We start from the raw sequence: 115,343 nt of genomic DNA, 5'->3' as shown, positions 1-115,343 counted from the left end.
ATTTGGCTGTTATGCCAAGGACGCTCTTAGAGTATATATAGATAATGGAAGAAAGCTTCTTTTAAAAAAGGCTCCTTCTGATACTCATTCGCTCTTTTTAAATTATAAGGGGACACCGTTGACAGACCGAGGCATACGCTTAGTCATTGATCAGTTAGTAAAGAAAACCGCTGAGAATATACATATTAGTCCACACGTTTTGCGGCATACTTTTGCGACTCATATGTTAAATGAAGGGGCAGATTTACGTACAGTTCAAGAAATGCTAGGTCATGAACATTTATCAACCACTCAAATATACACACATGTGACGAAGGATCGTTTAAAGGCAGTTTATATGAATCACCATCCTCGCGCATAAAAGGAGGAGTTAATTTGTCTACTTTCCATGCTACTACGATTTTTGCGGTTCAGCATAACGGTCAATGTGCCATGTCTGGGGACGGACAAGTAACGTTTGGAAATGCTGTTGTGATGAAACATACTGCTCGAAAAGTAAGACGTCTATTTCAAGGGCAAGTTCTTGCCGGCTTTGCAGGTTCAGTAGCTGATGCATTCACTCTTTTTGAATTATTTGAAACGAAGCTTGAAGAGTATAACGGAAATCTTCAGCGTGCAGCCGTTGAGCTTGCTAAACAATGGAGAAGTGACAAAGTATTGCGAAAGTTAGAAGCAATGCTTATTGTTATGAACAAAGATAACTTACTGTTAGTATCAGGAACGGGTGAAGTTATTGAACCGGACGACGGCATTTTAGCAATTGGATCAGGCGGAAATTATGCTTTATCAGCGGGACGTGCATTAAAACAACATGCAGGCGAACATTTAACAGCTAAAGAAATTGCAAAAGCAGCTTTAGATGTAGCAAGTGAGATATGTGTTTATACAAATGATCATATTATTGTAGAAGAACTGTAGGAAAGGGGATTTTTTTATGAATTCTCATTTAACACCTCGACAAATTGTAGAAAAGCTCGATCAGTATATTATTGGTCAAACGAAGGCAAAGAAAGCGGTCGCTGTTGCGCTGCGAAACCGCTATCGACGCGGTCTGCTAGACGAATCTTTACGTGATGAAGTTGTGCCGAAAAACATTTTAATGATTGGTCCTACAGGTGTGGGTAAAACCGAGATTGCACGCCGCTTAGCTAAGCTTGTCGGTGCACCTTTTATTAAGGTTGAGGCAACAAAATTTACGGAAGTTGGCTATGTAGGACGCGATGTAGAATCAATGGTTCGTGATTTAGTGGAAACGTCAGTTCGACTTGTAAAAGAAGAAAAAATGAACGGCGTGCGTGATCGCGCAGAAGAAAATGCAAACAAGCGGATAGTGGAGCTTCTTGTTCCAAGCAAAAAGAAGCAGCAATCGTTTAAAAATCCGTTTGAAATGATTTTTTCAAACGGTACACAGTCAAGCGATGCGGATCCTGATCAAGATGAGGAAACGAATATTGCCACGAAGCGCAAGCAGATTGCTCATCAGCTTGCTTTAGGAGAGCTTGAAAATCATTATGTCACAATTGAAGTAGAAGAGCAACAGCCTTCTATGTTTGATATGTTACAAGGTTCGGGTATGGAACAAATGGGCATGAACATGCAGGATGCTTTAAGCAATTTTATGCCTAAGAAACAAAAAAAGCGCAAACTTACTGTTAAAGATGCACGAAAAGTATTAACAAATGAAGAAGCGCAAAAATTGATTGATATGGATGAAGTGACTCAAGAAGCTGTGAATCGGGCAGAACAATACGGAATTATCTTCATTGACGAAATTGATAAAATTGCTCAGAAAAGTGGTAATTCATCTTCAGCTGATGTTTCACGTGAAGGCGTGCAGCGAGACATTTTACCAATTGTAGAAGGATCAACGATTGTGACCAAATATGGCGCAGTCAAAACTGATCATGTTTTATTTGTAGCAGCCGGTGCTTTCCATGTATCAAAACCGTCGGATTTAATTCCAGAATTGCAAGGCCGATTCCCAATTCGCGTTGAATTAACGAAGCTAACCGTTGAAGATTTTATAAACATTTTAGTAGAGCCCGATAATGCGTTATTAAAGCAATATGCGGCATTATTGGAAACTGAAGGTATACAAATTGAATTTTCTGACGATGCTATACGTAAGATTGCAGAAATTGCATATCAGGTAAATCAAGATACAGACAATATTGGTGCAAGAAGGCTTCATACGATTTTAGAACGTTTGCTAGAGGATTTATCGTTTGAAGCACCAGAAGTAACATTAGAGAAAATTGTGATTACTCCGCAGTACGTGGAAGAAAAATTAGAAAAAATCGCTAAAAACAAAGATTTGAGTCAATTTATCTTATAGAACTGAAATCGCAGGAGGAAGAGTACTAATGGATTTATTAGGGAAAACTAGAAAGATTAATGCAATGCTACAAAAAGCAGCTGGTAAACCAGTAAACTTTAAAGAAATGGCTGAAACACTTTGCGAAGTGATCGAATCAAACGTATTCGTAGTAAGCCGTCGCGGTAAATTATTAGGAATCGCTGTTAAACAGCAAATTGAGAATGCGCGTATGAAAGATATGTTAGAAGCACGCCAGTTCCCAGAAGAGTATACTCAAAGCCTATTTAACATTCAAGAAACATCTTCTAACTTAAACATTGAAAGTCAATATACAGCTTTCCCAGTTGAAAATAAAGACTTATTTGATGCAGGACTAACAACGATCGTTCCAATTATCGGGGGCGGAGAGCGTCTAGGTACGCTTGTACTATCTCGTTTAGACCGTCAGTTTGAAGACGATGATTTGATCCTTGCTGAATACGGTGCAACGGTAGTAGGTATGGAAATTCTTCGTGAAAAAGCAGAAGAAATTGAAGAAGAAGCGCGTAGCAAAGCTGTTGTACAAATGGCCATTAGCTCATTATCATACAGTGAGTTAGAAGCTATTGAGCACATCTTTGAAGAGTTAAATGGAAATGAAGGACTATTAGTAGCAAGTAAAATTGCTGACCGCGTTGGAATTACACGTTCAGTAATCGTAAATGCGCTACGTAAATTAGAAAGTGCTGGCGTTATCGAATCACGTTCTTTAGGAATGAAAGGAACTTACATTAAAGTTCTTAACAACAAATTCTTAGTAGAGCTTGAAAAATTAAAATCTAACTAAGTTTATGAACCAAAAAGCACACGGGCTTTGCCCGTGTGCTTTTTTTGCATGCTCTCAGTACGAAAAGATTCGCTGTGGGTTAAGACGATTCGTTCACTATTTTATAAATCTTTAACAAACTCCATATAAAAATCTAAAAATTATATTATAGAATCTTTAAATAGTAAAAAGATACTAGTTGATTACAAATCGTTACTTTTATTACATATTATTCAGGACTTATGGTGTATATTTTGATTTTTAATTTAAAAAATAGAGCTAAAGTATAGCATTGATGTTAAAAAATGCTTGGAAAACGGAAGAAAAATTTGGTTTATAGTCCAAAAGTTCTTAAAAAAGGATAGACATTGCATGAAGTTTTTCTTACAATAAGTTCTATGGTACTAAAGTCGAAATTTGTCTCATTTTTGAGGAAAATAGAATAGATAAGCAGGTGTAAGAATTGAGTTTGTTTTCAACTACTTTTCAAACAATTGAAAATGGAATTAGCTATGCGTCACAAAAGCAGCAGACGATTGCACAAAATATCGCAAACGTTGATACTCCAAATTATAAATCGAAAACAGTATCGCGTACGAGTGAATTTCGAGATTTATTACATAATGAGTTAGAAGCATATCAGACTGATTCAAAACATATCCCATTTTCCGGGTCATCTCAGGGAGTAATTACCCAGCAAGGAAACACTTCCTATCAAGCAAATGGAAACAATGTGGATATGGATAAAGAGATGGCGGATATGGCTGAAAATCAAATTTACTATGAGGCGCTAGTAGATCGTTTAAATGGAAAATTTAATTCTCTTCAAACAGTCATTAGAGGAGGTAAATAAGTTTGACTATTTTTCAAAATATGAATATTACATCTTCAGCTTTAACTGCCAATCGTTTAAGGATGGACGTTGTTTCATCTAACATGGCGAATGCTGAAACGACAAGAGGGACGTACGTTAATGGTGAGTGGCAGCCTTACAAAAGAAAAATGGTTGTCATACAGTCTGATCGTTCGCCTTCTTTTTCGTCTCTCTTACACTCCGAAATCAATAAAAATCAAAACAATGGTGTAAAAGTCACAGATATCGTAGAAGATGATACTCCTTTTAATTTAGTATATAATCCGACGCATCCAGATGCGAATGACCAAGGGTACGTGCAGATGCCGAACGTAGATCCCTTAAAGGAAATGACGGATTTAATTAGTGCTACTCGATCCTATGAAGCAAACGTGACGGTCTTTAATACAAACAAAAGTATATTAACAAAGACGTTAGAAATTGGAAAATAAAGGAGAGGTAAAATGATTAACGGTATCAGCAATCAAATAGCAATAGCAAAAACAGCAGCTTCTACTAGCACTGGACAAACAACTCAACAGTTTTCAACGTTTTTAAAAGACTCAATCAATGAGTTGAACAATACTCAACGTGCTTCGGATATAGCGACTGAAAAGCTTGCTAAAGGAGAAAATGTCGAACTCCAAGATGTGATGATTACTGCTCAAAAAGCAAGTATTACGATGCAAACGGCTCTTGAAATACGCAATAAAGCTGTTGAAGCCTATCAGGAAATGATGAGAATGCAAATGTAATTGAGCGGTTATTAAAGAAAATGAAAATAGTAATAACCGGAGGAATACCATGAATGAAAGAATAGCTCTTTATCGAGATAAGATGAAAGTCTTTTGGAATAACCGCAAAAAAGGACAGAAAATAGCCCTTATCGCTGCTCCTCTTACGGCTGTTCTAGTCATTAGTTTAGCATCTGTTTTCTTAAACAAGGATAAATTTGTCCCTCTTTATAGCAATCTATCGGCTCAAGAAACAGGACAAATCAAAGCAGAGCTTGATGCTAGAAGCGTTCCTTCAGAAATCTCTGATAACGGAACGACCATTTCGGTGCCTGAACAAAGCGTTGACTCGCTAAAAGTTGATTTAGCTGCACAAGGAATTCCTGATAGCGGAAGTATCGACTATTCGTTTTTTGGAAAAAATGCCAGCTTTGGTATGACAGATAACGAATTTGATGTGTTAAAACTCGATGCGATGCAAACTGAATTGGCTAACTTAATGAAAAACATTCAAGGAGTCAACGATGCAAAGGTGATGATTACCCTTCCCAATGAAAGCGTATGGGCGAATGAAAAGCAGGGAGAAGCCTCTGCATCGATTGTGCTTAATACAAAGGCTGGTTATAAATTTGATGATCAGCAAATTAAATCTCTTTATCATTTAGTATCCAAAAGTGTGCCAAACCTTCCTACAGATAATATCGTCATCATGAACCAATATTTTGAGTACTTTGATTTAAAAGGTAACGAAACGAATTCAGCTTCTAGCTCATTTGCTTCGCAGAACGAAGCGAAAAAAGAAGTTGAGCGAGATATTCAGCGTCAAGTACAGCAAATGCTAGGAAGACTGGTCGGTCAAGACAAAGTGATGGTCTCTGTTACAGCAGATCTTGATTTTACACAGGAAAATCGCGAAGAAAAGCTAGTAGAGCCTGTTGATAAAGATAATATGCAAGGAATTGCCGTTAGCGCTGAAAAAATTAATGAAACATTTTCTGGTAAAAGTGCTCAAGATGGAGGCGTTGCTGGAACAGGAGAAGAAGATACAACAAATTATTCATCTAGCACAGCAAGTGGAGACGGAGACTACGAAAAAAACGAGGAACGAATTAATTATGAAGTGAATCGAATTCATAAAGAAATCGTCGAAAGTCCATACAAAATTCAAGACCTTGGCATTCAAGTAATGATAGATCCGTCCAATGCAAAAGGGAAATCACAAGTCTCCGATACGCTTGAGTCAGACGTTCAAAAAATGTTAGGTACAATTGTCCGTACTTCTATTTCAAAAGATGCAAATACGAAAGCTCTCTCGGATAACGCGGTCAGCGATAAGATTACCGTTTCCGTTCAGCCGTTTAATGGACAAGAAACAGCTGACAACACAGCAAGTTCGATTCCATTATGGATGTATATAATCGGAGGAGCACTGCTGCTTGTTATTGTGGTTCTTATTGTCCTGTTGGTTAGGAAAAGGGGTCAAGACTTAGATGAAGAGGAATATGATGAAGGGTATGATGAAACGTTTGAAGCATATGAAGCGGCACAAAAAGCTCCTGTTTTAAGTGCTGAACAGAAAACAAAAAGCAATCTTGAAACGTTAGCGAAGCAAGACCCGGAAGAGTTTGCAAAACTGCTGCGAACATGGATTAGTGAGGATTAGGAGGAAAGCTAATGGTAAAGGCTATGCAAAAAAATGAGTTAACTGGAAAGCAAAAAGCAGCAATTTTGTTGATTTCTCTCGGTCCAGATGTATCAGCTTCTATCTATAAACATCTCAGTGAAGATGAAATTGAGCAACTAACGCTTGAAATTTCTTCAGTGAGAAAGGTAGAGCCGTCTCTAAAAGAAGCTGTGCTTCATGAGTTTGAACAAATAATGCTTGCTCAAAACTACCTTGAAAAAGGAGGAGTAAGCTATGCGAAACAGGTGTTAGAAAAAGCACTTGGATCAGAGCAGGCTATGATGATTATCAATCGATTAACTTCTTCTTTGCAAGTTCGTCCGTTTGACTTTGCCAGAAAAGCTGATCCTATGCAGCTGTTAAATTTTATTCAGCATGAGCATCCTCAGACGATTGCCCTTATTTTATCTTATTTAGAGCCGCCGCAGGCAGGACAAATTTTATCATCACTGCCTCAGGAAAGGCAAGCGGATATTGCAAGGCGGATTGCAACGATGGGAAGTACGTCTCCGGAAGTCATTAATGAAGTGGAGCAAATTTTAGAGAGAAAACTTTCTGCTACTGTTACCCAAGACTATACCCAAACAGGTGGTTTAGAAGCAGTAGTTGAAGTATTAAATGGAGTAGACCGAGCGACTGAAAAAATTATTATTGATACGCTTGAAATTCAAGATCCGGCATTAGCAGAAGAAATCAAACAGCGAATGTTTGTATTTGAGGATATTGTAACGCTCGATAACCGTTCTATTCAGCGTGTGATACGAGACGTAGAAAATGATGATTTATTGTTGAGCTTAAAAGTAGCAAGTGAAGAAGTGAAATCTATTATTTTTAAAAATATGTCTAGCCGTATGGTGGAAACGTTTAAAGAAGAAATGGAATTTATGGGCCCTGTGCGTTTGAAAGATGTAGAGGAAGCTCAGTCACGTATCGTTGCTGCAATTAGACGTTTAGAAGATGCTGGTGAAATTGTACTAGCTCGAGGTGGAGGAGACGATATTATTGTCTAATATCATTAAATCAACTTATACGAATAAACTTTCAGATGAAAACGCTAAGCACATTCAAGTCATTCCATTTGGTTTTCCGATACAAGATGAGCCGGCAGAAGAACATCTTCAGCAAGAAAATGCACAGCACGTTATTGAACAAGCGCATAGTGAAGCTGAAATGATAAAGGCCGAGGCAGACGCTTACCGCAAACAAGCTCAAAACGAAGTGGAACGTTTGAAAAAGCAGTGGGAAGAAGAGAAGGTGCTGCTATTTCAACAAGAAAAAAAACGCGGATATGAAGAAGGCTACGAAGAAGGGCTGCTTCAAGGAAAACAAGAGTACGAACATGTATTAGCCATATCGCGAAACATTGTTGACGAAACCAAGAACCAGTACTACGAATATATAAATCAATCTGAAGAAGTCATTTTTGAATTAGGTTTCACCCTGGCAGAAACGATTTTAAATGAGCAGCTTCAAAGAGATGAATCATTTTTATCGGTTGTTGCAAGGTCTTTAAAAGAAGTTAGAGAACATAAAGAAATCCAGCTTTTTGTTTCTCCGAAAAAATATGCATATGTATGTGAACATAAACGAGAACTGTTCGATTTACTAAACGGAGAAACCGGGCTGTTTATTTATGCAGATGAAAATCTTCAGGAAATGGATTGTGTCATCGATTCCTCTTATGGGCGTCTTGTTGCTTCTTTTGATAGTCAGTTAACGGAAATGAAGAAAAAATTAAAAGAACGTTTGTTAGAGGAGAATAAACATGAAAGTCGCACAACTCATTCATGAAATCCCGCGCACATCTTCTTTTAAACGGTACGGGAAAGTCAGCCGAGTAGTAGGAATGATGATTGAATCTAAAGGACCTAGAACGTCAATAGGAGATGTTTGCTTTATTCATCTTAGTGAACGAGGAGATAAAATTCGTGCAGAAGTTGTTGGTTTTAACGGTGAGCACGTCGTTTTAATGCCTTATACGTCTGTTCGATATATCGGACCTGGCTGCCTAGTGGAAACAACCGAAAAGCCTCTGCAGGTAAGCGTGGGGAAAGAGTTAATAGGTCAAGTGCTTGATTCCTTAGGGAACCCTTTAGATGGGTCTGAACTTTCTCATTATTTGCCTTTTGTTTTAACCGACCAAGACCCCCCTAATCCCTTAGAACGTCCGCCTATTGAACATCCTATTGAAGTAGGTGTAAGGACGATTGATAGTTTGTTAACCGTAGGTCGAGGACAGCGCATAGGTATTTTTGCAGGAAGCGGTGTTGGAAAAAGTACGCTGCTCGGGATGATTGCTCGTAATACAAAAGCAGATATTAACGTCATTGCCCTTGTAGGCGAGCGAGGAAGAGAAGTTAGAGAGTTTATTGAACGAGATCTTGGAGAGGAAGGGTTGAAGCGCTCAGTTGTAGTAGTTGCTACCTCGGATCAGCCTGCTCTACTTCGAATGAAAGCAGCATATACAGCTACTTCTATTGCTGAATACTTTCGAGATGAAGGGCTGAGCGTCATGATGATGATGGATTCTGTTACCCGTGTAGCAATGGCTCAGAGAGAAATTGGATTAGCCGTAGGTGAACCTCCCACTACCAAAGGTTATACACCATCTGTTTTTGCTAGCTTGCCAAGGCTGCTTGAACGTACAGGAACTAATCAACATGGATCTATTACTGCTTTTTACACTGTATTAGTAGACGGTGATGATATGAATGAACCTATTTCGGATACGGTGCGAGGCATTATAGACGGACATATTGTACTAGACCGGGAGCTGGCCAATAAAGGTCAATATCCGGCCATCAATGTCTTAAAAAGCGTTAGTCGCGTGATGAACCATATCGTAAGTGAACGGCATGAAGAAGCAGCTGAAAAACTGCGTTCATTAATGACTACCTATGCTAATTCTGAAGACTTAATTAACATCGGTGCCTACAAAAGAGGATCTTCTGCTTACATTGATGAGGCAATCCACTATCATCCTGTCATTGATGCATTTTTAAAGCAAAAAACGAACGAACATCCATCATTTGAAACAAGTGTAACAAAGCTCTGTGAACTGTTTGTGAAAGGTGAGTAAATATGGCATATGAATTTAGGTTATCTAAAATAATGGCAATCAAGTCAAATGAAAAAGATGAACTGCTATCTCAATATAATCAATCCTTACAGCAGTTTGAAACAGCGGGTGAAAAGCTTTATAAAAAGTTAAAAGAAAAAGAAACGCTGATTGAACAGCATACGGGCCAAATGAAGCAGGGGCTTTCTATTTTAGAAATTACATCATTTCAGCAGTTTTTAACAAGTGCCGAACGAGTGATTGAAAGGCTGCAACAAGAGGTCATGTTTGCCAGACAGCAAATGAACTTAAAGAAACTAAAGCTAGAAGAAAAGAATGTAGAAGTAAAGAAGTATGAAAAGTTAAAAAAGAGAGACTACGATTCTTATATAACAGCGGAAAAACAATTAGAAGCGAAGCAAATGGATGAGCTGTCTTTACAGCAGTACATGCTGCATAGAAATTAGGTGAAAAACATGGCTAAACGAAAAGAATTAAGAGAAGAGTACGAAGAAGAAAATTATGAAGATGGGAAATCTTACAGTAAAAGCCAGGTGTTTTTATTTTTAATCTTTATTCCAGCGGTGTTCCTCATCTTGGCAGCTTACATTGTCCTGACACTTTTAGGCGTCAATGTAAATGATAAAGTTTCTGCTGTTACACACGCCATTCCGTTTGTATCAAGTGAGCAGTCACAAAAAAATGAAAATATTCAAGAAAGCAATGAAGAAATACAAAAGCAGGTTGAGAGCCTTCAAAAGAAGCTGAGCACGAAAGAAAAGCAAATTGCAGCTTATGAGAAAACGATCAGTACCAAAGATCGTCAAATGGATGAACTAAAAATTGAAATGCGCGATATGGAAGAAAAAGCCGATGACGAAGCGAAAAAACAAAAGAATAATCAGCTGGCTAAAAAAGATGTCATTGCTACTTATGAAAATATGTCTCCTAAAAATGCAGCGCTCATTTTTGCCGAATTAAAAGAAGACAAAGCGGTAACGATGCTTAAGCAGTTCAAAGCAAGTACAAGAACGGCAATCTTAGAAAAAATGGATCCGAAAGTAGCTGCACGCTATACGACATTGTTAACAGATCAGATTGATGAATAAAAGCAGAGGTGAAAACAGTGGAAATTTCACTACGTCCAGCAGCTGCATCAAAGGTAAACTGCGATGAAAAAGCAGCTGTTATTCAGACTCAGAGTTTTTTTGAAGAAATCGTTCAGCAGCTTCAGCAGCTAGATACGCAGCCTTTAGCAAGCCGGGAGAAATCATCGAATGAAACAGCGGTAGATCAAGACCTTTTGCAGGCAGTTGGGTTAATAGCAATTCAGTTAAGTGAAGCGGAAGATAAAGAAGTTGAACCGTCTGTCTTATACGAACATCTAGCCGAAATGATCAGTAGTATTCCAAGTAGTCTAGATTTGGAACAGCCGCTTCTAAAGCTGCAGCACGTGTTAACAGAAATGCAGCAGGAACCTGTTTCATCTAAAACAGAAAGTCAAGAACAATATTTGTCTTCTATTTCTAGCTTGTTGACTATATGTAAAAACACGTCGTCTGCGTTTCAAACAGAATTAGCTGAGCTGATGGAAGAACTACAAAAACCGAAGCTGCAGTCAGTGAAGCTTTCAGATTCGCAGCTTCAAGGCTTGCAGAAAGCTGCTGTTGAAAAAATAGAGAAAATTCATAAACAACCACGTGTATTAACCGATACCTTACATGAAAAGCGCTCAGCTGGTTTCTTCGCCGTTGTTCATGCGGCTCCAAAAAGTTCTGTAAGAGATAGGGCCGCTTTTCAGAACGAGGAAAAAGTACCGCTTTTGAATCAGCTTCCCTGGAAAAAAGATGTGGTTTTAGGTAACCCAAGTATAGATAGTGAAAGTTCTTTCACTGCTAAAACGGCCGGGGTGATGTTAGCAAATAACCCATCAGCTTTTGGAGCTGGAGAAATGCTTAAGATTCAAGAGTTTTCTATTGATCTAGGACAAGCAAACTCTGATCATCAACAGTCTGACAATCTGGTAAACGAGCTGCAAAAGGTATGGAGTAAAGCTTCGATCAGTACTGAAGAAGGAGCATCCAAGCTTTCCATTAAGTTGTTTCCAAATCAGCTAGGTACGATTTCGATTGAAGTGCTTCAACAAGACAATGAAAAAATTGCGCAGGTTGTGGTAACGTCAGCGAAAACAAAAGAGCTTTTAGACGCCAGCCTTTTCAGTTTACGACAAGCTCTTGCGTCTCAGCATGTATCGGTTGAACAAGTGGATGCGGCGGACATTCAAGCAGCTCCAGAAAGCTCTGTAACAGATATGACTGCTTTTGGTAAAGAAGAAAAAAGGCCGCAGTTTTCTATTGATTTAGGGAAAGCGAAATCAGATTATGAACAGTCTAGCGATCTGGTAAACAAGCTGGAGAAAATATGGAGTAAAGCTTCGATTGGTTCTGAAGAGGGAGTATCCAAGCTTTCCATTCAGCTATTTCCAAAGCAGCTAGAGACAATATCAATTGAAGTGCTTCAACAAGACGATGAAACGATTGCGCAGGTTGTGGTAACGTCAGCGAAAACAAAAGAGCTGTTAGATGCCAATCTTTTCAGATTACGGAAAGCTCTCGGGTCTCAGCATGTATCGGTTGAACAAGTGGATGTGGACGCTGTTCATACAGCTTCAGAAAGTTCTGTGAAAAATATGACTGCTTTTCCTAAAGAAGAAAAAGTACCGTTTTTTAATCAGCTTCCATGGAAAAAAGATGTGGTTGTACCCAGCGGAAGTATAGATACCAATAGCTTTTTGAAAAATAGCGAAAGTTCGGCAGGTACACACACAACCGGGGCGCCAGTAGAGAATCAGCCATCATCCTTTGGAAGTGGAGAAATGCCTAAGCTTCAGCAGTTCTCTATTTATCTAGGGCAAGCAAAATCTGACTATCAGCAGTCTAGCAATTTGGTAAACGAGCTTGAGAAAGTATGGAGTAAAACTTCGTTTAGTGCCGAAGAGGGAACATCCAAGCTTCTCATTAAGTTATTTCCTAAACAGCTAGGTGCGATTTCAATTGAAATGCTTCAGAAAGACAGCGAAACGGTTGCGCGAATTGTCGTATCGTCAGCAAAAACAAAAGAGTTATTGGACTCCAATCTTTCAACTTTGCGGCATGGTCTCGCGTCTCAGCATGTATCAATTGATAAAATCGATGTGCTACTGTCAGAACAAGCGATGTCGTATAACAATGAAAACGACCAGCAAAAAGAAAGACAGGAAAAAGAAGCGTTTAAAAAAGAAGAAGAAGATCAAGATTCACAACAATTGGAAGAATCGGCTTCCTTTCTATCTTCTTTTGAATCAGCGCTCATTAACTACAACGTATAGGTGATAACAATGACAAATGAAATTACGTCTGATTTGTATTTAAGCAATAGGGACACACAAGTGAAGCAAACGGGAAACAGCTCGCTTGGCAAAGATGACTTTTTGAAGCTTTTGATTGCTCAGCTTCAAAATCAAGATCCAATGAATCCAATGGAAGACAAAGACTTTATTGCTCAAATGGCTCAGTTTTCATCTCTTGAACAAATGACAAATATGAGCACATCGCTCAATACGTTTGTAACGCAGTCTCAGGCTTCTCCTATTTTAAAAGGAAGCGAATTAATTGGTAAAACCGCTGCATGGTTAGATGAAGAAGGAAATAAAAAGCAAGGAGTCATTTCAACAGCATCCGTCAAAAACAATGAGATATCGTTTACGATCAACGATGAAAATCATACGATACTTTCGCTAAACGATATCTTAGAAGTAAGCAGTTAACCAACCAAATTTAAGGAGTGATTTTATGTTACGTTCGATGTATTCAGGAATCAGCGGCATGAAAAATTTTCAAACTAAATTAGATGTCCTAGGAAATAACATTGCCAATGTTAATACATACGGCTATAAAAAAGGACGTACAACGTTTCAAGATTTAGTAAGTCAGCAGGTAGCAGGAGCGACGGCACCGGCGGGGAACCGTGGAGGTGTTAATGCTAAACAAGTTGGATTAGGTTCACAGATTGGCACGATTGATACAGTTCAAACGGCAGGAAGCATTCAGTCAACGGGGCGTCCGCTTGATTTAGCTATTGCTGGGGATGGATATTTTGTTGTAAATGATGGAAGCACAAATTATTACACAAGGGCAGGGAATTTTTATTTGGATAGCAGCGGTAATTTGGTAACGGGTGATGGACTGTACGTACAAAAAACTGGAGGAGGGAATATTAATATTCCTTCAACAAGTAAGAGCTACAGTATAGGAGCAAATGGGAAGGTTAATATCACAGATGCTAACGGAAACATAACTCCAAATACACCAACAATTGAACTTGCTAAATTTGCAAATAATGAAGGACTCCAAAAGGCAGGAGGAAATTTATTTGCTCAAAGCGTAAACTCAGGAAATCCTTTGCTAGGAGCTCCAGGAGCCAACGGTACAGGAACCTTCGTCTCAAGCGCCCTTGAAATGTCTAACGTTGATTTATCGGAAGAATTCACGGACATGATTGTTGCACAGCGCGGATTTCAAGCGAATACAAGAATTATCACAACATCCGATGAAATACTGCAAGAATTAGTGAATCTAAAACGATAGGCGGGAGGAAGGAGTAGGTATTACTCCGGTTGATTATGATAACTTTAACGAGGCTAAACGGCAAAACATTTACGTTAAATGCTCTTTACATCGAGCAGGTTGAGGCATTTCCCGATACAACTATTACGCTAACAAATAACAAAAAGCTAGTGGTAAAGGATTCAGTTGAAGAAGTGAATGAGAAAGTGACGAGTTATTATCAGCGAATTAACGTATTAGGACTGCAGCAAACGACGGAGGAATAAAGTGTGTTCAAAAATAAGCTAATTAGTAAGATGATTATTATCCTGCTTTCTCTTACTTTAATAGGAAGCATTGCAGTTATTGTGACGTTAAAGTATACGGAGCAGGCAGGTACTGAAAAAGGTCCATCTATCGACGATGTGATTAAAGCTTCTGTAGATGTAACGGATATTAAAACCAATTTAAAAAGCAATAACTACATCAGCATCTCCTTTAAAATTCAAATGGATAGTAAAAAAGCGGCAGCAGAGCTTCAAAAAAGAGACTTTCAAGTAAGAGACATTATTATCAAAAGGCTCTCAGATATGAGTGCTCAAGATTTTGAAGGAACGCAAGGACTCAGCACGTTAGAAACAGATATTGCAAAGCAAATTGATCAATTAATGGAAAACGGACATGTTGTTAAAATTTATACAACGTCTAAAGTGTTGCAGTAAAGAAAAAAGGGAGGGAAGCTAGTGGCTGGGGATGTATTATCACAAAATGAAATTGATGCCCTATTATCCGCGTTATCAACCGGAGAGATGGATGCGGATGAGCTAAAAAAGGAAAATAAAAAACAGCGCATTCGTACATATGATTTTAAACGCGCGCTGCGTTTTTCAAAAGATCAGATTCGCAGTTTGACGCGAATTCATGAAAATTATGCGCGCATGCTAATCAACGTCTTTTCGGCGCAGCTTCGTAACGTTGTACAAGTGTCCGTTGTATCAGTGGATCAAATTCCGTATGAGGAGTTCATTCGCTCTGTTCCGAAAGTAACCATCTTAAATGTGATAGCTGTCCCTCCTTTAGAAGGGCATATCATTATGGAAGTCAACCCGAACATTGCCTATGCGATGCTTGACCGCTTGCTCGGGGGACAAGGTGAGAGCGGTGGGAAAATTAGTAACTTAACGGAAATTGAAACGAGCTTGGTTCGAAACTTGTTAGAGAAAACGTTAGATAGTATGAGAGAAGCTTGGAGTTCTATTGCGGAAATTGAACCTGAAACATCAGAGTTTGAAGTCAACCCTCAGTTTTTGCAGGTGATTTCACCAAATGAAATTGTCATCGTCATTTCATTAAACGTACAAATTGGAGATGAAACGGGCATGATCAATCTATGTATTCCGCACGTGACGCTTGAGCCTATCGTGTCCAAACTGTCCGTTCATTACTGGATGCAATCTTCGAAAAAAGAACCTAATGTAGAAGAGGTTGAGCAGCTAAAGGAACAAATTAATGATGCGGAATTGCAGGTTGTAGCCGAGCTAGGAAAAGCGGATATTTCAATTGAAGATTTCCTAGCATTAGATGCAGGAGATGTTATTCGACTGCAAACAAGCGTTCATAATCCGTTAACTATTTACGTCGGAGAACAACCTAAATTTATTGCACAGCCTGGAAAAGTCAGTCGAAAAGTAGCTGTGCAAATTCTAGATGATGTTAAGAGGAGGAACGAAAGGAATGAACGATGACATGCTTTCGCAAGATGAAATTGATGCGTTGTTAAAAGGAACTTCTTCACTTGACGAGTTTTCAGAGCCGAATAAGTCAAGTCAAGTAGACGATTACTTTACGGAAATGGAAAAAGACGCGCTTGGCGAAATTGGAAATATTTCGTTTGGCAGTTCAGCAACAGCGCTATCGGCTTTATTGAATCAAAAAGTCGATATTACCACACCGTTTGTATCGCTCGTATATAAAGAAGAGCTGACGGATGAATTTCCAAATCCTCATGTCGCTGTGCAAGTTCAGTATACAGAAGGCTTTTCTGGTACGAATTTGTTAGTTATTAAACATGAAGATGCAGCTGTTATTTCAGATTTGATGCTTGGTGGAACGGGTGAGAATCCGACGGAAATCATGGATGAAATTAAGCTGAGTGCAGTGCAGGAAGCGATGAATCAAATGATGGGTTCTGCAGCGACGTCTATGTCTACGGTATTTCAAAAGAAAATTGATATCTCTCCGCCGAGCTTAGATATTTTAAATATTCAAAAAGGAGAAGGTACAGAGCTGATTCCACAAGATGACGTCTTTGTAAAAGTCTCTTTTAATTTGAAGGTAGGCACATTAATCGATTCGAATATTATGCAGCTTTTATCGATATCTTTTGCCAAAAGTTTGGTTGAAGAGCTCTTAGTTCCAAGCGCAGAAGGTACGGCAGCTTCTATTGAAAAAGAATCAGATCTTAACGAAAAGCAAACAGAACAGCCAGCAGCTGAATACATACAGCATGAAGAAACACAGCAGGCAGAACCTGTTCATGTACCAGTTGATGTTCAGCCCGCATCGTTTTCAGAGTTCGAGCACGTGTCTTCTCCTCAAGGGGATTCACGAAATTTAGACATGCTGCTTGATATCCCGCTTCAAGTTACCGTGGAGCTTGGAAGGACTAAGCGAACGGTTCAAGAGATTTTAGCATTATCTTCTGGTTCAATCATTGAACTTGATAAACTAGCAGGCGAACCGGTAGATATCTTGATTAATAGCAAATTAATTGCAAAAGGTGAAGTGGTCGTCATTGACGAGAATTTTGGCGTTCGCGTAACTGATATTATTAGTCAAAGAGACCGTATTAACAAACTAAAGTAATGATTTTTAGGAGGAGTAGAGATGGGAAACCGAATTTTAATTGTAGATGATGCTGCATTCATGCGCATGATGATCAAAGATATTTTAACGAAAAACGGATATGAAGTAGTAGCGGAAGCGGCAGACGGCCAGCAGGCTGTGGAGTTATTTAAAGAGCATACACCAGATCTTGTCACAATGGATATTACGATGCCTGAAATGGACGGAATTACGGCCTTAAAAGAAATTAAAAACATAAAAAGTGATGCTAAGGTGATCATGTGTTCAGCCATGGGGCAGCAAGCAATGGTGATTGATGCCATTCAAGCAGGGGCAAAAGACTTTATCGTTAAGCCGTTTCAAGCAGATCGTGTAGTAGAGGCAATTTCAAAAGCAATTGGATAAACAACAGATTGGCGGGACTTTCCCGCTAATCTTACACTATGTTGAAGTAAGAGGTGGCAGACATTGCTGCGAAAGTTCGTAATTGCTGCGCTGTTGATAAGCGTATTAGCAGGATCAAATCAAATCGTCTATGCAGAAAGTGGATCTGCATCGGTAAAAGAATGTTTGGAAAAAACGGAGAAGTGTGCAGAGAGTGAGAGTGCTGATTCAAAAGAAAAAACTGAACTCCAGGGGACGCCCGCGCTTTCAGCTGGAGATATCGTGAAGATGATATTCGCGTTTTTACTTGTAATTGGGCTGCTTTTTGCGCTCTTAAAATTTGTTAATAAAAAAGGAAGGCTGCTTCAAAAAAATAAAATAGTACAAAACTTGGGCGGTACAAATGTTGGAAGCAGCAAATCTGTACAAGTAGTCAAAGTTGGAGATCAGCTTTTAATCATTGGAGTCGGTGAAAATGTGCAGCTTCTTTCAGAAATTACAGGGCAAGAGAAACAGCAGCTGCTTACGCAGTATGAGGAACAACAGAAAAACGAGGGCGAATATAAAGTCGTACTACCGTCTTTTTTAGAAAAATTGACTTCTAAAAAAGAAGAGAAATCTAGTCATTCTTTTCAGCAGCTTTTTCAGCGAGAAATGAATGAAATGAAAATAAAAAGGCAAAACGCACTGAAAGAGTTAGAAAGGAACAAAAAGAACGATGAATGAAGTGATGAATCTCTTTAACTCAAGCAGTCCTACAAATATTTCAACTTCTGTCCAGCTTTTGCTGCTGCTGACGGTGTTTTCGGTAGCTCCTGGAATTTTAATCATGATGACCTGCTTTACACGAATTGTCATTGTGCTTTCATTTGTACGTACGTCGCTTGGGACACAGCAAATGCCTCCTAATCAAATATTAGTTGGTTTATCGCTGTTTTTAACATTTTTTATTATGGCGCCAACTTTTTCTCAGGTAAATGAACAGGCGCTTCAGCCGCTTTTAAAAGAAAAAATCACGTTGAATCAAGCCTATAAAAAAGCAGCTGAACCGATGAAAGAATTTATGAGTGCTCATACAAGACAAAAAGATTTAGCTCTTTTTTTAGAATATGCGGATATAGATAAACCATCCTCTGTTCAAGATATTCCCTTAACTGCGCTCGTTCCAGCTTATGCGATCAGTGAGCTAAAGACGGCATTTCAAATTGGATTTATGATTTTTATTCCTTTTCTCATTATCGATATGATTATAGCAAGCGTGCTGATGTCTATGGGAATGATGATGCTTCCTCCTGTTATGATTTCGCTCCCGTTTAAAATTTTACTATTTGTACTGGTTGACGGCTGGAATTTAGTTGTTAAATCATTATTAATAAGTTTTCAATAGGTGATAGACAATGAATGGAGAATTTGTCATTTCGTTAGCAGAAAAAGGCGTGTATACGATTTTAATTGTATCTGGTCCTTTATTACTGCTGGCCCTTGTAGTTGGGCTCATTATTAGTATTTTTCAAGCAACTACCCAAATTCAAGAGCAAACTCTTGCTTTTGTTCCTAAGATTGTAGCGGTCTTAGTAGGGATTGTATTTTTTGGTCCGTGGATGTTATCGAAAATGATTTCATTTACATATGAAATTTTTTCAAATCTGTATCGGTACGTAGGATAGCTATGAGTCAGTTGATCTTATCCTATCCCGCGTTTTTACTAGTATTAGTGCGGGTAACGTCTTTTTTTATCACGGTTCCGCTATTTTCATACAAAACGATTCCCGCAGTTCATAAGGTAGGTTTGTCTGCCTCGCTATCCGTCATTATTGCGACAACGATTGATTTACCCGTCGTTTCGTTAGATGCACAGTTTGTACTTTTAGTAGTAAAAGAATGTGCTGTTGGGTTGTTTATTGGTTTGACTGCGTATGTATTTATTATGGCTATTCAAATTGCCGGAGGTCTCATCGATTTTCAAATTGGGTTTGCCATTGCCAATGTAATAGACCCGCAGACAGGGGCGCAAAGTCCGATACTAGGTCAATATTTATATGTATTTGCTCTTTTATTTTTATTATCGACCAATGGACATCATTTATTAATAGATGGCATTTATAATAGTTATTTAATTATTCCGTTAGACAAAGTAGCTTTCCCTGTGGGAAGCCAAGCATTTGCTACACACATCATAACTGTTTTTTCATCGATGTTTTTAGTAGCTGTTCAAATGTCTTTGCCTTTGGTTGGTTCATTATTTTTAGTCGATATCGCGCTTGGCATCGTTGCGAGAACGGTTCCGCAGTTAAATATTTTCGTAGTGGGATTTCCCGTGAAAATCATCGTTGCCTTTATTTTACTAATTGCAGTGATGGGGAGCATGTTTTATATGATGCAAATCATATTTGAACAAATGATAGAAGCGATGCGCGCGATGATCCGTATATTAGGAGGGGGGTAGCTTTGTTTTTAGTAAAAGTTGATTTGCAATTTTTTGCAGGAGAAAAAACGGAAAAAGCTACACCTAAAAAAAAGCAGGACTCTCGAAAAAAAGGACAGATAGCTAAAAGTCAAGACGTTACCACTGCGCTCATTCTTTTAATGGTTTTTCTTTATTTTTTGTTTGGAGCCAAACAATTTTTACAGCAAATGATGAAGCTGTTAAGAGAAGCTTTTCAAACGTATATGCTTGAGGAAGTGACGGCAGAGCGCGTATTTGCGATGTTTAAGCATCTTCTTCCTTCAATTGCTCTTGCAGCGGGTCCTGTCATGCTCGCAGCTTTTGTTGCTGCGCTCGGAGCGAATTATATGCAGGTTGGCATTCTTTTTTCCACGGAGTCCCTTCAGCCTAAGTTAGAAAAGATTAACCCTATTAGCGGAGCCAAACGGATTTTTGCCGTGAGAGCGCTGGTAGAACTAATCAAGTCAACGCTGAAAATTATGTGTATCGGAGCCGTCACGTTTTTTATCTTATGGATTCACATAGAAGATGTATTAAATTTATCTCAAAAAAGTATAGGGGACTCGCTGGTTGTTCTGTCTAAGCTTGTTTTTCAAATGGGGCTTGCGGCCTCGCTTATGCTTTTATTTTTATCGCTGCTTGATTATTTGTACCAAAAGTTTGATTTCGAGAAAAATATTCGAATGTCAAAGCAAGATATCAAAGATGAACATAAAAACATTGAAGGAGATCCTCTAATCAAATCAAAAATAAAGCAAAAGCAGCGGGAAATGGCAATGTCTCGCATGATGCAAGAAGTTCCAAAAGCAGATGTCGTCATTACAAACCCTACTCATTATGCCATTGCTTTAAAATATGATGAAGAAAAAATGGATGCTCCCTATGTTGTAGCCAGCGGCGTAGATTTTATTGCTCAAAAGATTAAAGGAATTGCCAAAAGTCACGAAATTATCATGATAGAGAACCGCCCGCTGGCAAGAGCGCTTTTTGATCAAACCAAAGTAGGGGATGCGGTTCCAGAAGAGTTTTTTAAAGCGGTGGCTGAAATATTAGCTTACGTATACCGCATTCAAAATAAAATGTAACGTTACGCTATTGTAAGGAGAGAAAAATTAATGTCTGCAAGAGAACTGCCAGTTGTTATAGGTGTTGTACTCATTATCGTTATGCTTGTTATTCCGTTGCCTTCATGGTTATTAAGTATTTTAATCATGATTAACATTTCTCTTGCGCTGCTTGTACTGCTCGTTTCCATGAATATGAAAGAACCCTTAGAGCTATCGGTGTTTCCGTCTTTGCTGCTGGTTCTTACGCTGTTTCGATTAGGTTTGAACGTATCGACGACACGTTCAATCTTAGGAACAGGCGAAGCAGGCGGAGTGGTGGAAACATTTGGCCACTTCGTTATTGGAGGCAATCCGCTAGTGGGGTTTGTTGTCTTCATTATTTTAATTATCATTCAGTTTCTCGTTATTACAAAAGGAGCGGAGCGTGTTTCTGAAGTAGCCGCACGCTTTACCTTGGATGCGATGCCGGGTAAACAAATGAGCATTGATGCGGATTTAAATGCAGGTATGATTTCAGAAAAACAAGCAATTGACCGCCGTGAAAAAATTCAGCGCGAAGCAGATTTTTACGGAGCAATGGATGGAGCTAGTAAATTCGTCAAAGGTGATGCCATTGCAGGGATTGTCATTACCCTTATTAACATCTTGTTTGGAATTATTATCGGCATGCTGCAAATGGGAATGTCCATCACTGAAGCATCCCAAACCTTTACTTTGTTAACAGTAGGCGATGGATTAGTGAGTCAAATTCCAGCCCTCATGATTTCAACAGCGACGGGAATTATCGTCACGAGAGCTGCTTCAACAGGCAATTTGAGCGAAGATATTACACGGCAGCTGTTTGCTTTTCCCGTTATGCTTTATGTAACTGGAGGAACAATTGCGGCTCTTGGTTTAATTACGCCAATTAATGATGTCATTACAATGCCTATTGCTATTTTATTAGGGGTGGGAGGCTATTATTTGTCTCAGGCTAAACATCAGGCGGTTCGTGAAGAAATGGCGCCTACTGAAGAAGAGCTAGAAGACAATGAAATGAAAAGTCCAGAGAGTGTTGTCAATCTATTAAGCGTTGATCCGATTGAATTTGAATTTGGGTATGCATTAATTCCGCTTGCTGATATGAATCAAGGAGGCGATTTGCTCGATCGAATTGTCATGATTAGGCGCCAGCTGGCGCTTGAGCTAGGATTAGTCATTCCGGTTGTTCGCATCAGAGATAACATTCAGCTTCAGCCCAACGAATACTGTCTTAAAATAAAGGGCAATGAAGTGGCAAAAGGGGAGCTGCTGCTCGATCACTACTTAGCAATCAGTCCGGGAATGGATGATGAGTTGATTGAGGGAATTGATACGTTAGAACCGGCTTTTAAAATGCCTGCGAAATGGATTAGCGAGTCGGTGAAGGAGCAGGCTGAGATGTTCGGGTATACCGTTGTGGACCCCCCGTCGGTTGTGTCTACGCACATAACAGAAGTTATAAAATCGTATGCGCATGAGCTGATTGGAAGGCAGGAGACAAAGCAGCTAATTGATCACACAAAAGAAACGTATCCTATTTTAATTGAGGAAGTAACGCCTAATCCGCTTTCTGTTGGAGATATTCAAAGGGTACTGGCAAAACTTTTAAAAGAAAGCGTCTCAATTCGAAATTTACCCATTATTTTTGAGGTGCTGGCCGACTATGGAAAAATGACGTCAGACACCGATTTGTTAACCGAATATGTCCGGCAAGGACTCGCAAGACAAATTACCAGTCAATACACGGTCCAAGAAGGTCTGCTTCGAGTTCTTACCCTTTCAGGAAAAGTTGAAAAAACGATGGCTGAAGCTGTTCAACAAACGGAGCATGGGAATTATTTATCACTAGACCCTAACGTTTCACAAGCTATTGTGGAAAGTATAGCCAAGCAAATAGAAACACTTTCTTTTCAAGAACAGTCTCCCATTGTGTTATGTTCTCCTGCGGTGAGGATGTACGTGCGCCAAATCACTGAGCGGTATTTTCCCCATATGGCGGTTTTATCATATAACGAGCTAGAAGCAAATGTTGAAGTTCAAAGTGTTGGAGTGGTGGATATCTGATGAAAGTAAAAAAATACGTAGTAGCATCTATGCCGCAAGCTATGAAAGCAATTCGTTCAGATTTAGGTGAGGAAGCGGTTATTTTACATTCAAAACAAATTCGAACAGGAGGGTTTCTTGGCTTATTTACTAAGGCAAAAATAGAAGTATTGGCAGCTGTCGATTCCGTAGAAAAGCTGAGCGTAAAGAAGAACTTAGCACCGCCAGAACCCAGTATGAAAGATAATCAATCTTTTATGAAGCAGCAGCTCAGTGAGTTAAATACTCTTGTCTCACAAATGAGTCAAATGCCAAAGGTTTCTTCAGGTTCATATCCAAAAGCAGTGGAAGATGTGCTTGCCTATTTGCGTTTGCAAGAAATAGACGAAGCTATTTTAGAAAACTTGGAGGCTCCTATGCTAGAGTACTACTACTTACATCGCCTTGACTCAAACCAACTCATGGAGTGGACGAAGAGATGGTTTATCAATCAGTTTAAAGCAAGTGAATGGAGCGGTCCTTTCAAAAAATATGTAAGTGTAGTAGGGCCAACAGGTGTCGGTAAAACAACCACTCTTGCTAAATTGGCCGCAAAGTGTGTCTTGGAACAAAATCAAAAAATAGCATTTATCACAACGGACACCTATAGAATTTCAGCGATTGAGCAGCTCAAGACGTACGCTTCGATCTTGAATGCGCCTTTAACGATTTGTTATAACGGAGCAGATTTTAAAAAAGCGTTGCTGGAAACAGAAGCATACGATGTGATTTTTATTGACACAGCAGGCCGTAACTTTTTAGAACCGCAATATGTAAATGATTTAAAGAAAATTATTACGTTTCAAGAAGATTTGCAAACGTTTCTTGTTTTAGCCCTAACGTCAAAAGTATCAGATATGAAAGCTGTATATGAACGTTTTGCTAGTCTGCCTGTTGATCACTTGATTTTTACGAAGCAAGATGAAACCACCCGCAAAGGCTCACTTTTAAATATGTTATATCATTACGGCCAGCGAGCTGCTTTTACAACAAACGGGCAGGATGTACCAGAAGATGTTTCGGCATTTAAAATAAAAGAGTTTATTGACGATGTGTTTGGAGATTGGAAAGATGAATGATCAAGCAGCAGTTTTAAGAGAAAAAGTGTTAAAAAAGCATCAAAACTCTTTAAGGAATTGTAAAACAATAGCCGTGTTAAGCGGAAAAGGAGGAGTTGGAAAGTCGAATCTATCCTTAAACTTATCTCTTGCGCTAACGAAGCAAAAGCAAAGAGTTCTTCTTTTTGACATGGATATAGGGATGGGAAATATTGATATTTTGATTGGACAAACTGCTTCCTATACGATGGTTGATTTGCTAGAAAAAAAGCTTTCCATCCAGCAAATTATTAAAAAAGGTCCTAAAGATTTAGCTTATGTGGCTGGTGGAACGGGGATTTCCTCTGTATTTGAGTGGTCTCCATCAGACCTTGCTCATTTAATACAAGAATTGGGTTCTTTAACAAATCAATACGATTATATGATTTTTGATATGGGAGCGGGCATGTCAGAAAGTGTGCTTAAGTTTTTAAAAGCTGTAGATGAAATGATCGTGGTCACAACACCCGAACCTACATCTATCACAGATGCTTACGCTGCTATTAAGCTAGCAGCTTCCTATTCGGTATCAGCACCGGTTCGTCTTATTATTAACAAGACGCTTTCTGACAAAGAAGGAAATGAGACGTATGAACGATTTAACCGAGCTGTTCAGCAGTTTTTGAACATATCTATTTCTCTATTAGGTATTGTACCAAACGATCAAGCCGTCCAAAAAGCGGTCAATCGCCAAATGCCTTTTTTGCTTCAAAACCCAGCATCTAAAGCGAGTATATCACTAATAGAAATGGTGAATATGCTTATTCCTCAAGACAATAGGACAACGGCTAAAACCGAGGGAATGTTTATTCGGCGCCTCAAACGATTTTTTCTTGAAAGGTAGGAAATTAGAGTGAATGAAATAAAGGTGCTTATTGTGGATGATTCTGCATTTATGCGAAAGTTAATCGGCGATTTTTTAGCATGTGACAGTCGTTTTCACGTTGTGGGTACCGCACGTAACGGTGAAGAAGGGTTAAAAAAAGCGCTCGAGCTGTCGCCAGACGTTGTGACACTTGATATCGAAATGCCCAAAATGAATGGCTTAGATATGTTAAAACAGCTCATGCGTGTGAAGCCCCTTCCTGTTGTCATGTTATCGAGTACAACAATAGAAGGTGCTGAAAATACGCTGACCGCTATGCAGTACGGCGCAGTTGATTTTGTTGCTAAACCTTCGGGAGCTATTTCGCTTGACTTACATAAAGTGAAAGATGAGCTTATCTCTAAACTATTGCTTGCTAGTAAAGCCAACATATCTTCAAGCAGTCATCAGTACGTGCAAAAAAGCAGTATATATAACCTCCAGGCAGGAGCGAAAGTGAACAAAATGATTTGTATTGGCACTTCTACTGGAGGGCCGCGTGCGCTGCAAGAAGTATTATCAACTGTTTCAAAAGACATAAGTGCACCCATTTTTATTGTGCAGCATATGCCTCCAAATTTTACAAAATCATTAGCGGTTAGACTAAATCAGCTAGCTGATATTAAAGTGAAAGAAGCAAAAGACAATGAAAACGTTCGCTCAGGATGTGCTTATATTGCGCCTGGAGGTTTTCATATGACGGTTGTAGAGAAAAAAGGACAGCTCAGCATTTGTTTAGACACTTCTTCACCTGTAAAAGGACATCGCCCCTCAGTGGATCGATTGTTTCAGTCGATTAGTAAAATTTCAGGTTATCAAAAACTTGCTATTGTGTTGACGGGAATGGGGGCAGATGGAACGGAAGGCATTATTGATTTAAAGAAAAATAAAGACGCGCTTATATTGGCTGAATCTGAAGAAACAGCTGTCATTTATGGGATGCCCAAATCAGCTGTTTCTACAAAGCTTGTTGATTATATTGAACCGCTGCGAAACGTTGGAAGTTTTATTTCTCGCTACGCACAGAAATAGGAGGGAAAGTTACGATGGATATGAATCAATATCTAGAAGTGTTTATTGAAGAAAGCAAGGAACATCTTCAAAACGTTAATGACCAGCTAATGCGTTTTGAAAAAAATACTGATGATCTTGGCTATGTAAACGAAATTTTTCGGTCTGCTCATACGTTAAAAGGTATGTCTGCAACAATGGGTTTTGATGATTTAGCACAATTAACTCACAAAATGGAAAACGTGTTAGATGCCGTTCGAAATCATCAAATCGACGCGCACACGGAAGTTCTTGATACTTTGTTTCAATCAGTCGATGCGCTAGAAATAATGGTTCAATCTATTTCTGAAGGCGGCGATGGTCAGCTTGATGTCAAATTGCTTGTTCAAAAGCTGCAGCGTATTGTAGCAGAGGAACCCGCAGCAGAGCATGCGGCTTCTTCTATTGAGTATGATGAATTCGTACAAACGCTGCTCAGTCAAACAGCAGATCAAGGGTTTAATACGTTTGAAATAACCGTACAGCTCGAACGCACCTGTCTGTTAAAAGCTGCGCGTGCGTATATGGTATTTGATGTGTTAGAGCAAGCAGGAGACGTCATTAAGTCAGCGCCAACCGTTCAAGATATCGAACAAGAAAAATTTGAATCATCTTTTATCGTTATATTAGTAACAACCGAATCGCAAGAAAAGCTGAAGGCGAGCATTATGGAAGTCTCTGAAGTAGAAAGCGTGAACATTGCTGCGGTCCCCATAAAAAAGGAGATAGAAACGGAGGAGCCGGTTTCACAAGAAGCAGCAGCCATACAGGAAGTTACTGTTTCCGCACCTTCTAAACCGCCTGTTGAAGAGAAAAGACAGGCCTCAAATAACAAGACGATTCGAGTCAATATTGACCGTTTGGACAGTCTCATGAACTTGTTTGAAGAACTAGTTATTGATAGAGGCAGGTTAGAACAAATATCAAAAGAATTGAATAACAGCGAGTTAGACGAAACGGTAGAGCGGATGTCCCGTATTTCTGGAGATTTGCAAACGATTATTTTAAATATGCGTATGGTGCCTGTAGAAACCGTTTTTAATCGGTTTCCTCGTATGGTGAGACAGCTTTCAAAAGATTTAGGGAAACAAATTGAACTTCAAATTGTCGGGGCCGACACAGAGCTGGACCGCACCGTAATTGATGAAATTGGAGATCCGCTTGTTCACTTATTAAGAAATGCCGTTGACCATGGAATTGAAATGCCTCAAGTGCGCTTAAAGAACGGAAAGAATGAAAAGGGAACGATTCGCCTTAAAGCTTATCATAGCGGAAATCATGTCTTTATTGATTTAGAAGATGACGGGGCGGGCATCAATCGTGAAAAGGTACTGCATAAAGCGTTAGATCGAGGAATTATCGATGGAAAAACAGCTGAAACGCTGACGGATAAACAAGTGTACGAGCTCATTTTCGCTTCGGGCTTTTCAACGGCTGAGCAAATTTCAGATGTTTCCGGACGAGGAGTAGGTTTAGATGTCGTGAAAAACACGATTGAATCACTAGGGGGTTCTGTAACGATTGATTCTAATGAAGGATACGGTTCGCGTTTTTCTATTCAGCTGCCGCTCACTTTGTCTATCATTTCTGCTTTACTCGTGCAAATGAGTGAAGAGCGCTATGCCTTGCCGCTTTCTTCGATTATTGAAACAGCTATTGTTCAGCCGAAAGAGGTCATGCATGTACACGGTCAAAAGGTTATTGACTTTCGAGGAGCCATTATTCCTCTTATTGATTTAAAAGAACTATTTACTGTGCCTAACTCGGTACAAGGCGATCATTATTCAGTCGTTATTGTGAAAAAAGGAGAAAAGACCGCCGGGCTAATTGTTGATTCTTTTATCGGTCAGCAGGAAATCGTTTTAAAATCTTTAGGTCATTATCTGCCGGGTGTATTTGCTATTTCAGGAGCCACGATTTTAGGCGATGGACAAGTAGCACTTATCATTGATTGCAACGCTTTGATTAAATAACAAATGCTGTAAAAAGAAAGGGAGAAAGGCATGAAAATTATTGTGTTTCAATTAGGGGACGAGGAGTACGGAATTTCAGTAGAAGAAGTGCAATCGATTGAAAAGATTCAGCACATAACACGCGTTCCTGGAGTAAAAGAATATGTAAAAGGTGTTATTAATCTTCGCGGTGTTATTACACCGATTATTGATTTGCGCACTCGTTTTAACTTACAAGAACAGCTTAACCATGAGCTGACACGTATTATTATGGTTCGTCTTAATGATGTAGAAGCAGGTTTGATTGTCGATGCGGCAAATGATGTGGTGGATATTGATGAAAAAACGATTGCTTCAGTGCCTGAAACAGTTGAAGGAACAGCTGTAGAATACTTGAACGGAGTCGTTAAAGTAGATAGCCGTTTAATTGTTCTTCTAAATTTACCTAAAGTGCTCTCTTTAGAAGACCACCTCCAGTGAGCCAAATGAATAATGGATATCACGCTGAAGGTTCTAGGAGTTGAAGAATCGTGAGAGATGATAAACAAGTGATTAAGGTAGGAATTGCCGAGATGAATGTTACACATGCACCCGCAGTGCTTCGAACAGCCGGGTTAGGGTCATGTGTAGGAGTTGTCGTTTATGACTCTGTTCACTCAGTAGCTGGGCTCGCTCATGTGATGCTTCCGGATTCAAGCGGGGCTAAATGTCCTTTTAATCGAGCTAAATATGCAGATACAGCCATTTTTGATTTGATAAATATGTTGATTAGACAAGGCACACATAGAAGATTATTAAAAGCAAAAATAGCAGGGGGCGCGCAGATGTTTCAATTTGAACCAAGAAATGATGTGATGCGAATTGGCCTTCGAAATGTTCAAGCAGTGGAGAGAGAGCTGCATAGAAACAGTGTAGAAATTGCAGCAAAAGCTATAGGAGGACACAACGGACGCACAATTGAATTTGATCCTCAAACGGCTATTTTAAAGGTTCGTACGATTAATGAAGGGATAAAAACGATATAAAGCGCGCTCTGACCGTTGACCGTTTAATAGCGCTATAAAAAGGAGTTGAAAGACCCTTGAAAAGTATACAAGAAGTTGAAGAACATAAAATTTGGCAGGAATGGGTAGAGACGAGAGACTCACATGCGGGAAACATGCTTGTTAAAAAGTATATGCCGCTTGTTAACTATCACGTTCAGCGGATTAGTGTAGGGCTGCCGAAGAATATTCATAAAGAAGAGCTTCGTAGTTTAGGGTTAATCGGCCTTTACGATGCTTTGGAAAAGTTTGATTACGGTAGAGACTTAAAGTTTGATACATATGCGTCTTTTCGAATTCGAGGCGCGATAATAGACGGACTTCGTAAAGAAGACTGGTTATCAAGAAGCGCAAGGGAAAAGACGAAAAAGATTGAGCAAGCAACAGAAGCACTTGAACAAAGGTATTTGCGCAGAGTTGCACCAAGTGAGGTTGCAAAAGAAGTAGGCATGACAGAAGCAGATGTTGTTCATACAATGAATGAAGGCTTCTTAGCTAACGTTTTGTCCATGGAAGAACAGCCAAAAGAGTATGAAGACGGAGAGCAAAAATACACGATTAAAGATGAAAAAACGCTCTCTCCTGAAGAGGAGCTAATTAACGACGAACGATATCAAGAGCTCGCTGAAGTTATTGAGCAGTTAAATGAAAAAGAGCAGCTTGTTGTTTCGTTATTCTATAAAGAAGAGTTGACTTTCACAGAGATCGCGCAGCTGTTAGGGCTATCCACTTCACGCATTTCTCAAATTCATTCGAAAGCGCTGTTTAAAATGCGTACGAGTTTAAGCAAAATAATTTAACAAAGAGGTAAAAGAATGGGGTTTTTACTCACAGTTAGTTTTTTAATTCATGGTCTCTCACTGTTTTGCATTATTCTTTTATATATGCAAGTGACCAAAGGGAAAAGGGTTGAACGCTTGCACCAGCAAAATATAAATAAAATGGAAGCTGCAATGAGTTCATATCTCGCTGAATTTCAGGAACAAAACGAGCAGTTTTTACGGCAGCTTCGTGAGCGTTCAACTTCGCTTTCTTCCGATATGGAAGAAAGCAGCGTAAAATCACCTTTGGTAGATGAAGAAGACGTGCCTCTTCAAAGGGTGGATCTAAAAAGTGAGCCTTCTCAGTCGCTGCATGAACTTCTCTCTATAGAAGAAAATCAGAAACATATAAGCGCATCTTTTGATGAATTAACTACAGACCAAATTCAAGATTTGTCAGGTGAAGAGATAAAAGAATTTTCCGTTTATTTAAAAGGAAAAGGTTTAACAATTGAAGAAATTGCAAAACATTTACACAGAGGGAAAACTGAAATTGAATTATTATTGAAATTTCATCAATAAACTTAATGAAACGCTTGCTTGTGAAAAAGGAGTGTGCTATATTAGTTTTTGGTGTTATTACACACGCTTGTTGATTCGGTTGATGGTGCTACTTTTTGTAGTTTCGGCTGAAGATGATATAAGCGGAGGAGACTTAAAACCATTAGGAGGAAAAACACATGTCAGTAATTTCAATGAAACAATTACTAGAAGCTGGTGTACATTTCGGTCACCAAACTCGCCGTTGGAACCCAAAGATGAAGAAATACATCTTCACTGAGCGTAACGGCATCTACATTATCGATCTTCAAAAAACAGTTAAGAAAGTAGAAGAAGCGTACAAATTCGTTAAAGAATTAGCTGCAGACGGCGGTACTGTTTTATTCGTAGGTACGAAAAAACAAGCTCAAGATTCTGTTAAAGAAGAAGCAGCTCGCGCTGGTATGTACTTTGTTAACCAACGTTGGTTAGGTGGTACATTAACTAACTTCTCAACTATCCAAAAACGTATCAAACGTTTAAAAGATATCGAAAAAATGCAAGAAGACGGTACTTTCGAAGTACTACCTAAGAAAGAAGTAGTTCAACTTAAAAAAGAGTTAGAGCGTCTTGAAAAATTCTTAGGCGGCATTAAAGATATGAAACAACTTCCAGATGCATTATTCATCATTGACCCTCGTAAAGAGCGTATTGCAGTAGCGGAAGCTAAAAAATTACACATTCCAATCGTTGGTATCGTAGACACTAACTGTGATCCAGACGAAATTGATTATGTAATCCCTGCAAACGATGATGCAATCCGTGCTGTTAAACTTTTAACTTCTAAAGTTGCTGATGCTATTCTAGAAGCTAAACAAGGTGAAGAAACAGCAGTTGAAACTGAAACAACTACTGCTTAATTCCGTGAAAGGTGATAAGAGGGAATAGCCTTTTATCACCTTTTTTTGAAAAGATTTAACCCATTTATATACATTAATTACATACCCAAACAAGGAGGCTACACATTATGGCAATTACTGCTCAAATGGTAAAAGAACTACGTGAAAAAACAGGCGCTGGTATGATGGATTGTAAAAAAGCGTTAACTGAAACTAACGGTGATATGGAGCAAGCAATCGATTTCTTACGTGAAAAAGGTATTGCAAAAGCTGCTAAAAAATCAGACCGTATTGCTGCTGAAGGTCTAACTTACATCGAAACTCAAGGTAACGAAGCTGTTATCTTAGAAGTTAACTCTGAAACTGATTTCGTTGCGAAAAACGAAGGTTTCCAAAAATTAACAAAAGAATTAGCTGCTCACATCTTAGCTAACAAACCAGCTGACGCTGCTGAAGCTGCTACTCAAAAAATGGAAAACGGTGCAACTGTTGAAGAACACATCAACTCTGCAATCGCTACAATCGGAGAAAAATTATCTCTACGTCGTTTCGCTGTAGCAACAAAAACTGATGCTGATGCATTCGGTGCTTACCTACATGCTGGCGGACGTATCGGTGTGTTAACAGTATTATCTGGTACAACTGAAGAAGCTGTTGCAAAAGACGTTGCTATGCACATCGCTGCAATCAACCCTAAATACATCTCTCGTGACCAAGTTTCTGCTGAAGAAACTGAGCGTGAGCGCGAAGTATTAACTCAACAAGCATTAAACGAAGGCAAACCAGAAAAAATCGTTGCAAAAATGGTTGAAGGTCGCCTTGGCAAATTCTTCGAAGATATTTGCTTACTAGATCAAACATTTGTTAAAAATCCTGATCAAAAAGTACGTCAGTTCGTTGAGAGCAAAGGCGCTACTGTTGAAAGCTTCGTTCGTTTTGAAGTAGGAGAGGGTATTGAGAAACGTCAAGACAACTTCGCTGAAGAAGTAATGAACCAAGTTAAAAAGTAAGGGTTTGACCGTATAGGGAACACTGTGTGTTCCCTTTTTTACAAAAGAGATCTCACCGTTAACGATGGAGGTAAGCATGAGTCAAGCAAAATATAATCGTATCGTATTAAAGTTAAGTGGAGAAGCATTAGCTGGTGAAGATGGTTTTGGTATTAACCCATCCATCATCAAATCTGTTGCTGAACAAGTAAAAGCCGTTTATGAATTAGGTGTGGAAATTGCTGTAGTCGTTGGTGGCGGAAACATTTGGCGCGGTAAAATTGGTAGTGAAATGGGTATGGATCGTGCAGCTGCTGATTATATGGGAATGCTAGCAACGGTAATGAACTCGCTGGCTCTTCAAGATAGCTTAGAGAACATTGGTGTGCAAACACGAGTTCAGACTTCTATCGAGATGAGACAAGTGGCAGAGCCTTATATTAGAAGAAAAGCTGTTCGACATCTTGAGAAAAAACGCGTTGTTATTTTCGCTGCGGGTACAGGAAACCCTTATTTCTCTACAGATACAACAGCAGCTTTGCGTGCAGCTGAAATCGAAGCTGACGTTATCTTAATGGCTAAAAACAACGTAGATGGCGTTTATAATGCAGATCCTAAGCTTGTACCTGATGCTGTAAAATACGAAACATTAACGTATATTGATGTTTTAAAAGATGGACTAGCTGTTATGGATTCTACAGCTTCTTCATTATGTATGGACAACGATATTCCGCTAATTGTTTTTTCAATTACGGAAGAAGGCAATATTAAACGTGCCGTTACAGGCGAAAACATTGGAACAATTGTAAAGGGGAAATAAACATGCCAAAACAAGTGTTGCAAAACGCAAAGGAAAGAATGGAAAAAGCAATTCAATCATTTAGCCGCGAACTAGCATCAATTCGTGCTGGACGTGCAAGCGCGTCACTTCTTGACCGCGTAACGGTAGAATACTACGGTGCACCAACACCGATTAACCAATTGGCGCAAGTAAGCGTACCGGAAGCTCGTATGCTTGTTATTCAGCCTTATGACAAATCACAAATTGGTGAAGTTGAAAAAGCTATTTTAAAATCTGATTTAGGATTAACGCCTACAAGCGACGGAACGATTATCCGTTTATCGATTCCTGCTTTAACGGAAGAGCGTCGTCGTGAGTTAGTGAAAATGGTGAAAAAATATGCTGAAGAAGCAAAAGTTGCGGTTCGTAACGTACGCCGTGATGCAAACGATGATTTCAAAAAGTTAGAGAAAAAAGGTGAAATTACTGAAGACGATTTACGCGGCTACAGTGATGACATTCAAAAACTAACAGATGACCATATCGTAAAAGTGGATAAAGTGGCGAAAGATAAAGAAGAAGAAATTATGGCAGTTTAAGTCATTTCAAGGTAAAATATATTGTAAAAGACCCTCTATTGTTTACAGGGGGTTTTTTTGTTAATAATGTGTAGTAAGAAAAAACTCACATAAGCCACACGTTTATGTGAGAGCGTACAACGGGGGACCTTTGCATGTTAAGAAAATTTCAAGCATGGAAGAAAAGTCAAGATTTAAGTACACTGTCTTTGTCAGAACGAAAAGATCAAGTGAAACAGCACCCTGTTCCTGAACATATTGCAATTATTATGGATGGGAACGGTCGTTGGGCGCAAAAACGTGCTCTTCCTCGCATGATGGGCCATCATGAAGGAATGAAGGTAGTGCGTCATGTGACCAGACTGGCCAATGAATTAGGTGTTAAAGTATTAACTTTATATGCATTTTCCACTGAAAATTGGAAGCGCCCCAAAACTGAAGTCGAGTTTTTAATGAAACTGCCAGAGGAATTTTTAACAACCTTTCTGCCTGAGCTAATTGAAAAAAATGTGCAAGTTCGTATTATGGGGGATAAAAGTGAGCTCCCTGCCCATACGATTCGAGCCGTGGATAACGCAATTGAAAAAACAAAGCATAACACAGGGTTGATTTTAAACTTCGCGCTTAATTACGGTAGCCGTCACGAAATCATGGGCGCTATTCAGTCATTGGCAGAAGATGTGGAACAGGGAAAAATAGCTTCCTCTTCTATTTCAGAAAATTTATTTTCTTCCTATTTAATGAGCAAAAGCCTTCCAGATCCGGATTTGCTCATTCGCACAAGCGGCGAGCTTCGCTTAAGTAATTTTATGCTTTGGCAGTTAGCTTACACAGAGTTTTGGTTTACAGAAGTATTATGGCCAGATTTTAAAGAAAATCATTTAATCGAAGCAGTCGAGGCGTTTCAAAAGCGCGGTCGCCGCTTTGGTGGTGTATAAGAAGGTGTGGAAAACAAGATGAAACAGCGCATTATCACCGCGATTGTAGCACTTGCGGTATTTGTGCCGATTGTTTTAATTGGAGGGTTACCTTTTACCCTTATCATGTATGTAATCGGAACAGTTGGTGTAATTGAGCTTTTAAAAATGAAACATTTGAAAGCAATGTCTTTTCCAAGTATCATTAGTTTATTGCTAACGTGGGTGTTTTTGCTGCCAAACGGAAGAGATGTTGCATTTCAATTCGTAAGTGAACATAAGATAGAAGTAGCGCTTGCTGCTGTCCTTCTTTTATTAATGTACACGGTTGTAGTTAAAAATAAATTTACCTTCGATGACGTTGGGTTTATTTTATTAACGACAGTGTATGTGGGCTTTGGCTTTCATTACTTTATCGAGGTTCGTCAAGAGTTCGGGTTAGCTTATTTGTTCTTTGCTTTCCTTATTATTTGGGCGACGGATTCCGGAGCTTATTTTATTGGACGAGCAATGGGGAAAAGAAAGCTATGGCCGGAAATCAGTCCGAATAAAACAATTGAAGGTTTTGTTGGCGGCGTCGTATGCGCTATTGTAGTAGCCATTGTATTTAAGCTGTTAGCAGATATTGATCAAACGATGATTGAACTACTTGTAATTGGTATTATCGTATCGTTATTTGGACAGATGGGTGATCTTGTACAATCAGCGTTCAAACGTCACTATGGCGTAAAAGATTCAGGAAAGATTTTACCGGGTCATGGTGGGGTTCTAGACCGTTTTGACAGTTTAATGTTCATCATGCCGATTTTAGCTTTTTTATTATCTCTATAAAAAAGATGTCTTTGTTTTAATAGGAGTGAATATACTTGAAGAAAATTTCCTTGTTAGGAGCTACAGGTTCAATCGGTACTCAAACCGTTGATATTGTTCGAGCGCATCCTGAACATTTTGAGCTCTCAGCAATCTCTGTAGGTCGAAATATTAATGAAGCAAGAAAGATTATTCAGCAGTGTAAGCCAGCCCTTGTTTCCGTAATGAAGCAAGAAGATTGTCTGTCGCTGCAAGCGGAATTCCCTTCTATTCGATTTGTTTATGGAGAAGAAGGGCTTGTGGAAGTGGCAACTCATCCATCTACAGAAGTGTTGGTAAACGCTGTTCTTGGAAGTGTAGGGTTGACTCCTACGCTAGAAGCAATCAAAATGAGAAAAACAATTGCTATTGCAAATAAGGAGACACTTGTTACCGCTGGTCACCTTGTCATGGAAGCAGCCAAGGAATATGGCGCTGATATTTTACCGGTAGACAGTGAGCACTCAGCTATTTTTCAAAGTTTGCAAGGGCAAGATCAAAAAGCAATAGACCGTTTAATTTTAACGGCTTCTGGAGGGAGCTTTCGAGATAAGACGAGAGCAGAACTACAGGGAGTAACGGTTGAAGATGCATTAAATCATCCAAACTGGTCAATGGGAGCTAAAATTACAATTGATTCGGCAACGATGATGAATAAGGGACTAGAAGTGATTGAAGCACATTGGCTTTTTGATCTTCCCTATGAGAAAATTGATGTATTGTTACATAAGGAAAGCATCATTCATTCCATGGTAGAGTATTCTGATACAAGCGTTATTGCTCAGCTTGGAACGCCTGATATGCGCGTGCCAATTCAATATGCGTTAACGTATCCAAAGCGGATGTCTTTGCCTAACACCAAGCGTTTAAGTTTGGCGGATATTGGCCAGCTTCATTTCGCTAAAATGGATGAAGAACGTTTTCGCTGTTTAGCTTTTGCATTTGAGGCTGGCAAAGCGGGTGGAACACTTCCGACTGTTTTAAATGCAGCTAATGAAGAAGCTGTTCAAGCCTTTCTAGATGGTCACATTACATTTTTACAAATTGAAGATGTGATTGAAAAAGCAATGAATGAACATACTGTAATACAGAAACCTTGTTTATCTACTATTAAAGAAGTAGATTTAGAAGCAAGAGAGTTTGTTAGATCCGCCATCTCTCGATAATGTGCGTGCGAGAGAAGCCGCTCACTTATTTCTAGTGGGTGGAGGTTTGACTCTATTACATGAAGGGGGTAATACCCATTGAACACAGTCATTGCGTTTGTCGTCATTTTTGGAGCTCTTGTATTCTTTCATGAGCTTGGTCATTTAGTTTTTGCAAAGCGTGCAGGCATCTTATGCCGTGAGTTTGCCATTGGGTTTGGTCCCAAAATCTTTTCATTTAAACGAGATGAAACAGTTTATACCATTCGCTTACTGCCTCTAGGTGGATTTGTTCGAATGGCTGGAGAAGACCCGGAAATGATTGAAGTTAAGCCTGGTCAAATGGTGGGCCTCATGTTTGATAAGGAAGGCAAAGTAAATAAAGTCATTATTAATAACAAGGAACAGCATCCAAATGCAAAAGTTATTGAGGTAGAGCAAGCAGACTTAGAGCATAATCTATTTATTTCAGGTTATGAAGAAGGTGAAGATGAACATCTGCAAAAATTCGAGGTAGCAGAAGAATCTTACTTTGTTATGGACGGAGAAGAAATTCAAATTGCACCTTACAGCCGTCAGTTTGCTTCCAAAACTCTTGGTCAGCGTGCGCTAGCCATTTTCGCTGGTCCGCTAATGAACTTTATATTAGCCTTTGTTATTTTTATCGTTCTTGGGATTTCTCAAGGATATGTTGTTGACAAACCTGTGATGGGCAAATTAACATCAGATGGAGTAGCCGTTGATGCGGGACTTAAACAAGGAGATAAAGTTCAAGCAATTGATGGACAAAGTGTTTCAACGTGGGATGATGTCGTAAAAGTGATTCAAAAACATCCTGAACAGCAAATTACATTCACGGTTCAGCGCGGCGGCAAAACCCTAGATATTCCGATTACACCTGAAAGCCGCAAGGTTGGGGAACAGACAATTGGATTAATTGGCGTATATGCACCGGTTGAAAAGTCATTCATTGGTTCGATCACGCACGGAGCTACTGAAACATATACGTGGATGAAAGAAATCTTAACGGGTCTAGGGAAGCTTGTGACAGGACAGTTCAAACTGGATATGCTTTCTGGTCCTGTAGGTATTTACGCAGCAACCGATCAAGTAGCACAGTCAGGCATTTACTACCTAATGAAATGGGCAGCCGTTTTAAGTATTAACTTAGGGATTGTCAATTTGCTTCCACTTCCTGCTTTAGATGGAGGACGACTATTATTCTTCGCTGTAGAAGGAATTCGAGGTAAGCCAATTGATCGTCAAAAAGAAGGAATTGTTCATTTTATCGGTTTTGCTTTACTAATGCTGCTGATGCTCGTTGTAACGTGGAACGATATTCAAAAGTTCTTTTTATAAGACATACGCTCAGCGAGGGATATTCCCTCGCTGATTATATGAAAATTGCGGCATGGTCCGCTTTAAAAAATAAGATAGAGAAGTAAGCAAAGAGGTGCGAGGTTATGAGACAAAGTTCTACATTGATTCCTACATTAAGAGAAGTGCCAGCTGATGCGGATATAAAAAGCCATCAGCTTCTATTGCGCGCAGGTTATATGCGTCAAAATGCAAGCGGCGTGTACAGCTTTTTACCGCTTGGTAAGCGCGTATTGCAAAAAGTTGAACAAATTGTTCGTGAAGAGATGGACCGTGCAGGTTCTGTCGAATTATTGATGCCTGCTTTACAACAAGCTGAATTGTGGCAAGAGTCTGGCCGCTGGTATTCATATGGGCCTGAGTTAATGCGTATGAAAGATCGTCACGGCCGTGAATTTGCTTTGGGAGCAACACACGAAGAAGTTATCACAAGCCTGCTTCGCGACGAAGTGAAGTCATACAAACGCTTACCGCTAAATTTATATCAAATTCAAACGAAGTTCCGCGATGAAAAACGTCCACGCTTTGGTTTATTACGCGGTCGTGAATTTATTATGAAAGATGCATATTCGTTTCATGCTTCTCAAGAAAGTTTAGATGAAGTGTATGACAAAATGTTTGCTGCCTACAGCCGCATCTTTGAGCGCTGCGGATTAAATTTCCGTGCGGTTATCGCTGATTCAGGTGCAATGGGCGGAAAAGATACGCATGAATTTATGGTTCTTTCTGAAATCGGGGAAGATACAATTGCTTATTCAGATACATCTTCTTATGCAGCAAATGTTGAAATGGCACCGGTTGTAAATACGTATGAAAAATCAACTGAAGCTGAAAAAGAATTAACAAAAGTGGAAACACCAAATCAGCATAGCATTGAAGACGTAGCTGCTTTCTTAAATGTTGAAGCAACTTCTTGTATCAAGTCCCTTTTATTTAAAGTAGATGATCGTTTTGTGCTTGTACTTGTTCGCGGGGATCATGAAGTAAACGATATTAAAGTGAAAAACTATTTTGAAGCTTCCGTTGTTGAACTGGCAACTCCAGAAGAAACAAAAGACGTTTTAAAATGCGCAGTTGGTTCAGTAGGTCCGATTGGCGTAAGTGATTCAGTAGAAGTGGTAGCTGACCATGCTGTAAAAGCAGTTGTTAACGGTGTATGCGGAGCAAATGAAGAAGGTTATCACTATATAAATGTGAATGAAGGTAACTTTAATGCAACTTATGAAGATTTCCGCTTCATCCAAGAAGGAGATCAGTCACCGGATGGACAAGGCGTTATTAAGTTCGCTAAAGGTATTGAAGTCGGACACGTCTTTAAGCTGGGAACTCGCTACAGTGAAGCGATGGGAGCAACGTATCTAGACGAGAACGGACGCAGCCAGCCAATGATTATGGGCTGCTATGGTATCGGTGTTTCTCGTACAGTAGCTGCGATTGCAGAACAATTTAATGATGAAAACGGTCTTCTATGGCCAGAAGCTGTTACGCCTTATCAAGTGCACGTTATTCCAGTTAACGTGAAAAATGATGAACAGCGTGAACTAGGTGAGAAATTATATAATGAGTTATTAGATAATCGCTTTGAAGTGCTGTTAGATGACCGCCAAGAGCGTGCAGGAGTAAAATTTGCAGATTCAGATTTAATTGGTCTTCCTGTTCGAGTAACAGTTGGTAAACGTGCATCTGAAGGAATTGTAGAAGTAAAAGTACGCAAAACTGGGGAGTCATTAGAAGTGTCAGTTGACAATCTTGTTTCAACAGTGAAAGAACTGCTAGCGAAGTAATGAAGCAGCGGGGATTTGTATCCCTGCTGTTTTTATGTTTATAAACAGAACATATGACAGAATAGAAGTCATCTATGTTAAAATAGATTGCACTCATTTATAAAAGGAGGCAGAAAACTTGGAAGCACAAACGCTAGGAAAAAAAGAGCGTTTTAAGTTGCTGCTGCAGCAGTTAGAGCTGACGAGTGATCAAATTGTTCCTTACTTTGAAAACGCAGCGATTGAAAAGCTCGTCATTCAGAAAGAACAAAAAAAATGGCATTTTCATTTTTCTTTAGAAGGGTTATTACCTTTTGAGATCTATGAGTTATTCCATGCTCGCATGTCTTCAGCTTTTTCTCATATTGCGAGTGTTTCTTTTTCTATTCAAACCGTTAATAAAGAATGTACGGAAGAGCATGTACAGTCGTATTGGAAGCATTGTATTGGAGAAATGCAGGGCATATCTCCGCTTTTACAGTCGCTTTTACAAGATCAAATGCCGAGATTGAACGGTGCCAAATTGATTGTGAACGCACGACATGATGCAGAAGGAACGGCTTTACGTAAAAAGTACAGTCAGTTAATTGCTGATCAGTATGCGTCCTATGGGTTTCCGAACCTTCAGCTAATAACGGAAGTTGTACATTCAGAAGAAGCATTTCAGCAGTTTGTAGAGCAACGAAAACAAGAAGATACAGAAAAAGTATTACAAGCCATCACAGAAATGCAAAATAAAGAAAATGAAAAAAGTGATGGGCCAGACCTACCAAAAGGTCCGCTTACAATTGGATATACGATTAAAGACGAGACGGTTCGCCTAGACTCCATTGTGGATGAAGAAAAGCGAATTGCCGTTGAAGGATACGTATTTGATGCAGAAACTAGAGAATTACGAAGCGGACGTACGCTTCTTATTTTTAAAGTGACAGATTATACAAACTCTATTATGGTTAAAATGTTTTCACGTGACAAAGAAGATATTCCTTTACTTCAAGCGATTAAAAAAGGAATGTGGGTAAAGGTTCGCGGAAGTGTACAAAACGATACATTTGTCCGTGATCTAGTTATGATTGGAAATGATGTCAACGAGATTACCGGTCCTGCTAGACAGGATACAGCGCCTGAAGATGAAAAGCGTGTGGAGCTTCACTTGCATACGCCAATGAGTCAAATGGATGCCGTTTCATCTGTTGGAGCTTTAGTCGGACAAGCCAAAAAATGGGGACATCCGGCTGTAGCGATAACTGATCACGCGGTTGCACAGTCGTTTCCTGAAGCATATGGAGCGGGGAAAAAGAACGGCATTAAAATACTGTACGGAGTGGAAGTTAATTTAGTAGACGACGGCGTGCCGATTGCCTATAATCCGAAGCATGTGGATTTGACAGAAGCAACTTACGTAGTATTTGACGTCGAAACAACCGGTTTGTCAGCCGTATACGATACCATTATTGAACTTGCTGCCGTGAAGATGAAAGAAGGGGAAATCATCGATCGATTTGAACGGTTTGCAAATCCTCATCATCCTCTGTCTGCAACAACAATTGAGCTGACAGGTATTACAGATGATATGGTCCAAAATGCGCCTGAAATCTCAGAAGTACTTCGTGATTTTCACGAGTGGATGGGCGACAGTATTTTAGTCGCTCATAATGCAAGCTTTGATATGGGATTTTTAAATATGGGACTGCAAAAAATCGGATTAGAAAAAGCAGCTAACGGCGTCATTGATACGCTTGAACTCGGAAGGTTTTTGTATCCGCATATGAAAAATCATCGTTTGAATACTCTTGCTAAAAAGTTTGATATTGAACTTGTGCAGCATCACCGCGCGATTTATGATGCGGAAACAACCGGCTATTTGTTAAATAAAATGCTGAAAGATGCATTTGAACGTGAAATTACAATGCACGATCGCTTAAATGATTATATGGGAGAAGGGAATGCATATCAGCGGGCCCGTCCTTATCATGCGACGCTTTTAGCACAAAACGACGTAGGATTAAAAAATCTATTTAAACTCGTTTCGATTTCTCATTTAAATTACTTTTATCGAGTTCCGCGAATTCCAAGATCTCAGCTCGACAAATATCGAGAAGGCATCTTGATTGGAACCGCATGTGACCGAGGCGAAGTATTCGAAGGCATGATGCAAAAAGGAATTGATGAAGTAGAAGGAGCAGCTGAATTTTATGATTACATCGAAGTACAGCCTCCTGACAATTACAAGCACTTAATTGAACTAGATTTAGTGCGAGATGAGAAAGCCTTAAAAGATATTATTAGCAATATTGTGAAGCTTGGTGAAAAGCTTGGAAAGCCGGTTGTAGCAACAGGAAATGTTCACTATCTCAATCCGGAAGACAAAATTTACCGAAAAATTTTAATTGGTTCACAAGGCGGGGCTAACCCGTTAAACCGTCATCAGCTGCCGGATGTTCACTTTAGATCAACGGATGAGATGCTGAATTGTTTTTCATTTTTAGATGGGAGTAAAGCGAAAGAAATTGTCGTTCATAATACGCAAAAAATAGCCGATATGATTGATGATATTAAACCAATTAAAGATGATTTATATACCCCGAAAATTGAAGGTGCCGACGAAGAAATGCGTGAAATGAGCTATGCGATGGCACGCAGCATCTACGGTGAAGAGCTGCCTGAAGTAGTAGAAGCTCGTCTAGAGAAAGAGTTGAAAAGTATTATCGGCCACGGGTTTGCCGTTATTTACTTGATCTCGCATAAACTCGTTAAAAAATCATTAAATGATGGTTACTTAGTTGGTTCACGTGGTTCCGTAGGGTCTTCATTTGTGGCGACGATGACGGAAATTACAGAAGTAAACCCACTGCCGCCGCATTATGTATGTCCAAAATGTAAGAAATCCGAGTTTTTTAATGACGGTTCCGTCGGTTCTGGATTCGATTTGCCGGACAAAAGCTGCGATGACTGTGGCGTACCGTTTATTAAAGATGGACACGATATTCCATTTGAAACGTTCTTAGGGTTCAAGGGAGACAAGGTTCCCGATATCGATTTGAACTTCTCCGGAGAGTATCAGCCGCGAGCTCATAACTATACAAAAGTACTGTTTGGAGAAGATAATGTATACCGGGCGGGAACAATTGGTACAGTTGCCGAAAAAACAGCTTATGGCTATGTAAAAGGCTACGCTGGTGACCGTGATTTACATTTGCGAAACGCAGAAGTGGATCGTTTAGTAGCAGGATGTACGGGCGTAAAACGTACAACCGGTCAGCATCCAGGAGGAATTATTGTTGTACCGGACTATATGGATATTTTCGATTTTTCACCGATCCAGTTTCCAGCTGACGACCGTAATTCCGAATGGAGAACAACTCATTTTGACTTCCATTCGATTCATGATAATTTATTAAAACTTGATATACTCGGACACGATGATCCGACCGTGATTCGTATGCTTCAAGATTTAAGTGGAATTGATCCAAAAACAATTCCGACGGATGATCCTGAAGTGATGAAAATTTTTAGCGGAACGGAATCACTTGGCGTAACAGAAGAGCAAATTATGTGTAAAACAGGAACGCTTGGCATACCTGAATTTGGAACGCGCTTTGTGCGTCAAATGTTAGAAGATACGAAGCCAACGACGTTTTCAGAGCTTGTTCAAATCTCGGGACTGTCGCACGGGACGGACGTATGGCTTGGTAATGCGCAGGAGCTAATTCGCAATGATATTTGCAACTTAAGTGAAGTAATCGGCTGTCGTGATGACATCATGGTTTATCTGATTTATCAAGGTCTTGAACCTTCACTTGCCTTTAAAATTATGGAGTCTGTGCGTAAAGGGAAAGGGCTAACACCTGAATTTGAAGAAGAAATGATCAAAAATGGTGTTCCGGACTGGTATATTGATTCTTGTAAAAAGATTAAGTATATGTTCCCTAAAGCCCATGCGGCTGCTTATGTATTGATGGCCGTGCGTATTGCTTATTTCAAAGTGCACCACGCGCTTCTTTATTACGCAGCATACTTTACGGTTCGTGCAGATGACTTTGATATTGATACGATGATCAAAGGCTCAACTGCCATTCGAGCGAAGATGGAAGAAATCAATGCCAAAGGGTTAGATGCATCTCCTAAAGAGAAAAACTTATTAACGGTGCTTGAGCTTTCTTTAGAAATGTGCGAACGAGGCTATTCATTTAAAAAAGTAGATTTATATGAATCGAGCGCAGACGAATTTTTAATTGACGGCACGTCTTTAATTCCACCGTTTAATGCCATTCCCGGTCTTGGCACAAATGCAGCGCTGAACATCGTAAAAGCTCGTGAAACGGGAGAGTTTTTATCGAAAGAAGACTTGCAGCAGCGAGGCAAAGTATCAAAGACGATTTTAGAGTATCTAGACAACCACGGATGCCTTGAATCATTACCTGATCAGAACCAGCTTTCTCTTTTCTAACATTTGCATAAAATAAGCGGTTATGATATAGTAATTGTGGAAATGCTAAGGATACGGACGAGAAAGAGTGGGGAAACCCGCTCTTTCTTATTGATATGAACTTACTGACATAGTAAGTAGTATGGAGAACGAATCGGCTTCTAGCATGATTCGTTTTTTCTGTAGATTTTTCAATCACCATGATTGATTTATTATGTGACGTTTAAAATCCTGCAATACAAATGACAACATTTCCACTCTAGTAGGTTAGACCTCTTATAGAGTGCAAAATAAAAATAGCAAATAAACCACTCTTTTTTGATATAAGAGACATAAAAAACGCGTAACCTAAACATACCATGCAATGTCTCGAAGGGAGGATTAGAATGAGTAAAAATGTGAAACAAACAGTGGAAGAAATGGTTTCCCCTATCTTAGAGGAAATGAATTTAGAGCTTGTTGAGATTGAATACGTAAAAGAAGGAAAAGAATGGTTTTTACGTGTGTTTATCGACTCTGATACCGGCGTGGATATCGAAGACTGCGGAGCCGTAAGTGAAAAATTGAGTGAGAAAATGGATGCAGTAGATCCAATCCCTCATAATTATTTTTTAGAAGTATCATCGCCTGGTGCGGAACGCCCATTAAAAAAAGATAAAGATTTTGAACGTGCAATTGGTAAGCATGTATACATAAAAACATATGAACCAATTGAAGGTGCAAAAGAATTTGAAGGCGAATTACAATCATTTGACGGAGAAACTGTCACATTATCTATTCGTATCAAAACACGCACAAAAACGGTGATTTTACCATATGACAAAGTCGCTTTTGCTCGATTAGCGATTGTATTTTAATGTGTAGGGGCCAATATTAAAGGGGGATTATCCAACGATGAGCAGTGAGTTATTTGATGCCTTAGTCATTCTTGAAAAAGAGAAAGGCATTAGCAAAGATGTAATTATTGAAGCAATTGAAGCAGCGCTAATTTCTGCTTACAAACGCAACTTTAACCAAGCGCAAAACGTACGCGTTGATTTAAATTTAGAAAGAGGTTCAATGCGCGTGTTTGCTCGCAAAGATGTGGTTGATGAAGTATATGATCCACGTCTGGAAATTTCGGTTGAAGAAGCACAAACAATCAACCCTAACTTCCAGCTAGACGATGTGGTTGAAATCGAAGTAACGCCAAAAGACTTTGGACGCATCGCGGCTCAAACAGCAAAACAAGTTGTTACACAGCGTGTTCGTGAGGCGGAGCGCGGCGTTATCTACTCAGAGTTCAGCGATCGTGAAGAAGATATTATGACAGGTATTGTTCAGCGTCAAGATTCTCGCTTCATTTACGTGAGCCTTGGCAAAATTGAAGCATTGCTTCCTCAAAGCGAGCAAATGCCAAATGAGCAATATAAACCTCATGATCGTATTAAAGTGTATATTACGAAAGTAGAAAAAACAACAAAAGGACCACAAATCTACGTTTCACGTACGCACCCAGGTCTTTTAAAACGTCTTTTCGAAAAAGAAGTACCGGAAATCTATGACGGTACAGTTGAATTAAAATCAGTAGCTCGCGAAGCTGGAGACCGTTCAAAAATCTCCGTTCATTCTGAGTATGCTGAAGTAGATCCGGTCGGTTCTTGTGTTGGGCCAAAAGGTCAGCGCGTACAGGCTGTTGTGAATGAACTAAAAGGCGAAAAAATTGACATCGTTCGCTGGTCAAATGACCCGGTTGAATTTGTTGCCAATGCTTTAAGTCCATCTAAGGTAGTAGATGTGATTGTAGATGAAAATGAAAAAGCAACAACTGTTATCGTTCCTGACTATCAGCTTTCACTTGCAATTGGTAAACGTGGACAAAATGCACGTCTAGCTGCTAAGCTGACAGGCTGGAAAATTGATATCAAAAGTCAATCAGAAGCTGAGCAAGAAGGTATGGTTGTAAAAAACAGCGATGATATGCTAGTAAGTCAACATGCATTTGATTCAGATGAAGATATGGAATAAGAGGTGAGCCAAGGTGAACAATCGTAAAAAAGTCCCGATGCGAAAATGTGTGGCCACTGGAGAAATGAAGCCTAAAAAAGAGCTAGTACGCGTTGTACGCTCAAAAGAAGGCGACGTTTCAGTTGATGTAACGGGTAAAAAGTCCGGGCGCGGAGCTTATGTAAGCAAGGATAAAGAAGCAATTTTATTGGCAAAAAAGAAAAATGTGCTTTCGACACATTTAGGCGCGTCAATAGATGAAGCGGTTTATGAAGAGTTGCTAGCGCTTGTAGAAAAGGAGAAACAGTCACGCTAATGAATGAACAGTGGATCTCTTTTTTAGGGCTTGCAAACCGTGCACGCAAATTGATTTCTGGAGAAGAACTTGTGGTTAGAGAAGTTCGGAAACAAAAAGCAAAGTTAGTACTTTTAGCAAGCGATGCGTCTGAAAACACAAAGAAAAAAGTAACGGATAAATGTTCTTACTACAACGTTCCGGTTAGAATCGTTCCCGATCGCTACACGCTAGGTCAAGCGATTGGTAAAGATGCTCGAGTTGTGGTAGCCGTTACGGACGAGGGGTTTGCTAAAAAGCTAACAACGATGCTCGGTTAATTTTATGGGGGTGAAAGTATTGAATAAAAATACAAAATCAACAGCTAACAAAGGAAACAATAAAGGTAACAAAAAGCCACAGGCACAAAAGTCACAGGCACCAAAAGGTAGACCAGCTCCAGCAGCTGCAAAAGAGTTACCGGAAAAAGTAACGTTTGTCGGAAGCTTAACGGTTTCTGAGTTAGCAAAAGAATTAGGCAAAGAGCCTTCTGAAATTATTAAAAAATTATTTATGCTTGGTGTAATGGCAACAATTAACCAAGAGTTAGATAAAGATTCTATCGAATTAATTGCCGGAGAATACGGTGTAGAAGTTGAAGAAGAAGTAGTAGTAGATGACACTGCTTTCGAATCATTAGAAATCATTGATGACGAAAAAGACCTTCAAGTGCGTCCTCCAGTTGTTACAATCATGGGTCACGTTGACCACGGTAAAACGACGCTTCTTGACTCTATTCGTAACACAAAAGTAACGGCTGCAGAAGCAGGCGGTATCACGCAGCATATCGGTGCTTATCAAGTTGTAGTTGACGAAAAGAAAATTACATTCCTTGATACACCAGGGCATGCTGCATTTACAACGATGCGTGCTCGTGGTGCGCAAGTAACGGATATTACAATCCTTGTTGTGGCAGCAGACGATGGTGTAATGCCTCAAACAATTGAAGCGATTAACCATGCAAAAGCGGCAGAAGTGCCAATTATTGTTGCGGTTAACAAAATGGATAAAGAAGCAGCAAATCCAGATCGCGTTATGCAAGAACTAATGGAGCACGGCCTTGTAGCTGAAGAGTGGGGCGGAGAAACAATCTTCTGTAAGCTTTCAGCCATTTCAGGTGAAGGTATCGATCAATTGCTTGAAATGATTTTACTTGTAAGTGAAGTAGAAGAGTTAAAAGCAAATCCTAACCGTCGTGCAGCAGGTACAGTTGTAGAAGCACAGCTAGATAAAGGCCGTGGGTCTGTAGCAACGCTTCTTGTTCAAACTGGTACACTACGCGTAGGTGATCCAATCGTAGTCGGAAATACGTTTGGCCGCGTTCGCGCAATGGTAAATGATATCGGCCGCCGTGTGAAGGAAGTAGGACCATCTACTCCGGTTGAGATTACTGGCTTAAACGAAGTTCCATTAGCTGGAGATCGTTTCTTAGTGTTTGAAGATGAGAAAACAGCTCGTCAAATCGGAGAAGCTCGTGCTCAAAAGCAGCTTGAACAACAGCGCGGTGAAAAATCTCGCGTAAGCTTAGATGATTTATTTGAAAAAATTAAACAAGGTGAAATGAAAGACTTAAACCTTATCGTAAAAGCAGACGTACAAGGTTCTGTAGAAGCATTGGCTGCTGCTCTTCAAAAGATTGATGTAGAGGGTGTAAATGTTCGTATTATCCATACGGGTGTAGGTGCAATTACAGAATCTGATATCATTCTTGCAACTGCTTCTAACGCAATCGTTATCGGATTTAACGTTCGTCCAGATGCTGGAGCAAAACGTACAGCTGACGTAGAAAACGTAGATATTCGTCTTCACCGCATTATTTATAAAGTAATTGAAGAAATTGAATCTGCGATGAAAGGAATGCTTGATCCTGAGTTTGCTGAAAAAATCATCGGTCAAGTGGAAGTACGTCAAACATTCAAAGTATCAAAAGTTGGTACAATCGCAGGAAGTTACGTAACAGACGGTAAAATTACGCGTAACAGTGGAATTCGTTTAATCCGTGACGGAATTGTTATCTTTGAAGGCGAAGTAGATGTGCTAAAACGCTTTAAAGACGATGCAAAAGAAGTCGCTCAAGGATATGAGTGTGGTATTACAATTAAAAACTTCAATGATATTAAAGAAGGAGATATTATTGAAGCATATGTAATGGAGCAAATTGATCCTAAATGATTGGACTAGTGGAGTGTGAATGCTTAATTTATGATGCTGCTTCTCTTAAAGAAAAACGTGCCGTGCTTCAGCGCATCTTGATGCGCTTGAAGCAGCGGTTTAACGTATCGGTTTCGGAAACTGATTTTCAAGATGTGTGGCAACGAACAAAAATTAGCATTGTCGCAGTCTCATCTAGCCGTGTCACAACGGAACAAGAACTGCAAAAAGCGCTAAGCTTGATCGATTCTTTTCCAGAGATTGAACGTACCATTACAACTTTTGATTGGTTATAAAAGGGGTGACACAGATGAACATAAGAGCAACTAGAGTCGGAGAACAAATGAAAAAAGAGATGGGCGAGATTTTAAATCGTAAAATCAAGGATCCGCGCATCGGTTTTGTGACTGTAACAGATGTTCAAGTATCAGGCGATTTACAGCAAGCGAAAGTTTATATCTCTGTTTTAGGAGATGCTGAACAGCGTGAGAATACGTTAAAAGGCCTTGCGAAAGCAAAGGGATTTATCCGCTCAGAAATCGGTCAGCGCATTCGCTTACGTAAAACACCTGAAATTACGTTTGAGTTTGATGAATCAATTGATTATGGTAATCGAATTGAATCATTGCTTCATGAAATTAAAAAAGAAAGCGATGACCATCAAGAGAACGAATAAGATCAGTGAATGTAGAAACAAAAAAGGGTGTCTCAAAAGTGGTTTTTGCTTCTGAGACACCCTTTTTTAAATGAAAAGGAGATGAAGAATGAGTGGACGGTGTTTTAGTTTTACATAAACCAGCTGGCCTGACTTCGCACGACTGTGTGTTTAAAGTCCGAAAGCTGCTTCGCACTAAAAAAGTAGGACATACAGGCACATTAGATCCAGACGTTACAGGGGTATTGCCTATTTGTATCGGTAGAGCTACCAAAATTGTAGAATATCTAACAGGAGCTACTAAAACCTATGAAGGGGAAGTTACACTCGGATTTTCTACAACAACAGAAGATTCTTCCGGAGAGGTTGTAGAAGAAAAGAAAGTAGCGGATTCTTTTTCACGTGCTCAAATCGAACAAGTGCTGTCTTCGATGACAGGGGAACTTCAGCAAGTCCCTCCAATGTATTCAGCGGTAAAGGTCAAAGGTAAAAAACTATATGAATATGCAAGGCAAGGAATCGAGGTAGAGCGCCCCGTTAGAACTATTCATATCTATAGCTTTGAACTGCTGGATGATCGCGCTACATTTGAGGGAGAACAAATTTCCTTCAAATTCCGCGTAACGTGCAGCAAAGGTACATATGTGCGAACGCTTGCTGTGATGATTGGAGAAGCTCTTGGCTACCCCTCTCATATGTCGTATTTGCAGCGAACGGGTTCCGGACAGTTTTCACTCGAAGATTGTGTGACATTTGAAGAGATTGAACGGGCGGTAGAAGAAGAAACGATCAATGAGAAACTACATTCGATCGAAGAAGCTCTTAATCATTTGCCGAAACTTCAAATTAGTGATACATTAGCAGAGAAAGTGAAAAATGGCGCGGTATTGCCGTGTACGGAAGATGAAGAGTTAAAAAAAGAACCATTCTTTTTAATGATAAATTCTGCAGGTAAGTGCTTAGCAATTTATGCTCAGCACCCAACAAAAAAACATTTAATGAAGCCGGTTAAAGTGTTGGCAATCGACTAGACCGGTTAGGGAAAAGGTGAACTGTGTTTTGGAAACGATTGAAATTCGACATCCACACCACTTTCAACGAGAAGCTGTTCAACAATCAGTGTTAGCGCTTGGTTATTTTGATGGTGTGCATTTAGGGCATCAGCAAGTGATAAATTCAGCAAAACAGTTAGCCGATGAAAAAGGCATAGCTAGTGCTGTGATGACGTTTACTCCTCACCCTTCTGTGGTGCTCGGGCGCAATGTGCAGCACATTGATATGATCACACCGCTTCAAGAAAAAAAGAAACTCATTGAGGAAATGGGAATTGACTTTTTATATATCGTTCATTTTGATAAACAGTTTGCAGCACTATTGCCTCAAGAGTTTGTTGATCAGTATATTATTGGACTGAATGTACAGCATGTGGTAGCTGGATTTGACTATACGTATGGAAAGTTAGGTAAAGGAACAATGGAAATACTACCATTTCATTCTCGATCAAAATTCACGCAAACAACAATTGATAAGTTAACAAATGGTGAAGAAAAAATTAGTTCAACGCTTATTCGCGAAAGTTTAGCAAATGGAGATATGCATCGAGTAAAAGAGCTGCTTGGCCGCTATTATGAAGTGTCAGGTACAGTAACTCATGGAGAAAAGCGAGGCAGGCAAATAGGTTTTCCTACTGCTAACATCGCTTTAGACGATGAATATTTACTTCCACGCATCGGCGTATACGCTGTTGAGCTTCAGCTCCACGGCAAGTGGTATGCAGGAGTGTGCAACGTGGGCTATAAGCCGACTTTTCACGATAATTTAGAAAAGCCAACAATCGAAGTCCACTTATTATCATTTGACGAGCAAATCTACGATCAGCACGTAACGGTGAAATGGCACCAAATGATTCGTTCAGAAAAAAAGTTCAGCGGCATCGAAGAGCTTGTCGGTCAGATCTCAAAGGACAAGGAAGAAGCCCTTGCTTATTTTGAAGGAATTCAAAAGCATAAGAAATAAAAAATATATATAAATAGCTGCTACGACTTGCTTTTTGTTCTAATAAGTAGTAACATAACACTTGTATGTAAAACAACCATTGCTTGGCATTACGATTCACCAACGTTTTGCTCGGTAACTGGGGTTTAATAATAAGGAGGTGAATAGGATGGCTATCACACAAGAGCGTAAAAATGAAATCATTAGTGAGTACAAAACTCATGCGAACGACACTGGTTCTCCAGAAGTTCAAATCGCTGTCCTAACAGAGCAAATTAACAATCTAAACGGTCACTTACGTACTCATAAAAAGGATCACCATTCACGTCGTGGTCTTTTAAAAATGGTAGGTCGACGTCGTAACTTACTTAACTACCTACGTAACAAAGACGTTACTCGTTATCGTGAGTTAATCAACAAACTTGGTTTACGTCGATAATAAGAAGAAAGCGGGAGCATTCCCGCTTTTTTAGTATGTACATTTAAGAAACATTAAAGATGCTACATAATGTGAAAAAAGCTATTGTTTTTGGATATTTCGTTTATAATAAAACTATCACATTTGATTACATACATATTTTATATGTAGAGAGGGGTACTCGTCGATATGGAACAAGAAAAACGAGTGTTCTCCGTAGATCTAGCTGGACGAAAGCTAGAAGTTGAAGTTGGCCAGTTGGCAAAACAAGCAAATGGCGCAGCATTAATCCGCTATGGAGACACAGTTGTATTAAGTACAGCAACGGCTTCAAAAGAGCCTAAAAATGTAGATTTCTTCCCGTTAACAGTAAACTATGAAGAGCGTTTATATGCAGTCGGTAAAATCCCAGGTGGATTCATTAAGCGTGAAGGCAGACCAAGTGAAAAAGCAATCTTGGCTAGCCGTTTAATTGACCGTCCGATTCGTCCTTTATTCGCAGATGGTTTCCGAAACGAAGTTCAAGTTGTCAGCGTTGTAATGAGCGTAGATCAAAACTGTTCTTCAGAAATCGCAGCAATGTTCGGTTCTTCATTAGCATTATCAGTATCTGATATTCCATTTGAAGGTCCTATTGCAGGCGTAATCGTAGGCCGTGTAGACAATGAATTTGTTGTAAACCCAACGGTAGATGAGCTTGAAAAAAGCGATATTCATCTGACGGTTGCTGGTACAAAAGACGCGATCAACATGGTTGAAGCAGGCGCTGATGAAGTACCGGAAGAAGTAATGTTAGAAGCAATTATGTTTGGACACGAGCAAATTAAAAAATTAATTGCGTTCCAAGAAGAAATTGTAGCAGCAGTAGGCAAAGAAAAAGTAGAAGTTGAGCTTTATACTGTTGATGCTGACCTTGAGCGTCAAGTTCGCGAAATTGCAGAAGGTGACATGAACCGTGCCGTTCAAGTTCAAGAAAAGCATGCGCGCGAAAATGCGATTAAAGAAGTGAAAAGCGCAGTAGCTGCAAAATTTGAAGAGCAAGATGTAGAAGAAGAAGTACTAAATCAAGTGAATGAAATTTTGTCGAAGCTTGTTAAAAGTGAAGTGCGTCGCTTGATCACAGAAGAAAAAGTGCGTCCTGATGGCCGTAGTATTGACGAAATTCGTCCACTTTCTTCTGAAACAAACTTGCTTCCACGTACACACGGATCTGGACTATTTACGCGTGGACAAACTCAAGCGCTTAGCATCTGTACATTAGGTGCACTTGGCGATGTGCAAATTTTAGATGGTTTAAGTGTAGAAGAATCTAAACGCTTCATGCATCACTATAACTTCCCTTCATTTAGTGTTGGTGAAACTAGACCGATGCGCGGACCGGGTCGTCGTGAAATTGGACATGGTGCGCTAGGTGAACGTGCACTTGAGCCAGTTATTCCAAATGAAAAAGATTTCCCATATACAATTCGTCTTGTATCTGAAGTATTAGAGTCAAACGGTTCTACTTCACAAGCAAGTATTTGTGCAAGTACGCTTGCGATGATGGATGCTGGGGTTCCAATTAAAGCACCTGTAGCAGGGATTGCCATGGGTCTGATCAAATCAGGTGAACACTACTCGATTCTAACGGACATTCAAGGAATGGAAGATCACCTAGGAGACATGGACTTTAAAGTAGCAGGTACGGAAAATGGCGTAACTGCGCTTCAAATGGATATTAAAATTGACGGGTTATCTCGTGAAATTTTAGACGAAGCCCTTCAACAAGCAAAAAAAGGCCGTATGCAAATCTTAAATCATATGATGTCAACGATTGCTACGCCTCGTCAAGAGCTTTCTCAATATGCGCCTAAGATCCTTACAATGGCGATTAACCCTGATAAAATTCGTGATGTTATTGGACCAAGCGGCAAGCAAATCAATAAAATCATCGAAGAAACAGGCGTTAAAATTGATATCGAACAAGATGGCACAATCTTCATTTCTTCTATTGATCAGCCGATGAATGAAAAAGCGAAGAAAATCATTGAAGATCTTGTACGCGAAGTTGAAGTCGGCCAAATGTACTTAGGAAAAGTAAAACGAATTGAAAAATTCGGTGCATTTGTAGAAATCTTCAGCGGAAAAGATGGACTTGTTCACATTTCAGAGCTTGCAGAAGAGCGTATTGGAAAAGTAGAAGACGTTGTAGCGATTGGTGACGAGCTTTTAGTTAAAGTCATGGAAATTGATAAACAAGGTCGCGTTAACTTATCTCGTAAAGCAATTTTAAAAGAACAAAAAGAAAAAGAAGAAAAAGCAAAAGAAACAAAATAATCTTCTTTTACTACTATATAGATATTGTGAAATCGTCCATACATGAAGAAAATCCATGTGTAGGGCGATTTTATCGTTTGTAGATGTTTGTTCTACCTTGTCCTCTTTATACATATTTTAAATGGTAAAGGGGGAAGGATAAGTGAAGAGAACCATTGTGCAATTTACAGCATTTCTATTTTTACTGGCAATTACATATAAATGTATTTATAATCCTTTTGCTGAAGCATATATAGAAGCACTTAAATCCGATGTACAACTTGTATCAGCTCAGCATGATGCGTTATATCAAAAGATTGAAGAAAAAGCAAAAGATTATGAAAAGCCAGCAGCGAATGCACGAATCGATCCCGTTTGGAAACGGGTTCCTGGCTATAACGGTATAAAAGTTGATCTTGCTGCTTCTTATAAAAATATGAAACCTGCGGGTAAATTTGATGAAAAAAAACTAGTGTACAAACAGGTTAGACCAAAGGTTCACTTGAGAGATTTACCACAGGAACCTATCTACCGTGGACACGATGAAAAGCCTATGGTATCGTTTACAGTGAACGTAGCATGGGGGAACGAGTATTTGCCTAAAATGTTAGAAGTGCTAAAAAAGCACCATGCTAAAGCAACCTTTTTTTTAGAAGGGAAATGGGTTAAAAATAATCCAGATATGGCAAAAATGATTGTAGACGCAGGGCATGAAGTAGGAAACCACTCTTATTCTCATCCTGATATGGCCACTTTATCGGCTAGTCAAATCAATCAGCAGCTTAAAAAAACGAATGATATTATTACATCTACTACGGGACAAAAAGTAAAATGGTTTGCTCCGCCGAGCGGCAGTTTTCGCCCCGAAGTAGTAACGCTTGCTTCTCAGTTAAAAATGAGTACAATCATGTGGACAGTTGATACAATCGATTGGCAAAAACCAAGTTCAGAAGTGTTAATTAATCGAGTAATGAAAAAGATTCATCCAGGGGCTATTGTACTGATGCACCCGACTGAATCAACGGCTGAATCGCTTGACCAATTGTTAACCGACATTGAACGCAAAGGCCTGAAAGTTAGCGATGTGTCAACAATGCTAGATGAAGAAAGAATGATGAAAATACCTTCTTCTACTAAGAAGTAAGTGAGATAAGCAAAAGGGAGGCACTAGCTTGATAAAACGATATACGTGCAAAAATGGTGTAAGAATTGTATTGGAAAATATCCCAACTGTTCGATCTGTGGCCATTGGGGTATGGATCGGAACGGGTTCTCGAAGTGAACACCCTGAAATTAATGGTGTATCACATTTTCTTGAACATATGTTTTTTAAAGGAACAAAAACAAGATCTGCTCGTGAGATTGCAGAAAGCTTCGACCGCATTGGCGGACAAGTCAATGCATTCACTTCTAAAGAATACACGTGCTACTATGCAAAAGTATTAGACGAACACGCAGATCAAGCGCTAGATGTGCTGGCGGATATGTTCTTTAATTCTTCATTTGATGAAGAGGAATTAGCTCGTGAAAAAAATGTTGTATATGAAGAAATTAAAATGTATGAAGATACACCTGATGATATTGTACACGATCTATTAGGAAAAGCCGTATATGGCAATCATCCATTAGGCTATCCAATTTTAGGAACGGAAGATACCTTAAAAACATTTAACGGTGATTCGCTTCGTCAGTATATGGAGCAAATGTATATTCCTGAAAACATCGTTATTTCAGTAGCTGGAAACATTGATGAGAGTTTTATTAAACAGGTGGAAAACTATTTCGGTACATATACGTCAAGTCATTCCGCTCATCAATATGTTCAGCCAGAGTTCCATACAAATCATATTGCGCGCAAAAAGGAGACAGAACAAGCTCATCTTTGCCTTGGATTTAAAGGCTTGCCAATCGGCGGAGAAGATGTATATAGCTTAATTGTATTAAACAACGTGCTTGGTGGAAGTATGAGCAGTCGTTTGTTCCAAGAAGTCCGCGAACAGCGCGGCTTGGCTTACTCTGTTTTCTCTTATCATTCTTCTTACCGAGACAGCGGTCTTGTAACGATTTATGGGGGAACGGGAAGCCATCAGCTCGACGTATTATATGATACGGTTCAAGAAACGCTTTATGATCTGAAAGACAAAGGTATTACGGATAAAGAACTTGCTAACAGCAAAGAGCAGCTGAAAGGAAACTTAATGCTGAGTCTTGAAAGTACAAACAGCCGTATGAGCAGAAACGGAAAAAATGAGTTAATGCTAGGCTATCACCGTTCATTAGATGAGATTTTAGACCTTGTTAATGCCGTGACTAAAGATAGTGTAAATGGTCTTGCGCGAGATATTTTCAAAGATGAATTTGCTCTTTCGTTAATAAGCCCGAGTGGAGATTTACCTAAAGGCTTTAAAGGAAATTAAACAGTAAAAGTAAGGTTGGCTAAAATAATTGAGCCAGCCTTATTTTTTTGTCATTTTTTGTATGGTTGTTCAATAAATTAGATGAAAGGAGGGATTCTATGAGATTAAGCGAACTGAGTGGAAAAGAAATTGTAGATGTTAAGCGAGCAGAGCGTTTGGGTATTTTAGGGCAAACAGATCTTGAAATTAATGAACATACGGGACAAATTAATGCGCTTATTATTCCATCCGTGAAGTGGTTTGGGTTTCGAAAACAAGGAGATGAAGTGCGAGTGCCTTGGGGGAATATCGAAAAAATTGGTACAGATATGGTGATTGTAAATGTCCAGCAGCTAGAAGACATAAACAATGAGTCAACAAAATAAGAAACGAGATGCTTCCTGCATCTCGTTTCTTTTATTTTCAGGGATAAAGATTCACCGATTCCTGTGTGTTTACATAGTATGTTGAAGAAAAGCAATAGGCATTCTAGGGCGTAATGATAGCACTTTACATCTCGATGGTTTAAGCGAAGGATACATCTATTTAATGTTAAAGAAGGTGAAAATGAAACATGTTAACGGATTTGCACATAGCTGTAATTGGCGGTGATGCTAGGCAGCTTGAAGTCATTCGAAAATTAATTCAATTAGATGCAAAAACCTCTCTTATTGGTTTTGATCAGCTAGATCATGGTTTTACAGGTGCGACGAAATATCAGATAGAGGAGCTGGATTTTTCAGATGTTGACGCCATCATCCTTCCAGTGCCTGGAACAAATCACGAAGGGCAAGTAGATACTATTTTTTCAAATGAAAAAGTAGTCTTGACTGAAGGAATACTTAAAAAAACGCCTGAGCACTGCATTATTTATTCTGGTATTAGCAATGGGTATTTAAACGAATTAGTCAAAACGACAAACCGTAAACTCGTTCAGCTATTTGAGCGTGATGATGTAGCAATTTATAACTCTATTCCTACTGTTGAAGGTACCATCATGCTTGTTATTCAACATACGGATTTTACCATTCACGGTTCAAATATTTCTGTCCTAGGTTTAGGAAGAGTAGGAATGAGCGTGGCGAGGTCCTTTGCTGCACTTGGTGCCAATGTAAAAGTAGGAGCTAGAAAATCTGAACATCTAGCACGTATTGCTGAAATGGGTTTGCAGCCTTTCTATCTATCTGAACTCGATAAAGAAATTGCTGATAGTGATATATGTATTAACACCATTCCATACCCCATCTTAACGGCTAAGACATTATCTAATGTCCCGACCCATGCGCTCATTATTGATTTAGCTTCAAAGCCTGGAGGAACCGATTTCCGCTATGCAGAAAAACGAGGAATTAAAGCTATTTTAGCACCTGGTCTTCCAGGAATTGTGGCTCCAAAAACAGCAGGTCAGATTGTCGCTAATGTATTAGTGAATTTATTAAAAGACGCTGCGGATGCGAGAGAGGAGAAAAAATAATGTCATTAAAAGGTAAAAGAATAGGATTCGGCTTGACGGGATCTCACTGTACGTATGATGCGGTTATGCCAGAAATTGAAAAGCTTGTTAATTTGGGAGCAGAAGTGTTACCGGTTGTTTCTTACACTGTACAATCCACAAATACTCGTTTTGGAGATGGAGAAGACTGGGTGAAGAAAATTGAGGAATTAACAGGTCACGCCGTCATCAATACAATTGTAAAAGCAGAGCCTCTAGGACCAAAAATTCCGCTTGATTGTATGGTGGTTGCCCCAATCACTGGGAATACGATGAGTAAGTTTGCAAATGCAATGACTGAATCTCCGGTACTCATGGCAGCTAAAGCAACGCTTCGTAATAATAAGCCGGTGGTACTGGGAATTTCGACTAATGACGCACTAGGGCTAAATGGTGTAAACTTAATGAGGCTAATGGCGACTAAAAATATTTATTTTATTCCATTTGGTCAAGACGACCCGGTGCTTAAGCCAAATTCAATGGTAGCGCGTATGACGATGCTATCAGATACGGTGTACGCAGCGCTTGAAGATAAACAGATTCAGCCTGTTATTGTCGAAAGGTTCCGCGACGGTCAAGAGTCATAGGACATATATGCCTCTTGCTGCTGCATGAATCTATTCAATACTGCGGCTGTAAGAGAACTCTCAATCTCAAAGAAGAGAAGATTTTAAAAATCTTCTCTTCTTTGACGCAATGAAGCATAATAATATGTTAAAATAGTCAGTATATGCAGATAAATGTTGAGTAGTTGAAAATTGTTGGAGGCGGTATTAAAATGACAAGAGAATTACATGTAGCAGTAGTAGGAGCAACAGGTGCAGTAGGACAACAAATGATTAAAACCCTACAGGAGCGTAATTTTCCAGTTGGTAAATTAACGTTATTATCTTCAGCTCGTTCAGCTGGTAAAAAAGTGTTGTTTAACGGAGAAGAAGTTGTTGTGCAAGAAGCAACTCCTGATAGCTTTGAAGGCGTAGACATTGCTTTATTCAGTGCAGGCGGGAGCATTTCAAAAGCACTTGCACCAGAGGCAGTAAAACGCGGAGCAATCGTTGTAGACAACACAAGCGCTTATCGAATGGATGAAAATGTCCCGTTAGTTGTGCCGGAAGTGAATGAAGACGCATTACACGCACATAACGGAATCATTGCTAATCCAAACTGCTCTACAATTCAAATGGTAGCAGCATTACAGCCATTACGCGAAACATACGGTTTATCTAAAGTGCTAGTATCAACGTATCAAGCCGTTTCTGGAGCAGGCGCTGCTGCAATTAATGAATTAAAAGAACAAGCTAAAGCTATTTTAGAAGAAAAAGAGTTTACACCGGAAATTTTACCGGTTGGTGGAGATAAAAAACATTATCAAATTGCTTTTAATGCCATTCCGCAAATTGATAAATTTCAAGATAACGGTTTTACATTTGAAGAAATGAAAATGATTAATGAAACGAAGAAAATTATGAGCATGCCTGAATTGCCAGTAGCTGCTACTTGTGTTCGTCTACCGGTTGTAACAGGTCATTCAGAGTCAGTGTACATTGAAATTGAAAAAGACGGTGTAACGGTAGCTGATGTGAAAAATTTATTGGCTGATGCACCTGGTATCGTATTGCAAGATGATCCAGAAAATCAAGTATATCCAATGCCAGCAGATTGTGTAGGTAAACGAGATGTGTTTGTCGGCCGTATTCGTAAAGATTTAGATCGCGATAACGGTTTCCATATGTGGATCGTTTCTGATAACTTGTTAAAAGGTGCAGCTTGGAATTCTGTACAAATTGCAGAATCACTTATTAAGCTTAGCTTAGTAAAATAAGCGCAACCAGAGTGTCTCGGAACATGATGAGGTGTAAGTATGAAAATAATCGTCCAAAAATTTGGAGGAACTTCCGTTCGTAACGAAGAAGGAAGAGCGAGAGCAATCTATCATTTAAACAATGCATTAAGTGAAGGTTACAAAGTAGTCGTTGTTGTATCGGCAATGGGACGAAAAGGTGAGCCGTATGCAACGGATACATTGCTTTCACTTGTTGATGGAAATAAAGCGTCTCTTAATAAACGTGAGCTTGATATGCTTATGGCATGCGGAGAATTAATTTCATCGGTTGTGTTTACGAATTTATTAAACGAAAATGGCATTAAAGCTACAGCATTAAACGGTGCACAGGCTGGATTTGTGACGAATAATGATTTTACCAATGCCAAGATACTAGAAATGAAATGCGACCGTTTGTTAAAAGAATTAGAAGAATATGATGTCGTTGTTGTAACAGGATTTCAAGGGGCAACTACTGAAGGTGATACAACAACGCTTGGACGCGGAGGCAGCGATACATCTGCTTCAGCTTTAGGTGCGGCCCTTATGGCTGATTACATTGATATTTTTACGGATGTAGAAGGCGTGATGACGGCTGACCCGCGTATTGTAGAAGATGCAAGACCGCTATCGGTTGTCACATATAACGAAATATGCAACATGGCTTATCAAGGTGCAAAAGTAGTTCACCCACGTGCCGTAGAGATTGCCATGCAAGCAAAAGTACCGATGCGCGTCCGTTCCACATATGCTGATTCAGAAGGTACGCTCGTTACATCTCAAGGTGAAGCACAGCAGCGTGGAAGCGATGTGCAAGAACGCCTTGTAACAGGCATTGCACACGTATCCAACGTCACTCAAATTAAAGTTTTTAGTAAAGAAGGCCATTATGATACGCAAGCAGAAGTATTCAAAGCAATGGCACAAGAAAAAATCAGCGTAGATTTTATCAATATTTCACCGAAGGGTGTTGTCTATACGGTAACAGATGAAGCAACTGACAAAGCAATTGATGTGCTTCATACGCTAGGGTATGAGCCGGCTGTTATTCGCAACTGCGCTAAAGTGTCAACTGTTGGAGCAGGAATTGCAGGGGTGCCTGGTGTTACATCTAAAATTGTTACAGCCCTTTCTGGCGAAGGTATTCAGATTTTACAATCTGCTGACAGCCATACAACGATTTGGGTGCTTGTAAAAGAAGAGGATTTAAAGAAAGCTGTTAATGCTCTTCATGGTGCCTTTGACTTGTCAAAAGCACCGCAAAAGAGATAAACTACATGTTCCGTTAGCTATAAGCTAACGGTTCATTATATGAATAGGGATAATGCAATTTCAAGGAGTGAAAACATGATTGATTTTGGGAAAGTCGCAACAGCGATGGTAACGCCTTTTGATCATAAAGGAAACATTGATTTTGAAAAAACAACGCAGCTTATTAACTATTTAATTAGCAACGGTTCGGATGCGTTGGTTATTGCCGGAACAACGGGTGAATCTCCTACGCTTTCAACAGAAGAAAAGCTGGCGCTGTTCCGCCACTCAGTAAAGGTAGTAGATGGCCGCGTACCTGTTGTTGCAGGTACAGGAAGCAACAATACGTATGCATCAATTGAATTAACGAAAAAGGCAGAAGAAATCGGCGTAGATGCGATTATGATTGTAGCACCTTATTACAACAAGCCAAATCAGGAAGGCTTATATCAGCACTTTAAAACAATTGCTGAAAGTACAGAGCTGCCTGTCATGTTATACAATATTCCAGGGCGATCCGTGATCAATATGTCTGTTGATACAATTGTACGCCTAGCTGAACTGCCAAATGTTGTAGCGTTAAAAGATGCAAGCGGAGACCTTGACGCGATGACAGCTATTATCGCACAAACAAGCGATGATTTTGCTTTATACAGCGGTGATGATGGCTTAACACTGCCGGTATTGGCAATTGGAGGAACTGGCATTATTTCTGTTGCCTCTCACGTTATTGGAAATGAAATGCAAGAGATGGTTAAGTTATATGAGTCAGGAAATCCGAAAGAAGCAGCAAAAATTCATCAGCGTATTGTACCTGTGATGAAATCTCTTTTTGCGGCTCCAAGTCCAACGCCTGTTAAAACAGCTTTACAGCTAAAAGGGTTAGACGTAGGATCGGTACGATTACCTCTAGTTCCGTTAACGGAAGAAGAACGCCAAACGTTAGTCAGCACATTAAATACGCTATAAGCTATAAGTATGTTTTTTAAACGTCTCTTCATTGACCGTATATACGAGTCGGTGAAGAGACGTTTTTTTCTTATAAGATAATAGAAGAGCAGATGACGGAAATAGACGAATGAAATTTCTTGTATTCCAATTCTTACTTCAGTTATAATGTAAGCAAATGAAATTGTACGGGTGAAAGTAAGTAGGAGGAACTTATGGTACTAGAAAAGACAGAAAATATTAAAATTTCAGCCTTGGGTGGAGTCGGAGAACTTGGAAAAAACATGTATGTGGTGGAAATCAATGAAAACATATATGTGTTAGATGCAGGATCAAAGTTTCCGGGGGGAGAAATGTTAGGAATTGATATTGTTATTCCTGACATTACATATTTAGTAGAAAATCAGCAGAACGTAAAAGGCATATTTGTTACTCATGGACACGAAGAGCAAATTGGCGCTATTCCCTTTATACTTCAAAAATTGGACGTGCCGGTATATGGTACAGAATTAACGCTAGCACTTATCAAAGAAAAGTTAAAAGAGTATGGAATTAAAAAATATGAAGCTTTACATCCTATCACTTCGTCAACGGTTTTATCGTTTGAAGGAGTGGATATTTCATTTTTTAGAACGCAGCACAGCATACAAGATTCAGTCGGCATTTGTTTACAAACAAATCAAGGTGCAATTGTATATACAGGTGATTTTAAATTTGATCAAAATTCAGTCAGCATTCAAAGCGCTGATATTGGAAAAATGGCTGCCATTGGGGAAAAAGGCGTCCTGTGTTTGCTTTCAGACAGTACAAATGCGGATAAGCCAGGCTATACTGTTTCCGAAGCCGTCATCGGACAAAATATTACCGACGCTTTTTATAAAAGCAAAGGTCGAATCATTGTTGCTGCATACAGTTCCAATCTGCACCGTATTCAGCAAATCATTTATGCCGCATATCAGCATGGCCGTAAGTTAGTTGTTATGGAAAAAAGTATGCTGAAAATCATTGATATTGCAGCAAAACTTGGACATTTGCAGCTGCCTGAGGATTTAATTGTTCCTGTGCAAAAGCTAAAAGATCTTTCAGAACATGAAACGGTTATTTTAACAACAGGTCATCACGGAGAGCCGATTTCAGGTCTTACTCGAATGGCTAAACAGTCCCATAAATTTATTCAAATTAAACAAGATGACACGGTCCTGCTGGCTGCTACACCTATGGCGGGGCACGAAACGACCTTTTCAAAAACAATTGACGTCATCTTTCGTTTAGGAGCAAGCGTAGTATTTGCTCAGAAAAAAGTCCAGGCTTCCGGACACGGCAGTCAAGAAGAATTAAAATTTATGATTAACTTAACAAAGCCGAAATATGTCATGCCTGTGAATGGAGAGTATCGAAAACAAAAAGCTTATGCAAAGCTGGCCGGTCAATTAGGAATATCAGAAGATCATATTTGTTTGCTTGAAAAAGGTGAGCGAGTTGAGTTTAAAGATGCTCGCATGTACCCTAGCGGTTCTATTCAAGCGGGAAATACGCTCATTGATGGACTAGGCGTCGGTGATATTGGAAATATCGTTCTGAGAGATCGCAGGCTGCTGTCACAGGACGGAATCTTAACGGTAGTAGTTACGATTAATAAACGCCAAAAAACAGTAGTAGCGGGGCCAGAAATCATCTCCCGCGGATTCGTCTATGTAAGAGAATCAGAAAAGCTTTTAGAAGAAGCAACGAAGATTGTTCAGCAAATTTTAGAAAAGTGTATGGAAGACAAAGTGATCGAGTGGTCTTCATTAAAATTAAAAATGAGAGAAAGTTTAAATCAATTTTTATATGAAAAAACCCGTCGTAAACCGATGATTTTACCGATTATCATGGAGATCTAATGTGAAGCCTTCCCGCTGGGAAGGCTTTTTATTTGCAGCTGATGCGGATGTAATAACTATGAGAAGTTCATACTACTACTATCAATAAGTGAAAGGAGCTAGAATATGTTTGAAAATAACGAAAGATTACATTCTGATGAAGCGCCTCAGCAGCCTAATAAAAATGAAGAAAGCAAGGGCGGAATATTAGATAAAATTCAACAATTAGGACAGACCAACGTGGCTCAGCTTCCCCAGGATTCTAATATTCACTGTTTAACGATTGTAGGACAAATCGAAGGGCACATGCAGCTGCCTCCTCAAAATAAAACGACAAAATATGAGCATGTCATCCCGCAAATTGTGGCGATCGAACAAAATCCAAAAATTGAAGGATTGCTTATTATTTTGAATACAGTAGGTGGAGATGTAGAAGCGGGTCTTGCTATTGCTGAAATGATTGCTTCGTTATCCAAGCCTTCTGTATCTATTGTGTTAGGAGGCGGACATTCAATCGGTGTTCCAATTGCGGTTTCAACTGATTATTCGTATATTGCCGGTACAGCGACCATGACCATTCATCCTATTCGCTTAACGGGTCTTGTTATTGGTGTACCGCAAACCTTTGAATACTTAGATAAAATGCAAGAGCGCGTAATTAACTTTGTAAGAGAACATTCTCATATTTCAGAAGAAAAGTTTAAAGAACTTATGTTTTCAAAAGGGAACTTAACGCGTGATATCGGAACAAATGTAGTTGGCGGAGATGCTGTTTCATACGGGTTAATTAACGAAGTAGGCGGAGTTGCTCAAGCAATCAAAAAATTGAATGAACTGATTGAGCAAGGACGTCAGAATGAGGAGCAGCTGCTGCAATGATTTTATATACAATGATGCCGCAAGAACTGATTTTTCAGCAGTCTTATCATCAAGAACAATCTCAGCCAAAGCTTATCAACCATAATGGAATCCCGGTTATCGTCGAAGAAAATGAACAAAAACAACAGCAAATTGTGAGGGTTTTAAGCACGAATCCTCAAGATTATTTGAATGAAAATTATTATCCTGGTCAAATTTTGTCGTAAGGATTTCAGTATAATTATGGTGAATATGGTATAATGAATATGACGAAGAAGGCAGCCGCTGTATTGGCTGCTTTTTTATTCAACTGATAAAAGAAACAAAATCAACATAGGGTGTTGGACGTTGATTGGAGTGGAAAAATGGCAAAGAAAAAACGAAGAGGTCAAATAAAAAAGGATGAATGGAAACGCATATTGCGCTTTGAGCTTATTGGCTTATTTTTATTAGCGTTAACGTTAATTGCCATGGCAGGACTCGGTGCTGTAGGACAGGCTCTTGTACTAGTGGTCCGCTTATTTATTGGCGAGTGGTATATGCTGTGTTTAATCGGAATGGTTATTCTATCTGTTTATATTATTTGGAAAAGAGAAATGCCTCCTTTAGTGACGCGGCAGCTTATCGGTACATATCTCATTATTTTATCTATCTTACTGTTTAGTCACGTGACGTTATTTGAAAATTTATCGAAAAACGGAACCTTTACAGATCCATCTGTCATTATGAATACGTGGGATTTGTATATGCTCGAAGCAACGGGCCAATCGAATCACAGTGATTTAGGTGGAGGAATGATAGGGGCTATTATGTTTGCCATGTTCTACTATCTGTTTGATAGCTTAGGAACAGAACTTATCGCTGCCTTGCTTATTGTGATTGGGGTACTGCTCATTACCGGACGTTCGCTTCACGAAACGGTATTAAAACTTCTGTCACCTCTAGTGAATTTTTTAACAACGGAGTTAAAAGAAGGCTGGCAAGATATTCAGACGTGGAAGCATAAAAAGAAAAAAGCCCCTAAAGCAACAAAAAAGAGACGCCAAGAAAAAGTTGTTCAAGAACCTGAAGAAAGCGTGGAAATAGAAGTAGAAGCACCTTCGCCTCCAATTATTGAACACTTTGATTATGGAGAGGAAGAGTCTAGTCAATCTCCTGCTGCTCCTATAGCTCCGGTGCCGCCGGTTATGGAATCGAAGCCCTTAGCTGCTGCACCGCAACAGCCAAGGCCGCAAAAGGAACAGGAAGAAGAAAAAGCTCCTATGATTACATTTACTGAAACGGAAAATAAAGAGTATGAGCTGCCTCCTATCAAGCTATTAACGATGCCAAAGAAAAGTAACCAGGCAAAAGAGCATAAAAACATTTATAAAAATGCCGAAAAACTTGAAAAAACGTTTCAAAGTTTCGGCGTAAAAGCAAAAGTGGCAAAAGTTCACCTTGGGCCAGCTGTTACAAAGTATGAAGTATATCCTGATGTAGGAGTCAAAGTAAGTAAGATTGTCAATTTAAGTGATGATCTAGCACTTGCATTAGCTGCCAAAGATATTCGGATTGAAGCTCCAATTCCGGGGAAATCAGCGGTAGGAATTGAAGTGCCGAACGAAGAAGTAGCGATGGTTTCACTTAGAGAAGTACTTGAAGCAACTGAAAATAACCGACCGGATAAAAAGCTATTAGTTGGTTTAGGAAGAGATATTTCAGGAGAAGCTGTGCTAGCAGAGCTTAATAAAATGCCTCATATGCTTGTAGCAGGGGCAACAGGAAGCGGAAAAAGTGTGTGTATCAACGGTATTATTATTAGTATTTTAATGAGAACAAAGCCTCATGAAGTAAAATTAATGATGATTGACCCTAAAATGGTTGAGCTGAATATGTACAATGGTATTCCGCATTTATTGGCTCCTGTCGTAACAGATCCGAAAAAAGCTTCTCAAGCATTAAAGAAAGTTGTAAGTGAAATGGAGCGACGTTATGAGTTGTTCTCACACAGCGGAACGAGAAACATTGAAGGATATAACGATTTAGTAAAACGTATGAATGATGATGGAGACGCCGATGCAAAACAGCCGACTCTTCCTTATATTGTGGTGATCGTCGATGAGTTGGCTGACTTGATGATGGTTGCTTCATCTGACGTCGAAGATTCGATCACACGTCTTGCTCAAATGGCTCGTGCTGCCGGCATTCATTTGATTATTGCTACACAGCGACCATCAGTAGATGTTATTACTGGAGTTATTAAAGCAAACATTCCTTCCCGAATTGCTTTTAGCGTATCTTCACAAACTGACTCTCGTACGATCTTAGATATGGGAGGAGCTGAGAAGCTTCTAGGAAGAGGAGATATGCTGTTTATGCCTGTTGGAGCTTCAAAACCTGTGCGTGTGCAAGGTGCCTTTTTATCAGATGAAGAAGTAGAAGAGATTGTTGATTTTGTAATTGCACAGCAAAAAGCACAGTATCAAGAAGAAATGATTCCAACAGATGCCCCTGAACAAGTCGATGATTTTGCAGATGAGCTATATGACGAAGCGGTTCAGCTTGTGGCAGAAATGCAAACAGCTTCTGTTTCTATGCTGCAGCGACGCTTTCGAATTGGCTATAACCGGGCTGCACGCTTAATCGATGCGATGGAAGAGCGTGGAGTGGTGGGACCTTATGAAGGAAGCAAGCCGCGTTCGGTGCTGATTTCTCAGCAAAATGAAGATGTTGGATCTTAATAATGTTACTAGAAAAGATGAGGCTGGGATAAAATTATTTTAGCTGAAGTGAAAAACGAACCATTAATCAAAAAGTTTGATTAGCGGTTCGTTTTTTTGTTATGGTGTCGCAAGCAGTTCAGCTCATGTATCCCATTTGTTCGTCTTTAGGTTGGATTCATTTAGTTATGTCTCAACCTCATTTTTTTATGGAAGAAGAGACGGTAAGAATAGTATTATACAAAAATATGTCATGCTAAATAAATGAAATAAAAACGAATATTAAAAAATTTAATGACTAAAATGTTTGGTTTTTATCTAATATTAGAAGAAAAGCAGGTTGTTAGGTATGCTGACATTAAAAAATAACAAAAATTCATTTTTTTAAAAAAACATTAAAAATTTTAACAAAAAATTAATATAACCTATTTATTTATCTGTCGAAAAATGATATATTATTTTCGATTAAGTAGTCGAACATCAGAGGTCTGATGACTTTTTAATATGGAGGAAGAGTGATGTCTATACGTGCGGATAATCGGCACTTGTATTTACAAGTGATTGATAAAATTAAACAAAATATAGAAAAAGGAATTTTTAAAGAAAAGGAAAGACTCCCTTCAGAGTTTGATTTATCAAAGCAGCTAGGGGTCAGCCGCGCAACGCTACGTGAGGCACTTCGCATATTAGAAGAAGAGAATATTATTGTTCGCAGACACGGAGTGGGAACATTTGTCAACACGAAGCCTACTTTTTTGTCGGGGATTGAGCAATTAAATAGTATAACACATATGATTGAACAAGCCGGTATGAAGGCCGGAACAATCTTCTTATCTTCTCAAATACAAGAGTTGTCTGAAAATGATTTAACACGTTTTGCTTGCGGAGAAGACGAACAGATTTTATTTGTTGAACGGGTGAGAACGGCAAACGGAGAGCCGGTTGTATATTGCATGGACAAGGTTCCTCAAAAAATATTGCCTGAAAATTTCGAATATAAACAGGAGTCTTTACTAGAAATTCTTGAAAAACAAGCAGGAAAGCACATTTCATACGCCGTGGCAAACATTGAGCCTCTAGGCTATCATGAAAAAGTTTCGCCTATTTTACAATGCGAGCCAGAAACCGCTTTGCTTGTGCTGAAACAAATGCATTATGACCAGTATGATGAACCCATTTTATATTCCATCAATTATTTTAAAGCAGATCAATTTAGTTTCCAAGTACTGCGTAAACGCGTCTAGTTTTTTTATGGTTAAATGTCAGAAAATTTACAACTATTTAACATTGTCCTTTTAAGGAGGTGTCAAATGTAGGTCACAAGGACGAAATAGAAAATTGGCTTTATACTTTTAAAACTATTCAGGGGGTTAAAACATGTTAAAACGTAAAACGGGACTTGCATTATCACTAGTATTAGCGGCAGGAACACTTTTAAGCGCGTGTAGCTCAGATGACGCAGATAAGAGCGGCGGAGATAAAAAAGCAGCGGATTTTAAAGTGGGAATGGTAACAGATACGGGCGGGGTAGATGATAAATCGTTTAACCAATCTGCTTGGGAAGGTCTAACAAAGTTTGGGAAAGACAACGGACTTGATGAAGGGACTGGATATAAATATTTGCAGTCTACAAAAGCATCTGAATACGAGAGCAACCTTTCCAAATTTGCTGAGAGTGGCTACAACTTGACGTATGGAATTGGCTTTTTGTTAAAAGAAGATATTAAAAAAGCAGCAAAGCAGTATCCAGATGCTGACTTTGCATTGGTAGACGATACGCTAAAGTCAGCAAAATTAGATAACGTGGCGAGCATTCTATTTAAAGAAGAGCAGGGCTCTTTCTTAGTAGGTGTAGTGGCAGCGAAACAAACGAAAACGAACAAAATCGGCTTTATCGGAGGCGTTGAATCGCCATTAATTAAGAAGTTTGAAAACGGATTTAAAGCAGGTGTTAAATCTGTAAACCCAGATGCTGAAGTTATCTCTCAATACGCGGAAAGTTTTAACTCTCCAGAAAAAGGCTCAGCTATCGCTTCTACCATTTACAGCAAAGGCGCTGATATTATTTATCAAGCGGCTGGCGGTACTGGAAACGGCGTATTTACAGAAGCTAAAAATCGTTCAAAAGGCGGTAAAGACAAAAAAGTTTGGGTAATTGGAGTTGACCGCGATCAGCATGAAGAAGGTATGCCTGAAAACGTAACGTTAACTTCGATGGTTAAACGCGTTGACTTGGCTGTAGAAGATGTTGCAAAAAAAGCAATGGACGACAAATTCCCAGGTGGTAAAGAAGTTGTGTTTGGCTTAAAAGAAGACGGAGTGGGAATTGCTCCATCACAAGATAATGTAAGCAAAGATGCGTTAAAAGCAGTTGATGAGTATAAGCAAAAAATTCTAGACGGTGACATTACAGTGCCTCAAACGGATAAAGAATTTAAAGAGTTTGAAAAAACGCTTAAAAAATAAGCTGATATCTGTTAAGCAATGATTATATGAGGATAAAAGGCTAGTGAAAACTAGCCTTTTTCATAGCCAAAAAACGGAAGACAGAATCCTGTAGCAGGCAGGAATAGGGAGTGAAAGCAGTGGAATATGTTATTGAAATGCTAGATATTCGCAAAGAGTTTCCCGGTATTGTCGCTAATGACAATATTACACTCCAAGTGAAAAAGGGAGAAATTCATGCTTTGTTAGGAGAAAATGGTGCAGGTAAGTCAACGCTGATGAACGTTTTATTTGGGCTTTATCAGCCTGAAAAAGGGCAGATTCGTGTAAACGGCCAAGAAGTCAAAATCACGGACCCTAACGTAGCGAATGACTTAGGGATTGGGATGGTTCATCAGCATTTTATGCTTGTTCAAAACTTTACAGTCACAGAAAATATTATTCTTGGGAACGAACCGACGCGAACGGGGAAAATCAATATTAAAAAAGCAGCTCAAGATATTCAAGAGCTTTCAAATCAATATGGACTATCGGTAGATCCATATGCGAAGATTCAAGATATCTCAGTTGGCATGCAACAGCGAGTGGAAATTTTAAAGACGCTTTACAGAGGAGCCGACATTCTTATTTTTGATGAACCTACTGCCGCCTTAACACCTCAGGAAATTACGGAATTAATTCAAATTATGAAAAAATTAATTCAAGAAGGAAAGTCGATTATTTTAATTACGCATAAATTAAAAGAAATTATGTCAGTGTGTGACCGCTGTACAATTATCCGAAAAGGCGTGGGAGTTGGCACGGTAAACGTAAAAGAGACGAACCCTGATGAACTTGCTGCTTTAATGGTAGGGAGAGAAGTTCATTTTAAAACTGAAAAGAAAACAGCGACTCCAAGAGAAGCTGTGTTAACAATAAAAGAATTAGTAGTAGAAGACAGCCGAGGAGTAGAGGCTGTAAGTTCACTTGATCTAAGCGTTCGGGCAGGCGAAATTGTAGGCATCGCGGGTGTTGATGGGAATGGTCAAACAGAGCTGATTGAGGCAATTACGGGTCTGAGAAAAATAAAGTCGGGCTCGATCACATTAAAAAATCAAGAACTGTCTACGTTATCCACTCGTAAAATTACGGAGTCTGGAGTAGGACATATTCCGCAGGATCGCCATAAGCACGGACTGGTATTAGATTATACAATTGGTGAAAATATCGGTCTTCAAACGTATTATCAAAAGCCAATGTCTAAATCAGGTATTTTGAATTACAAAGAGCTGTATAAAAAAGCAAAAGAACTAATTGCAGAATATGATGTACGAACGCCTAGTGAATATACGCAAGCGCGATCGCTATCGGGCGGAAATCAGCAAAAAGCCATTATTGCCCGTGAAGTAGACCGCAGTCCGGAACTATTAATTGCAGCTCAGCCAACGAGGGGACTGGACGTAGGAGCTATTGAATTTATTCATAAGAAACTGATTGAAGAACGAGATAAAGGACGGGCAGTGCTGCTCGTTTCGCTAGAACTAGATGAAGTGATGAATCTAAGCGATCGCATTGCGGTTATTTATGAAGGGGAAATAGTCGACATTGTAGATCCAAAAGAAACGAATGAACAAGAGTTAGGTTTATTAATGGCAGGCGGTACGCGTGAGAAAGCGGGTGGAACAGCATGAATAAACTTGTGAAAAATGAACGTGTAATGATGATTTTGATCCCTGTTGTATCGGCCATATTAGGACTCATTGCCGGAGCGGTTATTATGTTACTAGGCGGCTATGATCCAATGCTTGGCTATCAATCTCTTTTTGACGGGATGTTTGGAACGCCAAAAGCCATTGGAGAAACGATTCGTGCCATGACTCCTCTTGCTCTGGCTGGTATTGCGGTTGCGTTTGCTTATAAAACCGGTCTCTTTAACATTGGAGTAGAAGGCCAGCTTTTAGTTGGATGGTTGGCTTCCGTATGGGTTGGGTATGCGTTTGATTTACCAGCAGTCATTCATATTCCTTTAGCTGTATTAGCAGCAGCTGCAGCTGGAGCAGTTTGGGCGTTTATTCCAGGATTTTTAAAAGCAAAATTTCATGTTCATGAAGTAATTGTTTCCATTATGATGAACTATATTGCTCTTTATACAACGAGCAGCTTAATCCGTACGTATTTATATGCGGGTAATGAAAAATCGTATGATATTAAAGAATCGGCATCTTTAGCATCAAGCTTTCTAGCACAGTTAACCAATAACTCCCGCCTTCATTACGGTATTCTTATTACCATCGCTGCAGCCGTCGTAATGTGGTTTATTTTGAATAAAACAGCTAAGGGCTTCGAGCTAAGAGCTGTTGGTTTTAATCAGCATGCTTCACAGTATGCAGGAATGAATGTAGGCCGAAATATTGTGTTATCCATGGCGATTTCAGGCGCTTTTGCCGGGCTTGCCGGGGCAATGGAAGGGCTTGGAACATTTCAGTATATGGGCACATTCACTGCGTTTACAGGTACGGGGTTTGACGGTATCGCCGTAGCCCTTTTAGGAGCTAACAGCGCAATTGGAATTTTATTAGCTTCATTCTTTTTCGGAGGATTGCAAACTGCGGCTCCTCAAATGAACTTTATGACAGGCGTACCGTCGGAATTAATTCAAATTGTCATTGCGCTTATTATCTTTTTTGTTGCATCTAGTTATTTAATTCGCTGGGTGCTTGGCCGTGCAGGCAAGGGGGGAGCAAAATGAACTTCTTAGAGGTGTTAGCCATTATTATTCCAGCGGCGCTTTATTCAGCTGCACCGCTTATCTTTACCGCGCTCGGAGGGATATTTAGTGAACGTTCCGGGGTCGTGAACATCGGGTTAGAAGGGCTGATGATGTTTGGCGCGTTCACAGGTATTGTTTCAACCCTTTTACTTCAGGATTCATTAGGTGCTTGGGCCCCGTGGGTAGCGATAGTAATTGCGGCTGTTGTTTGCGCTGTGTTCTCGCTGATTCATGCTGTTGCAAGTATTACATTAAAAGCAGATCAAACTGTAAGTGGTGTAGCGCTGAATTTTCTAGCTGCGGGTCTTTCGATCTTTTTAATCAAAAAGATTTTTGGGAAAGGACAAACAGATTTTATCCAATTCCGTATCGATAAAGTAAGTATTCCAGGTCTATCAGACATTCTAGTAATCGGTAAAATTCTATTTTCGAATGTTCCTATTACGTCTTATATTGCAATTGCGCTAGCTTTTGCTGTATGGTACATCATTTATAAAACGCCGTTTGGTCTCCGTCTTCGTTCAGTTGGTGAACACCCAATGGCAGCAGACACGATGGGGATCAAAGTTGTGAGAATGCGTTACGTTGGCGTTATGATTTCCGGCATGTTCGCTGGAATCGGCGGAGCGGTGTATGCTACGTCTATCGCTACAAACTTTGCAGCGGGAACGATTGCTGGACAAGGGTTCCTTGCTATTGCAGCTATGATTTTTGGGAAGTGGCATCCTATTGGTGCTTTAGGTGCAGCCATGTTTTTCGGATTAGCACAGTCTTTGAGTATCACGGGAGCTCAGATTCCGGTTATTCAAGATATCCCATCCGTTCTTTTAACCATTGCACCGTACGTATTAACAATCTTAGCGCTTACTGGTTTTGTAGGACGTGCTGAGGCTCCTAAAGCGCTGGGCGTTCCTTATGAAAAAGGCCGCCGCTAATAAATCCTCTATACGAGGTCTAACAATGACTAAAGTTGGATAAATATAGAAGGTGGAGACAAAGAAATCATATTCTTTTCTCCGCCTTTTTTTCATTGAGAGAAAGAATATGAAAAGAAATGAGGAAGCGCGCGGCAAGTTACTTGAAAATGTTTCCTTGAATTCGATATAGTGGTTATAAGACTAAAATTAGCGTTAAAGATTCAAAATAGAAGTATTGTCTAGTTAATACATCAAAATTTAAAAGGAGGTTTATATATGAAATTATTGACTGAACAAAAACATGAACTAGAAGGATTGACTGTTCATACCATTCAAACAGCTAAGTACAAAACAAACACGTTCATTTTAAAACTAAATGCCCCTTTAGATAAGAAAACGGTGACAATGCGTGCCCTTTTACCTTATGTGCTTCAAAGCGCTACCGAGTCGCTGCCGTCTACGACAAAGCTTCGTACATATTTAGATGAGCTTTATGGTGCTACTTTACAAGTAGACTTAACAAAAAAAGGTGATAACCACGATATTACGATTCGCATTGATATAGCGAATGAAAAATATTTGAAAGATTCAACTCCGCTTTTGCAAAAAGCGTTAGCTCTTCTTGGCGATATTTTATTAAAGCCAGCAGTTGAAGGGGACTCTTTTTTAACAGATATTATGACAAAAGAAAAGCGTTCGCTTCGTCAGCGAATTCAAGCCGTATTTGATGATAAAATGCGCTATGCTAATTTAAGACTAGTTGAAGAAATGTGTAAGGAAGAACCGTACTCTTTACATGTAAACGGTCAAATTGACGACGTGGAAGAAATTACAGGTGAAAGTTTGTACGCCTATTATCAGCAGGTGTTAAAAGAAGATGCCATTCACCTTTATGCTATTGGCGATTTGCAAGTCGAAGAGGTTTTACAAACAGTAAAAGAAACATTTACTTTACCAAAGCGCCAGCAAAAAGACATTGAAGATTCTATCACGTCTAAAGAGATCTCAAACGTAAATGAAGTGGTGGAAAAACAAGAAGTAAAACAAGGGAAATTAAATATTGGCTATCGTACAAACGTTGTATACGGAGATAGACAGTATTTTGCTCTTCAAGTATTCAATGGGATATTCGGAGGGTTCTCACATTCCAAGCTATTTATCAATGTGCGTGAAAAAGCGAGCTTAGCTTACTATGCTGCTTCGAGAGTAGAGAGTCATAAAGGATTACTAATGGTCATGTCGGGTATTGATGCAAAAAATTACGACCAAGCTGTTACGATTATTAAAGAACAAATGCAGGAAATGAAACAAGGATCGTTTACAGACAGCGAAATTGCTCAAACGAAAGCCGTTATTCACAACCAGCTGCTTGAAACGGTGGATACTCCACGAGGACTAGTAGAGGTTATGTATCATAATGAATTAACGGGCAAAGATATTTCAATTGACGAATACTTAAAGCATATTGATGCGGTATCTAAGCAGGAAATTATTAAAGTGGCTGAGAAAATTGAAATGGATACAATTTATTTCTTAACAGGAACGGGCGGTGAAGAAAATGGAGAAAATTGAATTTTCGCAGCTTCAAGAACAGCTGTATCATGAAAAAATGGATAACGGGCTGCAGGTATACATTTTGCCAAAACCGGAGTTTAACAAAACGTTTGCCACTTTTACAACAAACTACGGATCGATTGACAATCAATTTGTACCACTAAATGAAAATGAAATGACAAAAGTTCCGGATGGAATTGCCCACTTTTTAGAGCATAAATTATTTGAAAAAGAAGACGGAGATGTCTTTCAGCAGTTTAGTAAACAAGGTGCTTCGGCCAATGCATTTACTTCTTTTACCCGCACGGCTTACTTATTCAGCTGTACATCTAACTTTGAAGAAAATCTTGAAACATTAGTGGACTTTGTACAAGAGCCGTACTTCTCAGAAAAAACGGTAGAAAAAGAAAAAGGCATTATCGGTCAAGAAATTACAATGTATGACGACAATCCGGACTGGCGCTTGTATTTTGGTACTATTCAAAATATGTACAAAAACCATCCTGTTAAAATTGATATTGCCGGCACGATCGAATCGATTTCACATATTAATAAAGATTTACTGTACACATGCTATGAAACGTTCTACCATCCGAGCAACATGCTGTTGTTCATTGTAGGTCCTGTTGATGCGGAAGAAGTAATGAAGCAAGTTCGAGACAATCAGCAGAAAAAAGATTATAAAGAAATCTCTGACATACAGCGTCATTTTGACGAAGAGCCTGAAACGGTGGATCAAGAAAAACAAGTATTAAAAATGCCGGTGCAGTCTTCGAAATGTATGGTGGGGCTAAAAGCGAAAAATCCGCAGCGTTCAGGCGGAGAAATGCTTAAATACGAGTTAGCAATGAATATTATTTTAGATTACGCGTTTGGAAAAAGCTCTTCGTACTATGAGGAGTTGTATGCAGACGGGCTTATTGATGAAACGTTTGCGTATGATTATACGGAGGAAAGAGGATTTGGTTTTGCTCTTATCGGAGGAGATACGGATCAACCGGAACAGCTGTATGATCGAGTTAAACAAATTTTACTTGAAATGAAAACAAAATCACTAACAGAAGAGGAACTTGAGCGTATTCGTAAAAAGAAAATCGGCGGATTTTTACGTTCATTAAACTCACCTGAGTTTATCGCTAATCAGTTTACACGCTATGCGTTTAATGATATGAATTTATTTGATATTGTTGAAACGCTGGAAAAACTGAAGGTGAACGAAATAAAAGATGTGCTAAACGAGATTATTGACGAAAAGAACTTTACGGTTTGTGAAGTAGTACCTAAATAAAGATGATTGTTGCCAAAAAAGCTGATGTTCATCAGCTTTTTTGCATGTAAAGGAGAGAAGGCTATGGAGAAATTTGCCCTTGTGACAGGTGCAAGCGGAGGAATTGGCACAGCGATTGCTAAAAAATTGGCTGAGGATGGATATTCGCTTATCTTGCATTACCATCAGCGAAGAGACAAAATAGAGGCGCTTGCACATGAGCTAGCTGAAAAGGTGAAAACTGTGTTTACAGTACAAGCGGATTTATCATGTAAAGAGGGAGTGGAGAAGTTTTTAAAGGAGATTATTGTTCCGGTAGAAGTTATTATTCATAACAGCGGACGAAGCGTTAGCGGGTTAATGACAGATACTCCGGCAAATGAAACCGAAGAAATGATCTATCTTCACATCACGGCTCCCTTTGTTATTACAAAAGCTTTGCTGCCTAAAATGATTAGTGCTAAAAGTGGGGAAATCATCATGATTTCTTCCATTTGGGGACTTACAGGAGCTTCATTTGAAGTCCTTTATTCTATGGTAAAAGGTGCACAAAATACGTTTGTAAAAGCTTTGGCAAAAGAGGTTGCATTAAGTGGAATTCGAGTCAATGGAGTTGCGCCCGGAGCGATTGAAACGGATATGATGGCCAGCTATTCAAAAGAAGAGGTTAAAGAGCTGGCTGAAGAGATCCCTTTAGGAAGAATAGGAAATCCAAAAGAAGTGGCAGATGCGGTTTCATATTTAATATCTTCACGTGCTTCGTATATAACGGGACAAATATTATCGGTTAATGGCGGTTGGTACATATAAAGTGTGCATAAAATTAAAAACAAGGTACAAACTATGATATGAATAAACCTTAAGGAGGGCTACTCATGTCAGTATTAGAAAACTGGGATAGCTGGAAAGATTTTTTAGGCGACCGTTTACATCATGCACAAAACGAAGGAATGCAAGAAGAAGTTATTCATGATCTTGCTTATCAAATTGGTGGATATTTAGCAAACCAAGTTGATGCAAAAAATGATCAAGAGCGAATTTTAGCAGACCTTTGGAGCGTTGCTTCTAAAGAAGAGCAGCATGCGATTGCGAGCAGCATGGTGAAATTAGTTCAAAATAACGGATCAGTAAAATAAGTTATCGTTTCTAAAAAGGAGCTAATTCACCGCGTGTGAAAGCTCCTTTTTTCTTAGAATTAAATAGTACAAATAAATAAGCGCTTACATACATAACAAATGTAGAACTACTTGCCTTTAGGGTTTATAATATAATGGAAATCATTTATAGTTAAACTAGGTGAAAAAAAGGGGGCACCTCTCGAAGGCCAGCCAAGAAATGGGAGGGGTTTGATGGAGAAAATTGAGTGGTATTTAGAATATCAAATACAAAAAAATCGTCCGGGTCTTTTAGGTGATATTTCATCGCTTCTTGGAATGTTGTCAATTAATATTGTCACAATTAATGGAGTAGATGATATTCGCCGTGGATTATTGCTGCGCTGTGATTCACATGAGCAAATAGACAGGCTTGAATCTATTTTGAAAACAATGGATAATATCATTGTGACAAAAATGAGACCGCCTAAATTGCGTGATAAGTTAGCAGTGCGCCACGGTCGCTACATTCAGCGTGACGCAGATGATAAAAAGACGTTCCGTTTCGTAAGAGATGAATTAGGTTTGCTCGTAGATTTTATGGCGGAACTGTTTAAACAAGACGGTCATAAGCTTATCGGCATTCGAGGTATGCCGCGAGTAGGCAAGACCGAATCCATTGTAGCAGCTAGCGTATGTGCGAACAAAAGGTGGCTTTTTGTGTCTTCTACACTCTTAAAACAAACGATTCGCAGTCAGCTTATTGCTGACGAATACAACGCTGATAATATTTTTATCATTGACGGGATTGTATCGACAAAACGAGCGAATGAAAAACACTGGCAGCTTGTTCGAGAAGTAATGAATGTACCCGCGACAAAAATTGTGGAGCATCCGGATGTATTTGTACAAAATACCGAGTATTCGTTAGATGATTTTGCCTACATTATTGAAATAAGAAACGACCCCAATGAGAAAATTACATATGAAATAATGGAAGGTCCTCAAATGTTTCAAGACGGTGGATTATCGATGTTTGATTTTTAGCATAATTGGTAGGTGTTAGCATTGACAGAGTTAGGACAAAGGTTAAGACAAGAACGAGAAAGCAAAGGATTGTCGTTAGAGGATTTACAAAAACTAACGAAAATTCAAAAACGCTATTTACTGGGCATTGAAGAAGGCAATTATGAGGTTATGCCGGGGAAATTTTACGTACGAGCGTTTATTAAGCAATACTGCGAAGCAATTGGGTTGGACACAGATGCTATTTTTGAAGAATACAAATCAGACATTCCTTCAACTCAAACAGAAGACATGCCGCAGCAGCTTTCGCGCGTTCGCAGCCGCAAAGAAATTCCTCAGCATACAAAAGGAGTTTCAAAAGCATATGACTACCTTCCAACTGTTCTAGTGGTGGCGGGAGTTGTAGTTGTTGGGATTATTATTTGGGTAATCGCTCAAAATATCGTCTCGGATAAAAACAAGGAGCAGGCTAACCAAGAGGCTCCAAACAGCGAAGTTCAGCAGTCTAACACGCAGGAAGAAACGAATGAAACTACTGCAAAAAATGACAATAGCACGTCAGAAGATGACCAAAGCGCTGCTGATAAGAAAGAAAAAGAAAAAGCTGAAAAAGAAAAAGACCGCAAAAGAAAAAGCTGAGAAAGAAAAAGCTGAAAAAGAAAAGAAAGACAGCGGTAAACAAGAATACAAGGAAGTTCAAAAAACAGGCAGAAGTGCTACGTATGCTCTTTCCGGTACGGATGCATTTAATCTAGAAGTAACATCCACTCAAGCAGATACTTGGTTAGATGTGAAAAACGGAAAAGGAAATGCTTTCTTTAGCTCCATTCTAAAAAAAGGTGAAACAAAAGAATTTGATTTGACGAAAGAAACGGAAGCTCGTGTCAACATCGGTTATTCACCTGGAGTAGAGCTAAAAGTAAATGGAAAAGCGGTTGACTTGCCGTTTGATTCATCCAAGCAAGTTCGACAAGTTGTAACGATTCAATATCAGCCGGCAGAAGCACAGTAAACAGCCTGTTTTAAAAAGTGGTCAGGGTGTAAATAAAGATAATATGTGAATTAAACACTCATTCACGCTATAATAAAACCAAAGCCGTGCAAACAACTTCGTTTGCACGCTTTCAGTTTGTAACAGTAATTGGAGGCAGAAGAAGTGAATTTACCAAACAAGATTACCATTTCGCGAATTTTTCTAATTCCCGTATTCCTCATTTTTATGATGGTGCCGCTACCATTTGGCACAGTGGAGGCAGCAGGAAAAGAGATTCCGATCGCTCATCTATTAGGGGCGGCATTATTTATTATTGCATCTACAACAGACTGGATTGACGGATACTATGCAAGAAAGTACGATTTAGTCACGAACTTGGGCAAGTTTTTAGATCCACTAGCAGACAAGCTGTTGGTTTCAGCTGCGCTTGTAGCTATTGTTGACTTAGATTTAATTGCAGGTGCAGGTTGGGCTGCTATCATCATTATTAGCCGTGAATTTGCTATCACAGGTTTAAGACTTGTACTAGCAGGGGAAGGAGAAGTTGTAGCAGCAAATATGTTAGGTAAAATTAAAACATGGACTCAAATTTTAGCTATTTCAGCTATTTTGTTGTACAACTTGCCTTTTGAATGGATTTCAATTCCGTTTGCTAGCGTAATGCTTTGGATCTCAGTGATTTTTACGGTTATTTCAGGCTGGGACTACTTTGCTAAAAACAAACAGGCTTTTGTTAATTCAAAATAAGTAAGATGGAGATGATATGATGAACGCTGAAATTATTGGAGTCGGCTCTGAGCTGCTGCTTGGACAAATTGCCAATACAAACGCTCAGTATTTATCGAAAAAATTAGCCGAACTGGGAATTAACGTTTACTATCATACGGTAGTAGGAGATAATGCACAGCGCTTGAAAGAAGTGATTGCTACAGCTCAAACACGTGCAGAGTTAATTATTTTCACAGGCGGGCTTGGTCCTACAAAAGATGATTTAACAAAAGAAACAATTGCGAGTGTGCTAGGAGTAGAGCTGACAACAAATGCGGAAGCACTTGAAAGCATTGAAGCCTATTTCAAACAGTCAAATCGTATCATGACACCTAACAATAAAAAACAAGCAATTGTGCTAGAAGGTTCGACAGTGCTCCCTAATGATTACGGAATGGCTCCAGGTATGGGACTTACAGTAGAGGGAAAACACTATATGCTATTCCCGGGGCCGCCAAAAGAGCTCTATCCAATGTATGAATCATATGGTCAAGAATTTTTAGCTCAAAAGCTTGAATTAAAAGAAAGTATTGAATCACGCGTTCTTCGCTTTTTCGGAATAGGAGAGTCACAGCTTGAGATGGAAATTGAAGATTTGCTTGATGCGCAAACAAACCCGACGATTGCGCCGCTTGCAGGAGATGGAGAAGTAACGCTCCGCTTAACTGCCAAGCATGCTGATGCCGCTGAAGCACAGCGTATGTTAGATGAAGTGGAAAAAACCATTTCAGAGCGCGTAGGAGAGTATTTATATGGCTACGAAGCAACTTCTTTACATAATGAATTGGTAAAAGAATTAACGGCGCAAGGCTTGACGATTGCTTCGGCCGAAAGTTTAACTGGTGGTTTATTCAGCGAACGTCTAACAACCGTGTCAGGTGCTGGAGAAGTTGTAAAAGGCAGCCTGGTAGCCTATCATTATGAAATCAAGCAAAATATTCTCGGAGTGAGTGAACACACGCTGAATCAGTACGGAGCCGTTAGCGAGCAGTGCGCGGCTGAAATGGCTCGGCGTATTCAACAGTTATATAAAACGGATATTGGCATCGGTTTTACGGGTGTAGCTGGACCCTCTAAACAAGAAGGACATCCTGTAGGAACAGTGCATATAGGGGTCGCTTATAAGGATCAAACTCCTCAAGTTTATAGCTTGCAGCTATCTGGAAGCCGCCAAGGGATTCGTTCACGAACGGTTAATTACGGCTGTCATTACGTATTAAAGACGATAAAAAACTAAAGAAAAAAGGCTGCTTAGTTTTACCAAAGCAGCCTTTTTTTTATTTCACAAAAAACGAACATTTATTCGCTTTTTGCTTGTCAAACGACTCAAAAACTAGTATAGTAAGTTATAGAAAGTTGTTAATTCGACATTGCTACTACATCGTAGTAAGTTTGCAGTTTATAGATGATTTCAAAGAGATAGAGGAGGAAATTGAGTGAACGATCGTCAAGCAGCCCTTGATATGGCTTTAAAGCAAATTGAAAAGCAATTTGGTAAAGGTTCAATTATGAAATTAGGTGAACAAACGGAAAAAAGAATTTCTACAATTCCAAGTGGTTCATTAGCATTAGATATAGCTTTAGGCGTAGGTGGATATCCACGCGGACGTGTAGTGGAAGTATATGGCCCAGAAAGCTCAGGTAAAACAACAGTTGCTCTTCATGCGATTGCAGAAGTTCAACAGCAGGGCGGACAGGCTGCATTTATCGATGCGGAGCACGCGTTAGATCCTGTATATGCTCAAAAATTAGGCGTTAATATTGATGAGCTGTTATTATCTCAGCCTGATACAGGAGAACAAGCTTTAGAAATCGCTGAAGCTTTAGTTCGAAGCGGCGCAGTAGATATTATTGTTGTTGACTCAGTAGCAGCGTTAGTGCCAAAAGCGGAAATTGAAGGAGAAATGGGAGACTCTCACGTTGGTCTACAAGCTCGTTTAATGTCTCAAGCATTGCGTAAACTATCTGGAGCTATCAACAAGTCTAAAACAATCGCTATCTTTATTAACCAAATTCGTGAAAAAGTCGGTGTAATGTTTGGTAACCCTGAAACAACTCCTGGTGGACGTGCGCTTAAATTCTATTCTTCAGTGCGTCTAGAAGTGCGTCGTGCAGAGCAGTTAAAGCAAGGAAACGATATCGTAGGTAACAAAACAAGAATTAAAGTTGTGAAAAATAAAGTAGCTCCGCCTTTCCGTGCTGCTGAAGTAGATATTATGTACGGAGAAGGTATTTCAAAAGAGGGTGAAATTTTGGATATCGCTTCTGAACTAGATATCGTCCAAAAAAGTGGATCTTGGTATTCGTATAATGACGAGCGTCTAGGTCAAGGCCGTGAAAATGCAAAGCAATTCTTAAAAGAAAATACTGATATTCGTCAGGAAATTGCGGGACAAGTGCGTGAACATCATGGTTTAGACCAAGATGGAGAGCCAGCTCCTGAGGATGACGATCAAGGCGATTTAAATATTTAATTTGCTGCGAGATAAAAAAAAGACTCCTCTATTTCAAAGAAGGGGTCTTTTTTTTGTAAAAATTGTTAATGCTAGAAAAGTAACATACGAAATTTCAATATATACTGTAGAGGCAGGCTTGACAATAAAAATGCACAGATTTACAATTAAGATGTATATTTTCCCTTTTTAAAACATTTTAGCGTTTAAAAGCCTTTGTGTGTATATTGAAAGGTGAATACGATGTACATGCCGACATGAAATTTAAAACTTACAAGTTTATAGCAAGGGGAGGTGAAATGATGGATACTAATACAATCATCTTCGCTTTGCTTGGCCTAATCGTCGGTGCAGTTGTTGGCTTTTTTGTTTGTAAATCGATTGCTGAAGCTAAAATTGCGGGAGCAAAGTCTAGTGCAGAACAAATTATTGATGAAGGAACCCGCGAGGCGGAAGCTTTGAAAAAAGAAGCTTTACTAGAAGCGAAGGATGAAATCCATCAGCTTCGTACAGAGGCAGAACAAGATATTCGTGATCGTCGAGCAGAACTTCAAAAACAAGAAAATCGATTAATGCAAAAAGAGGAAAATCTTGATCGTAAAGACGAATCACTTGATAAACGTGAAGCGTTACTTGAAAAGAAAGATGATTCTCTTACTGTTAAACAACAGCATATTGAAGAGATGGAAAGCAAAGTTGAAGAAGTAGTACGTGCACAGCAAACAGAGCTAGAGCGCATTTCAAGCTTAACAAGAGAAGATGCAAGAGCGATTATTTTAGATCGTGTTGAAAATGAACTTTCTCACGACATTGCAATAATGGTAAAAGAAACAGAAAACCGTGCAAAAGAAGACGCCGATAAAAAGGCGAAAGAAATTCTTTCACTTGCTATTCAGCGTTGCGCAGCAGATCATGTTGCTGAAACGACTGTCTCAGTTGTTAACTTGCCAAATGACGAAATGAAAGGCCGAATTATCGGTCGAGAAGGTCGAAACATCCGTACGCTTGAAACTTTGACAGGAATTGATCTTATTATTGATGATACGCCAGAAGCAGTTATTTTATCAGGATTTGACCCAATTCGTCGTGAGACAGCAAGAATTGCACTTGATAAACTTGTTCAAGATGGTCGTATCCATCCCGCACGTATTGAAGAAATGGTTGAAAAATCTCGCCGCGAAGTGGACGAATATATTCGTGAAGTTGGTGAACAAACGACGTTTGAAGTCGGTGTTCACGGGTTGCATCCAGACTTGATGAAAATTCTTGGTCGCTTAAAATTCAGAACAAGCTATGGTCAAAATGTGCTGAAACATTCAATGGAAGTAGCGCATTTATCAGGACTTATGGCTGCTGAATTAGGTGAAGATGAAACGTTAGCCAAACGAGCAGGATTGTTACATGATATTGGTAAAGCAATTGACCATGAGGTAGAAGGAAGCCACGTAGAAATCGGTGTTGAATTAGCTACAAAGTATAAAGAACATCCGGTTGTTATTAACGCGATTGCTTCTCACCATGGAGATACTGAACCAACATCAATCATTGCTGTACTAGTTGCAGCAGCGGATGCATTATCTGCTGCAAGACCAGGTGCTCGCAGTGAGACGTTAGAAAACTACATTCGTCGTCTTGAAAAGTTAGAAGAAATTTCAGAGTCTTATGAAGGCGTTGAAAAATCATTTGCGATTCAAGCAGGACGTGAAGTTCGTATTATGGTGAAACCAGATACGATTGGTGATCTAGAAGCGCATCGACTTGCTCGGGATATTCGAAAACGAATTGAAGATGAGCTGGATTATCCTGGCCACATCAAAGTAACCGTTATTCGTGAAACAAGAGCAGTAGAGTATGCAAAATAAAAATGAAGTGGCGTTTCGCCACTTTATTTTTTTTCGTAGAGATGAAGATACAGATTAAGAATGAAGTATAGGAGCTTTTACATGAGAATTTTATTTATTGGAGACGTAGTTGGTTCTCCAGGCCGTGAAATGGTTGAAGAATATTTACCAAGATTAAAAAGAAAATACTCTCCGGGACTTACAATTGTGAACGGTGAAAATGCAGCTTCAGGAAAAGGAATTACCGAAAAGATTTATCGTCAGTTCTTACAAGCTGGGGCTAACATTATTACTCTTGGTAACCACGCGTGGGATAAACGTGAAATTTTTGATTTTATTGATGATGCAAAAAATCTTGTTCGTCCAGCTAATTTTCCTGAAGGTACACCGGGCAAAGGAATTACGTATTTTACGTACAACCAGCTTGAGGTAGCCGTGATTAATTTACAAGGGCGCACGTTTATGGCTCCGCTTGATTGTCCATTTCAAAAAGCAGATGAACTAATTGAAGAAGCACGCCAGCGCACTCCGCTCATTTTTATTGATTTTCATGCTGAAACAACAAGTGAAAAGCAAGCGATTAGCTGGTATGTGGACGGTCGTGTCAGCGCTGTTGTCGGCACTCATACGCACGTTCAAACAGCTGACAATCGTATATTGCCAAAAGGAACAGCCTACATCTCTGACGTAGGAATGACGGGACCTTATGACGGCATTTTAGGGATGGAGCGAGAAGCTGTTATTAAGCGGTTTTTAACGTCTCTTCCTGTTCGATTTGAAGTGCCAAAAGAAGGAAGAACGCAGCTTAGTGGAATCGTTATTGATATTGATCAAAAGACGGGGAAAGCAACAAAAACAGAGCGAATTTTAATTAACGAAGACCATCCGTTTTTTGAATAAAGGGAAAAAGTCAATGTGTCGAAAGACGATACATTGGCTTTTTTATTTTGTCAAAAACGTAAAAAGAAAAAAGAAAGGTGTAGAAATATAAGTTTTTGAATATTTAGGAAAAACAAGCAGGAATACGTTTGACATATCGTGAATATAGTAACATTGAAATCAATTAAGTCATTGGTCTAATGATCTCTCATCATACATTGTAAAGAATAAGGAGGAGCTAGATATGGAAATATTAAAAGTTTCAGCAAAGTCTAATCCAAATTCAGTTGCTGGTGCCTTAGCAGGCGTGCTGCGCGAACGCGGCGCAGCAGAAATTCAAGCCATTGGGGCCGGGGCGCTTAATCAAGCAGTAAAAGCTGTAGCAATCGCAAGAGGGTTCGTTGCACCAAGTGGGGTTGATTTAATCTGCATCCCAGCTTTTACAGATATTCAAATTGATGGAGAAGAGCGAACAGCCATTAAATTAATTGTAGAGCCGCGATAATTATAAAAACCACGGACCTGTAAAGCATAGAAGCCAAACAGGTCCTTTTTGTATAGAGTTAAAGGGGTGTGGGTTGTGATATTTGATGCTCATTGTGATGTATTGATGAAGCTCTGGTTAAATAAACGTTTATCTTTTACATATGATTCAGCGCTGCACGTTACGTTAGAAGGAATAAAAAAAGCAAAAGGGAAAGTTCAGCTATTCGCTATTTATATTCCAGAAGCGGTTCCGGCAGCTCAGCGCTTTGATGTTGCGTTAGAAATGATCCAGCTGTTTCAGAGTCATATTTTATCGCTTCCCGGTATAAAATGGGTTCGTTCAAAGCGCGATATAGATAGTTTGAAAAAAGATGAAATAGGAGCAATGCTGACGCTTGAAGGGTGCGATGCCATTGATACAAGTTTAGTTCGCTTAAAGACGCTTTTTTCACTGGGTGTACGTTCAGTAGGTTTGACATGGAATTACAGCAATGCTGTGTGTGACGGTATTTTAGAACCTCGAGGAGCAGGGTTATCATCTTTTGGAAGAGAAGTTGTTGAATTGAATAATGAACATAAAGTGTGGACGGATGTCTCTCATTTATCGGTAAGAGGTTTTTGGGATGTGATTGAGCTAGCGCAATATGTAGTGGCTACTCATTCCAATTCGCACGTATTGTGTTCTCATCCCCGGAATTTAAGAGACGATCAAATTCATGCTTTAATAAAGCGAAACGGCGTGATTGGCATTACGTTTGTCCCTGAATTTTTAACGAGTTCTGCCAAAGCGCAAATAGTGGATGTGATTCGTCATCTTGATTACATGTGTGAAAGAGGAGGCGAATACTCGGTTGGTTTTGGCTCTGACTTTGACGGCATTGACAAAACGGTTCATCGTCTCGGAAGATATGAACAGTATACGAATTTAATCGAAGAACTCCTTAAGCATTACACTGAGGAGCAGGTAAAACGTTTTCTGTTTCAAAACTTTGCTGATCGTGTATGCAACTAATAAAAAAAGAGCTTTTTCTTCTTGGAAAAGCTCTTTTTTATAGAAGTTATTTATATACTAATGCCTCATGTGAAGGCAGAAAAGATCATTAAAAAACTTCATCTTATTCATTAAATATAAATATAATTAAAACGATTGAGAATTCAATGGAAAGGGTTGCATTTTTCTGGCAATCGGAATAAAATTGAAAACGGATTATGGAGCTGCTCAAGCAGAAACGTATCCTGCACAGCGACAAGGTGCTGTGGGAGTTTTGCGGATGATTTTGGTTCGTGAAATGCAGAAGCAAATGAAATCGTTTGCTAATTTACTTTTTTCAGTTTTTATCAATAAAATAGATTTCTATATTAAGAGCAATTAAAGGAGTGGCGTTGATTTATGGTACAGCAACTTTCGTGGAAAGTTGGCGGACAGCAGGGTGAGGGAATCGAAAGTACGGGAGAAATCTTTTCAACCGCTTTAAATCGATTAGGTTATTACTTATACGGCTATCGTCATTTTTCTTCTCGTATCAAAGGTGGACATACAAATAATAAGATCCGAGTGAGTACAACTCAGGTTCGATCTGTGTCAGATGATTTGGATATTTTAGTTGCGTTCGATCAGGAAACAATCGATGTAAACGTCCATGAGCTGCGCGTAGGAGGCGTTGTAATTGCAGATGCGAAATTCAACCCAAGTCTGCCCGAAACATGTACAACTGCTACACTATACGCTGTTCCGTTTACGGAAATTGCAACGGAATTAGGAACGTCGCTAATGAAGAACATGGTTGCTGTAGGCGCTTCAAGTGCTGTGCTCCATATTGACACAGAAGTATTTGAAGAAGTAGTGCTTGAAATCTTCGGTAAAAAAGGCCAAAAAGTTGTACAAAAAAACATGGAAGCTATTAAAAAAGGTGCAGATTACATTCGTGAACAGCTAGGCGAACAGTTAGAAACAATGAAACTAGATCCAGCGGATGGTAAAAAACGTATGTTTATGATTGGAAACGATGCGATTGCGCTAGGTGCTTTAGCCGGTGGCGCTCGTTTTATGCCAGCGTATCCAATTACCCCTGCTTCAGAAATCATGGAATACTTAATTAAAAAGCTTCCTCAATTTGGTGGAACCGTTATTCAAACAGAAGATGAAATCGCAGCATGTACGATGGCTATCGGAGCTAACTATGCAGGCGTACGTGCGCTGACAGCATCAGCTGGACCTGGTCTATCATTGATGATGGAGTCGATTGGATTAGCGGGTATCACTGAGCAGCCTGTTGTGATTATCGATACGCAGCGCGGCGGTCCAAGTACAGGGCTTCCAACTAAGCAAGAACAGTCTGATTTAATGGCTATGATTTACGGTACGCACGGTGAAATTCCGAAGATCGTCATGGCACCAAGTACAGTTGAAGAAGCATTCTACGATACGATTGAAGCGTTTAACTTAGCAGAAGAATATCAGTGTCCAGTTATTATGCTAACGGATTTACAGCTTTCACTTGGGAAGCAATCAGTAGAACCGCTTGACTATAACCGCGTTGAAATCCGCCGCGGTAAGCTTCAGCAAGGAGAGCTAGAAGAGCTGGAAGAAAAACAATACTACAAGCGTTACCGCGTAACAGAAGACGGCGTATCGCCACGCGTCATTCCAGGAATGAAGCATGGTATTCATCACGTGACGGGAGTAGAACATGATGAGACAGGAAAGCCATCTGAATCTCCGGTGAACCGCGATGATCAAATGAATAAGCGTCTTCGTAAAACAAAAGGAATTCGTTTTAATACGCCAATTCATGTTCACTCTCATGAAAAAGAGTCTGATATTTTATTTGTTGGATTTAATTCGACGCGTGGAGTTATTGAAGAGGCAATGGAACGTTTGGAACAGGATGGTATAAAAGTCAATCATGCTCATATTCGTTTGATTCATCCTTTCCCAGCTGACGAACTGCTTCCTTACGTGCAAGGAGCTAAAAAAGTAGTCGTTGTTGAAAACAATGCTACTGGACAGCTTGCTAATATTTTAAAAATGAATATTGCAAGTCATGATAAAATTCAAAGCGTATTGAAGTATGATGGAAATCCATTTCTTCCGCAAGAAGTATACGCAAAAAGTAAGGAGATGTTTGTGTTAAATGGCAACGTTTAAAGATTTTCGTAACAGTGTAAAACCTAACTGGTGTCCTGGGTGTGGAGATTTCTCCGTACAAGCAGCCATTCAACGCGCATCTGCTAACGTAGGTTTAGAACCTCATGAGCTTGCTGTTATTTCAGGTATTGGATGTTCTGGACGTATCTCTGGTTATATTAATTCATATGGTTTTCACGGTATTCACGGACGTGCGCTTCCAATCGCTCAAGGTGTAAAAATGGCTAATCGTGACTTAACCGTGATCGCATCTGGCGGTGATGGAGATGGATTTGCTATCGGTATGGGACACACGGTACATGCGATTCGCCGAAACATCGATGTGACGTATATCGTAATGGATAACCAAATCTATGGTTTAACAAAAGGACAAACATCTCCTCGTAGTGAAGTAGGATTCAAGACAAAAAGTACGCCTGAAGGATCAATCGAGTCGTCTTTATCTGTTATGGAGCTTGCGTTAACTTCTGGGGCAACGTTTGTGGCTCAAAGCTTTTCAACGAATTTAAAAGAGTTAACAAGCTTAATTGAACAAGGCATCCAGCATAAAGGTTTTTCTTTAATTAACGTATTTAGCCCGTGCGTAACGTATAACAAAGTGAACACGTATGATTGGTTTAAAGAAAACCTAACTAGTCTTAGCACAATTGAAGGTTATGATGCAAACAACCGTATGCAAGCTATGCAGACGTTAATGGAGCATAACGGTTTAGTAACAGGACTTATTTATCAAAATGCGCATCAGCCGTCGTATCAGCAGCTTGTTCACGGTTATAGTGAAGAGCCTCTGTCAAAAGCAGACTTAGGTATGACTGAGGAAAAATTTGATGAGCTAGTAGCTGAATTTATGTAAAAGAGGCTGCAATAAAAGTAGTTTAGTAGAGGGAAGATCCGAACGATCAATTGAGATTCTTAATGGAGAATCCAACTCGTTCGGATTTTTTCATAGTGATAGGTATAGAAAATAGGTATATGATTGTGTTCGCTACTTGAAAGTTATATACTATGTTAATGTGATGAGTTTTATGCATAAGCATAAGGCTGTCACATTTTTTTGCGATTTACAGGTGCAACGTGACAATTGTCATGGCGAAAGGAGATTTTTTTTATGAACGAAAAACAACGTTTAGAAAGCAACCAAGTTAATCCAGCGGACAAAAAATCCGAAAAGGATTACAGCAAATATTTTCAAACAGTATACATGCCACCTTCTTTAAAAGATGCGAAAAAACGAGGAAAAGAAGAAGTTTCCTATCACAATGATTTTGCAATCGATGAACAGTTTCATGGAATGGGACAGGGACGTAAGTTTTATATCCGTACGTACGGCTGTCAAATGAATGAACACGATACAGAAGTAATGGCTGGTATTTTTCTAGGCCTTGGCTACGAGCCAACTGACTCTGTTGAAGATGCTCATGTTATTTTATTGAATACGTGTGCGATCCGTGAAAATGCAGAAAATAAAGTGTTTGGTGAATTAGGGCATTTGAAGGCCTTAAAGCGTGAGCGTCCTGAGCTATTAATCGGCGTCTGCGGATGTATGTCTCAAGAAGAGTCAGTTGTAAATAAAATTTTACAAAAACATCAGCACGTGGATATGATTTTTGGTACACATAACATTCACCGTTTGCCTCACATTTTAAACGAAGCATACTTAGCAAAAGAAATGGTGATTGAAGTATGGTCTAAGGAAGGGGATGTTATTGAAAACCTTCCAAGAGCACGTAAAGGCAGCGTTAAAGCATGGGTTAACATCATGTACGGCTGTGACAAGTTCTGTACGTACTGTATCGTTCCGTATACGCGAGGAAAAGAACGAAGCCGCCGTCCAGAAGATATTATCCAAGAAGTACGTCATTTAGCTGCTCAAGGCTACAAAGAAATTACGCTTCTAGGCCAAAATGTTAATGCATACGGAAAAGATTTTGAAGACATAACGTACGGCTTAGGCGACTTAATGGATGAAATCCGTAAAATTGACGTTGCTCGTATCCGTTTTACAACAAGTCATCCTCGTGACTTTGATGACCGTTTAATTGAAGTTCTGGCTAAAGGCGGAAATCTTGTCGACCACATTCACTTGCCTGTTCAATCAGGAAGCAGCGATATCTTAAAAATTATGGCACGAAAATATTCTCGTGAACATTATTTAGAGCTTGTTCGTAAAATTAAAGAAGCCATTCCAACAGCATCATTAACAACTGATATTATTGTTGGTTTCCCAAATGAAACGGATGAGCAGTTTGAAGAAACAATGTCACTATATCGTGAGGTTGAATTCGATAGTGCTTATACGTTTATTTATTCACCTCGTGAAGGTACGCCGGCTGCTAAGATGCAAGACAACGTACCAATGGAAGTGAAAAAAGAGCGTCTTCAGCGTTTAAATGCTCTTGTAAATGAAATTTCTGCAAAGAAATTGAAGGAATATGAAGGTAAAGTTGTCGAAGTATTAGTAGAAGGTGAAAGTAAAAATAATCCGGAAGTATTAGCAGGCTACACGGAAAAAAGTAAGCTTGTAAACTTCAAAGCACCTAAGTCAGTGATTGGGCAACTTGTAAAAGTAAAAGTTACAAAAGCCAAAACATGGACATTAAATGGGGAAATGGTAGAAGAAACAGCAGAGGTGAAGTAATATGGCGCAGTATAACAAGAGTGACGTAATTAAACGTGCTCAAGAGCTGGCAAAAATGATTGCTGAAACGGAAGAAGTAGATTTCTTCAAGCGTGCCGAAGCTCAGCTTAACGAAAATCAAAAAGTGCGTGAAACCATTGCAAGCATTAAAAGTTTGCAAAAACAAGCTGTTAATTTTCAACACTATGGTAAAACAGAAGCGTTAAAACAAGTGGAGGCAAAAATCGATCGTTTACAGGAAGAGCTGGATGAACTGCCGATTATTCAGCAGTTTCAAGAGTCTCAAATAAACGTGAATGATTTGCTTCAACTTGTCGCTAATACTATTTCAAACACAGTAACCGATGAAATTATTGTGTCAACAGATGGTGATTTACTGCGCGGTGAAACAGGTTCACAGGTTCGAAACAGCCCTGGATCTAGCTGCTCATAAAGAAAAAATGCCTCAGCAAATTGCTGAGGCATTTTTTTGTGCATCACGTGGCACGAAAATTGGGCAGATTTTCTCTCTAATAATTGTCACGTTTTTCTATATCCTTGCATACAATGGAACATAGGTTTTTTATGCCTTAAACCTAGTTTCTTAAAAATAATGTGCAAACAAGTGAATGAGCCTGCATAGGATGAAATGAAGATAGTTTGAGGAGGGTATGCTCACATGTCACAACACTATAGAGAAATTATTACAAAAGCAGTCGTAGGTAAAGGTCGCAAGTTTACACAATCGTCTCATACGCTTGCACCGAAAAATCGACCAACAAGCATCTTAGGGTGCTGGGTGATTAACCATGAGTACAAAGCAAAAAAAAGCGGCAGCAATGTAGAAGTTGACGGCAGATATGATATTAACATCTGGTATTCGTACAATAATAATACAAAAACCGAAGTTTGGACGGAAACCGTATCATACAAAGATAATATTAAACTGCGCTATAAAGACGAAGATTCGATTGGAGACGATTACGAAGTAATTGTTCGCGTGCTGCAGCAGCCAAATTGCCTAGAGTGCACAATTTCACCAAATGGCAATAAAACGATTGTTCAAGTAGAGAGAGAATTGTTGGCGGAAGTGATTGGCGAAACCAAGGTTTGTGTTGCAGTAAATCCGAAAGGCTGCGATGATGAAGACGAGTTTGATTTAGACGTAGATGACGATGAATTTGAAGATTTGGATCCTGATTTTATATTAGGAGACGATGAGTAACTAGGAAGAAGTTCTTCCTAGTTTTTTTATTTTTACTATTTTAAGAAAATTCTTATAAAAATAAAAAAATATATTGCTTTTTGTCGAATGCGCAGTGTATAGTAAATCTAAAGAAAATAATGCATTAATTTTCAGAAAATTTAGTTATATCAGATAAGTATTTTTTGGGGGTTTACTATGAGCTTATTTCGTAAAAAATCAATTCAAACGTTAATTAGTGAAACCAACTCTAAAGGTGTTAAATTAAAAAAAGATTTAGGTGCTTTCGATTTAACAATGTTAGGGATTGGAGCCATTATCGGAACCGGAATTTTTGTATTAACGGGCGTAGCCGCCGCTGAACATGCCGGTCCAGCTTTAGTTATATCTTTCATTATGTCAGGACTTGCGTGTGTGTTTGCAGCTCTTTGTTATGCAGAGTTTGCCTCAACAGTTCCCGTTTCAGGAAGTGCATACACTTACAGTTATGCAACATTTGGTGAATTAATCGCTTGGATTTTAGGGTGGGATCTTATCTTGGAGTACGGTCTTGCATCTTCTGCTGTAGCAAGCGGATGGTCGGGGTATTTCCAAGGATTGTTAGCGGGGTTTGGCATCCATTTTCCAAAAGCTTTAACAAGTGCATACAATCCCGCAAACGGCACGTATATTGATATTCCAGCAATTATGATCGTATTTTTAATTACATTACTTTTAACGCAAGGAGTAAAAAAATCTTCACGTTTTAATGCTATCATGGTTATTATTAAACTGGCTGTTGTACTTCTGTTTATCGGGGTGGGAGTTAGCTATGTTAAGCCAGAAAACTGGACGCCGTTTATGCCGTTTGGTTTCTCGGGAGTAGCGACAGGAGCAGCAACTGTATTCTTCGCCTACATTGGATTTGATGCTGTAGCAACAGCGGCCGAGGAAGTACGCAAGCCTCAGCGGGATATGCCAATCGGAATCATCGCATCTCTTGCGATTTGTACAGTCCTTTATATCGTCGTATCGCTTATCTTAACAGGAATCGTACCTTATACAGAATTAAATGTTAAAAACCCTGTAGCATTTGCTTTAAGCTACATTAACCAAGACTGGGTAGCAGGATTTATTTCATTAGGCGCAATTGTTGGTATTACAACGGTATTACTCGTTATGATGTATGGACAAACTCGTTTATTTTATGCGATCAGTCGAGATGGTCTATTGCCAAAGCCTTTTTCAAAAATCAGTGAGAAAAAACAAACGCCAGTAGTAAATACGTGGATTACATGTTTACTAGTATCTATCTTCTCTGGTTTAGTACCATTAGGAAGATTGGCAGAGTTAACAAACATCGGTACTCTTTTTGCTTTCATGACCGTATCAATTGGAATTTTATATTTACGTAAATCAAAACAAACTTCAGAATCGACTGGTTTCCGCGTACCGTTCGTGCCGGTGATTCCAATTTTAGCTTTTGTGTTCTGTTTATACTTAGCACTTCAGCTTCCAAAGTTAACATGGATTAGTTTCGTAATTTGGCTTGTACTAGGGCTAGTGGTTTACTTCTTATACGGACGTAAGCATAGTCATTTGAACAGCAGTAAATAATGAAAAGCTTCGGACAAGCTTCTTCCTTCGTCCGAAGCTTTTTTTATTTGTTTTATGAAAAGAAATTGAAGATTGTTCTATTTGAATAAATTAAGTTTAAGAAAGACTTATGTTATAATACGTGTAGCAAAAACGCACAACTAGATGTGGTATGGAGGAATAGTATGGCAGCGTATACGCCAATGGTACAGCAATATTTGAGAATTAAGGCAGAGTATCAAGATGCCTTTTTATTTTTTAGATTAGGTGATTTTTATGAAATGTTCTTTGAAGATGCTACGACAGCTTCTCAAGAACTTGAAATAACATTAACAAGCCGAGACGGAGGAGGACAAGAGCGAATTCCGATGTGCGGAGTTCCGTATCACTCTGCGCCTACGTATATCGACCGTTTAATTGAAAAGGGATTTAAAGTAGCTATTTGTGAGCAAGTAGAAGACCCTAAGCATGCAAAAGGTGTTGTAAAGCGAGAAGTGGTGCAGGTGATTTCACCCGGAACACTGATGAACGAACGCGGACTGCAAGAAAAGGAAAATAACTATATTTGTTCTGTTACTGAGTTCGAGGATCAAACGTTTGGTCTTGCTCTTTCTGATTTGTCTACAGGAGAAAACAGCGCAACGCTTGTCAGTTCGTTTCACGATATAGTCTCAGAGATTTATGCAAAAGAAGCAAAAGAAGTTGTTGTAAGCTCTGAGTTTCCTGCTGAATTATTACAAACACTAAAAGAGCGCATGACGATTACCATTTCTTATGAGAATAGTACAGAGCAAGTAGAAGGACTAGATTATTTAGTAGATTCGCTTCAGCAGCAAAAGCTTATTACAACATTTACGCGTATTCTTCAGTATTTAACTCGCACGCAGAAGCGTTCGCTTGAACACTTACAGCCCGTGCAGTTTTATCAAATCAATGAATATATGAAAATTGATTTGTTCTCTAAGCGAAACTTAGAATTAACCGAAACGATTCGTTCAAAAGGAAAGAAAGGCTCGCTTCTATGGTTATTAGACCAGACCGTTACGGCAATGGGCGGCCGTTTATTAAAAAATTGGATTGATCGTCCGCTTTTAAAACAAGCCGATATTGATAATCGTTTGAATATGGTAGATGTCTTAATGAAACAGTTTTTTGAACGAGAAGAACTGCGTGAGTTGCTAAAAGACGTATATGATTTAGAACGCTTAGCCGGTCGAGTAGCTTTTGGTAATGTAAATGCTCGTGATTTAATTCAATTAAAAAAATCGTTGCAAAATGTGCCTCATATTCAAGAGGTTGTGAATCGTTTAAATCATCCTTATGCCACAGAGCTTGTTGAAGACATTGATCCTTGTGAGCGATTAGCTAATCTTCTTGAAAGAGGATTAAAAGAGCACCCTCCTTTGTCAATTAAAGAAGGAGACATTATTAATGACGGCTATCATGAACAGCTTGATCAATACCGAGATGCGAGCCGAAACGGAAAAACGTGGATTGCGTCACTTGAACAGCAAGAGCGTGAGAAAACAGGGATTCGCTCACTGAAGATTGGTTATAATCGCGTGTTCGGCTATTATATAGAAGTAACGCGGGCAAATCTGCATCTTTTGCCTGAAGGAATGTATGAACGAAAACAGACGTTAACCAATGCAGAACGTTTTATTACACCTGAGCTGAAAGAAAAAGAAGCGCTGATTTTAGAAGCGGAAGAGAAAATTGTAGAGCTGGAATATGAATTGTTTTTACAAATTCGTGAAGAAGTAAAAGCATATATTCCAAGGCTCCAAGAACTCGCTAAAAAAGTAAGTGAGCTTGACGTACTGCAGTGCTTTGCAAAAATCAGTGAAGAACGTCATTACACGAAGCCTATTTTTTCAAGTGAAGATATTTCGATTCAAAACGGACGTCATCCAGTGGTAGAAAAAGTAATGAATTCGCAGGAATATGTGCCAAACGACTGTCAAATGACGGATGATAGTTCAATTTTACTGATTACAGGACCAAATATGTCTGGTAAAAGTACGTATATGCGTCAGGTCGCTTTAACGGCGATATTAGCTCAAATTGGCTGTTTTGTGCCAGCAGACGAAGCGGTCCTGCCGATTTTTGATCAAGTGTTTACACGTATCGGAGCAGCGGATGATTTAATTTCAGGTCAAAGTACGTTTATGGTCGAGATGCTAGAAACAAAAAATGCAGTGACAAATGCCACTCAGTCGAGTCTAATTCTGTTAGATGAAATTGGACGCGGCACGTCTACGTATGACGGAATGGCTCTTGCTCAAGCAATTATTGAATACGTCCATGAGCATATTGGCTGTAAGACACTATTTTCTACTCATTATCATGAATTAACCGTACTTGATGAGTCGCTTCCTGCGCTTAAAAATGTTCATGTAAGCGCGGTTGAAAAAAATGGGAAGGTCGTCTTTTTACACAAAATCAAAGATGGTGCCGCAGATAAAAGTTATGGTATTCACGTAGCAGAACTAGCAGAACTTCCGGATCCGCTTCTAGAGCGAGCTCGCGTCATCTTACACGATTTAGAACAATCTTCTGAGCGTGAACCTGTAGTACGTCAGGCTCCAAAAAGAGAAGAGATAACACAACAAGTTCCACAAGAAGGTGCTTCTTTGATTCAAGAAGAACGTATAGATAGTAAAAAAGCAGATGAAGCCAATCAGCTTTCGTTCTTTGAAATAGAAGAGAAAAAAGAAAAGCCTGCGCTTTCAAAACGGGAAAAAGCAATTATCGATCGTTTAAAAGAGCTGGATATTTTAGAAATGACGCCTTTAGACGCAATGAATGCGATGTATGAACTGCAAAAATCATTAAAGAAGAAATAGATTGAGAGGAGTGAGTCTGTGGGTAAAATTGTGCAGCTTTCAGACGAACTTTCAAATAAAATTGCTGCCGGAGAGGTTGTTGAACGACCTGCTTCGGTGGTGAAAGAACTAGTCGAAAATGCTATTGATGCAAACAGTACAGTTATTGAAATTGAACTAGAAGAAGCTGGGCTTTCCAAAATTCGTATATTGGATAATGGAGACGGCATTGCTTCTGAAGACTGCTTGACCGCTTTTAAAAGACATGCGACAAGCAAAATTAAAACAGAACAAGATTTATTTCGAATTCGAACGTTAGGATTTCGCGGTGAAGCTTTGCCAAGTATTGCTTCGGTTTCAATGCTTGAACTCAAAACGAGTACGGGAGAAGAAGCCGGCACTCATCTTAAACTTAGAGGCGGAGAAATCGTTCATCACGAATTAACATCAAGCCGAAAAGGTACGGAACTTGTTATTGAGAATTTATTTTTCAACACACCTGCACGCTTAAAATATATGAAGACGGTAAACACGGAGCTTGGTAACGTAACGGACGTAGTCAATCGCCTTGCGATGTCTCATCCTGAAGTTTCAATTCGGCTGATGCATCAAGGAAGGCAGCTTCTGTATACGAACGGAAGCGGAGATGTGCGTCAAGTGCTTGCAGCTATTTATGGAATGGCAGTGGCAAAAAAAATGATTCCCATTAACGTTCAGTCTCTTGATTATGAAGTGAATGGTTACGTTGCTCTTCCTGAAATTACACGAGCTTCTCGCAACTACATGTCGACCATTATTAACGGTCGGTTTGTTAAAAACTACGGGTTGTTAAAAGCGGTACAGCAGGGCTATCATACCCTTTTACCTATCGGCCGTTTTCCAATCGTGTTTTTAACCATTACAATGGACCCTTTGTTAGTAGACGTGAATGTTCATCCAGCGAAACTAGAAGTGCGTTTAAGTAAAGAAGCGGAGCTGTTTGAGCTTATTGAACAGGGAGTAAAAGCAGCTTTTAAAAAGCGGCAGTTAATTCCGGATGCTGTAGTACCAACCAAGTCAAAATCAGCTGTGCAGCCAACTGAGCAGCAGACCTTTACATTTGATCATCAGTCTAAACCGTCTGGCTATCAGCCGTCTGATACAGTTCGCGAGCCTAGCTTTAAGGAGGCTCCCGCTCGTGTAGACGAGATCATGCCGCCTGTTAAAACAGAGGTCATGCGCCAAGGTGAAGAACTTGAACCAACGTTTCAAGAAATAGAACACTATGAAGAATCGGTAGAAGAAAACGCTCCTATTCCAGAACCAAATCGTTCAGCCAAAGAGCAGCCAGAACCGCGTGTTCCTGCGATGTACCCAATTGGCCAAATGCACGGAACGTATATTTTGGCGCAAAATGAAAAAGGATTATTTATTATTGATCAGCACGCGGCGCAGGAGAGAATTAAGTACGAATATTTTAAGCGAAAGCTTGGAGAAGTAGATTCAGAAGTTCAAGAACTGCTTATGCCGCTTACACTAGAGTTCTCGGGAAATGAAGCCTTGATTTTAGAAGAATACAAAGACATGCTTGCTGAAGTAGGAGTTTTTTTAGAACCGTTTGGACAAAACTCCTATATAGTTCGTTCGCATCCGCAGTGGTTTCCAAAAGGAGAGGAACAGGAAACCATTGAAGAAATGATTCAGCAAATCTTTACGATGAAACGAGTCAATATCGAGAAGTTAAGAGAAGAAGCGGCTATTATGATGAGCTGTAAAGGATCGATTAAAGCGAATCATCATTTGCGAAACGATGAGATTTTTGCTTTACTTGAAACGTTGAGAAAAACAACGGATCCATTTACGTGTCCGCACGGACGACCAATTATTATTCATCATTCGACGTATGAAATGGAAAAAATGTTTAAGCGAGTGATGTAGGCAATGCGGCTAGCTGCAGCTAGCCGTTTTGTTGAATAAATCATGGCCATTTGGATAAAATGGAATGATGTGAATGCCTATAGATGAAAGTAGTGTTGTTATGACGGGAGAGAAACCAAAACTTATTGTCATTATTGGACCAACTGCGGTTGGTAAAACAAAATTGAGCATTGAACTTGCCAAACAGTTAGACGGAGAAATTATTTCAGGTGATTCGATGCAAATTTATAAAGGGATGGATATCGGAACAGCGAAGGTGTCTGAAGAAGAGATGCAGGGTATTCCCCATTACCTGATCGATATTAAGGAGCCAGATGAATCGTTTTCTGTGGCAGAATTTCAAGAAATTGTAAGAAAACGAATCGAGGATATTCACGCTAGAGGAAAAATGCCGATGATTGTTGGAGGGACGGGTCTTTATATTCAATCCGTTATTTATGATTATCAGTTCACAGAAACGCCTAGTGATGAAAAAGTTCGTGAACGAATGGAAGTATTCATTAAAGCTCATGGCATTGATCCCCTGTATGAAAAGCTAAAAGAGATTGACCCGGAGAGTGCAGCTGCTATCCATAAAAATAACCATCGCCGTGTAATCAGAGCGCTTGAAGTTTATGAAGTAACCGGTAAAAAATTCAGTGACTATACAAAAGAACAGTCGCAGGAGTTATTATATGACGTAAGCATTATTGGACTTACAATGGATAGAGACGTATTATATGAGAGAATTAATCACCGAGTCGATATGATGATGCAGGCTGGACTGCTTGAGGAAGTCAAATCATTGTACGAAAGTGGTCTGCATGATGTACAATCAATTCAAGCTATCGGCTACAAAGAGCTTTATGCTTATTTTGAGGGACGCTGTACGCTCGAAGAAGCCGTTGAACAGTTGAAACAAAATTCACGCAGATATGCAAAGCGTCAGTTAACGTGGTTTCGAAATAAAATGCCTGTAAAATGGATAGAGATGGAAGTTGACAAATTTCCCGAAAAGTTTGCTGAAATTTTTACATATATTGCAGGAAAGCTGAAGAAAGAAGCGAATTAAGTAAACAGATAGAGAAACGAGGAGGCCGAATAATGAAACAATCAGTTAATATTCAAGATCAATTTTTAAATCAATTACGTAAAGAAAATATCTATGTGACGGTATTTCTTTTAAATGGTTTTCAATTAAGAGGACTAATTAAAGGATTTGATAATTTTACTGTGTTAATTGAATCTGAAGGAAAACAGCAGCTGATTTATAAACATGCTATTTCGACATTTGTACCAAATAAAAATATTACAGTAGAACTTGAATAGAGATTAAAGAGAAGCATCCGCATTTTCGGATGCTTTTTTTATGCAAATAAAGGCTTAGAAAAGTTTCTTAACATTGTTTTTACTCATTGAACATAAACCTTATAATAGACGATTATTTCTTCGGTAATAAGAGATCATTGTCTTCGTATCGTTCATCGCATGCAGCTATGCGATACAGAGAAGTGGGATGAAACGAGAGGTGAACATGGTGGAACAGCCGATAACTCTTAAAAATAATGGGCAAATTAATATCATTTTAAATAATGAAACAAAAAAGGAAAAGTCGTATACGACATCAATTCCGCGTCCTGCCAAAAAAGCTGTGATAAATCATGAGCCGCTTCGGGAAATTGAACGAGAAATGAGCGGACTGGTTGGAATGGAAGAATTGAAAAAAATGATAAAAGAAATATATGCGTGGCTATATATTAACAAAAAAAGAGAGGAACAGGGCTTAAAAGCGGGAAAGCAGGCGCTGCATATGATGTTTAAAGGAAATCCAGGAACAGGGAAAACGACGGTAGCCCGCCTGCTAGGTAAATTATTTTTGAATATGAATATCTTGTCTAAAGGACATTTAATTGAAGCAGAGCGGGCAGATTTAGTTGGAGAATACATCGGTCATACCGCTCAGAAAACGAGAGATCTTGTAAAAAAAGCGCTTGGAGGTATTTTATTTATCGATGAGGCTTATTCTCTTGCAAGAGGAGGAGAAAAAGATTTTGGAAAAGAAGCGATTGATACATTGGTTAAACATATGGAAGATTCAAATGATAAGTTTGTATTGATTTTAGCTGGTTATCCAAGAGAAATGGAAAATTTCTTAAGTCTTAATCCAGGGCTGCGCTCTAGGTTTCCGTTTATTTTTGATTTTCCGGATTATGATGTCAATGAACTGATGGACATTGCGGGTCACATGATGAATGACAGGCAGTATCAGTTTAGTACAGAGGCCTATAAAAAGCTAAAAGATCATTTCATGGACGTGAAGTACAATCAGGCGCCTAGGGATTTTAGTAACGGTAGATATGTGCGAAACATTATCGAACGTTCCATACGCACTCAATCCATGAGGCTTTTAGAAGAAGAAAGCTTTGAGCGCAATGAGCTTTTAACTTTAACGTCAAGCGATATTCAGCTGTGAAAAAAAGCCTTTCGTCATGAAAGGCTTTTTTCTACATATTTGGTTGTCGAATAGTTTTAATCGGCAGGCGCCATTTGTAAATATATGAACACATCCGAAGACCTACAAGTAAGATAAATAACGTATAAAGTTCTACAGGCGTATTTGTAATATGCAGCCCTACGCTAAATCCTGCGATAATCGCCCATACGGCATAAATTTCATCTTTAAGAACAGTAGGCTTTCGGCGTGCTAATAAATCTCGGATAATCCCCCCGCCGCTTCCTGTTAAGACCGCAGCTACAATAACCGCGCTAAGCGGATGGTTCATATGAGTGGCATAAAGCGCTCCTTGAATCGCGAATGCTGCGAGGCCAATGGCGTCTGAAAAGTTTCCCCATCGCTTCCAATGTTTTAAGATATTGTTTGGAAATAAAAAAGTGGCAGTGATAGATAATAAAGCAATCTGAAAAAAGAGTCCTTGTTCCCAAAGGGCAGACACCGGTACACCGATAAGCAGGTTTCGAATGGCTCCTCCGCCAAAAGCCGTTACGATTCCCAGTATGTAAACGCCTAAAATATCATACTCCTCTTCCATGGCAATAAAAGCTCCGCTGATTGCAAAAGCAATCGTTCCAATAATGCTAAGTACGTCCCAAGTCATGATGCTATCCCCTTTATTCTGTTTTCACCAAGTAGCGACTATTATTTTAAAATCAGGCAGCCTGATTCAAATTTCGATAAGTAAACCAATTCAAATTGTATACAGAATTTCGTGATATTTCAATGTTTTTTTACTCATCATTTTATAGATTTTAAAAAGGGTGTTAAACTAGTAAAAGACAATGTATTCTGTCTCTTTTGCAAAGATGGAGAAATGGACATTTTTTTGATATGATATGAATGATTTGTCAATTTAATAGTAAGGGAAGGAAAAATCTTTGACAGCAGAAATGAATACTGAACTTGAACGCGTAATTTTAGTCGGATGTCAGCTTCATGACGATGACGAACGTTTTGAATATTCAATGGATGAGCTAGCATCTTTAACTGAGACTGCAAAAGGCGAAGTGCTGGTAAGGTTAACGCAAAAGCGCGATCGCATTCATCCAGCTACTTATATTGGAAAAGGGAAAGTAGAAGAACTTGTGGCTCTTGAAGAAGAGTTAGAGCCCGATTTAATTGTATTTAATGATGAATTGTCACCGAGTCAAATCCGCAATTTGTCAGCAGGGTTATCTGCGCGTGTTATTGACCGCACGCAGCTGATTTTGGATATCTTCGCACAGCGTGCTCAAACGCGAGAAGGAAAAATGCAGGTGGAACTGGCTCAATTAAATTATCTGCTGCCTAGGTTAGTAGGACAAGGTACCGCTTTGTCGCGTCTTGGAGGCGGAATTGGCACAAGAGGTCCTGGTGAAACGAAGCTTGAAAGTGACCGCAGACATATTCGCCGTAAAATTGATGAAATTAAGCGTCAGTTAAAGACGGTGGTAAGCCACCGCGAGCGTTATCGAGAAAGACGTAAGCGTAATCATGTCTATCAAATTGCAATTGTGGGCTATACGAACGCTGGTAAATCGACGATCTTTAACCGCTTAACAGAAGCTGGTATTTTTGAAGAAAATCAGCTGTTTGCAACTCTTGATCCAACGACAAGACAGTATACGCTTCCGTCAGGATTAACGGCTCTGTTAACGGATACGGTTGGATTTATTCAAGATCTTCCAACAACGTTAGTAGCCGCGTTCCGTTCAACGCTTGAAGAAGTAACCGAAGCTGATCTTGTTCTGCACGTGGTAGATTCATCTAATCCAGATTACAACAACCATGAAAAAACAGTGCATCGCTTACTAGAAGAGCTGAACGTAACGGACATTCCGATGCTGACAGTTTACAATAAAGAAGATATGCAGCATGAACTATTTGTCCCATCCGCTTCGACATCGTTATCAATGAGCGCTTTTAAAGCTGCTGATTTACTGAAGCTTGGGGAAAGAATTCAAGAAGAAATGAAAAAAGAAATGGCGTTTTTTCATGTGCTGCTGCCGGCTTATGAAGGAAAAATGCTCGCTGAACTCAAAACGGTCTCTATTCTTGAGTCGTTAAAATTCAATGAAGAAACTGAGAAGTATCAGTGCAAAGGGTATATTGCAAAAGAGCACCCCCTTTACAAAAAGCTACAAACGCTTGAAGAAAGTTGAGGAACAAAGAAATGATGTTTGATCAGTTAAAAAACGGGGCACGCATTCGGGAACTTGCTGCAAAAGTAGAAAAACAAATTAAGCCCGTACATGAGAAAATTGATGAGCGTATTGAAGCAAATCAATTTCGGGTGCTGCAAAGCTTTCAGCAAAATCGAGTGAGTGATTCACATTTTAATCCGACAACGGGATATGGGTATGACGATCTAGGCCGCGATACGTTGGAGAAAGTATACGCAGACGTTTTTGGGACAGAAGCTTGCCTGGTGCGTCCGCAAATTATTTCAGGTACGCACGCAATTGGCATTTCGCTGTTTGGTGTACTGCGTCCTGGAGATGAACTATTATATATAACTGGCAAGCCTTATGATACCCTTGAAGAAATCGTTGGTATACGAGGAAGCGGCGTAGGCTCTTTAAAAGAATATAATATTAGCTATAAATCAGTAGATTTAACAGCGCAAGGCCAAGTGGATTTTGAAGAAGTGAAAGCGTCTATTCATGAGCACACAAAGATGATAGGCATTCAGCGCTCAAAAGGTTACGGCATCCGTCCTTCTTTTACAGTCGCGCAAATAAAAGAAATGATTTCTTTTGTAAAGAGTATTAAGCCTGACGTTATAGTATTTGTCGATAACTGCTACGGTGAATTTGTAGAAACAATCGAGCCAACGCATGTAGGAGCAGATTTGATGGCAGGATCGCTCATTAAGAACCCTGGTGGAGGTCTTGCAAAAATCGGCGGTTACATTGCAGGACGAAAAGATCTAGTGGAAGCTTGTTCATACCGAATGACAACTCCTGGAATCGGTGCAGAAGCTGGAGCGACGCTGTATAGCTTGCAAGAAATGTATCAAGGTTTCTTTTTGGCTCCGCACGTAGTCGGCCAAGCCTTAAAAGGAGCAGTTTTCTCATCCGCTATGTTTGAAGAGCTAGGGATGCAAAGCGAGCCGAAGTGGGACAGTGAACGAACAGATTTAATCCAATCCGTTCAGTTCGATGACCGCGATAAAATGGTTGCTTTTTGTCAGGCAATTCAATTCGCTTCGCCAATTAATTCACACGTAACGGCGTATCCTGCTTATATGCCAGGCTATGAAGATGATGTGATTATGGCGGCAGGAACGTTTATACAAGGAGCAAGCCTCGAGCTGACGGCAGATGGACCTATCAGGCCTCCGTATATCGCTTACGTGCAGGGCGGGTTAACGTATGCTCACGTAAAAGTAGCAATATGCATGGCAGTAGATCAAATGCTAACGAAAGAACTTTTATAACATATAAGATAGAAAGACTATTTTCTCCCCGCTAAGAAAGAAAAGATAGGCTTATAAAAATAAACGAAGGGCTATTTATTTGTATAGAAGAAATGTTCAGAAAAATTTATGTTAGAATTACTAACATTCGGTTGACAGGTGAACTAACATAGCATACAATGTAAATAGTTAATCCAAAGGAGGAACTGAAATGAGTGACAACATTCGAAGAAATACGCCACTTTTCCCAATTGGAATTGTGATGCAGTTAACTGAGTTGTCGGCTCGCCAAATTCGCTACTATGAAGAACATGAATTAGTTGCACCAGTAAGAACAGAGGGAAATCGACGACTATTCTCATTTAACGATGTTGATAAGCTGCTTGAAATCCGTGATCTGATTGAACAAGGTGTAAACTTAGCAGGTGTAAAACAGCTGTTTCATCTTCAAAAGGAGCAAAAAGGGCATAAGCAAGAAGAAAAAGTTGTGGCAGCAACAGCAAAGCCAGAATTAACGGACGATGAATTGCGAAAAATGCTTCGTGCAGAACTTATGCAAGCAGGCCGTTTTAATCGAGCAACTTTAAATCAAGGAGATATGTCCAGGTTCTTTCATTAATAAAGTTATCAATATTTATACCGTTCGTATGTGAGTGGTATAGATTATAAATATTATATAGAGATTTAGGGGAGGATCACACGATGGCAAAGTACACAAAAGAAGATATTTTCCGCAAAGTTCAAGAAGAGAATGTAAAGTATATTCGTCTTCAGTTCACTGACATTTTAGGAACAATTAAAAACGTTGAAATTCCAGTAAGTCAACTAGAAAAAGCGTTAGACAACAAAATGATGTTTGACGGTTCTTCTATTGAAGGGTTTGTACGTATTGAAGAATCAGATATGTACCTATTCCCGGACATTGATACATTTGTTATTTTCCCTTGGACATCTGAAAAAGGTAAAGTAGCACGTTTTATTTGTGACATCTACAATGCAGATAGAACTCCGTTTGATGGCGATCCACGTAATAACTTAAAACGTGTGTTAAAAGAGATGGAAGAGTTAGGATTTACTGATTTTAACCTTGGACCTGAGCCAGAGTTCTTCTTATTCAAATTAGACGAAAAAGGCGAACCTACATTAGAATTAAATGATAAAGGTGGCTACTTCGACTTAGCGCCAACTGACCTTGGTGAAAACTGCCGTCGTGACATCGTATTAGAGCTTGAAGAAATGGGCTTTGAAATTGAAGCATCTCACCATGAGGTAGCTCCTGGACAACACGAGATTGACTTCAAATATGCTGCTGCATTAAAAGCTTGTGATGATATCCAAACGTTCAAACTTGTTGTAAAAACAATTGCACGTAAACATGGCTTACATGCTACATTTATGCCAAAACCATTATTTGGTGTGAATGGTTCAGGTATGCACTGTAACGTTTCATTATTTAAAGATGGCCAAAACGCATTTTATGATGAAAACGGTAATCTAGAGCTAAGTGATACTGCTCGTCAATTTATCGCAGGTATCATCAAGCACGCACACAGCTTTACAGCAGTAACAAATCCTACTGTAAACTCTTACAAGCGTCTAGTGCCTGGATATGAGGCTCCTTGTTATGTTGCATGGTCTGCTCGCAACCGTAGCCCATTAATCCGTATCCCAGCTTCTCGCGGCGTAGGAACTCGTGTTGAGGTACGTAGCGTAGACCCAGCTGCTAACCCATATTTAGCAATGGCTGTTCTATTAAAAGCTGGTTTAGATGGAATCAAGAATAACCTTGAAGCTCCAAAACCTATCGATCGTAATATCTATGTAATGACAAAAGAAGAGCGTGTTGAAGAAGGTATCGTAGATTTACCTGCAACATTAGCTCAAGCTTTAGATAGCTTCCAATCAAACGAAGTTATGGTTTCTGCATTAGGTGAACACTTAGCAGAACACTTCGTTGAAGCGAAAGAAATTGAATGGGATATGTTCCGTACACAAGTTCATCCTTGGGAACGTGACCAATACATGAGCCAATATTAATTCCTAAAAATCCGAGAGATCGTTTATACGTTCTCTCGGACTTTTTTATTTTTCAAAATGAATAACATTGCGCATATTAAATATCGAACTAAGCTGTTTATAAAATAAGTATGCTGCCTGTCGTACAATTTACGGGAGGCTTTTTATTGTCTTGTTATATATAGGAAAGAATTTGGTTATATGAATTAAAAAGGATAAGCTTTTTGTCTCATTGAATCTATATGTAAAAGTAGTGTATAACAGATAGAGAGATTGTTTATGTGTTCACTCTGCACTTCAGTATAACTTCAGAGAATTTTCAGCCAGTCGTAGTGTCATTAGAAAATACTGTTGGAGAGGAATGGAATGAAAATGCAAGAAGGAAATTTTTTCAAAGGTTTAGTAATAGGCATATTAATAAGCATTCCAATTTGGATTATTCTCATTATTATAGGCGTTCTGCTTTTTAAATAAGCCTGTTCTCATAATAGAATAGACAAAACTTTCCTTTTAGTGTATACTTTAAATGAAAATGATAATTATTATCATTTAATCAACGAATCAACACTCTGCATATAGCTGTCACTCCTTGAGAGCTATCCCTATTTAATATTCTGTCTACAACGCAGAATAAACCGTTGCCTTTGAGTAGCGGTTCTTTTTTTTAGTAATTTTCTACTTAGTAGGCTAGTATACGTAGCACTTTTTTCCCTCGTGCATATGTTAACAATAAGGAGGGACAAGTAATATGAAAAAAATCTATCTTGATGCAGGACATGGTGGGGCAGATGCAGGAGCAGTTGGAGCGAACGGACTATATGAAAAAAACTTAGTGTTAAAAATTCAACAATATTTAATAAGCTATTTAAATAGCATGTACAGTGATTTTACGATTAAAACCTCTCGTACCACAGATGTTTTTTTATCGTTATCTCAGCGAGCTTCTCAAGCTAATTCGTGGGGCGCAGATGCATTTATGTCTATTCACGTAAATGCCGGTGGAGGAACAGGATACGAAGATTATGTTTATAGAAGCGCTAGCAATGCCAGTAAAACGTTTCAATCGATTGTGCACGGTCAAGTACAGCCAACGCTGCTGTCGTATAATCATCCGAATCGCGGACGAAAATCAGCCAATTATGCGGTGCTTCGCTTAACAAATATGCCTGCAGTACTCACTGAAATAGCTTTTATTGATAGGAGCGCTGATGCAGCACTTCTTCAAAATGAAGCTTTTTTAAAAAGTATGGGTGAATCGTATGCTAAAGGAATTGCCGTATATTTAAATTTACCTCGGCGTGCAGTTCCAAATCCATCACCACCTCCAACATCGACACCGACACCAAATCCATCACCTTCTGAACCAGGTACAAAAACGTATACGATCAAGCAAGGAGATACGCTGTACAGTATTGCACAGAAGTACGGAATAACAGTACAAGCGCTGCAAGAAGCAAATAAAGGGCTTTCTGATCCTTTAACCCTACAGGTTGGAAAAACAATTGTTATTCCTTCAGGAACTTCACCAACACCAACACCAACACCAACACCAACACCACCTTCGGAACAATATCCACTTCCAAATGGAATTTTAAAACAAGGTGATTCTGGAGAAGCCGTGAAACAGCTTCAAAGAGCATTAAACGCGGTTAATTTTAAAGTAGGGTCTGTAGACGGAATATACGGAGTACAAACGAAAGATGCAGTCAGACGTTTTCAACTTGTGTATCTTCCTTATGATGTAGATGGCATTTATGGTCCTCAAACGAAAAGCAAGCTAGCAGCCGTTTTAAAAGCAAAAAGTTAAAGCGAGAAGGTCTTCTGTAAGCAGGCAGAAGGCCTTTTGTTTTCCTCTTAAAAGCGCCTTAAGCACTATTTTCTGGTTTACGTAAAATAATGCTTTACAAACCATTTGTACGGGAGTATATTATCTAAGAACAAAAGATAGTTATGAAAGAAACATGTTATCAATCATACTCTTTAACCGAAAATTATATTGACCTGTTATCGCTTAATTCGTCAGAAGTGGGGGACCCAAATTTGTGCATTGTCACTTGGGGTGAATCCTTTTTTTAAAAGGTAGGGCTACTCTCATAGCCCGAATCCGACAGCTAACCCCATAAGCGTTTTGGAGAGGAGGTTTAAGCTGTGTAAAAACGCTGAGAACCCTTAGTGTTTTTTTTGTGCGTTTTTTTAACATAAAAAGGTATTTTTTAGGGATAATATCACTTATTCGTGAACTTGTAACGGAGCTTAGCAATGAACAGTAAATAGTAGCTAAGCAATCATCGGAGGGAAATTACGTGAACTATTCAGTTCTCAAAAGATTATTGATTGGAAAGCCGCTCAAAACAAAAGAGTTAGGCGATCAAAAGCTTAGTAAGCTTAAAGCACTGGCTATTTTATCATCAGATGCCTTATCTTCAGTGGCTTATGGAACAGAACAAATTTTGATTGTACTTGCAACAGTCGGTGTCCTTGCGTATTGGTATTCAATTCCAATTGCAATTGGGGTATTGGTGCTGCTGACGGCTTTAATTCTTTCATACCGTCAAATTATTTATGCGTATCCGCAAGGCGGAGGAGCCTATATTGTTTCGAAAACCAATTTAGGAGAAAATCCTGGGCTTATCGCTGGGGGATCACTGTTAGTAGATTATATTTTAACAGTTGCCGTGAGTGTTTCAGCAGGAACCGATGCTTTAACTTCGGCTTTTCCAACGCTGCATCATTATAATGTAGTAATTGCGTGTTTGCTGGTGATTTTTATTACCATCTTAAATTTACGAGGTGTAACAGAATCCGCTTCTGTATTAGCTTATCCGGTTTATTTATTTGTTATTGCTCTTATTTTGTTAATAGCGGTGGGCTTCTTCAAAATAGTGACAGGTCAAGTTTCACCTGAGCTTCATACATCTCTCGGTACAGTGGTGCCAGGTATTAGTTTGTTTTTATTATTAAAAGCTTTTTCGTCAGGCTGTTCGGCATTGACTGGTGTAGAAGCTATTTCAAATGCAGTGCCTAACTTTAAAGATCCAGGTGCAAAAAATGCTGTTCATACATTAATGCTGATGGGCGGTATTTTAGCCGTTTTATTTTCCGGCATCACGTTTTTAGCTTACTGGCTTGGCATTTCTCCAAAAGCAGATGAAACGGTTGTATCACAAATTGCATCGAGTGTGTTTGGACGAAATGGATTTTATTATTTTATTCAAGGCACCACAGCTCTGATTTTAGTGCTAGCGGCGAATACAGGTTTTTCAGCTTTCCCTTTGCTTGCTGTAAACTTATCGTCTGATAAATACATGCCAAGAATGTTTCAAATTCGCGGCGATCGACTAGGCTATTCAAATGGAATTGTGACCCTTGGAATTGCTTCTATTGTCTTACTGGTAGCTTTTAAAGGAGCGACGGAGCAATTAATTCCTCTTTATGCAGTCGGGGTGTTTATTCCATTTACGCTTTCTCAAACAGGCATGATTGTCAAATGGCTTAGAGAAAAGCCGGCCGGATGGCAAGGAAAGCTAATTATTAACTTAATTGGTGCACTCATTACATTAACGGTGTTAATTATTTTGTTTACAACGAAGTTTTCACAAGTGTGGTCCGTTCTCGTTTTCTTACCGGTTATCGTTTATATTTTTCATCGCATTCATACGCATTATGAAGCGGTAGGAGAGCAGCTCCGCATTAAGCAGGGAGAAAAGATTGGAAAGCTTGAAGGAAGTGTGGTCATTGTTCCTGTAGCAGGAATGACAAAAGTAGTAGAAAATTCATTAAATTATGCAAGAACGATTGGCGATACCGTTATTGCAGTGCACGTGGCTTTTGATCGAGAAAGCGAAAAGAGAATGGAAGAGAAGTGGGAAAAGTGGCAGCCTGATATTCGTATTGTTACGTTTCATTCTCAATACCGCAGTCTTGTGCGGCCGCTGTTTCGATTCATTGATATGGCTGAGGAAAAAGCACGGGAAAATAATATGGCTATTACGGTCGTTATTCCGCAGTTCATCACGAAAAAAAGTTGGCAAAACATCCTTCACAATCAGTCCAGTCTGCTGTTAAAAGCACATTTGCTTTACCGTAAAAATGTAATTGTTACAACTGTACCGTATCGTTTTAAAAAATAATGAAACATGATTAAAAACCTCCAACTTCTATATTGGAGGTTTTTAATTTTTAATTTCACATACACTAACCATAATTGAATCTCATCAAAGGCACAAACGGAGGGATTGCATGAGTGAATTAATTAAGTTATTGCGAAAAGGAAATAAATCGGCCATGATGGCCGCTGTAGTTAATACCATTATATCCATTATTAAAGGAATTGCTTTTGCTTTAACGGGAAATGTAGCGATGTTTGCTGAAACGATGCACAGCTTAGGAGATGCAGCTAATCAGTTTTTTGTCTTTATAGGTTCGGCATTAAGTAAAAAAGCCCCGACCAAACGATTTCCAAACGGCTTCGGACGATTGGTTAATCTTGTTCTATTAGGAGCTGTTCTTGTAGTAGGAATTATGGCGTTTGAAACGATTAAAGAAGGATATCATCACATTCTCCATCCGAAGAAGTCTTCAGGCTTTATTTTAAATATTGCAGTACTTGGCATCTCGGTATTGCTTGAGATGTTTGTCCTATTTAAGGCAATGAAAGAAATTTTGCACGATGTTGGGATGGATACCGCAGAGGTCAATGTTTTTACACAAAGCTTTGTTCATTTAAGGAAAGCAAAGCCAGCAACTAAGCTGGTCTTTATGGAAGATCTGGTAGCTACTGGAGGAGGCGTATTGGCACTAATTGCGGTTTTTATTTCACGATTTACACCTTTTCACCAAGCTGAAGGAATTGCTTCTATTTTAATTGGGTTTATGATGTTTTTTGTAGTAGGACGAGTGTTTTTAGATAACGCTGCTGGAGCGCTTGGGGAAGCAGATAAAGAAATGGAAATGAAAATTGGCGCGATTGTCATGCAAGATGTACAAGTGCGTGATATTCAAACATTAATGGTGATGAAAGAAGGAGAAGAGCTTCACGTTGAATTAAAAGTAGAAATTGATCCTTCTTTAACAGTGGCAGAAGCTGATGATATTAAAGATCGGCTGGAAAATCGTATTTTACAGGAAAAAGGAGTAACGGATGTTATTATTGAATTTGATGAAGATGATGGAATTCCGGACTGGGTGCCAAGTGATTTACAGCTTCAAAAAGAATAAAAACAAGGAAGAAAACAGCTGTTTTCTTCCTTGTTTTTTTAGCTATATACTTTTTCACGTACGTTTTGGGAATCTGTTGAAGCTTTAGAGAAGTTAATGGTTTCACGTACAACGTAAATAGGTCTATTTTTACTTTCATCGTAAATTCTTGCGATATATTGTCCGACTAGACCTAAACCAAGTAGCTGAATACCGCTAAAGAAGGTGATAGCTACCATAATAGAAGTCCAGCCAGGCTGGATATTTTCACCTATTAGCCAAACAACAATGGAATAACTTAAAACTAGAAGTGATACAAAAACCGATAACAGGCCAATAACCATTACTAAACGTAAAGGTTTCGTTGAAAACCCAATAATTCCATCTGAAGCAAACTTGATCATCTTTTTTAAAGGATATTTTGTTTCACCAGCAAAGCGCTCATCGCGCTCATATTCTACATATGTTTGCCTGCAGCCAATCCAAGACATCATTCCTCGTACAAAACGATTACGTTCAGTCATTTTTTTGAATACATCCGCTACTTTTCGGTCGATAATACGAAAATCTCCCGTATCTTTCGGGATTTCAATATCGGACATATAATTTAAAAAGCGATAAAAATACTTAGCTGTGGCTAATTTAAAAAAGGTTTCTCCGCTTCGTTTCTTGCGCTTTGCATATACAATTTTATAGCCTTGCTGCAATCCCTACTAGCTTATTTATCCCATTTGTTCGTCTTTAGATTCGCTTGATTTAGTTATGTCTCAATCTCTTCTTTTTATCATGTATTCTCTGATACGAACAGCTTTTATGTTTTAAATCGATCTTTTAATAAATTCCATAGGGAACTCACTCCGAGACTAATGCTGATCAGAATTCCTGATAGGGCTACTATTAAAGCGATATATTCAAAGATAGAAAACTGCTTCATACTATCCCAATTGATGTTTCCCTTTAGTTTGCTAATAACTAAATTCATTCCATAAATACCGGAAAGAACGGTATAAATCGTTAAGATTAATAATAAGTAATTATGACGCTTGGCCGCGATTTTCTCCTGATTTTGATACAAGGTACCAAGGGTTTCTTTGACTTCTTGATAAAGAGAATTGATGTGGAAGATTTTTTTAAAGAGCTCAGAAAACTCTTGACCTTCTGTGCGAGAGCTAATTTCTAAAAATAAATATTTACCTGAAAATATGGTAATAGAGCGGATTAGTCGTTCAATGCCCTCTGAATTTTTATGAAACGTGAGCTGAGAATACTCATAAGATAGTTTTAACAACACGATTTTATAGAAAAAATGTAAAAATAAATTATAGTAATGCTGGCCAAATAGATGATTCATCAAAAGCTGATCCGTTTTAGAGTCTGTCGATTTAGAAATACACGAAAACACATGGTCTGTTATGACGTAATAGGTTTCAGGAGCCCATCTGGAATACACGTGTTTGGTATTATACGTTTTAATATACTCATGGTTGTGTGCAGAGATAAACGGCTTCCCGTCAGGCGTATAGCTATTTAGCTGCCCAGTACGAAATAAAGTTGTGCCATTAATCTCTTGCTTTTGATTTACCGTTACATAACTTAATACAAACATCCGTTCATCGATAAAATAAGGAAGGCTCCCGACGTGCTGTTCACGTGTGGCTTCTTTTTTGATGTGTTCGTTCAAAAATGGCGCGAGCTGTGAAAAAATATAATCCTGTACTTTGCTATAGCGATGATGTTCATAGGTAATGGTGGATCCATGCTCTTCAGCAAGCTTCGGTTCTAATACGCGAAAATGATTCATGAATTCTAAAATGTCATCATAGGTGTAATGATTATGACTCATCTCAGTGCGAATAGTCATGACGCCAATTTCAAAAGGACATAAAAAAACATCCACAGACAGCACGTTGCTAGACACGGTGGTGGAGGAAGTTTGTAGCGTAACGGTATGGTCTATTTTTTTTGAAAATCGAAGCAACCCTTCTTTTTCGCACGAATCAGGAAATAGAATACATTCAATGTAAGGAAGAAAATATTGATCCAAGCTATCATGAGATACGTAATACTGTTCTCCGTAGTATTCTTTTTCTAAATGTTTGTTTTGAATGGAAAAAAACTCGAACAAATTTTCTTTTAGTGCATGAACAAGCTGCTCTTTATTTTTTCGATCAAAGGAAAAAGGAAAAAGAAACATGTTCATTGCTTTGGTAGGCATAATAGTTTGAAATGGTTCTGTTTTCCTTGGTGTATTGGTCATAAACTACATCCTTCTTATGGTCGGTTGTATTTCCTTTTGAGAGCTGAGGAAATGCAGATAGAAAGTAAAAGGTAAAGCAGGCTTTATAAAAAACTCTCTACCTGCCTGCAATGATTCAACGTATCATTTATAATATGCCAATTTTTTTAGAAAACAAACGTAAAAAAACCAACTAACATCATGGTTAGTTGGTTTTACATACAGTGTGTGATTAGTGAATTGTGCGATATACACCAGTGACTTTTCCTAAAATCGTTACGTGGCGAAGAATAATAGGCGCCATCGTTGAATTTTCAGGCTGTAAACGAACGAAATTTTCTTCTTTAAAGAAACGTTTTACCGTTGCTTCGTTGTCCTCGGTCATAGCGACCACAATATCTCCATTATTAGCAGTTTGCTGCTGACGTACGATTACCATATCGCCATCTAGAATACCTGCTTCAATCATACTTTCTCCCATAATTTCAAGCATAAATACATGATCATCTGGAGAAACGAATTTATCTGGAAGAGGGAAATATTCTTCCACGTTTTCAACGGCTGTTATAGGGAGACCCGCTGTTACTTTACCGATAACAGGAACATTAATGACATTGCTTTTAGGGATGTTTACTTCGTCTAGTTGAAGAACTTCGATTGCTCTTGGTTTTGTTGGATCTCTGCGAATTAACCCTTTGCTTTCTAAACGAGCTAAATGCCCGTGTACAGTGGAGCTAGAGGCTAATCCTACCGCTTCCCCAATCTCACGAACAGAAGGCGGATAACCTTTTAATTTTACTTCGTGCTTAATAAAATCTAGTATGTCTTGTTGACGTTTTGATAGCTTCATATTTTTCACCTCGATTTTAGCTATTCTTTAGGTGAATTATACCACGTGATGTGTCAATATACAAACATAAGTTCGAAGAATTCCATTGACAGAAACAAATGTTCTCAATAAAATAAGAACATATATTCTGATAGGGGGATCATAATATGCACCAATTCTTACATTCTATGAAACATTACGCTATTTTTTTTGCAGTTATCGCTGCACTTACATATGTATTGACGCTGGTTTTAGGAGCGGATAAAGTAGATTTAGACAAATATTCAACCGTTACTATTACAAAAGGAGATACGCTTTGGGAATTGTCCAACAAGTAT

The 115,343-nt window shown here is 39.2% G+C and carries 109 protein-coding genes, 2 pseudogenes and 1 riboswitch (2 of these 112 cut by a window edge); of the genes and pseudogenes, 107 read left to right on the top strand and 4 right to left on the bottom strand.

What is annotated here, in order from left to right; all coding sequences use genetic code 11:
• From xerC to spoVK, 99 genes and pseudogenes are all read left to right on the top strand, one after another.
• A protein-coding gene (xerC, locus tag N178_RS02210) for a tyrosine recombinase XerC (protein ID WP_014458427.1) crosses the window boundary here: on the top strand, positions 1-361 show its 3' portion. Its footprint begins 542 nt before the window's first position; 361 of the gene's 903 nt are visible here — the last part of the coding sequence; the start codon falls outside the window, past its left edge; its stop codon occupies positions 359-361.
• A gap of 14 nt (positions 362-375) precedes the next feature.
• Positions 376-918: an ATP-dependent protease subunit HslV gene (hslV, locus tag N178_RS02205; RefSeq protein WP_013058884.1), complete on the top strand. Its 543-nt coding sequence runs from the start codon at positions 376-378 to the stop codon at positions 916-918.
• A 16-nt stretch (positions 919-934) separates the two neighbouring features.
• Positions 935-2,335: an HslU--HslV peptidase ATPase subunit gene (hslU, locus tag N178_RS02200; protein WP_013084801.1), complete on the top strand. Its 1,401-nt coding sequence runs from the start codon at positions 935-937 to the stop codon at positions 2,333-2,335.
• Positions 2,336-2,363: 28 nt separating this feature from the next.
• Positions 2,364-3,143: a GTP-sensing pleiotropic transcriptional regulator CodY gene (gene codY, locus N178_RS02195; protein ID WP_013058882.1), complete on the top strand. Its 780-nt coding sequence runs from the start codon at positions 2,364-2,366 to the stop codon at positions 3,141-3,143.
• A gap of 442 nt (positions 3,144-3,585) precedes the next feature.
• Entirely contained in the window at positions 3,586-3,975 is a 390-nt protein-coding gene (gene flgB / locus N178_RS02190) for a flagellar basal body rod protein FlgB (RefSeq protein ID WP_045290152.1), read from the top strand.
• Positions 3,976-3,977: 2 nt separating this feature from the next.
• The gene (gene flgC / locus N178_RS02185; RefSeq protein WP_045290150.1) at positions 3,978-4,427 is read left to right on the top strand and encodes a flagellar basal body rod protein FlgC; all 450 of its coding nucleotides are present in this window, start codon (positions 3,978-3,980) and stop codon (positions 4,425-4,427) included.
• 12 nt (positions 4,428-4,439) lie between these two features.
• Positions 4,440-4,730: a flagellar hook-basal body complex protein FliE gene (gene fliE, locus N178_RS02180; RefSeq protein ID WP_014458432.1), complete on the top strand. Its 291-nt coding sequence runs from the start codon at positions 4,440-4,442 to the stop codon at positions 4,728-4,730.
• 49 nt (positions 4,731-4,779) lie between these two features.
• Entirely contained in the window at positions 4,780-6,372 is a 1,593-nt protein-coding gene (fliF, locus tag N178_RS02175; RefSeq protein ID WP_045290148.1) for a flagellar basal-body MS-ring/collar protein FliF, read from the top strand.
• Between the two features lie 11 nt (positions 6,373-6,383).
• Positions 6,384-7,403 (top strand): flagellar motor switch protein FliG, encoded by a 1,020-nt coding sequence (gene fliG / locus N178_RS02170; RefSeq protein ID WP_045290146.1) that lies wholly within the window; start codon positions 6,384-6,386, stop codon positions 7,401-7,403.
• Positions 7,396-8,184: a flagellar assembly protein FliH gene (gene fliH, locus N178_RS02165; protein WP_045290144.1), complete on the top strand. Its 789-nt coding sequence runs from the start codon at positions 7,396-7,398 to the stop codon at positions 8,182-8,184. The genes fliG and fliH overlap by 8 nt, the downstream gene beginning before the upstream one ends.
• Positions 8,159-9,472, top strand: a complete 1,314-nt coding sequence (gene fliI, locus N178_RS02160) for a flagellar protein export ATPase FliI (protein WP_045290142.1) — start codon at positions 8,159-8,161, stop codon at positions 9,470-9,472. Before fliH ends, fliI begins: the two co-directional genes overlap by 26 nt.
• 2 nt (positions 9,473-9,474) lie before the next feature.
• On the top strand, positions 9,475-9,918 hold the full coding sequence (gene fliJ, locus N178_RS02155; RefSeq protein WP_045290140.1) for a flagellar export protein FliJ: 444 nt from the start codon (positions 9,475-9,477) through the stop codon (positions 9,916-9,918).
• Positions 9,919-9,927: 9 nt separating this feature from the next.
• Positions 9,928-10,560, top strand: coding sequence for a MotE family protein (locus tag N178_RS02150; protein ID WP_045290139.1), 633 nt, complete (start codon positions 9,928-9,930; stop codon positions 10,558-10,560).
• Positions 10,561-10,577: 17 nt separating this feature from the next.
• Positions 10,578-12,818, top strand: a complete 2,241-nt coding sequence (locus tag N178_RS02145; protein ID WP_045290137.1) for a flagellar hook-length control protein FliK — start codon at positions 10,578-10,580, stop codon at positions 12,816-12,818.
• A gap of 9 nt (positions 12,819-12,827) precedes the next feature.
• Entirely contained in the window at positions 12,828-13,256 is a 429-nt protein-coding gene (gene flgD / locus N178_RS02140) for a flagellar hook assembly protein FlgD (protein ID WP_045290135.1), read from the top strand.
• Between the two features lie 25 nt (positions 13,257-13,281).
• Complete coding sequence (flgG, locus tag N178_RS02135; RefSeq protein ID WP_045290133.1) at positions 13,282-14,076, top strand: flagellar basal body rod protein FlgG; 795 nt, start codon at positions 13,282-13,284, stop codon at positions 14,074-14,076.
• Positions 14,077-14,111: 35 nt separating this feature from the next.
• Positions 14,112-14,321: a flagellar FlbD family protein gene (locus N178_RS02130; protein ID WP_025750317.1), complete on the top strand. Its 210-nt coding sequence runs from the start codon at positions 14,112-14,114 to the stop codon at positions 14,319-14,321.
• 3 nt (positions 14,322-14,324) lie between these two features.
• Positions 14,325-14,756 (top strand): flagellar basal body-associated protein FliL, encoded by a 432-nt coding sequence (gene fliL / locus N178_RS02125; protein WP_033579784.1) that lies wholly within the window; start codon positions 14,325-14,327, stop codon positions 14,754-14,756.
• Between the two features lie 21 nt (positions 14,757-14,777).
• Positions 14,778-15,779, top strand: a complete 1,002-nt coding sequence (gene fliM, locus N178_RS02120; protein ID WP_014458444.1) for a flagellar motor switch protein FliM — start codon at positions 14,778-14,780, stop codon at positions 15,777-15,779.
• Positions 15,769-16,899 (top strand): flagellar motor switch phosphatase FliY, encoded by a 1,131-nt coding sequence (gene fliY / locus N178_RS02115; RefSeq protein ID WP_272946308.1) that lies wholly within the window; start codon positions 15,769-15,771, stop codon positions 16,897-16,899. The genes fliM and fliY overlap by 11 nt, the downstream gene beginning before the upstream one ends.
• A 21-nt stretch (positions 16,900-16,920) precedes the next feature.
• Positions 16,921-17,283: a response regulator gene (locus N178_RS02110; protein ID WP_045290124.1), complete on the top strand. Its 363-nt coding sequence runs from the start codon at positions 16,921-16,923 to the stop codon at positions 17,281-17,283.
• A gap of 63 nt (positions 17,284-17,346) precedes the next feature.
• Positions 17,347-17,988 carry a flagellar biosynthetic protein FliO gene (locus tag N178_RS02105; protein WP_045290122.1) on the top strand — a complete coding sequence of 214 codons (642 nt, stop codon included), beginning with the start codon at positions 17,347-17,349 and terminating at the stop codon, positions 17,986-17,988.
• Positions 17,981-18,649 carry a flagellar type III secretion system pore protein FliP gene (gene fliP / locus N178_RS02100; RefSeq protein WP_045290120.1) on the top strand — a complete coding sequence of 223 codons (669 nt, stop codon included), beginning with the start codon at positions 17,981-17,983 and terminating at the stop codon, positions 18,647-18,649. The genes N178_RS02105 and fliP overlap by 8 nt, the downstream gene beginning before the upstream one ends.
• A gap of 10 nt (positions 18,650-18,659) precedes the next feature.
• On the top strand, positions 18,660-18,929 hold the full coding sequence (fliQ, locus tag N178_RS02095; protein ID WP_016765390.1) for a flagellar biosynthesis protein FliQ: 270 nt from the start codon (positions 18,660-18,662) through the stop codon (positions 18,927-18,929).
• A gap of 2 nt (positions 18,930-18,931) precedes the next feature.
• A complete protein-coding gene (gene fliR / locus N178_RS02090; protein ID WP_045290116.1) occupies positions 18,932-19,708 on the top strand; it encodes a flagellar biosynthetic protein FliR in 777 nt (258 codons plus the stop codon).
• 2 nt (positions 19,709-19,710) lie between these two features.
• The gene (gene flhB, locus N178_RS02085; protein ID WP_045290114.1) at positions 19,711-20,793 is read left to right on the top strand and encodes a flagellar biosynthesis protein FlhB; all 1,083 of its coding nucleotides are present in this window, start codon (positions 19,711-19,713) and stop codon (positions 20,791-20,793) included.
• Positions 20,794-20,823: 30 nt separating this feature from the next.
• Positions 20,824-22,860: a flagellar biosynthesis protein FlhA gene (gene flhA, locus N178_RS02080; protein ID WP_045290112.1), complete on the top strand. Its 2,037-nt coding sequence runs from the start codon at positions 20,824-20,826 to the stop codon at positions 22,858-22,860.
• On the top strand, positions 22,860-23,957 hold the full coding sequence (gene flhF / locus N178_RS02075; protein ID WP_045290110.1) for a flagellar biosynthesis GTPase FlhF: 1,098 nt from the start codon (positions 22,860-22,862) through the stop codon (positions 23,955-23,957). The genes flhA and flhF overlap by 1 nt, the downstream gene beginning before the upstream one ends.
• On the top strand, positions 23,950-24,819 hold the full coding sequence (locus N178_RS02070; protein WP_045290108.1) for a MinD/ParA family protein: 870 nt from the start codon (positions 23,950-23,952) through the stop codon (positions 24,817-24,819). Before flhF ends, N178_RS02070 begins: the two co-directional genes overlap by 8 nt.
• Positions 24,820-24,828: 9 nt before the next feature.
• Positions 24,829-25,872, top strand: coding sequence for a protein-glutamate methylesterase/protein-glutamine glutaminase (locus N178_RS02065; RefSeq protein WP_045290106.1), 1,044 nt, complete (start codon positions 24,829-24,831; stop codon positions 25,870-25,872).
• A 14-nt stretch (positions 25,873-25,886) separates the two neighbouring features.
• Entirely contained in the window at positions 25,887-27,863 is a 1,977-nt protein-coding gene (locus N178_RS02060; protein WP_045290104.1) for a chemotaxis protein CheA, read from the top strand.
• Between the two features lie 30 nt (positions 27,864-27,893).
• A complete protein-coding gene (locus N178_RS02055) occupies positions 27,894-28,322 on the top strand; it encodes a chemotaxis protein CheW (protein WP_014458457.1) in 429 nt (142 codons plus the stop codon).
• 50 nt (positions 28,323-28,372) lie between these two features.
• Positions 28,373-28,867: a chemotaxis protein CheD gene (locus tag N178_RS02050; RefSeq protein WP_045290102.1), complete on the top strand. Its 495-nt coding sequence runs from the start codon at positions 28,373-28,375 to the stop codon at positions 28,865-28,867.
• A 56-nt stretch (positions 28,868-28,923) separates the two neighbouring features.
• Positions 28,924-29,685 carry a FliA/WhiG family RNA polymerase sigma factor gene (locus tag N178_RS02045; protein ID WP_045290100.1) on the top strand — a complete coding sequence of 254 codons (762 nt, stop codon included), beginning with the start codon at positions 28,924-28,926 and terminating at the stop codon, positions 29,683-29,685.
• 15 nt (positions 29,686-29,700) lie between these two features.
• On the top strand, positions 29,701-30,228 hold the full coding sequence (locus N178_RS02040; RefSeq protein ID WP_045290098.1) for a hypothetical protein: 528 nt from the start codon (positions 29,701-29,703) through the stop codon (positions 30,226-30,228).
• Positions 30,229-30,386: 158 nt separating this feature from the next.
• Complete coding sequence (gene rpsB, locus N178_RS02035) at positions 30,387-31,106, top strand: 30S ribosomal protein S2 (RefSeq protein WP_013058850.1); 720 nt, start codon at positions 30,387-30,389, stop codon at positions 31,104-31,106.
• A 107-nt stretch (positions 31,107-31,213) separates the two neighbouring features.
• Positions 31,214-32,095, top strand: a complete 882-nt coding sequence (gene tsf / locus N178_RS02030; RefSeq protein WP_013058849.1) for a translation elongation factor Ts — start codon at positions 31,214-31,216, stop codon at positions 32,093-32,095.
• 76 nt (positions 32,096-32,171) lie between these two features.
• Positions 32,172-32,894 (top strand): UMP kinase, encoded by a 723-nt coding sequence (pyrH, locus tag N178_RS02025; RefSeq protein ID WP_028411409.1) that lies wholly within the window; start codon positions 32,172-32,174, stop codon positions 32,892-32,894.
• A gap of 2 nt (positions 32,895-32,896) precedes the next feature.
• A complete protein-coding gene (gene frr / locus N178_RS02020) occupies positions 32,897-33,454 on the top strand; it encodes a ribosome recycling factor (protein WP_013058847.1) in 558 nt (185 codons plus the stop codon).
• A 134-nt stretch (positions 33,455-33,588) separates the two neighbouring features.
• On the top strand, positions 33,589-34,371 hold the full coding sequence (locus N178_RS02015; RefSeq protein ID WP_045290096.1) for an isoprenyl transferase: 783 nt from the start codon (positions 33,589-33,591) through the stop codon (positions 34,369-34,371).
• An 18-nt stretch (positions 34,372-34,389) separates the two neighbouring features.
• Positions 34,390-35,181 carry a phosphatidate cytidylyltransferase gene (locus tag N178_RS02010; protein ID WP_045290094.1) on the top strand — a complete coding sequence of 264 codons (792 nt, stop codon included), beginning with the start codon at positions 34,390-34,392 and terminating at the stop codon, positions 35,179-35,181.
• A 35-nt stretch (positions 35,182-35,216) separates the two neighbouring features.
• Positions 35,217-36,365 (top strand): 1-deoxy-D-xylulose-5-phosphate reductoisomerase, encoded by a 1,149-nt coding sequence (dxr, locus tag N178_RS02005; protein WP_028410835.1) that lies wholly within the window; start codon positions 35,217-35,219, stop codon positions 36,363-36,365.
• 78 nt (positions 36,366-36,443) lie between these two features.
• On the top strand, positions 36,444-37,703 hold the full coding sequence (gene rseP / locus N178_RS02000; protein ID WP_045290092.1) for an RIP metalloprotease RseP: 1,260 nt from the start codon (positions 36,444-36,446) through the stop codon (positions 37,701-37,703).
• Between the two features lie 104 nt (positions 37,704-37,807).
• Positions 37,808-39,505, top strand: coding sequence for a proline--tRNA ligase (locus tag N178_RS01995; protein WP_045290090.1), 1,698 nt, complete (start codon positions 37,808-37,810; stop codon positions 39,503-39,505).
• A gap of 118 nt (positions 39,506-39,623) precedes the next feature.
• A complete protein-coding gene (locus N178_RS01990) occupies positions 39,624-43,934 on the top strand; it encodes a PolC-type DNA polymerase III (RefSeq protein ID WP_045290089.1) in 4,311 nt (1,436 codons plus the stop codon).
• A 365-nt stretch (positions 43,935-44,299) separates the two neighbouring features.
• Positions 44,300-44,770, top strand: coding sequence for a ribosome maturation factor RimP (rimP, locus tag N178_RS01985; RefSeq protein ID WP_045290087.1), 471 nt, complete (start codon positions 44,300-44,302; stop codon positions 44,768-44,770).
• Between the two features lie 37 nt (positions 44,771-44,807).
• Complete coding sequence (gene nusA, locus N178_RS01980) at positions 44,808-45,920, top strand: transcription termination factor NusA (protein WP_013058839.1); 1,113 nt, start codon at positions 44,808-44,810, stop codon at positions 45,918-45,920.
• A gap of 13 nt (positions 45,921-45,933) precedes the next feature.
• Positions 45,934-46,215 carry an RNase P modulator RnpM gene (gene rnpM, locus N178_RS01975; RefSeq protein ID WP_013058838.1) on the top strand — a complete coding sequence of 94 codons (282 nt, stop codon included), beginning with the start codon at positions 45,934-45,936 and terminating at the stop codon, positions 46,213-46,215.
• On the top strand, positions 46,215-46,514 hold the full coding sequence (locus N178_RS01970) for a YlxQ family RNA-binding protein (RefSeq protein ID WP_045290086.1): 300 nt from the start codon (positions 46,215-46,217) through the stop codon (positions 46,512-46,514). The genes rnpM and N178_RS01970 overlap by 1 nt, the downstream gene beginning before the upstream one ends.
• A gap of 22 nt (positions 46,515-46,536) precedes the next feature.
• A pseudogene (gene infB, locus N178_RS01965) lies at positions 46,537-48,405 on the top strand (translation initiation factor IF-2); the annotation flags it as partial.
• Entirely contained in the window at positions 48,402-48,680 is a 279-nt protein-coding gene (locus N178_RS01960; RefSeq protein WP_013058835.1) for a DUF503 domain-containing protein, read from the top strand. The pseudogene infB and the gene N178_RS01960, both read left to right, overlap by 4 nt.
• Before the next feature lie 14 nt (positions 48,681-48,694).
• On the top strand, positions 48,695-49,060 hold the full coding sequence (gene rbfA / locus N178_RS01955; protein ID WP_013058834.1) for a 30S ribosome-binding factor RbfA: 366 nt from the start codon (positions 48,695-48,697) through the stop codon (positions 49,058-49,060).
• 92 nt (positions 49,061-49,152) lie between these two features.
• Positions 49,153-50,070 (top strand): tRNA pseudouridine(55) synthase TruB, encoded by a 918-nt coding sequence (gene truB, locus N178_RS01950; protein ID WP_045290085.1) that lies wholly within the window; start codon positions 49,153-49,155, stop codon positions 50,068-50,070.
• A gap of 28 nt (positions 50,071-50,098) precedes the next feature.
• Positions 50,099-51,055: a bifunctional riboflavin kinase/FAD synthetase gene (gene ribF, locus N178_RS01945; RefSeq protein ID WP_045290083.1), complete on the top strand. Its 957-nt coding sequence runs from the start codon at positions 50,099-50,101 to the stop codon at positions 51,053-51,055.
• A gap of 148 nt (positions 51,056-51,203) precedes the next feature.
• Positions 51,204-51,473 (top strand): 30S ribosomal protein S15, encoded by a 270-nt coding sequence (gene rpsO, locus N178_RS01940; RefSeq protein WP_013058831.1) that lies wholly within the window; start codon positions 51,204-51,206, stop codon positions 51,471-51,473.
• A 168-nt stretch (positions 51,474-51,641) separates the two neighbouring features.
• Entirely contained in the window at positions 51,642-53,768 is a 2,127-nt protein-coding gene (gene pnp / locus N178_RS01935; RefSeq protein WP_014458473.1) for a polyribonucleotide nucleotidyltransferase, read from the top strand.
• Positions 53,769-53,910: 142 nt separating this feature from the next.
• Complete coding sequence (locus N178_RS01930) at positions 53,911-54,891, top strand: polysaccharide deacetylase family protein (protein ID WP_045290081.1); 981 nt, start codon at positions 53,911-53,913, stop codon at positions 54,889-54,891.
• A 28-nt stretch (positions 54,892-54,919) separates the two neighbouring features.
• Positions 54,920-56,164, top strand: a complete 1,245-nt coding sequence (locus N178_RS01925; protein WP_045290079.1) for a M16 family metallopeptidase — start codon at positions 54,920-54,922, stop codon at positions 56,162-56,164.
• 98 nt (positions 56,165-56,262) lie between these two features.
• The gene (locus tag N178_RS01920) at positions 56,263-56,529 is read left to right on the top strand and encodes a YlmC/YmxH family sporulation protein (protein ID WP_028410846.1); all 267 of its coding nucleotides are present in this window, start codon (positions 56,263-56,265) and stop codon (positions 56,527-56,529) included.
• Between the two features lie 188 nt (positions 56,530-56,717).
• A complete protein-coding gene (gene dpaA / locus N178_RS01915; protein ID WP_045290076.1) occupies positions 56,718-57,617 on the top strand; it encodes a dipicolinic acid synthetase subunit A in 900 nt (299 codons plus the stop codon).
• Positions 57,617-58,222, top strand: coding sequence for a dipicolinate synthase subunit B (locus tag N178_RS01910; RefSeq protein WP_013058825.1), 606 nt, complete (start codon positions 57,617-57,619; stop codon positions 58,220-58,222). The genes dpaA and N178_RS01910 overlap by 1 nt, the downstream gene beginning before the upstream one ends.
• A gap of 191 nt (positions 58,223-58,413) precedes the next feature.
• Positions 58,414-59,457, top strand: coding sequence for an aspartate-semialdehyde dehydrogenase (asd, locus tag N178_RS01905; RefSeq protein ID WP_013058824.1), 1,044 nt, complete (start codon positions 58,414-58,416; stop codon positions 59,455-59,457).
• Between the two features lie 39 nt (positions 59,458-59,496).
• Entirely contained in the window at positions 59,497-60,729 is a 1,233-nt protein-coding gene (gene dapG / locus N178_RS01900; RefSeq protein ID WP_045290074.1) for an aspartate kinase, read from the top strand.
• A 75-nt stretch (positions 60,730-60,804) separates the two neighbouring features.
• The gene (dapA, locus tag N178_RS01895) at positions 60,805-61,677 is read left to right on the top strand and encodes a 4-hydroxy-tetrahydrodipicolinate synthase (RefSeq protein WP_013058822.1); all 873 of its coding nucleotides are present in this window, start codon (positions 60,805-60,807) and stop codon (positions 61,675-61,677) included.
• Positions 61,678-61,871: 194 nt separating this feature from the next.
• Positions 61,872-63,539 carry a ribonuclease J gene (locus N178_RS01890; RefSeq protein WP_045290071.1) on the top strand — a complete coding sequence of 556 codons (1,668 nt, stop codon included), beginning with the start codon at positions 61,872-61,874 and terminating at the stop codon, positions 63,537-63,539.
• A gap of 105 nt (positions 63,540-63,644) precedes the next feature.
• On the top strand, positions 63,645-64,397 hold the full coding sequence (locus N178_RS01885) for a ClpP family protease (protein WP_013058820.1): 753 nt from the start codon (positions 63,645-63,647) through the stop codon (positions 64,395-64,397).
• A complete protein-coding gene (locus N178_RS01880) occupies positions 64,394-64,603 on the top strand; it encodes a YlzJ-like family protein (RefSeq protein WP_028411391.1) in 210 nt (69 codons plus the stop codon). The genes N178_RS01885 and N178_RS01880 overlap by 4 nt, the downstream gene beginning before the upstream one ends.
• A gap of 138 nt (positions 64,604-64,741) precedes the next feature.
• Positions 64,742-67,099 carry an FtsK/SpoIIIE family DNA translocase gene (locus N178_RS01875; protein ID WP_045290069.1) on the top strand — a complete coding sequence of 786 codons (2,358 nt, stop codon included), beginning with the start codon at positions 64,742-64,744 and terminating at the stop codon, positions 67,097-67,099.
• A gap of 497 nt (positions 67,100-67,596) precedes the next feature.
• Positions 67,597-68,322, top strand: coding sequence for a GntR family transcriptional regulator (locus N178_RS01870; RefSeq protein ID WP_028411389.1), 726 nt, complete (start codon positions 67,597-67,599; stop codon positions 68,320-68,322).
• A gap of 133 nt (positions 68,323-68,455) precedes the next feature.
• Positions 68,456-69,544, top strand: coding sequence for a BMP family lipoprotein (locus N178_RS01865; RefSeq protein WP_045290067.1), 1,089 nt, complete (start codon positions 68,456-68,458; stop codon positions 69,542-69,544).
• A 119-nt stretch (positions 69,545-69,663) separates the two neighbouring features.
• Positions 69,664-71,193, top strand: a complete 1,530-nt coding sequence (locus N178_RS01860; RefSeq protein WP_045290065.1) for an ABC transporter ATP-binding protein — start codon at positions 69,664-69,666, stop codon at positions 71,191-71,193.
• Entirely contained in the window at positions 71,190-72,251 is a 1,062-nt protein-coding gene (locus N178_RS01855) for an ABC transporter permease (protein WP_014458483.1), read from the top strand. The genes N178_RS01860 and N178_RS01855 overlap by 4 nt, the downstream gene beginning before the upstream one ends.
• On the top strand, positions 72,248-73,207 hold the full coding sequence (locus N178_RS01850) for an ABC transporter permease (RefSeq protein ID WP_045290063.1): 960 nt from the start codon (positions 72,248-72,250) through the stop codon (positions 73,205-73,207). The genes N178_RS01855 and N178_RS01850 overlap by 4 nt, the downstream gene beginning before the upstream one ends.
• Positions 73,208-73,465: 258 nt before the next feature.
• Positions 73,466-74,761, top strand: a complete 1,296-nt coding sequence (gene yfmF / locus N178_RS01845) for an EF-P 5-aminopentanol modification-associated protein YfmF (protein ID WP_045290062.1) — start codon at positions 73,466-73,468, stop codon at positions 74,759-74,761.
• Positions 74,748-76,031 carry an EF-P 5-aminopentanol modification-associated protein YfmH gene (gene yfmH, locus N178_RS01840; protein ID WP_045290060.1) on the top strand — a complete coding sequence of 428 codons (1,284 nt, stop codon included), beginning with the start codon at positions 74,748-74,750 and terminating at the stop codon, positions 76,029-76,031. Before yfmF ends, yfmH begins: the two co-directional genes overlap by 14 nt.
• A 63-nt stretch (positions 76,032-76,094) precedes the next feature.
• Positions 76,095-76,820, top strand: a complete 726-nt coding sequence (gene ymfI, locus N178_RS01835) for an elongation factor P 5-aminopentanone reductase (RefSeq protein ID WP_045290058.1) — start codon at positions 76,095-76,097, stop codon at positions 76,818-76,820.
• Positions 76,821-76,885: 65 nt separating this feature from the next.
• Positions 76,886-77,146, top strand: coding sequence for a DUF3243 domain-containing protein (locus N178_RS01830; RefSeq protein WP_013058809.1), 261 nt, complete (start codon positions 76,886-76,888; stop codon positions 77,144-77,146).
• A 213-nt stretch (positions 77,147-77,359) separates the two neighbouring features.
• Positions 77,360-78,151, top strand: a complete 792-nt coding sequence (locus N178_RS01825) for a DUF3388 domain-containing protein (protein ID WP_013058808.1) — start codon at positions 77,360-77,362, stop codon at positions 78,149-78,151.
• Between the two features lie 21 nt (positions 78,152-78,172).
• Positions 78,173-78,769, top strand: coding sequence for a helix-turn-helix domain-containing protein (locus N178_RS27365; protein ID WP_237758376.1), 597 nt, complete (start codon positions 78,173-78,175; stop codon positions 78,767-78,769).
• Positions 78,696-79,142, top strand: coding sequence for a DUF4115 domain-containing protein (locus tag N178_RS27360; RefSeq protein ID WP_237758375.1), 447 nt, complete (start codon positions 78,696-78,698; stop codon positions 79,140-79,142). Before N178_RS27365 ends, N178_RS27360 begins: the two co-directional genes overlap by 74 nt.
• 144 nt (positions 79,143-79,286) lie before the next feature.
• Entirely contained in the window at positions 79,287-79,871 is a 585-nt protein-coding gene (gene pgsA / locus N178_RS01815) for a CDP-diacylglycerol--glycerol-3-phosphate 3-phosphatidyltransferase (RefSeq protein WP_028411382.1), read from the top strand.
• A gap of 16 nt (positions 79,872-79,887) precedes the next feature.
• Positions 79,888-81,129, top strand: a complete 1,242-nt coding sequence (locus N178_RS01810) for a competence/damage-inducible protein A (protein WP_045290054.1) — start codon at positions 79,888-79,890, stop codon at positions 81,127-81,129.
• 199 nt (positions 81,130-81,328) lie between these two features.
• Complete coding sequence (gene recA, locus N178_RS01805; RefSeq protein ID WP_013058804.1) at positions 81,329-82,366, top strand: recombinase RecA; 1,038 nt, start codon at positions 81,329-81,331, stop codon at positions 82,364-82,366.
• Between the two features lie 281 nt (positions 82,367-82,647).
• Entirely contained in the window at positions 82,648-84,207 is a 1,560-nt protein-coding gene (gene rny, locus N178_RS01800; RefSeq protein WP_013058803.1) for a ribonuclease Y, read from the top strand.
• An 81-nt stretch (positions 84,208-84,288) separates the two neighbouring features.
• On the top strand, positions 84,289-85,086 hold the full coding sequence (locus N178_RS01795) for a TIGR00282 family metallophosphoesterase (RefSeq protein WP_028411380.1): 798 nt from the start codon (positions 84,289-84,291) through the stop codon (positions 85,084-85,086).
• Between the two features lie 223 nt (positions 85,087-85,309).
• Positions 85,310-85,570: a stage V sporulation protein SpoVS gene (gene spoVS / locus N178_RS01790; RefSeq protein ID WP_003181955.1), complete on the top strand. Its 261-nt coding sequence runs from the start codon at positions 85,310-85,312 to the stop codon at positions 85,568-85,570.
• Between the two features lie 75 nt (positions 85,571-85,645).
• Entirely contained in the window at positions 85,646-86,563 is a 918-nt protein-coding gene (locus tag N178_RS01785) for a dipeptidase (RefSeq protein WP_045290048.1), read from the top strand.
• A 184-nt stretch (positions 86,564-86,747) separates the two neighbouring features.
• A complete protein-coding gene (locus tag N178_RS26685; RefSeq protein ID WP_160297352.1) occupies positions 86,748-86,924 on the top strand; it encodes a hypothetical protein in 177 nt (58 codons plus the stop codon).
• Positions 86,925-86,941: 17 nt separating this feature from the next.
• Entirely contained in the window at positions 86,942-88,699 is a 1,758-nt protein-coding gene (locus N178_RS01780) for a 2-oxoacid:acceptor oxidoreductase subunit alpha (RefSeq protein ID WP_013058800.1), read from the top strand.
• Positions 88,686-89,552, top strand: a complete 867-nt coding sequence (locus N178_RS01775; RefSeq protein WP_013058799.1) for a 2-oxoacid:ferredoxin oxidoreductase subunit beta — start codon at positions 88,686-88,688, stop codon at positions 89,550-89,552. The genes N178_RS01780 and N178_RS01775 overlap by 14 nt, the downstream gene beginning before the upstream one ends.
• Before the next feature lie 255 nt (positions 89,553-89,807).
• A complete protein-coding gene (gene miaB / locus N178_RS01770) occupies positions 89,808-91,337 on the top strand; it encodes a tRNA (N6-isopentenyl adenosine(37)-C2)-methylthiotransferase MiaB (protein ID WP_013084741.1) in 1,530 nt (509 codons plus the stop codon).
• A 1-nt stretch (position 91,338) separates the two neighbouring features.
• A complete protein-coding gene (locus N178_RS01765) occupies positions 91,339-91,770 on the top strand; it encodes a YlbF/YmcA family competence regulator (protein ID WP_013058797.1) in 432 nt (143 codons plus the stop codon).
• A 225-nt stretch (positions 91,771-91,995) separates the two neighbouring features.
• Positions 91,996-92,541, top strand: a complete 546-nt coding sequence (locus N178_RS01760) for an outer spore coat protein CotE (protein WP_013058796.1) — start codon at positions 91,996-91,998, stop codon at positions 92,539-92,541.
• A 177-nt stretch (positions 92,542-92,718) separates the two neighbouring features.
• Entirely contained in the window at positions 92,719-94,116 is a 1,398-nt protein-coding gene (locus tag N178_RS01755; protein WP_013084740.1) for a branched-chain amino acid transporter BcaP, read from the top strand.
• 164 nt (positions 94,117-94,280) lie between these two features.
• Positions 94,281-96,941, top strand: coding sequence for a DNA mismatch repair protein MutS (gene mutS, locus N178_RS01750; RefSeq protein WP_045290045.1), 2,661 nt, complete (start codon positions 94,281-94,283; stop codon positions 96,939-96,941).
• Positions 96,942-96,959: 18 nt separating this feature from the next.
• Positions 96,960-98,837 carry a DNA mismatch repair endonuclease MutL gene (gene mutL, locus N178_RS01745; protein WP_045290043.1) on the top strand — a complete coding sequence of 626 codons (1,878 nt, stop codon included), beginning with the start codon at positions 96,960-96,962 and terminating at the stop codon, positions 98,835-98,837.
• Positions 98,838-98,937: 100 nt separating this feature from the next.
• Entirely contained in the window at positions 98,938-99,888 is a 951-nt protein-coding gene (gene miaA, locus N178_RS01740; RefSeq protein WP_045290249.1) for a tRNA (adenosine(37)-N6)-dimethylallyltransferase MiaA, read from the top strand.
• A 32-nt stretch (positions 99,889-99,920) separates the two neighbouring features.
• Positions 99,921-100,145: an RNA chaperone Hfq gene (hfq, locus tag N178_RS01735; protein ID WP_013058791.1), complete on the top strand. Its 225-nt coding sequence runs from the start codon at positions 99,921-99,923 to the stop codon at positions 100,143-100,145.
• Positions 100,146-100,332: 187 nt separating this feature from the next.
• Positions 100,333-101,289: a stage V sporulation protein K gene (spoVK, locus tag N178_RS01730; protein ID WP_045290041.1), complete on the top strand. Its 957-nt coding sequence runs from the start codon at positions 100,333-100,335 to the stop codon at positions 101,287-101,289.
• A 31-nt stretch (positions 101,290-101,320) separates the two neighbouring features.
• Here the strand turns inward: spoVK and N178_RS01725 are convergent, their stop codons facing one another.
• On the bottom strand, positions 101,321-101,932 hold the full coding sequence (locus tag N178_RS01725) for a trimeric intracellular cation channel family protein (protein ID WP_013058789.1): 612 nt from the start codon (positions 101,930-101,932) through the stop codon (positions 101,321-101,323).
• A gap of 277 nt (positions 101,933-102,209) precedes the next feature.
• On the opposite strand from N178_RS01725, the gene hflX reads away from it, so the two are divergent.
• The 7 genes from hflX (at position 102,210) to N178_RS01690 (ending at position 111,961) form a co-directional block, all read left to right on the top strand.
• Positions 102,210-103,472, top strand: a complete 1,263-nt coding sequence (hflX, locus tag N178_RS01720) for a GTPase HflX (protein WP_080890127.1) — start codon at positions 102,210-102,212, stop codon at positions 103,470-103,472.
• A gap of 14 nt (positions 103,473-103,486) precedes the next feature.
• Positions 103,487-104,749: a methionine gamma-lyase family protein gene (locus tag N178_RS01715; protein ID WP_045290245.1), complete on the top strand. Its 1,263-nt coding sequence runs from the start codon at positions 103,487-103,489 to the stop codon at positions 104,747-104,749.
• 190 nt (positions 104,750-104,939) lie between these two features.
• Positions 104,940-105,347: a MerR family transcriptional regulator gene (locus N178_RS01710; RefSeq protein WP_013058786.1), complete on the top strand. Its 408-nt coding sequence runs from the start codon at positions 104,940-104,942 to the stop codon at positions 105,345-105,347.
• Between the two features lie 83 nt (positions 105,348-105,430).
• Positions 105,431-106,765, top strand: a complete 1,335-nt coding sequence (gene glnA / locus N178_RS01705; protein WP_013084732.1) for a type I glutamate--ammonia ligase — start codon at positions 105,431-105,433, stop codon at positions 106,763-106,765.
• Between the two features lie 727 nt (positions 106,766-107,492).
• Entirely contained in the window at positions 107,493-108,551 is a 1,059-nt protein-coding gene (locus N178_RS01700) for an N-acetylmuramoyl-L-alanine amidase (protein ID WP_045290039.1), read from the top strand.
• Positions 108,552-108,742: 191 nt separating this feature from the next.
• A riboswitch (cyclic di-AMP (ydaO/yuaA leader) is annotated at positions 108,743-108,885 on the top strand.
• Positions 108,886-109,047: 162 nt separating this feature from the next.
• Positions 109,048-110,874: an APC family permease gene (locus N178_RS01695; protein WP_045290036.1), complete on the top strand. Its 1,827-nt coding sequence runs from the start codon at positions 109,048-109,050 to the stop codon at positions 110,872-110,874.
• A 109-nt stretch (positions 110,875-110,983) separates the two neighbouring features.
• A complete protein-coding gene (locus tag N178_RS01690; RefSeq protein ID WP_045290034.1) occupies positions 110,984-111,961 on the top strand; it encodes a cation diffusion facilitator family transporter in 978 nt (325 codons plus the stop codon).
• A 38-nt stretch (positions 111,962-111,999) separates the two neighbouring features.
• Here the strand turns inward: N178_RS01690 and N178_RS01685 are convergent.
• The 3 genes and pseudogenes from N178_RS01685 to lexA all read right to left on the bottom strand — a co-directional run.
• Positions 112,000-112,644 (bottom strand): annotated as a pseudogene (locus tag N178_RS01685) (glycosyltransferase); the annotation flags it as partial.
• Positions 112,645-112,751: 107 nt separating this feature from the next.
• Positions 112,752-114,197, bottom strand: a complete 1,446-nt coding sequence (locus N178_RS01680) for a magnesium transporter CorA family protein (protein ID WP_045290031.1) — start codon at positions 114,195-114,197, stop codon at positions 112,752-112,754.
• A 211-nt stretch (positions 114,198-114,408) separates the two neighbouring features.
• Positions 114,409-115,026, bottom strand: coding sequence for a transcriptional repressor LexA (gene lexA, locus N178_RS01675; RefSeq protein WP_013058778.1), 618 nt, complete (start codon positions 115,024-115,026; stop codon positions 114,409-114,411).
• A 146-nt stretch (positions 115,027-115,172) separates the two neighbouring features.
• Here lexA and yneA point away from each other — a divergent pair, with 146 nt between their 5' ends.
• Positions 115,173-115,343 carry the 5' portion of a cell division suppressor protein YneA gene (gene yneA / locus N178_RS01670; RefSeq protein WP_045290029.1) on the top strand. It continues 159 nt past the right edge of the window, so 171 of the gene's 330 nt are visible here — the first part of the coding sequence; the start codon lies at positions 115,173-115,175; its stop codon lies beyond the right edge, outside the window.

Source organism: Priestia aryabhattai B8W22 (assembly GCF_000956595.1).
In the GTDB taxonomy this organism is placed as follows: Bacteria; Bacillota; Bacilli; order Bacillales; family Bacillaceae_H; genus Priestia; species Priestia aryabhattai.
The sequence above is the reverse complement of the archived record's forward strand: the minus strand, read 5'-3'. Positions and strand labels throughout refer to the sequence as shown.

Coding starts and splice junctions, on each gene's coding strand:
- hslU (WP_013084801.1), top strand. CDS start 935: ATGAATTCTCATTTAACACCTCGACAAATTGTAGAAAAGCTCGATCAG.
- codY (WP_013058882.1), top strand. CDS start 2,364: ATGGATTTATTAGGGAAAACTAGAAAGATTAATGCAATGCTACAAAAA.
- fliE (WP_014458432.1), top strand. CDS start 4,440: ATGATTAACGGTATCAGCAATCAAATAGCAATAGCAAAAACAGCAGCT.
- fliF (WP_045290148.1), top strand. CDS start 4,780: ATGAATGAAAGAATAGCTCTTTATCGAGATAAGATGAAAGTCTTTTGG.
- fliG (WP_045290146.1), top strand. CDS start 6,384: ATGGTAAAGGCTATGCAAAAAAATGAGTTAACTGGAAAGCAAAAAGCA.
- fliI (WP_045290142.1), top strand. CDS start 8,159: ATGAAAGTCGCACAACTCATTCATGAAATCCCGCGCACATCTTCTTTT.
- fliJ (WP_045290140.1), top strand. CDS start 9,475: ATGGCATATGAATTTAGGTTATCTAAAATAATGGCAATCAAGTCAAAT.
- N178_RS02150 (WP_045290139.1), top strand. CDS start 9,928: ATGGCTAAACGAAAAGAATTAAGAGAAGAGTACGAAGAAGAAAATTAT.
- flgD (WP_045290135.1), top strand. CDS start 12,828: ATGACAAATGAAATTACGTCTGATTTGTATTTAAGCAATAGGGACACA.
- flgG (WP_045290133.1), top strand. CDS start 13,282: ATGTTACGTTCGATGTATTCAGGAATCAGCGGCATGAAAAATTTTCAA.
- N178_RS02130 (WP_025750317.1), top strand. CDS start 14,112: ATGATAACTTTAACGAGGCTAAACGGCAAAACATTTACGTTAAATGCT.
- fliY (WP_272946308.1), top strand. CDS start 15,769: ATGAACGATGACATGCTTTCGCAAGATGAAATTGATGCGTTGTTAAAA.
- N178_RS02110 (WP_045290124.1), top strand. CDS start 16,921: ATGGGAAACCGAATTTTAATTGTAGATGATGCTGCATTCATGCGCATG.
- fliP (WP_045290120.1), top strand. CDS start 17,981: ATGAATGAAGTGATGAATCTCTTTAACTCAAGCAGTCCTACAAATATT.
- fliQ (WP_016765390.1), top strand. CDS start 18,660: ATGAATGGAGAATTTGTCATTTCGTTAGCAGAAAAAGGCGTGTATACG.
- fliR (WP_045290116.1), top strand. CDS start 18,932: ATGAGTCAGTTGATCTTATCCTATCCCGCGTTTTTACTAGTATTAGTG.
- flhA (WP_045290112.1), top strand. CDS start 20,824: ATGTCTGCAAGAGAACTGCCAGTTGTTATAGGTGTTGTACTCATTATC.
- flhF (WP_045290110.1), top strand. CDS start 22,860: ATGAAAGTAAAAAAATACGTAGTAGCATCTATGCCGCAAGCTATGAAA.
- N178_RS02070 (WP_045290108.1), top strand. CDS start 23,950: ATGAATGATCAAGCAGCAGTTTTAAGAGAAAAAGTGTTAAAAAAGCAT.
- N178_RS02060 (WP_045290104.1), top strand. CDS start 25,887: ATGGATATGAATCAATATCTAGAAGTGTTTATTGAAGAAAGCAAGGAA.
- N178_RS02055 (WP_014458457.1), top strand. CDS start 27,894: ATGAAAATTATTGTGTTTCAATTAGGGGACGAGGAGTACGGAATTTCA.
- N178_RS02040 (WP_045290098.1), top strand. CDS start 29,701: ATGGGGTTTTTACTCACAGTTAGTTTTTTAATTCATGGTCTCTCACTG.
- rpsB (WP_013058850.1), top strand. CDS start 30,387: ATGTCAGTAATTTCAATGAAACAATTACTAGAAGCTGGTGTACATTTC.
- tsf (WP_013058849.1), top strand. CDS start 31,214: ATGGCAATTACTGCTCAAATGGTAAAAGAACTACGTGAAAAAACAGGC.
- pyrH (WP_028411409.1), top strand. CDS start 32,172: ATGAGTCAAGCAAAATATAATCGTATCGTATTAAAGTTAAGTGGAGAA.
- frr (WP_013058847.1), top strand. CDS start 32,897: ATGCCAAAACAAGTGTTGCAAAACGCAAAGGAAAGAATGGAAAAAGCA.
- N178_RS02015 (WP_045290096.1), top strand. CDS start 33,589: ATGTTAAGAAAATTTCAAGCATGGAAGAAAAGTCAAGATTTAAGTACA.
- N178_RS02010 (WP_045290094.1), top strand. CDS start 34,390: ATGAAACAGCGCATTATCACCGCGATTGTAGCACTTGCGGTATTTGTG.
- N178_RS01995 (WP_045290090.1), top strand. CDS start 37,808: ATGAGACAAAGTTCTACATTGATTCCTACATTAAGAGAAGTGCCAGCT.
- rimP (WP_045290087.1), top strand. CDS start 44,300: ATGAGTAAAAATGTGAAACAAACAGTGGAAGAAATGGTTTCCCCTATC.
- nusA (WP_013058839.1), top strand. CDS start 44,808: ATGAGCAGTGAGTTATTTGATGCCTTAGTCATTCTTGAAAAAGAGAAA.
- N178_RS01970 (WP_045290086.1), top strand. CDS start 46,215: ATGAATGAACAGTGGATCTCTTTTTTAGGGCTTGCAAACCGTGCACGC.
- N178_RS01960 (WP_013058835.1), top strand. CDS start 48,402: ATGATTGGACTAGTGGAGTGTGAATGCTTAATTTATGATGCTGCTTCT.
- rbfA (WP_013058834.1), top strand. CDS start 48,695: ATGAACATAAGAGCAACTAGAGTCGGAGAACAAATGAAAAAAGAGATG.
- rpsO (WP_013058831.1), top strand. CDS start 51,204: ATGGCTATCACACAAGAGCGTAAAAATGAAATCATTAGTGAGTACAAA.
- pnp (WP_014458473.1), top strand. CDS start 51,642: ATGGAACAAGAAAAACGAGTGTTCTCCGTAGATCTAGCTGGACGAAAG.
- N178_RS01920 (WP_028410846.1), top strand. CDS start 56,263: ATGAGATTAAGCGAACTGAGTGGAAAAGAAATTGTAGATGTTAAGCGA.
- dpaA (WP_045290076.1), top strand. CDS start 56,718: ATGTTAACGGATTTGCACATAGCTGTAATTGGCGGTGATGCTAGGCAG.
- N178_RS01910 (WP_013058825.1), top strand. CDS start 57,617: ATGTCATTAAAAGGTAAAAGAATAGGATTCGGCTTGACGGGATCTCAC.
- asd (WP_013058824.1), top strand. CDS start 58,414: ATGACAAGAGAATTACATGTAGCAGTAGTAGGAGCAACAGGTGCAGTA.
- dapG (WP_045290074.1), top strand. CDS start 59,497: ATGAAAATAATCGTCCAAAAATTTGGAGGAACTTCCGTTCGTAACGAA.
- dapA (WP_013058822.1), top strand. CDS start 60,805: ATGATTGATTTTGGGAAAGTCGCAACAGCGATGGTAACGCCTTTTGAT.
- N178_RS01890 (WP_045290071.1), top strand. CDS start 61,872: ATGGTACTAGAAAAGACAGAAAATATTAAAATTTCAGCCTTGGGTGGA.
- N178_RS01885 (WP_013058820.1), top strand. CDS start 63,645: ATGTTTGAAAATAACGAAAGATTACATTCTGATGAAGCGCCTCAGCAG.
- N178_RS01880 (WP_028411391.1), top strand. CDS start 64,394: ATGATTTTATATACAATGATGCCGCAAGAACTGATTTTTCAGCAGTCT.
- N178_RS01875 (WP_045290069.1), top strand. CDS start 64,742: ATGGCAAAGAAAAAACGAAGAGGTCAAATAAAAAAGGATGAATGGAAA.
- N178_RS01870 (WP_028411389.1), top strand. CDS start 67,597: ATGTCTATACGTGCGGATAATCGGCACTTGTATTTACAAGTGATTGAT.
- N178_RS01865 (WP_045290067.1), top strand. CDS start 68,456: ATGTTAAAACGTAAAACGGGACTTGCATTATCACTAGTATTAGCGGCA.
- N178_RS01855 (WP_014458483.1), top strand. CDS start 71,190: ATGAATAAACTTGTGAAAAATGAACGTGTAATGATGATTTTGATCCCT.
- N178_RS01850 (WP_045290063.1), top strand. CDS start 72,248: ATGAACTTCTTAGAGGTGTTAGCCATTATTATTCCAGCGGCGCTTTAT.
- yfmF (WP_045290062.1), top strand. CDS start 73,466: ATGAAATTATTGACTGAACAAAAACATGAACTAGAAGGATTGACTGTT.
- yfmH (WP_045290060.1), top strand. CDS start 74,748: ATGGAGAAAATTGAATTTTCGCAGCTTCAAGAACAGCTGTATCATGAA.
- ymfI (WP_045290058.1), top strand. CDS start 76,095: ATGGAGAAATTTGCCCTTGTGACAGGTGCAAGCGGAGGAATTGGCACA.
- N178_RS01830 (WP_013058809.1), top strand. CDS start 76,886: ATGTCAGTATTAGAAAACTGGGATAGCTGGAAAGATTTTTTAGGCGAC.
- N178_RS01825 (WP_013058808.1), top strand. CDS start 77,360: ATGGAGAAAATTGAGTGGTATTTAGAATATCAAATACAAAAAAATCGT.
- N178_RS27360 (WP_237758375.1), top strand. CDS start 78,696: ATGACCAAAGCGCTGCTGATAAGAAAGAAAAAGAAAAAGCTGAAAAAG.
- N178_RS01810 (WP_045290054.1), top strand. CDS start 79,888: ATGATGAACGCTGAAATTATTGGAGTCGGCTCTGAGCTGCTGCTTGGA.
- rny (WP_013058803.1), top strand. CDS start 82,648: ATGGATACTAATACAATCATCTTCGCTTTGCTTGGCCTAATCGTCGGT.
- N178_RS01795 (WP_028411380.1), top strand. CDS start 84,289: ATGAGAATTTTATTTATTGGAGACGTAGTTGGTTCTCCAGGCCGTGAA.
- spoVS (WP_003181955.1), top strand. CDS start 85,310: ATGGAAATATTAAAAGTTTCAGCAAAGTCTAATCCAAATTCAGTTGCT.
- N178_RS01780 (WP_013058800.1), top strand. CDS start 86,942: ATGGTACAGCAACTTTCGTGGAAAGTTGGCGGACAGCAGGGTGAGGGA.
- N178_RS01775 (WP_013058799.1), top strand. CDS start 88,686: ATGGCAACGTTTAAAGATTTTCGTAACAGTGTAAAACCTAACTGGTGT.
- miaB (WP_013084741.1), top strand. CDS start 89,808: ATGAACGAAAAACAACGTTTAGAAAGCAACCAAGTTAATCCAGCGGAC.
- N178_RS01765 (WP_013058797.1), top strand. CDS start 91,339: ATGGCGCAGTATAACAAGAGTGACGTAATTAAACGTGCTCAAGAGCTG.
- N178_RS01760 (WP_013058796.1), top strand. CDS start 91,996: ATGTCACAACACTATAGAGAAATTATTACAAAAGCAGTCGTAGGTAAA.
- N178_RS01755 (WP_013084740.1), top strand. CDS start 92,719: ATGAGCTTATTTCGTAAAAAATCAATTCAAACGTTAATTAGTGAAACC.
- mutS (WP_045290045.1), top strand. CDS start 94,281: ATGGCAGCGTATACGCCAATGGTACAGCAATATTTGAGAATTAAGGCA.
- miaA (WP_045290249.1), top strand. CDS start 98,938: ATGACGGGAGAGAAACCAAAACTTATTGTCATTATTGGACCAACTGCG.
- hfq (WP_013058791.1), top strand. CDS start 99,921: ATGAAACAATCAGTTAATATTCAAGATCAATTTTTAAATCAATTACGT.
- spoVK (WP_045290041.1), top strand. CDS start 100,333: ATGAAACGAGAGGTGAACATGGTGGAACAGCCGATAACTCTTAAAAAT.
- N178_RS01725 (WP_013058789.1), bottom strand. CDS start 101,932: ATGACTTGGGACGTACTTAGCATTATTGGAACGATTGCTTTTGCAATC.
- N178_RS01715 (WP_045290245.1), top strand. CDS start 103,487: ATGTTTGATCAGTTAAAAAACGGGGCACGCATTCGGGAACTTGCTGCA.
- N178_RS01710 (WP_013058786.1), top strand. CDS start 104,940: ATGAGTGACAACATTCGAAGAAATACGCCACTTTTCCCAATTGGAATT.
- glnA (WP_013084732.1), top strand. CDS start 105,431: ATGGCAAAGTACACAAAAGAAGATATTTTCCGCAAAGTTCAAGAAGAG.
- N178_RS01700 (WP_045290039.1), top strand. CDS start 107,493: ATGAAAAAAATCTATCTTGATGCAGGACATGGTGGGGCAGATGCAGGA.
- N178_RS01690 (WP_045290034.1), top strand. CDS start 110,984: ATGAGTGAATTAATTAAGTTATTGCGAAAAGGAAATAAATCGGCCATG.
- N178_RS01680 (WP_045290031.1), bottom strand. CDS start 114,197: ATGACCAATACACCAAGGAAAACAGAACCATTTCAAACTATTATGCCT.
- lexA (WP_013058778.1), bottom strand. CDS start 115,026: ATGAAGCTATCAAAACGTCAACAAGACATACTAGATTTTATTAAGCAC.